This window comes from gamma proteobacterium symbiont of Scutellera amethystina (assembly GCF_059730845.1).
Map to the genome: position 1 here is coordinate 1,314,881 of NZ_AP035935.1, position 114,021 is coordinate 1,428,901.

Annotated in this window: 105 protein-coding genes, 1 tRNA gene and 6 pseudogenes (1 of these 112 running past the window's edge); 85 read left to right on the top strand and 27 right to left on the bottom strand. The window is 58.1% G+C overall.

Annotated elements, in window-relative coordinates; genetic code table 11:
- Positions 1–75: 75 nt before the first annotated feature.
- Positions 76–357 carry a membrane lipoprotein lipid attachment site-containing protein gene (locus AC6I79_RS05980; protein WP_021509105.1) on the top strand — a complete coding sequence of 94 codons (282 nt, stop codon included), beginning with the start codon at positions 76–78 and terminating at the stop codon, positions 355–357.
- Between the two features lie 73 nt (positions 358–430).
- Here AC6I79_RS05980 and AC6I79_RS05985 read toward each other — a convergent pair whose 3' ends face one another.
- Both AC6I79_RS05985 and AC6I79_RS05990 read right to left on the bottom strand, forming a co-directional pair.
- Positions 431–583 carry a hypothetical protein gene (locus tag AC6I79_RS05985; RefSeq protein ID WP_166711810.1) on the bottom strand — a complete coding sequence of 51 codons (153 nt, stop codon included), beginning with the start codon at positions 581–583 and terminating at the stop codon, positions 431–433.
- Between the two features lie 281 nt (positions 584–864).
- On the bottom strand, positions 865–2,082 hold the full coding sequence (locus AC6I79_RS05990) for an L-lactate MFS transporter (RefSeq protein WP_215480566.1): 1,218 nt from the start codon (positions 2,080–2,082) through the stop codon (positions 865–867).
- A gap of 280 nt (positions 2,083–2,362) precedes the next feature.
- On the opposite strand from AC6I79_RS05990, the gene AC6I79_RS05995 reads away from it, so the two are divergent.
- Entirely contained in the window at positions 2,363–2,602 is a 240-nt protein-coding gene (locus AC6I79_RS05995) for a hypothetical protein (RefSeq protein WP_021313687.1), read from the top strand.
- Between the two features lie 36 nt (positions 2,603–2,638).
- On the opposite strand, the gene AC6I79_RS06000 is transcribed toward AC6I79_RS05995, so the two are convergent.
- A complete protein-coding gene (locus AC6I79_RS06000) occupies positions 2,639–3,538 on the bottom strand; it encodes a DMT family transporter (RefSeq protein ID WP_215480565.1) in 900 nt (299 codons plus the stop codon).
- A 181-nt stretch (positions 3,539–3,719) separates the two neighbouring features.
- On the opposite strand from AC6I79_RS06000, the gene AC6I79_RS06005 reads away from it, so the two are divergent.
- From AC6I79_RS06005 to AC6I79_RS06150, 30 genes and pseudogenes are all read left to right on the top strand, one after another.
- Entirely contained in the window at positions 3,720–4,583 is an 864-nt protein-coding gene (locus tag AC6I79_RS06005) for a helix-turn-helix domain-containing protein (RefSeq protein ID WP_127834390.1), read from the top strand.
- A 614-nt stretch (positions 4,584–5,197) separates the two neighbouring features.
- A complete protein-coding gene (tssB, locus tag AC6I79_RS06010; RefSeq protein ID WP_215480564.1) occupies positions 5,198–5,695 on the top strand; it encodes a type VI secretion system contractile sheath small subunit in 498 nt (165 codons plus the stop codon).
- 33 nt (positions 5,696–5,728) lie between these two features.
- Positions 5,729–7,276: pseudogene (tssC, locus tag AC6I79_RS06015) on the top strand (type VI secretion system contractile sheath large subunit).
- Between the two features lie 17 nt (positions 7,277–7,293).
- On the top strand, positions 7,294–8,634 hold the full coding sequence (gene tssK, locus AC6I79_RS06020) for a type VI secretion system baseplate subunit TssK (protein ID WP_058758377.1): 1,341 nt from the start codon (positions 7,294–7,296) through the stop codon (positions 8,632–8,634).
- Entirely contained in the window at positions 8,631–9,320 is a 690-nt protein-coding gene (gene tssL / locus AC6I79_RS06025; RefSeq protein ID WP_058781797.1) for a type VI secretion system protein TssL, short form, read from the top strand. Before tssK ends, tssL begins: the two co-directional genes overlap by 4 nt.
- Positions 9,317–11,023: an OmpA family protein gene (locus AC6I79_RS06030; RefSeq protein WP_498027623.1), complete on the top strand. Its 1,707-nt coding sequence runs from the start codon at positions 9,317–9,319 to the stop codon at positions 11,021–11,023. Before tssL ends, AC6I79_RS06030 begins: the two co-directional genes overlap by 4 nt.
- 3 nt (positions 11,024–11,026) lie before the next feature.
- Positions 11,027–11,518, top strand: a complete 492-nt coding sequence (gene hcp / locus AC6I79_RS06035; protein ID WP_058776563.1) for a type VI secretion system effector Hcp — start codon at positions 11,027–11,029, stop codon at positions 11,516–11,518.
- A 338-nt stretch (positions 11,519–11,856) separates the two neighbouring features.
- Positions 11,857–14,514: a type VI secretion system ATPase TssH gene (gene tssH, locus AC6I79_RS06040; protein ID WP_498027624.1), complete on the top strand. Its 2,658-nt coding sequence runs from the start codon at positions 11,857–11,859 to the stop codon at positions 14,512–14,514.
- Complete coding sequence (locus AC6I79_RS06045; RefSeq protein WP_498027625.1) at positions 14,511–16,889, top strand: type VI secretion system Vgr family protein; 2,379 nt, start codon at positions 14,511–14,513, stop codon at positions 16,887–16,889. The genes tssH and AC6I79_RS06045 overlap by 4 nt, the downstream gene beginning before the upstream one ends.
- Positions 16,890–17,675 (top strand): toxin Tle1 chaperone Tla1, encoded by a 786-nt coding sequence (gene tla1, locus AC6I79_RS06050; RefSeq protein ID WP_021509118.1) that lies wholly within the window; start codon positions 16,890–16,892, stop codon positions 17,673–17,675.
- 57 nt (positions 17,676–17,732) lie between these two features.
- Positions 17,733–18,266: pseudogene (gene tli1a, locus AC6I79_RS06055) on the top strand (Tli1a family immunity protein).
- A pseudogene (locus tag AC6I79_RS06060) lies at positions 18,254–18,440 on the top strand (hypothetical protein); the annotation flags it as partial. The pseudogenes tli1a (AC6I79_RS06055) and AC6I79_RS06060, both read left to right, overlap by 13 nt.
- Positions 18,441–18,541: 101 nt before the next feature.
- On the top strand, positions 18,542–19,075 hold the full coding sequence (tli1a, locus tag AC6I79_RS06065; RefSeq protein WP_159378581.1) for a Tli1a family immunity protein: 534 nt from the start codon (positions 18,542–18,544) through the stop codon (positions 19,073–19,075).
- Positions 19,063–19,246: pseudogene (locus tag AC6I79_RS06070) on the top strand (hypothetical protein); the annotation flags it as partial. The gene tli1a (AC6I79_RS06065) and the pseudogene AC6I79_RS06070, both read left to right, overlap by 13 nt.
- Before the next feature lie 104 nt (positions 19,247–19,350).
- On the top strand, positions 19,351–19,881 hold the full coding sequence (tli1a, locus tag AC6I79_RS06075) for a Tli1a family immunity protein (RefSeq protein WP_159378580.1): 531 nt from the start codon (positions 19,351–19,353) through the stop codon (positions 19,879–19,881).
- A pseudogene (locus AC6I79_RS06080) lies at positions 19,869–20,102 on the top strand (hypothetical protein); the annotation flags it as partial. The gene tli1a (AC6I79_RS06075) and the pseudogene AC6I79_RS06080, both read left to right, overlap by 13 nt.
- Before the next feature lie 101 nt (positions 20,103–20,203).
- The gene (gene tli1a, locus AC6I79_RS06085; protein WP_159378579.1) at positions 20,204–20,737 is read left to right on the top strand and encodes a Tli1a family immunity protein; all 534 of its coding nucleotides are present in this window, start codon (positions 20,204–20,206) and stop codon (positions 20,735–20,737) included.
- Complete coding sequence (locus AC6I79_RS06090) at positions 20,725–23,175, top strand: T6SS phospholipase effector Tle1-like catalytic domain-containing protein (RefSeq protein ID WP_159378578.1); 2,451 nt, start codon at positions 20,725–20,727, stop codon at positions 23,173–23,175. Before tli1a (AC6I79_RS06085) ends, AC6I79_RS06090 begins: the two co-directional genes overlap by 13 nt.
- Positions 23,176–23,193: 18 nt before the next feature.
- Positions 23,194–23,451: a PAAR domain-containing protein gene (locus tag AC6I79_RS06095; RefSeq protein WP_059009080.1), complete on the top strand. Its 258-nt coding sequence runs from the start codon at positions 23,194–23,196 to the stop codon at positions 23,449–23,451.
- Positions 23,448–24,587, top strand: coding sequence for a KPHS_23130 family T6SS system protein (locus tag AC6I79_RS06100; RefSeq protein ID WP_498027626.1), 1,140 nt, complete (start codon positions 23,448–23,450; stop codon positions 24,585–24,587). The genes AC6I79_RS06095 and AC6I79_RS06100 overlap by 4 nt, the downstream gene beginning before the upstream one ends.
- Entirely contained in the window at positions 24,571–28,011 is a 3,441-nt protein-coding gene (locus AC6I79_RS06105) for an ImcF-related family protein (RefSeq protein ID WP_159378576.1), read from the top strand. The genes AC6I79_RS06100 and AC6I79_RS06105 overlap by 17 nt, the downstream gene beginning before the upstream one ends.
- Positions 28,008–29,609: a type VI secretion system protein TssA gene (gene tssA, locus AC6I79_RS06110; protein WP_159378575.1), complete on the top strand. Its 1,602-nt coding sequence runs from the start codon at positions 28,008–28,010 to the stop codon at positions 29,607–29,609. Before AC6I79_RS06105 ends, tssA begins: the two co-directional genes overlap by 4 nt.
- Before the next feature lie 41 nt (positions 29,610–29,650).
- The gene (gene tssF, locus AC6I79_RS06115) at positions 29,651–31,405 is read left to right on the top strand and encodes a type VI secretion system baseplate subunit TssF (protein WP_159378574.1); all 1,755 of its coding nucleotides are present in this window, start codon (positions 29,651–29,653) and stop codon (positions 31,403–31,405) included.
- Positions 31,369–32,454 (top strand): type VI secretion system baseplate subunit TssG, encoded by a 1,086-nt coding sequence (gene tssG, locus AC6I79_RS06120; protein WP_159378573.1) that lies wholly within the window; start codon positions 31,369–31,371, stop codon positions 32,452–32,454. Before tssF ends, tssG begins: the two co-directional genes overlap by 37 nt.
- A complete protein-coding gene (gene tssJ / locus AC6I79_RS06125; RefSeq protein WP_159378572.1) occupies positions 32,432–32,977 on the top strand; it encodes a type VI secretion system lipoprotein TssJ in 546 nt (181 codons plus the stop codon). The genes tssG and tssJ overlap by 23 nt, the downstream gene beginning before the upstream one ends.
- Positions 32,977–33,432 (top strand): type VI secretion system baseplate subunit TssE, encoded by a 456-nt coding sequence (gene tssE, locus AC6I79_RS06130; protein ID WP_058775843.1) that lies wholly within the window; start codon positions 32,977–32,979, stop codon positions 33,430–33,432. The genes tssJ and tssE overlap by 1 nt, the downstream gene beginning before the upstream one ends.
- A gap of 52 nt (positions 33,433–33,484) precedes the next feature.
- Positions 33,485–33,658, top strand: a pseudogene (locus tag AC6I79_RS06135) (YdcA family protein); the annotation flags it as partial.
- Positions 33,659–34,007: 349 nt separating this feature from the next.
- Positions 34,008–35,372: a VasL domain-containing protein gene (locus tag AC6I79_RS06140; RefSeq protein WP_159378571.1), complete on the top strand. Its 1,365-nt coding sequence runs from the start codon at positions 34,008–34,010 to the stop codon at positions 35,370–35,372.
- A gap of 310 nt (positions 35,373–35,682) precedes the next feature.
- Positions 35,683–36,012, top strand: coding sequence for a hypothetical protein (locus tag AC6I79_RS06145; RefSeq protein WP_159378570.1), 330 nt, complete (start codon positions 35,683–35,685; stop codon positions 36,010–36,012).
- 2 nt (positions 36,013–36,014) lie between these two features.
- Positions 36,015–37,034, top strand: a complete 1,020-nt coding sequence (locus AC6I79_RS06150; protein WP_498027627.1) for a Shedu immune nuclease family protein — start codon at positions 36,015–36,017, stop codon at positions 37,032–37,034.
- A 218-nt stretch (positions 37,035–37,252) separates the two neighbouring features.
- On the opposite strand, the gene AC6I79_RS06155 is transcribed toward AC6I79_RS06150, so the two are convergent.
- From AC6I79_RS06155 to AC6I79_RS06165, 3 genes are all read right to left on the bottom strand, one after another.
- Positions 37,253–37,624 (bottom strand): tyrosine-type recombinase/integrase, encoded by a 372-nt coding sequence (locus tag AC6I79_RS06155; RefSeq protein ID WP_159378653.1) that lies wholly within the window; start codon positions 37,622–37,624, stop codon positions 37,253–37,255.
- Positions 37,625–38,080: 456 nt separating this feature from the next.
- Positions 38,081–38,155, bottom strand: a tRNA-Arg gene (locus AC6I79_RS06160).
- A gap of 88 nt (positions 38,156–38,243) precedes the next feature.
- The gene (locus AC6I79_RS06165; protein ID WP_159378568.1) at positions 38,244–39,176 is read right to left on the bottom strand and encodes a formate/nitrite transporter family protein; all 933 of its coding nucleotides are present in this window, start codon (positions 39,174–39,176) and stop codon (positions 38,244–38,246) included.
- A gap of 243 nt (positions 39,177–39,419) precedes the next feature.
- Between AC6I79_RS06165 and ccmA the strand changes: the two genes are divergently transcribed.
- From ccmA to mlaA, 10 genes are read left to right on the top strand one after another with little or no spacing between them, the layout of a single operon-like run.
- Positions 39,420–40,034, top strand: coding sequence for a cytochrome c biogenesis heme-transporting ATPase CcmA (ccmA, locus tag AC6I79_RS06170; RefSeq protein WP_159378567.1), 615 nt, complete (start codon positions 39,420–39,422; stop codon positions 40,032–40,034).
- A complete protein-coding gene (gene ccmB / locus AC6I79_RS06175) occupies positions 40,034–40,693 on the top strand; it encodes a heme exporter protein CcmB (RefSeq protein ID WP_159378566.1) in 660 nt (219 codons plus the stop codon). The genes ccmA and ccmB overlap by 1 nt, the downstream gene beginning before the upstream one ends.
- Before the next feature lie 58 nt (positions 40,694–40,751).
- Complete coding sequence (locus AC6I79_RS06180) at positions 40,752–41,492, top strand: heme ABC transporter permease (protein WP_058769875.1); 741 nt, start codon at positions 40,752–40,754, stop codon at positions 41,490–41,492.
- The gene (ccmD, locus tag AC6I79_RS06185; RefSeq protein ID WP_058769876.1) at positions 41,489–41,722 is read left to right on the top strand and encodes a heme exporter protein CcmD; all 234 of its coding nucleotides are present in this window, start codon (positions 41,489–41,491) and stop codon (positions 41,720–41,722) included. Before AC6I79_RS06180 ends, ccmD begins: the two co-directional genes overlap by 4 nt.
- Positions 41,719–42,204, top strand: a complete 486-nt coding sequence (ccmE, locus tag AC6I79_RS06190) for a cytochrome c maturation protein CcmE (protein ID WP_021509145.1) — start codon at positions 41,719–41,721, stop codon at positions 42,202–42,204. Before ccmD ends, ccmE begins: the two co-directional genes overlap by 4 nt.
- Positions 42,201–44,159 carry a heme lyase CcmF/NrfE family subunit gene (locus tag AC6I79_RS06195; protein WP_058769877.1) on the top strand — a complete coding sequence of 653 codons (1,959 nt, stop codon included), beginning with the start codon at positions 42,201–42,203 and terminating at the stop codon, positions 44,157–44,159. The genes ccmE and AC6I79_RS06195 overlap by 4 nt, the downstream gene beginning before the upstream one ends.
- Positions 44,156–44,713 carry a DsbE family thiol:disulfide interchange protein gene (locus AC6I79_RS06200; protein WP_058782039.1) on the top strand — a complete coding sequence of 186 codons (558 nt, stop codon included), beginning with the start codon at positions 44,156–44,158 and terminating at the stop codon, positions 44,711–44,713. The genes AC6I79_RS06195 and AC6I79_RS06200 overlap by 4 nt, the downstream gene beginning before the upstream one ends.
- Entirely contained in the window at positions 44,710–45,165 is a 456-nt protein-coding gene (locus AC6I79_RS06205) for a cytochrome c-type biogenesis protein (RefSeq protein ID WP_498027628.1), read from the top strand. The genes AC6I79_RS06200 and AC6I79_RS06205 overlap by 4 nt, the downstream gene beginning before the upstream one ends.
- Positions 45,165–46,376 (top strand): c-type cytochrome biogenesis protein CcmI, encoded by a 1,212-nt coding sequence (gene ccmI / locus AC6I79_RS06210; RefSeq protein ID WP_058769878.1) that lies wholly within the window; start codon positions 45,165–45,167, stop codon positions 46,374–46,376. The genes AC6I79_RS06205 and ccmI overlap by 1 nt, the downstream gene beginning before the upstream one ends.
- 35 nt (positions 46,377–46,411) lie before the next feature.
- A complete protein-coding gene (gene mlaA, locus AC6I79_RS06215) occupies positions 46,412–47,179 on the top strand; it encodes a phospholipid-binding lipoprotein MlaA (protein ID WP_021509150.1) in 768 nt (255 codons plus the stop codon).
- Between the two features lie 71 nt (positions 47,180–47,250).
- Here mlaA and fadL read toward each other — a convergent pair whose 3' ends face one another.
- On the bottom strand, positions 47,251–48,534 hold the full coding sequence (fadL, locus tag AC6I79_RS06220) for a long-chain fatty acid transporter FadL (RefSeq protein ID WP_021509151.1): 1,284 nt from the start codon (positions 48,532–48,534) through the stop codon (positions 47,251–47,253).
- A gap of 358 nt (positions 48,535–48,892) precedes the next feature.
- Between fadL and AC6I79_RS06225 the strand changes: the two genes are divergently transcribed.
- The 4 genes from AC6I79_RS06225 to sixA all read left to right on the top strand — a co-directional run bounded on the left by AC6I79_RS06225 (position 48,893) and on the right by sixA (position 53,475).
- Positions 48,893–49,189: a YfcZ/YiiS family protein gene (locus tag AC6I79_RS06225; RefSeq protein WP_498027629.1), complete on the top strand. Its 297-nt coding sequence runs from the start codon at positions 48,893–48,895 to the stop codon at positions 49,187–49,189.
- A 168-nt stretch (positions 49,190–49,357) separates the two neighbouring features.
- Positions 49,358–50,668, top strand: a complete 1,311-nt coding sequence (gene fadI, locus AC6I79_RS06230; RefSeq protein ID WP_459746801.1) for an acetyl-CoA C-acyltransferase FadI — start codon at positions 49,358–49,360, stop codon at positions 50,666–50,668.
- A complete protein-coding gene (gene fadJ, locus AC6I79_RS06235) occupies positions 50,668–52,797 on the top strand; it encodes a fatty acid oxidation complex subunit alpha FadJ (RefSeq protein ID WP_498027630.1) in 2,130 nt (709 codons plus the stop codon). The genes fadI and fadJ overlap by 1 nt, the downstream gene beginning before the upstream one ends.
- A gap of 195 nt (positions 52,798–52,992) precedes the next feature.
- On the top strand, positions 52,993–53,475 hold the full coding sequence (gene sixA, locus AC6I79_RS06240; protein WP_021509155.1) for a phosphohistidine phosphatase SixA: 483 nt from the start codon (positions 52,993–52,995) through the stop codon (positions 53,473–53,475).
- 173 nt (positions 53,476–53,648) lie between these two features.
- Here the strand turns inward: sixA and smrB are convergent, their stop codons facing one another.
- Complete coding sequence (gene smrB, locus AC6I79_RS06245) at positions 53,649–54,197, bottom strand: endonuclease SmrB (protein ID WP_021509156.1); 549 nt, start codon at positions 54,195–54,197, stop codon at positions 53,649–53,651.
- Between the two features lie 153 nt (positions 54,198–54,350).
- Here smrB and prmB point away from each other — a divergent pair, with 153 nt between their 5' ends.
- The 6 genes from prmB to AC6I79_RS06275 all read left to right on the top strand — a co-directional run bounded on the left by prmB (position 54,351) and on the right by AC6I79_RS06275 (position 58,982).
- The gene (gene prmB / locus AC6I79_RS06250; RefSeq protein WP_104093054.1) at positions 54,351–55,283 is read left to right on the top strand and encodes a 50S ribosomal protein L3 N(5)-glutamine methyltransferase; all 933 of its coding nucleotides are present in this window, start codon (positions 54,351–54,353) and stop codon (positions 55,281–55,283) included.
- A gap of 46 nt (positions 55,284–55,329) precedes the next feature.
- On the top strand, positions 55,330–56,415 hold the full coding sequence (gene aroC / locus AC6I79_RS06255) for a chorismate synthase (RefSeq protein ID WP_058775833.1): 1,086 nt from the start codon (positions 55,330–55,332) through the stop codon (positions 56,413–56,415).
- 5 nt (positions 56,416–56,420) lie between these two features.
- Positions 56,421–57,248, top strand: a complete 828-nt coding sequence (mepA, locus tag AC6I79_RS06260) for a penicillin-insensitive murein endopeptidase (RefSeq protein ID WP_249217909.1) — start codon at positions 56,421–56,423, stop codon at positions 57,246–57,248.
- Between the two features lie 9 nt (positions 57,249–57,257).
- Positions 57,258–58,055, top strand: coding sequence for a sulfite exporter TauE/SafE family protein (locus AC6I79_RS06265; RefSeq protein ID WP_498027631.1), 798 nt, complete (start codon positions 57,258–57,260; stop codon positions 58,053–58,055).
- Positions 58,056–58,121: 66 nt separating this feature from the next.
- A complete protein-coding gene (locus AC6I79_RS06270; protein ID WP_021509161.1) occupies positions 58,122–58,667 on the top strand; it encodes an elongation factor P hydroxylase in 546 nt (181 codons plus the stop codon).
- Between the two features lie 33 nt (positions 58,668–58,700).
- A complete protein-coding gene (locus tag AC6I79_RS06275) occupies positions 58,701–58,982 on the top strand; it encodes a YfcL family protein (protein ID WP_010617478.1) in 282 nt (93 codons plus the stop codon).
- Between the two features lie 29 nt (positions 58,983–59,011).
- On the opposite strand, the gene mnmC is transcribed toward AC6I79_RS06275, so the two are convergent.
- Positions 59,012–61,024 (bottom strand): bifunctional tRNA (5-methylaminomethyl-2-thiouridine)(34)-methyltransferase MnmC2/FAD-dependent 5-carboxymethylaminomethyl-2-thiouridine(34) oxidoreductase MnmC1, encoded by a 2,013-nt coding sequence (mnmC, locus tag AC6I79_RS06280; RefSeq protein ID WP_498027632.1) that lies wholly within the window; start codon positions 61,022–61,024, stop codon positions 59,012–59,014.
- 155 nt (positions 61,025–61,179) lie between these two features.
- Here mnmC and fabB point away from each other — a divergent pair, with 155 nt between their 5' ends.
- The gene (gene fabB, locus AC6I79_RS06285; RefSeq protein ID WP_021509164.1) at positions 61,180–62,400 is read left to right on the top strand and encodes a beta-ketoacyl-ACP synthase I; all 1,221 of its coding nucleotides are present in this window, start codon (positions 61,180–61,182) and stop codon (positions 62,398–62,400) included.
- A gap of 62 nt (positions 62,401–62,462) precedes the next feature.
- On the opposite strand, the gene pdxR is transcribed toward fabB, so the two are convergent.
- Positions 62,463–63,881 carry a MocR-like pyridoxine biosynthesis transcription factor PdxR gene (pdxR, locus tag AC6I79_RS06290; RefSeq protein ID WP_498027633.1) on the bottom strand — a complete coding sequence of 473 codons (1,419 nt, stop codon included), beginning with the start codon at positions 63,879–63,881 and terminating at the stop codon, positions 62,463–62,465.
- An 86-nt stretch (positions 63,882–63,967) separates the two neighbouring features.
- On the opposite strand from pdxR, the gene AC6I79_RS06295 reads away from it, so the two are divergent.
- Complete coding sequence (locus AC6I79_RS06295; protein WP_058769886.1) at positions 63,968–64,411, top strand: rhodanese-like domain-containing protein; 444 nt, start codon at positions 63,968–63,970, stop codon at positions 64,409–64,411.
- Positions 64,412–64,425: 14 nt separating this feature from the next.
- On the opposite strand, the gene flk is transcribed toward AC6I79_RS06295, so the two are convergent.
- The 4 genes from flk to AC6I79_RS06315 all read right to left on the bottom strand — a co-directional run bounded on the left by flk (position 64,426) and on the right by AC6I79_RS06315 (position 68,518).
- Positions 64,426–65,457 (bottom strand): flagella biosynthesis regulator Flk, encoded by a 1,032-nt coding sequence (flk, locus tag AC6I79_RS06300; RefSeq protein WP_059009109.1) that lies wholly within the window; start codon positions 65,455–65,457, stop codon positions 64,426–64,428.
- Between the two features lie 119 nt (positions 65,458–65,576).
- On the bottom strand, positions 65,577–67,085 hold the full coding sequence (locus tag AC6I79_RS06305) for a tripartite tricarboxylate transporter permease (RefSeq protein ID WP_058782030.1): 1,509 nt from the start codon (positions 67,083–67,085) through the stop codon (positions 65,577–65,579).
- Between the two features lie 12 nt (positions 67,086–67,097).
- The gene (locus AC6I79_RS06310; protein WP_058769887.1) at positions 67,098–67,529 is read right to left on the bottom strand and encodes a tripartite tricarboxylate transporter TctB family protein; all 432 of its coding nucleotides are present in this window, start codon (positions 67,527–67,529) and stop codon (positions 67,098–67,100) included.
- Positions 67,530–67,540: 11 nt separating this feature from the next.
- Positions 67,541–68,518: a Bug family tripartite tricarboxylate transporter substrate binding protein gene (locus tag AC6I79_RS06315; protein ID WP_058769888.1), complete on the bottom strand. Its 978-nt coding sequence runs from the start codon at positions 68,516–68,518 to the stop codon at positions 67,541–67,543.
- Between the two features lie 120 nt (positions 68,519–68,638).
- On the opposite strand from AC6I79_RS06315, the gene tctD reads away from it, so the two are divergent.
- Positions 68,639–69,310: a transcriptional regulator TctD gene (tctD, locus tag AC6I79_RS06320; RefSeq protein WP_104093057.1), complete on the top strand. Its 672-nt coding sequence runs from the start codon at positions 68,639–68,641 to the stop codon at positions 69,308–69,310.
- Positions 69,301–70,677, top strand: a complete 1,377-nt coding sequence (locus tag AC6I79_RS06325; protein ID WP_498027634.1) for a sensor histidine kinase — start codon at positions 69,301–69,303, stop codon at positions 70,675–70,677. The genes tctD and AC6I79_RS06325 overlap by 10 nt, the downstream gene beginning before the upstream one ends.
- On the opposite strand, the gene AC6I79_RS06330 is transcribed toward AC6I79_RS06325, so the two are convergent.
- Positions 70,664–71,569, bottom strand: coding sequence for a DMT family transporter (locus AC6I79_RS06330; protein WP_059009116.1), 906 nt, complete (start codon positions 71,567–71,569; stop codon positions 70,664–70,666). The genes AC6I79_RS06325 and AC6I79_RS06330 overlap by 14 nt on opposite strands.
- Before the next feature lie 95 nt (positions 71,570–71,664).
- Between AC6I79_RS06330 and AC6I79_RS06335 the strand changes: the two genes are divergently transcribed.
- The 15 genes from AC6I79_RS06335 to hisP all read left to right on the top strand — a co-directional run bounded on the left by AC6I79_RS06335 (position 71,665) and on the right by hisP (position 85,752).
- The gene (locus AC6I79_RS06335) at positions 71,665–72,444 is read left to right on the top strand and encodes an AraC family transcriptional regulator (protein ID WP_021509174.1); all 780 of its coding nucleotides are present in this window, start codon (positions 71,665–71,667) and stop codon (positions 72,442–72,444) included.
- A gap of 57 nt (positions 72,445–72,501) precedes the next feature.
- On the top strand, positions 72,502–73,638 hold the full coding sequence (gene pdxB / locus AC6I79_RS06340) for a 4-phosphoerythronate dehydrogenase PdxB (protein WP_498027635.1): 1,137 nt from the start codon (positions 72,502–72,504) through the stop codon (positions 73,636–73,638).
- A gap of 77 nt (positions 73,639–73,715) precedes the next feature.
- Positions 73,716–74,726 carry an aspartate-semialdehyde dehydrogenase gene (locus AC6I79_RS06345; RefSeq protein WP_058758420.1) on the top strand — a complete coding sequence of 337 codons (1,011 nt, stop codon included), beginning with the start codon at positions 73,716–73,718 and terminating at the stop codon, positions 74,724–74,726.
- Entirely contained in the window at positions 74,726–75,538 is an 813-nt protein-coding gene (gene truA, locus AC6I79_RS06350; RefSeq protein WP_264442512.1) for a tRNA pseudouridine(38-40) synthase TruA, read from the top strand. Before AC6I79_RS06345 ends, truA begins: the two co-directional genes overlap by 1 nt.
- Positions 75,539–75,565: 27 nt before the next feature.
- Entirely contained in the window at positions 75,566–76,228 is a 663-nt protein-coding gene (locus tag AC6I79_RS06355) for a DedA family protein (RefSeq protein WP_010617492.1), read from the top strand.
- Positions 76,229–76,360: 132 nt separating this feature from the next.
- Positions 76,361–77,269 (top strand): acetyl-CoA carboxylase, carboxyltransferase subunit beta, encoded by a 909-nt coding sequence (gene accD, locus AC6I79_RS06360; RefSeq protein WP_021509178.1) that lies wholly within the window; start codon positions 76,361–76,363, stop codon positions 77,267–77,269.
- A 72-nt stretch (positions 77,270–77,341) separates the two neighbouring features.
- On the top strand, positions 77,342–78,610 hold the full coding sequence (folC, locus tag AC6I79_RS06365) for a bifunctional tetrahydrofolate synthase/dihydrofolate synthase (RefSeq protein WP_282996321.1): 1,269 nt from the start codon (positions 77,342–77,344) through the stop codon (positions 78,608–78,610).
- The gene (gene dedD / locus AC6I79_RS06370) at positions 78,600–79,349 is read left to right on the top strand and encodes a cell division protein DedD (RefSeq protein ID WP_058769894.1); all 750 of its coding nucleotides are present in this window, start codon (positions 78,600–78,602) and stop codon (positions 79,347–79,349) included. Before folC ends, dedD begins: the two co-directional genes overlap by 11 nt.
- Positions 79,350–79,599: 250 nt before the next feature.
- Positions 79,600–80,085: a colicin V production protein gene (cvpA, locus tag AC6I79_RS06375; protein ID WP_021509181.1), complete on the top strand. Its 486-nt coding sequence runs from the start codon at positions 79,600–79,602 to the stop codon at positions 80,083–80,085.
- Positions 80,086–80,118: 33 nt separating this feature from the next.
- Positions 80,119–81,636, top strand: a complete 1,518-nt coding sequence (gene purF, locus AC6I79_RS06380) for an amidophosphoribosyltransferase (RefSeq protein WP_021509182.1) — start codon at positions 80,119–80,121, stop codon at positions 81,634–81,636.
- Between the two features lie 113 nt (positions 81,637–81,749).
- Entirely contained in the window at positions 81,750–82,319 is a 570-nt protein-coding gene (locus AC6I79_RS06385) for a UbiX family flavin prenyltransferase (RefSeq protein ID WP_058769895.1), read from the top strand.
- 274 nt (positions 82,320–82,593) lie between these two features.
- A complete protein-coding gene (gene argT, locus AC6I79_RS06390; RefSeq protein ID WP_031280032.1) occupies positions 82,594–83,376 on the top strand; it encodes a lysine/arginine/ornithine ABC transporter substrate-binding protein ArgT in 783 nt (260 codons plus the stop codon).
- Between the two features lie 194 nt (positions 83,377–83,570).
- Positions 83,571–84,257: a histidine ABC transporter permease HisQ gene (locus tag AC6I79_RS06395; RefSeq protein ID WP_058785603.1), complete on the top strand. Its 687-nt coding sequence runs from the start codon at positions 83,571–83,573 to the stop codon at positions 84,255–84,257.
- Positions 84,254–84,970, top strand: coding sequence for an ABC transporter permease (locus AC6I79_RS06400; protein WP_021509186.1), 717 nt, complete (start codon positions 84,254–84,256; stop codon positions 84,968–84,970). The genes AC6I79_RS06395 and AC6I79_RS06400 overlap by 4 nt, the downstream gene beginning before the upstream one ends.
- A gap of 8 nt (positions 84,971–84,978) precedes the next feature.
- Positions 84,979–85,752 (top strand): histidine ABC transporter ATP-binding protein HisP, encoded by a 774-nt coding sequence (gene hisP, locus AC6I79_RS06405; protein WP_021509187.1) that lies wholly within the window; start codon positions 84,979–84,981, stop codon positions 85,750–85,752.
- A 102-nt stretch (positions 85,753–85,854) separates the two neighbouring features.
- Here hisP and AC6I79_RS06410 read toward each other — a convergent pair whose 3' ends face one another.
- Positions 85,855–86,802, bottom strand: a complete 948-nt coding sequence (locus AC6I79_RS06410) for a sugar-binding transcriptional regulator (RefSeq protein ID WP_031280034.1) — start codon at positions 86,800–86,802, stop codon at positions 85,855–85,857.
- A gap of 196 nt (positions 86,803–86,998) precedes the next feature.
- On the opposite strand from AC6I79_RS06410, the gene dalD reads away from it, so the two are divergent.
- Genes dalD through AC6I79_RS06425 form a run of 3 tightly spaced genes read left to right on the top strand, consistent with a single transcriptional unit; the run spans position 86,999 to position 91,173 of the window.
- Complete coding sequence (gene dalD, locus AC6I79_RS06415) at positions 86,999–88,381, top strand: D-arabinitol 4-dehydrogenase (RefSeq protein WP_262264412.1); 1,383 nt, start codon at positions 86,999–87,001, stop codon at positions 88,379–88,381.
- 12 nt (positions 88,382–88,393) lie between these two features.
- The gene (gene xylB, locus AC6I79_RS06420) at positions 88,394–89,863 is read left to right on the top strand and encodes a xylulokinase (protein WP_104093065.1); all 1,470 of its coding nucleotides are present in this window, start codon (positions 88,394–88,396) and stop codon (positions 89,861–89,863) included.
- A gap of 29 nt (positions 89,864–89,892) precedes the next feature.
- On the top strand, positions 89,893–91,173 hold the full coding sequence (locus AC6I79_RS06425) for an MFS transporter (RefSeq protein ID WP_021509191.1): 1,281 nt from the start codon (positions 89,893–89,895) through the stop codon (positions 91,171–91,173).
- 49 nt (positions 91,174–91,222) lie between these two features.
- Here the strand turns inward: AC6I79_RS06425 and AC6I79_RS06430 are convergent, their stop codons facing one another.
- From AC6I79_RS06430 to AC6I79_RS06440, 3 genes are read right to left on the bottom strand one after another with little or no spacing between them, the layout of a single operon-like run.
- Positions 91,223–92,437: a cytochrome c gene (locus AC6I79_RS06430; RefSeq protein ID WP_159378554.1), complete on the bottom strand. Its 1,215-nt coding sequence runs from the start codon at positions 92,435–92,437 to the stop codon at positions 91,223–91,225.
- Entirely contained in the window at positions 92,434–94,200 is a 1,767-nt protein-coding gene (locus tag AC6I79_RS06435; RefSeq protein ID WP_104188552.1) for a GMC family oxidoreductase, read from the bottom strand. Before AC6I79_RS06435 ends, AC6I79_RS06430 begins: the two co-directional genes overlap by 4 nt.
- Entirely contained in the window at positions 94,201–94,947 is a 747-nt protein-coding gene (locus tag AC6I79_RS06440) for a gluconate 2-dehydrogenase subunit 3 family protein (protein WP_159378652.1), read from the bottom strand.
- A gap of 281 nt (positions 94,948–95,228) precedes the next feature.
- Here AC6I79_RS06440 and budC point away from each other — a divergent pair, with 281 nt between their 5' ends.
- The gene (gene budC / locus AC6I79_RS06445; protein WP_021509195.1) at positions 95,229–95,993 is read left to right on the top strand and encodes a meso-2,3-butanediol dehydrogenase; all 765 of its coding nucleotides are present in this window, start codon (positions 95,229–95,231) and stop codon (positions 95,991–95,993) included.
- A gap of 56 nt (positions 95,994–96,049) precedes the next feature.
- Here the strand turns inward: budC and AC6I79_RS06450 are convergent, their stop codons facing one another.
- Positions 96,050–96,919: an MBL fold metallo-hydrolase gene (locus AC6I79_RS06450; protein ID WP_159378553.1), complete on the bottom strand. Its 870-nt coding sequence runs from the start codon at positions 96,917–96,919 to the stop codon at positions 96,050–96,052.
- Positions 96,920–97,091: 172 nt separating this feature from the next.
- On the opposite strand from AC6I79_RS06450, the gene AC6I79_RS06455 reads away from it, so the two are divergent.
- Complete coding sequence (locus AC6I79_RS06455; RefSeq protein WP_159378552.1) at positions 97,092–97,979, top strand: LysR family transcriptional regulator; 888 nt, start codon at positions 97,092–97,094, stop codon at positions 97,977–97,979.
- A 17-nt stretch (positions 97,980–97,996) separates the two neighbouring features.
- On the opposite strand, the gene AC6I79_RS06460 is transcribed toward AC6I79_RS06455, so the two are convergent.
- Entirely contained in the window at positions 97,997–98,893 is an 897-nt protein-coding gene (locus tag AC6I79_RS06460; RefSeq protein ID WP_159378551.1) for a TIGR01777 family oxidoreductase, read from the bottom strand.
- Positions 98,894–99,097: 204 nt separating this feature from the next.
- On the opposite strand from AC6I79_RS06460, the gene yfcF reads away from it, so the two are divergent.
- Positions 99,098–99,739 (top strand): glutathione transferase, encoded by a 642-nt coding sequence (gene yfcF / locus AC6I79_RS06465; protein WP_021509199.1) that lies wholly within the window; start codon positions 99,098–99,100, stop codon positions 99,737–99,739.
- A 105-nt stretch (positions 99,740–99,844) separates the two neighbouring features.
- Positions 99,845–100,390 carry an NUDIX hydrolase YfcD gene (gene yfcD / locus AC6I79_RS06470; protein ID WP_021509200.1) on the top strand — a complete coding sequence of 182 codons (546 nt, stop codon included), beginning with the start codon at positions 99,845–99,847 and terminating at the stop codon, positions 100,388–100,390.
- Between the two features lie 45 nt (positions 100,391–100,435).
- Here yfcD and AC6I79_RS06475 read toward each other — a convergent pair whose 3' ends face one another.
- The 3 genes from AC6I79_RS06475 to ackA all read right to left on the bottom strand — a co-directional run bounded on the left by AC6I79_RS06475 (position 100,436) and on the right by ackA (position 105,258).
- Complete coding sequence (locus AC6I79_RS06475) at positions 100,436–101,695, bottom strand: 4-aminobutyrate--2-oxoglutarate transaminase (protein WP_159378550.1); 1,260 nt, start codon at positions 101,693–101,695, stop codon at positions 100,436–100,438.
- Positions 101,696–101,841: 146 nt separating this feature from the next.
- Positions 101,842–103,986 (bottom strand): phosphate acetyltransferase, encoded by a 2,145-nt coding sequence (pta, locus tag AC6I79_RS06480; protein WP_176428128.1) that lies wholly within the window; start codon positions 103,984–103,986, stop codon positions 101,842–101,844.
- Between the two features lie 69 nt (positions 103,987–104,055).
- Positions 104,056–105,258, bottom strand: a complete 1,203-nt coding sequence (gene ackA, locus AC6I79_RS06485; protein WP_021509203.1) for an acetate kinase — start codon at positions 105,256–105,258, stop codon at positions 104,056–104,058.
- Positions 105,259–105,597: 339 nt separating this feature from the next.
- Between ackA and yfbV the strand changes: the two genes are divergently transcribed.
- From yfbV to AC6I79_RS06500, 3 genes are all read left to right on the top strand, one after another.
- Positions 105,598–106,050, top strand: coding sequence for a terminus macrodomain insulation protein YfbV (gene yfbV, locus AC6I79_RS06490; RefSeq protein WP_021509204.1), 453 nt, complete (start codon positions 105,598–105,600; stop codon positions 106,048–106,050).
- 150 nt (positions 106,051–106,200) lie between these two features.
- Entirely contained in the window at positions 106,201–106,695 is a 495-nt protein-coding gene (locus AC6I79_RS06495) for a YfbU family protein (RefSeq protein ID WP_021509205.1), read from the top strand.
- A 14-nt stretch (positions 106,696–106,709) separates the two neighbouring features.
- Entirely contained in the window at positions 106,710–107,369 is a 660-nt protein-coding gene (locus tag AC6I79_RS06500) for a sugar phosphatase (RefSeq protein ID WP_058758436.1), read from the top strand.
- Between the two features lie 25 nt (positions 107,370–107,394).
- On the opposite strand, the gene yfbR is transcribed toward AC6I79_RS06500, so the two are convergent.
- Both yfbR and AC6I79_RS06510 read right to left on the bottom strand, forming a co-directional pair.
- A complete protein-coding gene (gene yfbR, locus AC6I79_RS06505) occupies positions 107,395–107,994 on the bottom strand; it encodes a 5'-deoxynucleotidase (protein ID WP_021509207.1) in 600 nt (199 codons plus the stop codon).
- Between the two features lie 70 nt (positions 107,995–108,064).
- The gene (locus tag AC6I79_RS06510; RefSeq protein WP_021509208.1) at positions 108,065–109,282 is read right to left on the bottom strand and encodes a pyridoxal phosphate-dependent aminotransferase; all 1,218 of its coding nucleotides are present in this window, start codon (positions 109,280–109,282) and stop codon (positions 108,065–108,067) included.
- Between the two features lie 965 nt (positions 109,283–110,247).
- Here AC6I79_RS06510 and lrhA point away from each other — a divergent pair.
- A complete protein-coding gene (lrhA, locus tag AC6I79_RS06515; RefSeq protein ID WP_021509211.1) occupies positions 110,248–111,171 on the top strand; it encodes a transcriptional regulator LrhA in 924 nt (307 codons plus the stop codon).
- A 48-nt stretch (positions 111,172–111,219) separates the two neighbouring features.
- On the opposite strand, the gene AC6I79_RS06520 is transcribed toward lrhA, so the two are convergent.
- A complete protein-coding gene (locus AC6I79_RS06520) occupies positions 111,220–111,354 on the bottom strand; it encodes a hypothetical protein (RefSeq protein ID WP_021509212.1) in 135 nt (44 codons plus the stop codon).
- 477 nt (positions 111,355–111,831) lie between these two features.
- Here AC6I79_RS06520 and AC6I79_RS06525 point away from each other — a divergent pair, with 477 nt between their 5' ends.
- From AC6I79_RS06525 to nuoC, 3 genes are all read left to right on the top strand, one after another.
- A complete protein-coding gene (locus AC6I79_RS06525; protein WP_021509213.1) occupies positions 111,832–112,275 on the top strand; it encodes an NADH-quinone oxidoreductase subunit A in 444 nt (147 codons plus the stop codon).
- 15 nt (positions 112,276–112,290) lie between these two features.
- Entirely contained in the window at positions 112,291–112,968 is a 678-nt protein-coding gene (locus tag AC6I79_RS06530) for a NuoB/complex I 20 kDa subunit family protein (protein ID WP_021509214.1), read from the top strand.
- A gap of 116 nt (positions 112,969–113,084) precedes the next feature.
- Positions 113,085–114,021 carry the 5' portion of an NADH-quinone oxidoreductase subunit C/D gene (gene nuoC / locus AC6I79_RS06535; RefSeq protein WP_159378549.1) on the top strand. 863 nt of this gene lie beyond the right edge of the window, so the window shows 937 of its 1,800 coding nt (coding positions 1–937); the start codon lies at positions 113,085–113,087; its stop codon lies beyond the right edge, outside the window.

A 114,021-nucleotide genomic window follows, 5' to 3' on the forward strand; every position in this document is an offset into this window, starting at 1 on the left:
GACATTTCGCGTCTTTTTCCTATAGAGGCGTGTGGCGTTGCCTTTTACACTGCAACGTCTGATGAGGACACCCTAATGAATAAAATGCTTATTAGCGCGTTAGCGCTTTTTATGCTGGCCGGCTGTAGTGTCAGCAAACCCGGGGGTTTTGAGCGCGTAGATGAAGATGCCCGTTCAAATACCGTACAGTATCGTTACGATCCACAGAAGCTGGATAAAGATGCGCTGGAACTTGATCTGGCGAATTACTGTAACCAGCGCGGCTTCGATAAAGTCGAATCGCTTCCGGCGCAGGACAGCAATTTGCCTGGCCTGAAGAAAGTCTGGTATCAATGTAATTACGCGGTGAAAAGCTAAAAAATAAGGGCGGGATTGATTCCCGCCCTTTCTTTATTCATTTTTTATTATGTGCTGTGTGTGCTTTGCCCAATTACCAGTGACGATAGCCGCCATGGCCGTGATGCCAGCCGCCGCCGTGCCCGTGGCCCCAGCCGGGACCGCGTCCATGGTCGTGCTCGATAATACACCCGCTTAGCATGGTCATAATCGCCACCACCGAAGCGACTTTTATTAACTTCTTCATGGAGAGTCCTCCTCTTTTCCAATGAGGCCAGATTAACCGGGAAAAGTGGAGTGAAGATGCAGTGAATGTAGAGTTATTTCCGTAATTATTACCAGATATGTCAATTAAAAGCTAAAAGTGACAGGGCGGGAAATAAACCAATCGGAATAAGCTGAATAGCGCCTGATAATAACCCGATTACTCTGAAATGCAAGGTTAAATAACAGTCATTCTCAACGCGTGATCAATTCTGTGGTCATCAGTAAAAAGCCTGCCGTGCAATTACACGGCAGGGTGGTGAATTAATTATGCAGTACCGGCGAGGCCAGGTTTTGACGATTTGGCAGACGGATACTGAGCGACAGCACCAGCGAGATCACCAGCAGTGTCATAATCAGACTGAAGGTCACGGTGAAGCCGCCGAACACCGAAGCCACCAGCGAGCCAAGCACGCTACCGATGCCGAAGCCGAGATAGATCAGGCCATAGTTTTTGGTCAGGTTGTTGAGGCCGAAGAAATCGCTGACCAGTGACGGAAAGACGGTGATGGTGCCGCCAAAGCTGAACGCCACGCAGGCCAGCGACAGGAAGAAGGTGGTTTCATTCATGTGGGTGAACAGCAGGATGCTCATGCCGCTCAGCGAAACCAGCTGTGCCAGCGAAATGACCCGGATGCGCGCCATTTTGTCCGACAGCACGCCGAGAATCAGTCGTCCGCTCAGGTTTGCAATGGCAATTATCGTCACCGCATTGGCCGCCGTTTGCGTACTCAGGTGCACCAGGCCTTCACCAATGTCTTTCGCGACGCCAATCACATACAAACCACTCATGCAGGCCGTCAGGAACATCAGTGCCAGCATCCAGTACTGCGGCAGGCGCACCGACTGCGCCAGCGTGAACTCCTGTGCCGCCTGCTGCTGACGTGAACCGGCCTGCTGTAGCGGCGCATCGCGCATCATCAGGGCCCCGGCAATAATCATCGTCATCGCCAGCACACCCCAAATCACAAAGGTATTTTCCAGCCCCTGAGTGCTAAGCAGTGCGCCACAGATGAATTTAAAGCCGAGACTGCCGAGGCCGTAAGCGCCGATCGAACAGGCCGAAATCAGCCCTTTGCGCTCCGGAAACCACTTCACGCAGTTAGAGAGCGTCATCAGATAACCCGCACCATCGGCCAGCCCGACCAGAATGCCGGCGCTCAGGTACAGCATCATCAGGTTGTCAGCATGGGCGGTCAGCCAGAAGCCAATCGCCATCAGAATGCCTGCACCGATAGTGACGTTGCGCACGCCAAAGCGCTCCTGCAGCTTGCCGGCCAGCGAGGAGGCAATCGCCAGACCGAGGCTGAGCAGACCAAAGGAAAAAGCCACCTGGCTGACCGGCGCATCCAGTTTCTGTGCCAGCTGGCCATTAAACAGGCTCCAGGTATAAACCGAGCCGAGCGCGAACTGGGTAATGATGGTGCCTGCGAGGGTAAGGATACGGACACGCTGATGATTAGGGGTAACGGCTGTTGTCATTTTTCTCTCTCCCATCCGGGAATACGGAATCTGCAGCGATAATAAGCCTCACGCGGGCGCGGGTGGTGCGGACGGGCGTGAACGGAGCGGGAGACGGAATGAAATGCTGTGAAAACGGTATGAATGGCATTGCGCCTTTGCTTAAGCGCAGCGCGGATGTCGTCACATGAACAGGCATTGCGACAGGTGAGCATGTGTAACAGGGTGTTTTAAGCGCAGCATCTGCGCGGCAAAACGCAGGAACTTTGCCAGGCTTAAAGTTCATTCAACAGGAGGAAATATGAAAGACCGGGCATATGAATCCGTATCCAGCGGGGATGAGGTTTGCTGCATCATCGGTCAGGCGGTTATCGAGTTAAGCGATGAACAGCAGCCTGTGACCAGGTCCACCCTGTCGCTGAAATTACTGGCGATGGCCGACCGCGACAGAGATGATGAACGCGTTCTGCTTTACTGGATTGCCAGAAAAGCCATTAACCAACCTCACCAGCTCAACATCGGCGTCGGGGGCTGGCGCTAGAGGAGTGACAGAGCGGGCGTCATGCCCGCTCTTGCTTCACGCCAGACGTAACCGGCGATGAGACGGCCAGCGCACGAACATCACCATGTTCCCTGCCAGAATCATCACCAGCCCGACGATAGCATTGCTATGCCACTGATAGCCTTCATACAGCGTCGAAAGCGTCAGTGCCACCAGCGGAAACAGCAGGGTGCTGTAAGCCGCCTGACTGGCACCGATGCGCCCCACCAGCGTGAAGTAGGCACCAAAGCCCAGCACCGAGCCAAACAAAGCCAGATAACTCATTGCCCCCAGCCACTGCAGATTGAGTGCCGGTGCCAGCGCGTCGCCATTCACCAGCGCCAGCACGGCCATGATCAGCGCACCGTACAGCATGGCGTAGCTGTTGGTGGTCAGCACGTCGCGCTGACGACGCTGATGGCGGGTAGAAATCATATTGCCAAAGGAGAAACCGAGCGTGCCCAGCGCGCTCAGTCCCACGCCCCACAGCAGCTGCGGCGCAAAATGGGCTGACTGAATATCCTGCCAGAACAACGCAACAATCCCGCCTAGGCCCAGCGCGGCGGCGGGCAGCAGGCGGAAAGGCGGACGCTGGCGGAAAAAGATCCAGCTGTTGAGCGCGTTATACAGCACCGCCATCGAAAAAATCACCGACTCCAGTCCGGTGCTGATCATCGCTGCCGCATGGTAAAAGCAGACAAAATTAAAACCAAATACGCAGCCGCCCTGTAACAGACAAAACAGGTGGTCACGCGCATCCAGCGTACGCAGACGTTTCAGCAGCCGGAGAAGCACCAGCATGGTCAACGAGGCGAACAGGAAGCGCCAGAATACCGCCACCAGTACCGGCGTATCGGCGGCCTGCTGCTGCAGAAAAATCGCAATCCAGGTGGTGCCCCAAATCAGCACCACCGCGAGGTATAACATCAGGTTCATCAGAAACTCTCCGGCGGAATCAGGCTCGCAGTGTGCCTGAGTGACAGGAGCGCGGCTTGCATGGCTTTGCGCAGCACTTGCAAATTCTTGCGCTTTTTCCCGCCTGGTCCGGCATTGGCCTGTTTTCTGTCCGGTCAGTTGCGTAAACTACAGACATCAACCCAGAGAGCGATGTCAGACCATGCCGGAATATCAGACGTTTACTATGCTTCAGCGTCACAAAGCGCAGCTGCGCGATAGCGTGCAGCTGAGCGGCGGCATTCGGCTGGCGGCGTGGTTCAACAGTGGCGATCGCGTGACTAACCTCAGCGATCACCATACGCTTAGCCTTTATGTGGCTGACGGTTACGATACCTGGCACAAAACGCCGCACGGCTGGCGCAACGGCGGCGCGCCGGATCGCTTTTGCCTGATGCCGTCTGGCACCGAGTCGACCTGGGATCTGCGCGCGGATTTATCCTTCGTGCACCTCTACTGCACCGATGCGCATTTGCGTCACCTCGGTGAGCAGGTGTGGGATCGCAGTCCGGCGCAGCTTAACCTGCATGAGAAGATTTTTGCCGACGATGATCGCATCACCCAGCTGTATCGCCATTTTCTGCTGAGCGCCGACTGGCAGCAGCCGGCCAACCAGCTGATGCTGAGCAGCGCCTCAACACTGCTGATGACCCATCTGCTGCAGCGCTACAGTCAGGTACAGTGGCAGCTGCCGCAGGTGCGCGGCGGACTGGCGCCGGCGGTATTGCGCCGCGTGCTGGCGCTGATCGATACGCAGCTGGATCAGCCGTTAACGCTGGCCCAACTGGCGGCAGAGGCGGCGCTCAGCGAATACCATTTTGCACGTATGTTCCGCAGCAGCACCGGCGAAGCGCCACACCAGTATGTGATGCGCCGCCGTATGGAAGCCGCGCAGCAGCTGCTGCAATTCAGCACGCTGTCGCTCACCGAGATTGCCCTGCGCTGCGGTTTCCACTCCTCCAGCCATTTCAGCAACCGCTTCCGCCAGCTGCACGGTATGGCACCCTCGGCATGGCGTCAGCGCTGACGGGGCAGTTGGAATGAAGTTTGTGAGGAATAGATTACTGAATTAGCAGCGGCGCGATTTATCGCGTACGTCATTATGTCGTGAACCACGCTATCCTGATTGATTCCCTCTGGTCGCTCCCGAACGTTATTTATACGAAATTTCCCGCATGGGTGATGATTTATACGATTACGTTGAACGGATGTAGCACGGGGCTTAAGTGCGCTCTGTTTTACCTGAAATCTTTACTTCATCTCATTACCCTCCTGTATGAAATTCCGCACTGCTGCTATCCGCAATTTTTATCTTTTTATGTCATTTCTTTCTTGATGGTGTGATTGTTTTTGGCGGATTTTTTATTTTGACCTGAATCAACAAATTCACGCTTTGTTAATATTAATCCACAACTTTATTTTTTATTGGCATTAATGTGCGGCCTTTAATGTCTTTGCCAGTTTTTTTAGCTGGTTTCAGGTGACAATGATCTGTATTTTTTAGTGTTAATGGCTTATGGCTGTCACTTTTGTAGCTTAAAGATCTGTTCATTTGCTTTTTTGTCGATCATTGCTCTGTTGTTACCTCTAAAGTAGTATGGCGCGAAAAATGTGCGCTGAGATAAACAGAGGGATGATGAAATGGCAGATAGTTTCCAGAATGAAGTGCCAAAGGCACGTATTAACTTAAAACTTGACCTGCATACCGGGGGCGCAAGCAAGAAAACCGAGCTTCCGCTGAAATTACTGGTGGCGGGCGACTTCAGTCATGGTCAGGCGTCCGCACCATTATCAGAGCGAGCCAAAGTTAATCTGAATAAAAATAACTTTGACGCAGTGCTTTCCGAATATTCGCCCAAAGTCACGGTTGCCGTTAAAAATACGCTGGCCGATGACGGCAGCGAAGACAGCATCAGTCTGACTTTCCAGAGCATGAAAGATTTCTCTCCGGAACAGGTCTCCCGGCAAATACCTCAGCTGAAGGCCATGCTTTCCATGCGTAATTTACTGCGTGATTTAAAAGCCAACCTGCTGGATAACCAGGCCTTCCGAAAAGAGCTGGAAAAAATTCTGCTGGACCCGGCGTTAAGCGCAGAACTGCGCGCTGAGCTCTCAACCCTGGCACCAAAACACCCATAACCATCACGATGATTTAACGGATTAATAAGGAAGATGCTGATGTCTGTAAATAATGAGAATGCGACGGGTGGCGAGAGCGTGGTGCTGGAGCGTCCGGCAGCCGGTGGGGTTTATGCCACCCTGTTTGAAAAAATCAATCTCAACCCGGTTTCTGAACTGAGCGCGCTGGATATCTGGCAGGATGCGCAGGCGATGTCGGATGCAACTGCGGATGAGCGTTTAACCGCCGGCATGCAGGTATTTCTGGAGTGCCTGAAAAAATCAGGCGCAAAAGTTGAAAAACTCGACAAAAACCTGATTGACCATCATATCGCCGCACTGGATCACCAGATCAGTCGTCAGCTGGATGCGGTAATGCACAGCGAAGAGTTCCAGGCAGTGGAGAGCCTGTGGCGCGGTGTGAAATCCCTTGTCGACAAAACCGATTTCCGCCAGAACGTGAAAGTCGAACTGCTGGATATGTCAAAAGAAGACCTGCGTCAGGACTTTGAAGACAGCCCGGAAATTATCCAGAGCGGCCTGTATAAACACACCTACATTGATGAGTATGACACACCAGGCGGCGAGCCGATTGCGGCGCTGATTTCCGCTTATGAGTTTGATGCGTCTGCGCAGGATGTTGCCCTGCTGCGCAATATTTCAAAAGTGTCTGCTGCGGCGCATATGCCGTTTATCGGCTCTGCCGGCCCGCAATTCTTCCTCAAAGATTCAATGGAAGACGTAGCGGCCATCAAAGATATCGGTAACTATTTTGACCGCGCTGAATACATCAAGTGGAAATCCTTCCGCGAGACGGACGATTCGCGCTACATCGGTCTGGTGATGCCGCGTGTGCTGGGTCGCCTGCCGTATGGCCCGGACACCGTACCGGTGCGCAGCTTCAACTACGTTGAAGAAGTCAAAGGCCCGGATCACGACAAATACCTGTGGACCAACGCCTCGTTTGCCTTCGCATCCAACATGGTGCGCAGCTTCATTAACAATGGCTGGTGCGTGCAAATCCGTGGTCCACAGGCCGGTGGTGCGGTGCAGGATCTGCCGATTCATCTGTACGATCTGGGCACCGGTAATCAGGTGAAGATCCCGAGTGAGGTAATGATCCCGTAAACCCGTGAATTCGAGTTCGCCAATCTCGGTTTCATTCCGCTGTCCTACTACAAAAACCGCGACTACAGCTGCTTCTTCTCAGCCAATTCCACCCAGAAACCCGCGCTGTATGACACTGCGGATGCCACCGCCAACAGCCGCATTAACGCCCGTCTGCCGTATATCTTCCTGCTGTCGCGTATCGCGCATTATCTGAAGCTGATTCAGCGTGAAAACATCGGCACCACCAAGGATCGGCGTCTGCTGGAACTGGAGCTGAACACCTGGGTGCGCAGTCTGGTGACCGAAATGACCGATCCGGGCGATGAGCTGCAGGCTTCTCACCCGCTGCGCGACGCGAAGGTGGTAGTGGAAGATATCGACGACAACCCGGGCTTCTTCCGCGTCAGGCTGTACGCCATCCCACACTTCCAGGTAGAGGGCATGGACGTCAACCTGTCACTGGTTTCCCAGATGCCGAAGGCGAAATCGTAAGCGAAGGCAGGAAGCCAATGAAAACGGAACAACCGTTATGGGGCAGGGGCGTTATGGTCTCTCCCCAGCACTTCCAGCAACAGGTCGCCTATGCGGCCTGGTCTGCGGAATGCATCGCCCGGCTGGGCCTCTGCCATCCCTGGGGGATGATTACTGCCACCTTCGAACCTGATGCACTGAAGCTGGGCCGCCTGCAGGCCCGTCATCTGCACATCCGTTTTCCTGATGGCACGCTTATCGACACCGAGAACGCCGATGACCTGCCGCCGGTGCTGATGCTTGAGGGCGAATCACAGGACGTGGTGGTGGTTCTGGCACTTCCGCTGCTGCGGGCAAATGGCGGCAACTGTCTTAAACCCGATGAGGTGGCCGAGCGCCCTGTGCGTTATCGCCAGCGCTGGCGGGATGTCCGCAACACCTTTGGCGACGATACCCGGCAGATTGCAGTGATGCAGCCAGAGCTGACGCTGCGTTTTGCCCATCAGAACAACAGTGATTATCTGACCTGTCCGGTCGCCCGTCTGCAGCAGGATTCCCAGGGCAGCTGGGCACTCGATGAAACCTGGCTTCCGCCACTGCTGGCTCTGCAGGGCAGCCGCTGGCTGGTAACCCAGCTGGAACAATTGATGACGCAACTGCGTGCCCGTCTGAGTCGACTGATGTCCATGCGGCGTGAAAGTAACGAGCGCATGGCCGACTTTGCCGTGGCTGATGTGTCGTTGTTCTGGCTGCTCAATGCCCTGAACAGCGCAGAACCGGTGCTCGGCCAGTTTCAGCGTAACCTGCAAAGTCCACCGGAGCGTTTGTACCCGGAACTGGCGCGGCTTGCGGGCAGCCTGCTGACTTTCTCGCTGGAACATCAGGTGAGTGCTATTCCGGTCTGGCAGCATGAACAGCTGAATAGCGTCTTCCCGCCGCTGTTCGACTTACTGGGCGATCTGCTGGAAGCCAGCCTGCCGTCGCGGGTGGTGGCGATTGAGCTTGAGCACGATGCCCGGCTACACGTCTGGCAGGCCCGTCTGCATGACTCCCGTCTGCGCGAAGGGGCGGATTACTACCTTTCCGTGCGTTCACCGATGCCGGTGGCACAACTGCAGGAGCAGTTCCCGCGCCAGTGCAAGATCGGCAGTCCCGATCATGTCAGGAGTATCGTCAATTCCTCACGGGTGGGCGTGCCACTGACGCCACTGCGCCATGTGCCGGCAGCCATTCCGCTGCGTCTGGAAAACCAGTATTTCAGCCTTGATGTCTCGCATCCCCTGGCCAGTGAAATGCTTCAGAGCGGCACCTGTATGTTTTACGTTCCGGGCATGCTCGGCGAGCCTGAACTTGAACTTTTTGCGGTACTGAGAACATGAGTGAGCCTAAACGCAGTACTGCTGCGCCCATTGATATTGATGCTCTGCTGCAGGATACCTGGCTGCAGGTCATCAGCCTGCGTCACGGTCCGACGTTTCAGGATGGAGAAGGGCGCACGTTGTGGGAGCGTTGCATTGCCGATGTTGAACGTGTGCAGCGTGAGCTGAAAGCGAGCGAACTCGATGAAGTCAGCTGTCAGCATATTCTCACCGCACAGTGTGCGCTGCTTGATGAGGCGGTCAAAGGTCGTGGTGTGGAGGATGACGCCTGCGTGCAGTGGTATGACATTCCCCTGCAGGGGCACTTCCTCGGCACCATGGATGCCGGTGATACGCTGTGCGATCGCATGCGTGATGTGCTGCGTGAACCGGCGCCTGACCAGGCTGTCATGACCTGCTTTCAGCGGGTCATGATGCTGGGGTTCCTCGGCAGTTTCCGCTCTCTGAACGATCCGGAGCGCCAGAAGCTTATCAACGCGCTCAGTGAACATGTCACGCCGTTCAGCTATCCACCAACCCATCCGGTTCTGGCGGAAAGCCGTACCGGACGAGAAATGGGCGGCTGGCTGGCGTCATGGCCCGTGCGTATTGGCCTGAGCGTGGTGCTGGTGGCTGCGCTGTGGTGGGGACTGAGCCACTGGCTGGATCAGATGCTGGTGACCCTGCTGCCGGGAGCCGTGAAATGAGTCCTGCACAGCAGCGCGGGCTTGCGCTGTGGGCCGCCCTGCTGAGTGCCGTGGTTTGCCTGAGTTTCGTGCCGGTATCGCGACTGGTTTCGGTGCTCTTTCTGCTTGCGGTGCTGGGGCTTATCCTGGCGTTGTGGATTGTCGCCAGGCGTCGTGCGGAGCATGACGTCGCCCTAAATCTGGATGACCTCCCGGAAGCCACTTACCGTCAGCCTGTGGTGCTGGTCTGTGGCGATCTGCCGCTGGCATGTATGCAGCAGTCACCGGTGCTTACTGTGACACAGGGATGCTGGATCCGCGTGGAGGAACATCAGGATCTGCAACAGGTTGCCCGTCAGATACTGGGGTTGCGTCCTGACTGGGGCCGACAGCTGTCGGTGATGGTCAGCGTCTGTCCGCAAAAACACGCCGACAGCGAGCGACTTACCCGTCGTCTGCTGGCCCTGCGCTGGCAAATCAGCCAGCTGCGTAAAGAAACCGGGCATTCTGTGCCGCTGGTTCTGAATGGTCAGGTTGGCAGTGCGATGACCAATGATCTGCTCTGGCAGGCGGTTATCCCGGGGGAAGGGGTGAGGGTCTGGCGTGCGTCTTCAGCGCCGGGCTCAGTCGCTGCATGGGTCACCACCGGTGGCGCGCCTGCGATGCAGCAACAGGTGCTGATGAACAGCCTGATGAGCTGGTTCCGGTTGCACGTTAAAGCGGTCTTCATTGATGAGAGCCCGGATGTTCCGGTCATTGCACCGGTTGCAGTGCTGTGGGGATTGGGACCGATCCTGGCCGGAAGTCTGGCCACATCGGTGTGGACGGCATGGCTGTCCCGTCATACTGCGATGCAACAGGTAGCGGGCTGGCAGCCGGTGGGAACGGACAGTACGGTTATTGCCGCGTTGCCGGATTTTATCCTGCCGCTGCTTCCGGAAGGGCGAGGCCTGACGCCGCATGGGCAAGCCTTCCGTTATGCGCTCGCGATTTTTACGCTGGCGGCCATGGCTGCACTGCTCAGCAGTGGCTGGAACAATCGCCAGTTGCTGCAGCGTGTCAGCTTCGATATTGCCCGCTATGAACGCATCCCGATGCAGGATTTCGCGCCCAAAGCCGACGCTGTTGCTGTCCTGCGTGACGATGCGGCCGGGCTGGATGACCAGGCGCGCAATGGCGTACCGATGCGGATGGGCTTTGGTCTGTATCAGGGCGAGCGTCTGCGAATGCCTGTGCTGGATGCGATCCGTTCGTATGTGCCCCCGCCACCGCCGCCAAAACCGCAGCCGAAACCGGTGCCGAAAATTGTCCGCCTCGACAGCATGTCGCTGTTCGATTCCGGCAAATCCACGCTGAAAGCCGGGTCCACCAAAATGCTGGTGAACTCACTGGTCGGCATCAGGGCGAAGCCGGGCTGGCTGATTGTCGTGTCCGGCCACACCGATAACACCGGTAACCCGCAACTGAACCAGACGCTCTCTCTGAAACGTGCCGAAGCGGTACGCGACTGGATGCGTGATACCGGTGATGTACCGGAAAGCTGTTTTGCGGTGCAGGGTTATGGCGAAAGCCGCCCAATCGCAACCAATGACATGACGGATGGGCGTGCGCTTAACCGTCGCGTCGAAATCAGTCTGGTACCGCAGGCTGATGCCTGCCAGATACCGGGCAACCCCCAGACGTCATCGCAGGATGATGACGTATCACAACACAACGGAGAGTAATCCATGGCAATCCCTGTTTATCTTTGGCTGAAAGACGACGGTGGTGCGGACATTAAAGGTTCTGTGGACGTTCAGGATCGTGAAGGCAGCATCGAAGTGGTGGCACAGCAGCATAACCTGTACATCCCGACCGACAACAACACTGGCAAGCTGACCGGTACCCGTATCCACACCCCGTTCCTGTTCACTAAGGAAATCGACTCCTCCAGTCCTTACCTGTACAAGGCGGTGACCACCGGGCAGACCCTCAAGTCTGCGGAATTCAAGTGGTACAAAATCAACGACGCGGGCCAGGAAGTGGAGTACTTCAACACCAAACTGGAAAACGTGAAAGTCGTGAAAGTGAATCCGGTGATGCATGACATCAAAAATCCTTCTTTCGAGAAGCACAACCACCTTGAGCAGATCGAACTGCGCTACGAAAAAATCACCTGGACCTATAAAGACGGCAACATCATTCATTCAGATAGCTGGAACGAACGCGCCACCGCCTGATTACGCGTCATATTTCGTGCCGCAGGTGCGTTGGCCGCGCTCGTCCGCCCCGGTCACATAGTTATCTATGCTCCCGGGGCGGATGAGCTTGCCGCCTTCCTGCGACACGAACTATTTAGCGTAATCGACTGTGTGATGGCGTCGTGGGGGCGGCATTCTGGCCGCCCAAATTCGGCCGTGTTGCCTTGTTCGCGACCGTGATAGGCATTCTGTCAGATGTCTGGTGATTTCATCCGCGGCGGGTGAAATCACAAGTCATTTCCTTCTTTCCTGCTGCCTTATGCGCTTTGGTTTACAGCGATGGGCGGTAGCGTGCCCCCAATCAGGAGATTTTTGCTATGGACAGTCAGTCAGCCGCGCTTCTGCGTCGTCTTAACCCATTCTGCGCGCAGGCACTGGAAGCCGCCGCCTCCCTGTGTCAGACCCGCGCCCATGCGGAAATTTTGCCGGAGCACTGGCTGCTGAAGCTGCTCGAACAGGGGGAAGGTGACCTGACGGTGCTGGCACGCCGCTATGAGTGGGATATGGATATGCTATGGCAGGATTTGCTTGCCTGGCTGGATAAACTGCCACGTTCAGTCCGTCAGCGTCCGCAGTTATCTGACACTCTTGAGACGCTGATGCAGGAAGCCTGGCTGATTGCTTCTCTTAACGGTGAGGAACAGATCCGCAGCGTCCATCTGCTGATGGCGCTGGTTGATAAACAGAAACTGGTGCGCTGTGACGGGCTGTGGCCGCTGCTGACGCTGGGCCACAGTCAGCTGGAACGTCTGCGCCCGCTGCTTGATGGGCAGTCGGAGGAACGCCCGGAACGGCAACAGGCAGCGGAACTCGCGCAGAGTCATGGTGGTGAGGTGGAATTTGTCGGGCGCCCGGTCGGCGCGGCCATAAAAGAAGGCGAACTCAATCCGGCGCTGCAGAACGCACTTGATAAATTCACGCTCGACGTTACTGCCAAAGCCAGAGAAGGCAAAATCGACCCGGTGTTTGGTCGCGATACGGAGATCCGCCAGATGGTGGATATTCTCTCGCGTCGCCGCAAGAACAACCCGATTCTGGTCGGCGAACCGGGCGTGGGTAAAACCGCGCTGGTGGAAGGCCTGGCTTTACGTATCGCTGAAGGCAACGTTCCGGAAAGCCTGAAGCCGGTTGTTCTGCGCACCCTCGACCTTGGTTTGTTGCAGGCGGGCGCAGGCGTGAAGGGCGAATTCGAACAGCGCCTGAAAAACGTCATTGATGCGGTGCAGCAGTCCCCGGTACCGAATCTGCTGTTTATCGATGAAGCGCACACCATCATTGGCGCCGGCAATCAGGCCGGCGGTGCGGATGCCGCCAACCTGCTGAAACCGGCACTGGCGCGTGGCGAACTGCGCACCATCGCCGCCACCACCTGGTCTGAATACAAGCAATACTTCGAACGCGATGCTGCACTGGAACGTCGCTTCCAGATGGTGAAAGTGGACGAGCCGGACGACGAGACCGCCAGCCTGATGCTGCGCGGTCTCAAATCCCGCTACGCCGAACACCACAACGTGCATATCACTGATGATGCTGTACGCGCAGCCGTCACGCTTTCCCGCCGCTATCTGACGGGCCGCCAGCTGCCGGACAAGGCGGTTGACCTGCTGGATACCGCGGCCGCACGTGTACGGATGAGTCTCGACACGGTGCCAGAACAAATTGTGCGCCTGAAAGCACAGCTGACCGCACTGGCACTGGAAGCGCAGGCGCTGCGGGAAGATATCGCCGCCGGCAGCAACCGCCATGATGACCGCCTGGGGGCCATTGAGCAGCAGCGGACTGAACTGGAGACGCGCATCGAAGAGCAGGAAGCACGTTTCAGCCACGAAAAAGCGCTGGCACAGCAACTGACGGCCAGCCGCCAGGACATCAGCCAGCAGGCTGAGATTTCCGACCTGCAACAGCGGCTCGAACAGGCGCAGCAGGGCGATGTGCTGGTTCAGGTGGATGTGGACACCCGCACCGTCGCGAATGTAATTGCCGACTGGACCGGCGTGCCGCTGTCCTCGCTGATGAAAGACGAGCAAACCGAACTGCTGATGCTGGAAAACGAAATCGGCCAGCGTGTGGTCGGGCAGGACGTGGCGCTGACCGCCATCGCCCGGCGCCTGCGCGCGGCGAAGACCGGACTCACGTCAGAGAACGGCCCGCAGGGCGTGTTCCTGCTGGTCGGTCCGAGTGGCGTCGGTAAAACCGAAACCGCGCTGGCGCTGGCGGACGTGCTGTACGGCGGTGAAAAATCGCTGATTACCATCAACCTGTCCGAGTACCAGGAGCCGCACACTGTTTCCCAGCTGAAAGGTTCACCACCGGGCTACGTGGGTTACGGTCAGGGCGGCATTCTCACCGAAGCGGTACGTAAGCGCCCGTACAGCGTGGTACTGCTGGATGAAGTGGAAAAAGCGCATCGCGACGTCATGAACCTGTTCTATCAGGTGTTTGATCGCGGCTTTATGCGCGACGGCGAAGGGCGTGAAATCGACTTCCGCAACACCGTGATCCTGATGACCTCCAACCTCGGCAGCGACCATCTGATGCAGTTGCTGGACGAACAGCCGGAAGCCAGCGAAGGCAATCTCCACGAGCTGCTGCGCCCGATATTGCGCGACCACTTCCAGCCCGCGCTGCTGGCCCGTTTCCAGACCGTGATTTATCGCCCGCTGGCTGAGGCCGCCATGCGTATCATCGTGGAAATGAAGCTATCACAGGTCAGCAAGCGCTTACATCGTCACTACGGTTTGACCACGCAGATTGATGAGAGCCTGTATGACGCCCTGACCGCCGCCTGCCTGCTGCCGGATACCGGCGCACGCAACGTCGACAGCCTGCTCAATCAGCAGATTCTGCCGGTGCTGAGTCAGCAGCTGCTGAGCCACATGGCCGCCAGACAGAAACCACAGTCGCTATACCTGAGCTGGAGCGAGGAAGAGGGGATCGGGCTGGAGTTTGACCGGACTGAAGGAGATAACGCATGAACACCCGTCTCCCGATCAGATTCAGCCACAGCCATCACCAGTTGTCGGTGAAGGGATGTGAAGCCGGGCTCGATGTGCTGGCGTTTGAAGGCGATGAGGCGCTCAGCCGGCCGTTCAGCTACCGTATTGAATTCACCAGCTCTGACCATGCCATCAGCAAAGAGATGATGCTGATGAAAGCGGCCTCCCTGACGCTGCAGGCTCCGGTTGACCAGGGTTACGGCATCAAAATACAGCAGGCGGTGCGCACCCTTCAGGGCGTGGTGAGCGGCTTTGAACGCCTCGGTACATCAAAAGATGAAACCCATTATGCCCTGACGCTGCAGCCACGCCTGGCGCTGCTCGACCGTTCACACCAGAACGCCATTTATCAGGACATGTCGGTGCCGCAGATTGTGGAAAAAATCCTGCGCGAGCGTCACACCCTGCGCGGTCAGGATTTTCTGTTCTCGCTCTCAAAAGAGTACCCGCGCCGTGATCAGGTGATGCAGTACTGTGAGGATGACCTGCGCTTCATTACCCGCCTGCTGGGTGAGGTGGGTATCTGGTTTCGCTTTACCACGGATACGCGCCTGAACATCGACGTGGTGGAGTTTTACGACAGTCAGCAGGGGTATGAAAAAGGCCTGACGCTGCCCTCAGTGCCGCCGTCTGGCCAGCATTCAGACGGAGTGGACGCGGTGTGGGGGATGGAGAGCCATCATAACGTGGTGCAGAAGCAGGTCAGCACCCGCGACTACAACTACCGCCAGGCCACGGATGACATGAATACCGAGGTTGATGTGACCCGCGGGGATGCCACCACCTGCGGGGATGCCTACCACTGGGGGGACAACTACCTTACCCAGGGTAATGCGTACGACCGCAATCCGGCTGCGGAGTCGGGGGCGTTCTATGCCCGCATTCGTCATGAGCGCTACCTGAATGGCCAGACCCGGACCCATGCCACCACCAGCTGCCCGACCCTCTCTCCCGGCCAGATGCTCAACGTCACCGGTGGGTATGAAGTGGCCGAGGTGTTTGCTCAGGGCGTGGTCATCACGGCGATGCGCAGCCATGCGCGGCGTGACCGGGATTTTGAAGTGCATTTTGACGGGATCCCGGACAGCACGGATTTTAGTTTCCGTCCTGAGCCAGGCTCACGCCCGGTGATGGCCGGCACATTACCGGCCCGCGTCACCAGCACCACAGAGAACGACACCTACGGCCACATCGATAAAGACGGCCGCTATCGCGTCAATATGCTGTTTGACCGGGATAACCGGGAAACCGGGTTTGAAAGCCTGTGGGTGCGCCAGTCCCGCCCGTATGCCGGCGACACTTACGGTCTGCACCTGCCGCTGCTGGCGGGCACCGAAGTGGCGATTGGCTTTGAGGACGGTAATCCGGACCGGCCTTACATCGCCGGCGTGCTGCACGACTCGGCGCACGGCGACCACGTCACCATCCGCAACTACAAACGCAACGTGCTGCGCACCCCGGCGAACAACAAAATCCGCATCGACGACGAGCGCGGAAAAGAGCATGTCAAGGTCAGCACCGAGTACGGCGGCAAGAGCCAGCTGAATCTGGGGCACCTGGTCGACAGCGAAAAGCAGAAGCGTGGGGAGGGTTTCGAGCTCAGAACCGACAGCTGGGGCGCCATCCGGGCACAGAAAGGGATGTTTATCAGCGCTGACGGCCAGACGAAAGCACAGGGCCAGGTGCTGGAGATGCAGCCGGCGGTCAGTCTGCTAAAAGGAGCGTTGAATCAGGTAACTGGATGGGGAACGATTACGCAGACTCACCACAACATAACGCCTGATTCTGGGCCATTAAGAGCATTTGTTTCCGCTGCCAGTGAGCTTAAAGAGCCTGCGCTGCTGCTGTCTTCACCTAAGGGTATTGCTGCCGTTACGCCGGAAACGACTCTGATGCACAGCGGGAAAGGGTTGTATCTGCAGAGCCTGGGAGAAGTCAATATCACCGCAGCACAGCGCTATTCGGTTAACGCAAGTCAGGCGGTTTCGCTGCTAGCCCTACAGGAAGGAATGCGGCTGGTATCTGCCAAAGGTGCACTGGAGATTGAATCACATAGTGATGTGCTGTCGCTGACTTCCCTGAAGGATGTCACCGTCCAGTCAACGCAGGGACACCTGCAGCTGACGGCAAAGAATGGGATCACGCTCGCCTGCGGTGGCGCTTACATCAAGCTCACGCCACAGGGCGAAATCAACGTGCATGGTCCAGGCCTGTTAAGCCTCAAGGGGCAACATAAATTACAGGGCCCGGCGAGTGAGGATTATCCGCTGCCTGAATTGCCTTCATCAGTATGCAAAGAGTGTCTGAAAAAGGCGCAGCGGCTGGCACAGGGCTTTGTGCCAAGGGAGGCATAAATGAACACGACCCATATCACTGACTGGGTGAATCTGCTTCAGCAAACCTGCGCTGATATAAACCTGACCCACCTTGATTTTATTCTCGACCAGTGCGGTATTGATTTTTCCGTCATTCCGGTACTGCACGATTTTTCACCACCTTTGGTATGGCAGTCTCTCTATCAGGGCTTGCCGGAAGATGCCCTGCCAGAAGAGTCGCCGCTGTTGATCAGGATCTCTTTGAACGATCCGCTTCAGAAACAGTGGTTGATTGAGCTGGCTCAGAAAGTACAAAAAACTGCTCCACTACTGGTGCTCTGTTCTCCCTGGCCTTTCGCTACACTGGCGGAATGGTTAACAACCTGTACCGATGCGACACATGAAGGACGGGCGGGGCTGTTCAGATACTTTGATGCCCGTATTTTTCCTTATTTGTTCTCTCATATTCTGGAACCTGATCAGCAGGCCCAGTTGCAGCGCCCGGCGCTCTTCTGGAGCTGGCTGGATCCTGACGAGAAGCCGGGGTTGCTGATGGGGCAGGGAGCACAGCCCGCCATCAACGAGAAGTGCCAAAACATCGCTTTGAGCGATAGCCAGTTTGAAGCCCTGATGTGCATCTGCGATGCCAGGCTGATGCTTCGCTATCGGGACGTTCCCGATACGGGATTTGCTTCGCAGGCTGAACGGTTTACGGCCTGTTTCAACGGCATGCTTTCAGCCACCGCCAAAGGGATGCTACTGGATAAAGAGCGCGAGGATTGGGTGATTAAGACCCTGATCGGACGGTCCTCAGCAGAAGTCTGAAAGTGGGTTCATGAGGCAGTTCGCCTTCCGGAGAGGCTGCCATACAAGGAATGTAAAATGAAATTACGACATTACCTCATGGTACTGGGTGCCCTGCTGCTGGCGGGCTGTAGCCAGCCGGTGGCAAAGGCGGAAAACCGGAGCGGCGGCGGTGGGATTATTGTCGCCATCAACCATACCAAATTGGCGATCAACCATTTCAGCGTCGACGGTCAGTCTGGCATCGATGCTATTGGTCCGTATCAGGGCGGCGGCGGGGGGTGCTGCTATGGCGTGCCAGCTAAATGACGGCCCGGAATGACGGTTAAGATTGACTGGGAAACAGGTGTTGGGGATATGGATGGCTTTCCAGGGTTTGACAGATGGGCTGAGTATCTGGCATGGGAAAAAAAAATGAAGGCTCAGAATCGCCAGCATAGCACTGTGATAACAGTACCGGACTATACGGGGCAAAAGACCTGCGGGATCACGGTGCATTTTCTGCCCTGTGATGAGGTGAAAGTGACCACCAGCTGTGTGAACCCGGGCCGGCCGGACTACCCAATCAACGAGCCCCTTAAGATGCCGGAACCGAAAGTATGTCCAAAATAATTACCGATCTGGCATGGTTCCCGCCGGCGTTTCCGGCTCAGGGGCGTTTACCCACCAGGGCTGCGCTGGTTGGCACAAACTGCGCGCGGCTGGACAGCCACGAGCTTACCTGGCGGCAGGGCTGTGTATATCAGCCTGTTCTTCGACGGCACCGGCAATAACCTTAATCACGATCTGGCTTTTATTCCTCTTCAGTAATGCTCAGCCATGCCATCCCGAAAAGTCATGGCTGAGCAAGACGGACGTCATCCGTTTCTTCATCAAAGGAATGCAAAATGAAAATACGACATTACCTCATGGTACTGGGTGCCCTGCTGCTGGCGGGCTGTAGCCAGCCGGTGGCAAAGGCGGAAAACCGGAGCGGCGGCGGTGGGATTATTGTCGCCATCAACCACACCAAATTGGCGATCAACCATTTCAGCGTCGACGGTCAGTCTGGCATCGATGCTATTGGTCCGTATCAGGGCGGCGGCGGGGGGTGCTGCTATGGCGTGCCGGCGAATTGGCGGCCGGGTATGACGGTCAAAATCGACTGGGAAACAGGAGTGGGATACTCAATGGATTTTCCGGGTTATGCCGATGAACAAAAATTTTTATCCTGGGCCCAAAAAATAAAAGCCCAGAATAAGCAGCACAGTGCGGTGGTACCAGTACCGGATTATTCGGGGCAAAAAACCTGCGGGATAACGGTGCACTTTATGCCCTGTGATGAGGTGAAGGTGACCACCAGCTGCGTGAGCCCCGGCCGGCTGGGCTACCCGATCAACGAGCCCCTTAAGATGCCGGAGCCGAAAGTATGTCCAAAATAATTACCGATCTGGCATGGTTCCCGCCAGCATTTCCGGCTCAGGGGCGTCTACCCACCAGGGCTGCGCTGGTTGGCGCAAACTGCGCGCAGCAGGACAGCTACGAGCTTACCTGGCGGCAGGACTGGGCATATCAGCCTGTTTTTCGACGGCACCGGCAATAGCCTTAATCACAAACTGGCCCTTATTCCTCTTCAGTAATGCTCAGCCATGCCATCCCGAAAAGTCATGGCTGAGCAATACGGACGTCATCCGTTTCTTTATCAAAGGAATGCAAAATGAAAATACGACATTACCTCGTGGTACTGGGTGCCCTGCTGCTGGCGGGCTGTAATCAGCCTGCGGCGAACGCGGAAAGCCGGGGCGGCGGCGGAACCATAGAGGCGATCAATCACACCAGGTGGGCAATCAACCATTTCAGCGTCGACGGTCAGTCGGGAATTGACATTATCGGGCCGTACCAGGGCGGCGGCGGGGGGTGTTGCTATGGCGTGCCGGCGAAATGGCGGCCGGGTATGACGGTCAAAATCGACTGGGAAACTGGAGTAGGAGATATGGATGGGTTTCCAGGCTTTGGTGATGACGCCAGGTATCTTGCCTGGGAAAAAAAAATGAAGGCTCAGAATCGTCAGCACAGCATCGTGGTGCCAGTTCCAGATTATACGGGGCAGGAAATCTGCGGGATCACGGTGCATTTTCTACCCTGTGATGAGGTGAAAGTGACGACCAGTTGTGCCAACTATGGCCATCCGGAACATCCGATCAAAGAGCCCCTTAAGATGCTGGAGCCAAAAATATGTCCAAAATAATCACCGATCTGGCGTGGTTCCCGCCGGCGTTTCCGGCTCAGGGGCGTTTACCCACCAGGGCTGCGCTGGTTGGCGCAAACTGCGCGCTGCAGGACAGCGATGAACTGGCCTGGCGGCAGAAGCTGTGCCTGGCCGCCAGACGGCGCGTGGAGCCTCCCTGCTGTAAAACTTTACACATCAGCCTGTTTTTCGACGGCACCGGCAATAACCTTAATCACGATCTGGTTTTTATTCCTCTTCAGTAATGCTCAGCCATGCCATCCCGAAAAGTCATGGCTGAGCAAGACGGACGTTATCAGTTTCTTCATCAAAGGAATGCAAAATGAAAATACGATATTACCTCGTGGTACTGGGCGCCCTGCTGCTGGCGGGCTGTAGCCAGCCGGTGGCGAAAGCCAAAACCCGGAGCGGCGGCGGTGGGATTATTGTCGCCATCAACCACACCAAATGGGCGATCAACCATTTCAGCGTCGACGGTCAGTCGGGAATTGACATTATCGGGCCGTATCAGGGCGGTGGAGGTGGCTGCTGCTATGGCGTGCCGGCGAAATGGCGGCCGGGTATGACGGTGAAAGTCGACTGGGAAACAGGGTTGGGAGGCTCAAAAGGGTTTCCGGGCTTTGCTGACTGGGAAAAATATAAGGCCTGGGAAAAAAAAATGAAGGCCCAGAATAAGCGGCACAGCACGGTGGTACCGGTGCCAGACTATACGGGGCAAAAAACCTGCGGGATCACGGTGCACTTTCTGCCTTGTGATGAGGTGAAGGTGACCACCAGCTGTGTGAGCCCCGGCCGGCCGGGGTACCCAATCAACGAGCCATTGCAAATGCCGGAGCCGAAAGTATGTCCAAAATAATCACCGATCTGGCGTGGTTCCCGCCAGCGTTTCCGGCTCAGGGGCGTTTACCCACCAGGGCTGCGCTGGTTGGCGCAAACTGCGCGCTGCAGGACAGCGATGAACTGGCCTGGCGGCAGAAGCTGTGCCTGGCCTCCAGGCGGCGCGTGGAGCCTCCCTGCTGTAAAACTTTACACATCAGCCTGTTTTTTGACGGCACCGGCAATAACCTCAATCACGACTTATATATTGCTGACCCGAAGCACCCCACTAATATTGCCCGCCTGTTCCGCGCCACTATCGGCCAGGGCTATGCCGGAGGGCTGGCAGATAAAACAGCGGAGCTGCTGGATGCCAGCGGCAGTGGCGATAATAAATACTACAAATATTATATTCCCGGCGTCGGGACACCTTTCCCCGAGGTGAACGACCTGGATTTCAGCATGATGGGGCTGGCGGCGGCGACGCACGGGGAAGACAGAATCAACTGGGGCCTGCTGCGGATTATCGATGCCCTGAAGCGGACAATGGGCCTGGATACGCTGTCGGACGACGAAAGCTGGAAGGCGGTGGAAAAAATGGCCACCTCTATGGCGTCCTTTGGGCTGACCGGCGCTGCCAACCGTTTTGAGACCTTCCAGAGCCTGCTGAAAGATGTGGCACCAGAGCTGCAAAAGGCCCTGGTACCTGTCGAGCCCGGAAAGCCAAAGCTGTTGGGAATCAAGCTGTACGTATACGGCTTTTCGCGCGGGGCAGCGGCAGCACGAACTTTTGTCCGCTGGCTTAGCGAACTGCTGCCAAAGCCTGAGGAGGGAAAAGACAAACCCGAGCAGTGCCTGGCGGTGGGCGAGCTGAAAATTCCGCTCAGTGTGGAGTTACTGGGCCTGCTGGATTCGGTGGCCTCGGTGGGCGTGGCGCATATCGCCCCGGTGGCGGAAGGGCATATGGGCTGGGCGGACGAAACCCAGGAGCTGCCGGCAGAGAAGGTCTATGGGGAATTGATCAAAAAGTGTGTCCATCTGGTCTCTTCCCATGAGCAGCGTCTGTGCTTCCCGCTGGATTCGATCCGCCGCCCGAATGGTAAATATCCGGCGAACAGCGAGGAAGTCGTCTATCCGGGTATGCACTCGGATTTAGGCGGAGGCTACCCGCCTGGGGATCAGGGAAAGGCCAATGGTGATGGCGATAGTTTGTTGTTGTCACAAATTGCGTTGAATGAGATGTATGCCGCTGCTTTTGAATCGGGAGCTCCTCTAAAAGTTCCAGAAGATAGTTTACCTGAAGATCTTAAATCTCAGCGGTGGAGAGTCATGGACGTCGATGTTATTTCAGAGTTTGCCGCGGCTCCAAATCTAATAAATCGTTTCAACGCCTGGCGCGAGCTTACCCTCGGGCTGAGTTCGTCCACAGTCCCGATTCTCCCCGAACAAGCCGCAATATACGATCCACCGCGCGCGCCGGTCAGCCTGGAGAAAGCCCTTGAAGATCAGATGGGCTGGATCACCGCCTGGCGTATTAACCGCTATGCCGGGGGAACCTACAAGACCCAGCGCTTCTATGTCGATTCGGCGGCAAATGGGCTGGATAAAGACAGCGATCCGCGGGTCAGAAAGCAGTCTGAGGATGACTGGAAAGAAGCACAGAAAAAAGTTGACGATGCTCGTAAGGAAATAATTGCCGAACATAAACCTGAAGATGGCTTCCTGATGCTCCCGCCGGGGCCAAAGGATTTCGACGCCGCGCTGGGGCAAACCCAGCTGCGTCAGGCCGCAGAGGAGTTCAGAGAGGATTACCACGGCCTCTCCCGCTCGGGTACCGGTAACTGGATTTTTACTGCCGTTGATTCAATGAGTAACGCCATCTTCCTGCTGAATAACGATAATGAGTATGGCGAATGGCTCAGCATGAAAACCGCCGGAGACGATCGTGTAAAAGTGCTTTTCCCGGCGGCCGGCGAAGCGAGTAACGCCACTGAACCAGGCGGGCTGGTGCGGGCACTGTTTGACGATCAGATCCACGATTCCCGCGCGTGGTTTATGCACAACGCCTTCGGCTCCCGCGAACCCTGGGGCAGCTATTTCCTTTACCGGATGATCTATTTCGGCAGCTGCAGCAGTAAGCCAATGACGCCGTTGATGATTGCCGGAGCGGTGGTGGGCGTCGCGACCCTTGCCGCAGGCGCGGCCGTTATCATCAGACAGAAAAGCGCGAAGGGCAAACTCGCGGGGCTTGCCGGTACCGCGGGTGCCGTTTACCTCGAAACGCAGGCCATCGATCTGCTTTCCGGCAAACCGCTGCCAATGCTGCCCAACGCCGCACAGCTGCAGGCGCCAACGATGGAGCCAGGCACAGTGGTGGCACAGCAAACGCAGCTCATCAGCGATCAGCGGCTGGCACTGGCAAAAACGATGATTGAGTCCAGCTGGGCGGAAAATCTTAAGGCGACCGTAATGGCCTGATTCAGGGAAGGAAGAAGGATGAAAGCAGTGATACGTGAGGGCGATACCCTGCGGGAGTACGGTGGGAAAGTGCTGGGCGGGCATTATCTTTGCTTCGGGAAAGGGATCGCCTGTAAAGGCGATGCAGTGAAGTGCAATAAACATGGCATCACGGTCATCAGTGAAGGCAGTTCATTATCGGAAGTGGACGGACAGCCGGTGGCGCTGCATGGTCATCGTTGTGCCTGTGGCTGCACGCTGGTGAGCTCTTTTCCCGATTGCGGCATTGAGCTGTGAGGCCGTTACCGGAGTATCCACCCTACCGGGTGGCACGTGCCCCTGACGGCAAGCGATGGCTATCAGCGGGGGCGCTGATGGTGTTGCTGTGCGGAGGAGGCGGCGCGCTGCTTCATCCTGCCGGGAGCGCTGCCGGACTGGTGATAAAAGGAATGGCCGGCGCGGTGATTATGATGGGCGTGCTCTGGTTAATACGCATGCTGTATTACCGGACGTCGGCCCATAACGCCCGGTATTACCAACAACTGGTTGAGCAGCAGCAGCAGGCCTGGTGGCTGCAGCATCAGCACCATTTCGCGCTTAGTGAAATGGTGCTGCTGGGCCCTGCCGGGACCGATACGCCACACTGGTTGCGGCTGCTAAAGCGGGAGCATCGGGTTCCTGAGATAAAAAATGAGTCGAGCGGTAAAGCGCTGCGTATCGGTCGAACGCTGGTCGATACGGTAGCTGAACGCGAGGCTTTACTGGCAAAAATGCTGGTGCTGCAATGGCGGACGCAGCACGCAGATTCCTCTCCGCCACACTTATGGCGCTGCTACTGGCAGGGTTCTCTGGATGCCTGGCGTGCATTCTGTAGCCAAATGCAGGTTTCATTTCCGGACGTGGCGCTTCCTGAAAAACCGGAGACATGGCAAGGCGAAGAGACGTTGTCTGCACTTGCCGCAACGGCTCAAACGCTCCCTGAAACAGAGGCCATTCTGGTCGCCGGGTGTCATTCGATAGCTGCCTCGTTTAATTCTGCACAGCCTGCCGGTGAGTCCGCTGCACTGTGTCTGGTCGCGCAGAAAGGGCTGGTCAGTCTCACCCGCGGGGAAGTTTACGATATCGCCGGGAAAGAGGTTTTAACCGCAGTCTGCGAACGAGCGGAGCAGCAAAGCGACCTCGAAACGCCGCATGACACCTGCATGCTGTTCTCACAGCCGGCGCTGCCCGCCCTGGCGCAAAGCGGCTGGAATGTGACCCATCACGTTCAGGACCTCAACTGGGGGAACCCCGGTGATATGGAAATGCTTATCGTGCTGATTCTGGCGGCTCTTTACGCAAAAAATTATCAACAACCCTGCGGCTGGATAGCCAAAGATCCTCTACATACTCTCGCTCTTGGAATTATTAAACCTTATGGTGAAGGAAAATAAACCCGCTGAATTTTCGGTGTTTGCCACGGCGGTGTTGTTTGTTGCTACTGTCACGCTACTTGTGCTGGCAGGTGGGTTACTGTGGTGGTATTGGGGGGAAGATCTCTCCACGGAATGGGACGTGATACGTCGAATCATGACGGCCTGTTTTGTTGTCTGGGGAGTGTCGCTCTGCGTACTGGTGCTGGGGTTTATCGCGTTTCATTTAATGATTCGGGAAAAAGTAATGGGAGAGGCTTCTTCCAGACCGGTCAAAAAGAAAAGAACGCTCCGTCTGCCGCTCAGGGCGGACATCAGCAACCATCTCCGTCGTCGTTATAGCCTCTTCTGGCGAAGTAAAGTCCGCCTGCTGTTAGTCACAGGCGATGAAAACGCCATCGCTCAGTTGGTGCCCAACCTGCAAGCCCGCCAGTGGCTGGAAGGCAACCGCACGGTCTTGATTTATGGCGGCAGCCTGACTGCTGAACCCGATAAGGAAAAATACGCTGCGCTGCGTAAACTGCGCCGCGGGCGTCCGCTGGACGGGATTGTCCGCGTCATGCCGCAGTCGTTTAATCTGACCCCGCAAATCAGCGACAACGATTTACGCGGCCTGGAAAAAATCAGCGAACTGCTGCGCTATTCCGCCCCGGTTTATTTGTGGCTGCTGTGCGACAGCGCCTGGTCGCAGGCAAAACGCACTGAACAGACGGTAGGGGCTACTTTTCCTCTGCGTGCTGAGCCTGACGATATTTGTCGTCAGCTTGAACGGATGCTGTCGGACCTGCGGACGCAGGGGGTGAGCCAGGTCGCTGAGAACAACGGCCACGACTTCCTGCTGCGTCTGGGTCAGCACCTCAAAGACGGCGGTATCGCCCGCTGGGCTCAGCAACTGGTGCCATGGCTGACAGCCTCCCAGCAGCGCGTTCCGCTGCGTGGTCTGATGTTCAGCCTGCCGGACAGTCACTCAATTCATCCGACAGAGGAAACAGCCGACGCTGAGAAATTTATCCCGGAATCACAACGCCATGCGCTGACTTTGCCGGTGACCTGGCAGGGTATCGTGGACGACTGTACCCGTGTTCGTGGCCGCCGAGTCGGTATGGCGTGGGAACAGACGCTTGCCTGGACGCTGATGGCCATCATGGGTATCTGGGGCGCGGGAACGCTGCTGTCGTTCGCGGTCAACCGTCAACAGATCGTTTCTGTTGCTGAGCAGGCCCATGCCCTGGTGGAGCATCCTGCGGTATCGGATGAGCAGCTGACGGCGCTGCATACGCTGCGTAATCATGCCGGTCGCCTGCAGCATAGTATTCAGGAAGGCGCCCCCTGGTATCAGCGTTTTGGCCTTGACCATAACCCGCAGTTGCTCGATGCATTGCTGCCCTGGTATGGCGTGGCGAACAATCGCCTGATCCGCGATCCGGCCAGTGCTGCGCTGACTAAAAAACTCAATGCGCTGGCGAATTCCGAACCGAACAGCGATCGGCGCGCTCAGCTGGCGACGCTGGGCTATGACCAGCTGAAGGCCTGGCTGATGATGGCGCGTCCGGATAAAGCCGATGGCGCGTATTATGCCCAGACCATGAAAGCTGTGCAGCCGACGCGAAAGGGCATTTCAACCGGTCTGTGGCAAAGCCTGGCGCCGGATTTGTGGGCTTTCTACATCAACGAACTGCCCGGGCAACCACAGTGGAAAATTACCCCGGATGCGCAGCTGGTGAGCCAGAGCCGCCAGGTGCTGTTGCAGCAAATTGGCCGGCGTAACGCCGAAAGCACGCTGTATGAAAACATGCTCACATCGGTGCGCCGTAACTTTGCCGATGTGTCGCTGGAAGACATGACCAGCGGTACTGATGCCCGCCGCCTGTTCACCACTGATGAAGTGGTACCGGGCATGTTCACCCGTCAGGCGTGGGAGGGCGGTATTCAGCAGGCTATCGAAAAGGCCGCCAACTCCCGCCGGGATGAAATTGACTGGGTGCTGAGCGACAGCCGGAAAGCGGTCTCTTCAGACCTGTCGCCGGAGGCCCTGAAAGCACGTCTGACGCAACGTTACTTCACCGACTTTGCCGGTAGCTGGCTGAGCTTCCTTAACAGTCTGCGACTTAATTCTGCGAACAACATCGCAGACGTTACCGACCAGCTGACGCTGATGAGCGATGTCCGCCAGTCGCCACTGATTGCCCTGATGAATACCATTGCCTGGCAGGGGCAGACCGGCCAGCACAGCGAAAGTCTGTCGGATTCCATTATCAAATCGGCTAAAGATCTCGTAAGTGGACAGGACAAGCCAGCGATTGACCAGTCTTCATCAGGGCCGCAGGGACCGCTGGATGACACCTTTGGCCCACTGCTTCAGCTTTTAGGTAAAAACAAAGGCAGCAACGTTATGTCGGCGGACACGTCACTTAGCCTGCAGACGTATCTGACCCGCATCACCCGCGTGCGTCTGCGCCTGCAGCAGGTGGCCAGCGCCTCTGATCCGCAGGCAATGATGCAGACTCTGGCGCAGACCGTGTTCCAGGGCAAAAGTGTGGATCTGACCGACACCCAGCAGTACGGCAGTCTGATTTCGGCAAGCCTGGGCGAAGAGTGGAGTGGTTTTGGCAGCACGATGTTTGTCCAGCCCCTGACTCAGGCCTGGGAGACCGTGCTTCAGCCTTCGGCGGCGAGCCTGAATGATAAATGGAGCCGCTCGGTTGTCGCCAACTGGCAAACTGCCTTTGACGGACGTTTCCCGTTTGCCGCCAGCAAAAGTGATGCCTCTTTACCCATGCTGGCTGAATTTGTGCGTAAGGACAGCGGGCGTATCGAGCGCTTCCTGACGACAGAGCTCAACGGGGTGCTGCACAAAGAGGGCAGCCAGTGGGTGCCGGATAAGGTCAACAGCCAGGGGCTGAGCTTTAACCCGGCCTTGCTGCGGGCGATTAATCAGCTGAGCCAGCTGTCAGACATTCTGTTCACCGATGGCAGCCAGGGCATCAGCTTTGAGCTGCAGGCGCGTCCTGTACCGCAGGTAGTGGAAACCCAGTTGATTATTGATGGACAAAAGCTGCACTACTTCAATCAGATGGCCGACTGGCAGAGCTTCCGCTGGCCGGGTGACACTTACAAGCCGGGGACGATGCTGACCTGGACCTCGGTCAACGCCGGTGCGCGTCTGTTCGGGGATTACAGCGGGACCTGGGGCTTTATTCGCTGGCTGGACCAGGGCAAACGCCAGCAGCTTGACCGCAGCCAGTGGATGATGAGCTTTACTGCCCCGGACGGTCGCACTTTGCAGTGGGTGCTGCGCTCACAACTCGGGAAAGGTCCGCTGGCGTTGCTGGATCTGCGCGGTTTCACGCTGCCGGATCAGATATTCAGTGTCGACAGCGCGGCCACCGCGCAGGCGCTGATGGCTAACACCGCAAACAGTGACATGGAGGAGGTCGAAGAATGAGCACACTGCAGAATCTGGTCACCGCCTGTCAGGCTGACGAAACTCAGCTGCGGCAGCAGGCCCAGGCACGCACGGAAAACTGGCAGTCCTGGCTTGCGCCGGTAAGTGACACCCATCCGACCGGTGAAGACCCGGGCTATGATGATGATTTTCAGCGTATCCGCGAAGAGGTCAATAAACTCTCCGGCATTGATACCGGGTTGATTTGCACGCTTGCCGAAAAACTGCTGACCACTGCGGCCAAAGATATCCGGGTTGCAACTTATTACTGCTGGGCGCGCCTGCACCAGGACGGCGAAGCCGGTTTTACCGAAGGACTTGAGCTGCTGGCGGGATTGCTGCAGCGCTATGGCACGCAGCTTCATCCTCAGCGCGAGCGGAGTCGTAAACCGGCGCTGGAGTGGCTCGCAGGCTCCCGTGTTCTGGACAGCCTGTCACTCTGGCCGGAAGTGATTCGCGACGATGCACTGCGCACTGCCGGTGCGCTGCTGCTGTTGCGCGACAGTTTGGATACAGAGCCGGAAGCGTCGCGGCCAGAGCTGAATGCCCTGTACAGCGCGCTGGAATCCCGCCTGATGAAGGCCGGTGGTGTGGATGCCGTGGTACCGCAGAATGCAGGTGATAAGGCTCCGTCACAGTTCTCCACGCCTGTGACGGAGCCAGATGCGCCTGTGCTGAGCCGCATCACCTCTGGTCAGGATTTGCTGGCCCAGGCCCGTACACTGACCGGATATCTGCGTGAGCAACCCGATGGCTGGCTTGCCGCACACCGGCTGATGAAAAGCCTGCGTCATGACACGCTGCACAGCATTCCTGCGCCGGATGCACAAGGCAAAACCCGCATAGATCCGCCTCGCGCAGACCAGCGTGCCATGCTCAAACGTCTGTATCTGCAGCAGAGCTGGGGCGAAATACTGGAGCAGGCAGACAGCGCCTTTTCGCGTGGCGCTAATCACCTCTGGCTTGATTTGCAGTGGTATGTCCACCAGGCGCTGATGAAATCGGGGCAGGAGGTGCTGGCCGGGATCATCGCCGCCGACCTGAAAGGATTACTGCGTCGCCTTACTGGTCTTGAAACCCTGGCCTTTAATGACGGTACGCCGTTTGCCGATGAAGTGACGCTGAACTGGATAAATCAGAACGTACTGGACGATATGTCCGGCTGGCGGGATGAGCCGGTCAGTGCCGCCGGTGAAACAGATAACGATATCCTGGCTCTCGAGCCGGAAGCGCTGGAGAAAGCGGACACCGACGGTCTGGATGCCACACTCCACTGGCTCCAGACGCGCCCGGGTGCGGATTCCGCGAAAGACAAATGGCTGCTGCGCCTGCTGATGGTCCGTGTAGCCGAGCAGAAGGGCAAAAATGAACTGGCGCTGCATCTGCTGGGAGAGCTCGACAGTGCCGCACAGTCAATTACCCTCACGCAGTGGACACCGGCATTGCTGTTTGAAGTGAAATCCCGCCGCCTCAGACTGCTACGCATGAAAGCCACACGCAGTGAAACCGATAAATCACGGTTACAGCCAGAGATGGATCTGCTGCTGTCCGGTCTGATTGCGCTCGATCCGGCCAGCAGCGCGGTGCTTTGCGGCTAAAACATCAGGCATACCTTTCAAACACACATATTCAGGTTTTTATGGATGATTTAACCCTGCGTTATTACGACGCTGAAATGCGCTACCTGCTGGAAGCAGGTGAAGAGTTTGCGCGTGCTCACCCCGAGCAGGCGGCAATGCTCAATCTCGAGAAAGCGGGAGCGCGCGACCCGTACGTGGAGCGGCTGTTTGAGGGCTTTGCCTTCCTGATGGGCCGGCTGCGCGAGAAGCTCGATGATGACTTGCCCGAATTAACCGAAGGGCTGGTCAGCCTGCTGTGGCCACATTACCTGCGTACCATTCCGTCCATGTCGGTGGTGGAATTCACCCCTGACTGGCGCGAGATGAAAGAGCCGATGCGCATCGTCAAAGGTTTTGAGGTGAACTCGCGGCCGATCGGCGAGAAGGGCACGCGCTGCCGGTATACCACCACCAGAGAGATGACGCTTCAGCCGTTGTCGCTGGAACATGTCCGTCTGTCGACTGACCCTGACGGGCGTTCGGTTATTACTCTGCGTTTTCACTGCAGTGACCTCGCTGACTGGACGCGCATCGACCTGAGCTGTATTGCGCTGTATTTCAACGCCGACGCGCCGCTGGCCTGTGCCATGCATGAAGCCTTCACCATGAATGTCGCCCGCCTGTGGCTGCGCCTGCCGGGTGACATCGACAGAAGACCGCTCGACGGGTATTTCACCGCGCTGGGCTTTGGCGATAACGACGACCTGTGGCCGAAGGGCAGCAGCAGCTTCAGCGGCTATCAGCTGTTGCTGGAGTATTTCACCTTCCGCGAGAAATTCATGTTCACGGGCCTGCGTGGGCTGGAGACCGTGGTCTTTCCGGCTGAACTCCCCTGGTTTGAAATCGACGTGGTGCTGGCGGAGCGCTGGGAACATGACTTCAGCTTTACCGAAAAGCATCTGCGCCTGAACTGTGTGCCGGTGATTAATCTGTTCCCGCTGGAATCTGACCCGCTGACGCTCAACTCCCTGCAGACCGAATACATGCTGCGCCCGATGCGCGTGCAGGATGGTCATACCGAGATTTATGCGGTGGATTCGGTGATGTCATCCAGCCAGCATAGCTATGTGCCGTTTTCGAGCTTTCGCCATAAAGGCGGCATGATGCGCCATCAGGCCCCCGAATATTACTACCACACGCGCGTACGTCGCGGTCCGTCCGGTCTGCATAACACCTGGCTTATCCTCGGCGGTGAAGCGTTTGATAACCACACGGTGCCGGAAGACGAGAGCCTGTCGCTGACGCTCACTGGCACCAACGGCCAGCTGCCACGACGAGCTCTGCAGAGCACGGTGCTTGATACGGTGATGAAAACCACCTCAGCCAGTATCGCCGTGCGTAACCTATGTGCGCCGACACTACCCTGTTATCCACCGGCGCAGGACCGTTTCCACTGGCGCGTGCTGAGCCATCTCGGCAGCGGATTCCTGTCGACGATGGACAATGCCGACGTGCTACGCGGGACGCTGGCGCTGTACGAATGGACCGACAGTGAGATGAACCGCCGTCGGCTGGAAGCCATCATTGACGTTAAGCACCGCGAAACCGAGCGTTTCGAGCAGGGCTATCTGGTACGCGGTGTGCAGATTGAGGTGACGCTGGACAGTCACGGCTTTGCCGGGCGCGGCGACATCTGTCTGTTCGGCGAGATGCTGAGCCGCTTCTTTGCGCTGTATACCGATATCTATCTGTTCAACCGCCTGATTATCATCCTGCAACCGACTGGAGAGCGCCTGGAATGGGAAGAGAAGCACAACCGCCGCATTCCCGGCTGACCCCGCGGCTGGAAGCCGACCTTCACCGCATCAACTTTTACCGCTTATGCCAGCTGCTGGAGAAGCGTAATCCTGGCAGGCCGCTGATGGGTTCGACCAGCCACCCGGCGGATGACCCGGTGCGGTTTGCGCCACATCCGGGGATGGGATTTCCGGCCAGCGAAATAAAGGCTGTCGAATATGACGAGGAGGATGACAGCAAGCCACCGCTCATCCGCACGACCTTTATGGGGATGTACGGGGTTGATTCCCCCTTGCCGACCGCCTATCTCGATGACATCACTCAGCGTCGCGAAGGTCACGAAGCGCTGCAGGGTTTTCTGGATATCTTCAGCCACCGTATCCTGACGCAGTTTTACCGTATCTGGCGTAAATACTCCTACCCGGCCACATTTGAGCCCGGCGGTACTGATACTATCTCGCAGTCACTGCTGGGTCTGGTGGGACTTGGGATACCGGGCACCGCAGAGCACATCGCCACCCCGGTGTCCCGATTTCTGGCGCTGCTGGGTGTGCTGCAGCAGCCAGGTAAAACCCAGGAGGGGATGCAGGCCCTGGTGAGCCTGCTGGCACCCGACACGACGGTGCAGGTGAGCCCGTATTGCCTGCGACCAGTGGCAGTCAGCCAGCCGCTGGGCTTTTACGGCGATGACGATTTTCTGCTGGATGGCAACACACCGCTGGGCGAAGAGGCGATGGATGCCAACAGCCAGTTGCTGATTGCTCTGTTCACCGATAACGAGCAGGAATCACAGGGCTGGAAACCGGACGGCCTGCTGTATCAGGACTTTCTGGTGATGCTGCGGGTGTATCTCGGCTGGCGCTTTAAAGCAAAAATCACTCTGACCACCCGAACCCGCCTGCTGGTTGCGCCGCCGCTCGGCGAAGGCCCATTCTGGCTGGGGATGAATGGCGTTCTGGGCGCGCAAGACGAATATCTCCCGGAGGATTTTCCGCAGACCTTTACCACGGAACTGGGTTATTACGCCGGGCTGGAGCCTGCATCATCACAACAAGGAAACCGACGTGTTACGTACAAGTTTGATTAAATCCGCATGCTGGCTACCTGCGCTACTGGCGTTCAGCCTGACGGGGTGTGGGGTGACGCAGGGTATCACCGATGGCACCAAATCGGCATTTAACGCCGTGTTTTACAAAAAGATTAAGGTGCTGCACCTGGATTTCACCGCCCGTGAGGCGCTGAACACCGATTCCCGTGAAAGTAATTCGCTGTCTGAGCCGGTGGTTATTCGGGTCTGGCAGCTGAAAGACCGTAAAACCTTCGACAAAACGGTCTATCAGCAGCTCCTCAGGGATGGCGACACCATCCTGAAAGCCGATCTGCTGGCGACCCGGGATGTGGTGGTAAAACCTGGCGGTGAGGCGAACCTCGATATGCCAATGGAAGAAGATGCGCAGTTTGTCGCCGTGGCAGGACTGTTCCGCCATCCGGATAGAGTTAACAACACCTGGAAGCTGGTGATAGGGCGTGAAGACCTTGACCCGGATAAGCCGCGCATTCTGGAAGCCGGTAACAACCATTTGACGCTACAACCGCTCAAGGACGACTGATGCCCCAGGGACATAACACACCTTCGCTGTATGAAATGCTCACCGGCAACTTCACCGGCGGCCTCGACCTGCATCAGGTCAGCGAACAGAATCAGGTGATTTTGTCCGTGCTCGATAACATGCAGCGCATCCTCAACTGCCGCGCCGGCACGCTGGCGCATCTGCCGGACTATGGTCTGCCCGATATGACCAAAATCCTGCAGGGCATGCCGGGTACTGCCCATGAGCTGATTGGCACCCTGTCTGCTGTTCTGCTCAGGTATGAGCCGCGCCTGAAAAGCATCAGAGTGGTGCTGCTGGAGCAGGCGCAGCCCGGCGAATTGCGCTACGCGATTGATGCGGAACTGAAGGGACTCGGTCTGGTGCGGTACGGCACTGAATTTATGCCCGAGGGGCGCGTTCTGTTGCGGCATCTCAGGCAGCAGCAATATCTTGATGGTAAAGCGCAAATCTAAGCGGCATTATTACGAACGAGGCTGAATAATAAAATAACACATGGATTTGAATATGAAAAAATTGATACCGCTGTTGGTTTTTAGCTTATTAGTGACTCTGCAGGCAGAGGCGGCCAGAGGCAGAAAACCCTGTTCTGGTGCAAAGGGTGGTATTGCACACTGTACCTCAGATGGTCGTTTTGTTTGTAATGACGGAAGTCTGAGTCAGTCAAAGAAATTTTGCTCCAGGTATGATTCGTCAGATAACACGCAGCAGGTAAAATCACCGCTCAGCAGCGGCAAAACGCAGACCAAAAAGATCGTTACATCAAAGAAACAGCCACAGCCGGTGGCTCAGCCTCAGGATCAAAACGATTTGCAACCACGAAAACCGACTTGCGCTCCGCTTTATATGGCCAGCCAATCCGGCTATACGAATTTACCTATTTGCACCGGTAATCAATATTAATTAAGGCGGGAAAGAGGGGGGCGGTAAAGAAATATTTGCATCGTTCCTCGCTCAGAACAGGCAAAAAAACAGACTGCATAAGTAATTATCCTCCCACGCTGTACATACCTCACAGGGACAATAAGTCATGAATGACATGCCTGCCCGTCGGATTAAAACCGGTAGCGACCCGCGTAAGCTGCCGGATTATGCGGCTCTGCGTGAAGAGCTGAGCAAATTGACCCATCCGGCACGGCCAGATATAGACTGGCTTTATGTTGAACAACGCTGCCTTTCTCTGTTCGAACAAAATGGAGTGGAGTTGCAGACCGCGGCCTGGTACACGCTTGCCCGCCTGCAGCTGGCCGGCCTGGTCGGGTTGAATGAAGGTCTGGCGCTACTGGAAGCGCTAGTGAGCCACCAGTGGGGGGCGCTGTGGCCGCAACCGATCCACGCGCGCATGGACATTCTCACCAGCCTGAGCCAGCGCGTGCAGCAGCAGATGCGCACCCTTTCCCTGAATTATGACGATCTGAGTCAGCTTTATCGTGCTGAACAATTGCTTACCCGGCTGGGGACCGTGTTACAGCGGCTGGAGCTTAAACATCTTAGCCAGCTTGATACATTGCGTGCTCTGATGCACAACAGTGCCGCCAGGCTGGAAAGCCGTGACGATACGACCAGCGACATCTTGCCCGGTACCACGCTAGATAACGGGGCGATATCCGCACACCCGCATGAAACGAAAACTCCGCATAGCGCCAGATGGGTTTATGTCGCGCAGCAGCAACATCAGCCGAAGATAAAGGTGCAGACAGCGGCGCTGGCCCGTCGTAATAAGTGGCAATTTTTCAGTGCCGGGATGTTTACCATGCTGCTAATCAGCATGGCCGCGGTGGGTGGCTGGCAATATCTTCACCGGCCCGATCCACTGCAGGCTCAGCTGGTGGCATCGCTGGCTCCTGTGCCCGCCACACTCACGTCACAGCAGCGGGATGTGCTGCGGCAGCAAACGTCCTTACCATCAGCCTTGATCGCCGACACGCAGCAGCAGTTATCTCGTCTGGAACAACTCGCGCCCGACTGGAATATTGCGTATGGCCAGCAGCTGGTGGAGCAGGCGCAGGTGCTGTGGCCGGAACAGGCGGGTTCGTTATCAGCTCGGTGGCAGCATCAGCTTGAGGCCAGCACGTTGCCAGCGCAAAACCTTGCGGCCTGGCATCAGGGAATGATGAAGCTGGCACAGTTAAGCGAGCGGCTGAATGGACTGGATGAGCAAAAAGGCAAATACATCACGGTGAGTGAGCTGAAGTCCTCGGTATTTGGCATGATGACCCGTTTTCAGCAGGCTGAGCCCATTGAGGAACAATTGCGGCAAATCCACTCGCTACCAGCCAGTGCCCCCCAGCGGCAGCAGCTTATCCGTCAGCTCGAACAACACCTGCGATCGCAGATTTACACCTTGTGGCAGATGAAAAACAGCATTGGGGTGGCAGAGCGATCGGGTGAATAAGCTAAGCGTATGAGCCGCGTAGCGACTTCTTGACCTGCAACCTGCGCCGTGAAACCGCTACTGTCACTGGTGGAGATAGTGCTTTGAAGAAAAGTGAAACTGAAATAATTTCTTAAAAAGAAAACTGGAGGGGACGATGTAGCACCGTTTTCAGGAGTCAAATTATTGCGTGCCAATATGGAAAAAGCTTGACAAAATTTCAGCTAATTGTTGTATTGAGTGTGAAACAACGCTTCTATCTGGAAATCCGCTGCTCAAATAAATGATAGCTGTTTATTTATTGTTAATTTCAATACATAAGGAAAATGTTATGTCATTAAAACTATTACAGCAAGCCATTCAACAACATAAGCCAATCTCTTTTGAATATAACAAAGAAGGTAAAGTGATTGGTGAAAGAATAGGAAATACGCATGCGGTTTTTATAATGAGAAAAAAAGATGGAACAGAATCCACCAAAGTCCACTTAGTTCAGACTGCTGGAGTTACAGATTCTGATAAAGGATACAATGAGTTTAGAATGTTTGATATTCTTGAAATTTCAAATGTTAAAATTTTAGGCGATTCCCCTTCTTTCGAAATTCACCATGCGTATAATCCATCATGGGCTGGCTATGCTAATGTGATTGCAAAGGTGTAAGTATGAGCATCGATCATTCTTTTATCATTGGTAGTGACGGAGTAAATGAATTAAAGTTAAATATTTCTGGACTCGACCAAGAGTCAAAGGATGCGTCAGAATTAAAGTCTCATATATTTGCTCATTGCACAAATACTGGAGCGCCTAAGTTTACTTGCCAATTAGAAATCAGTCATTTAAAAGCTCTCTATCAGCACTTGTCTAAATATAGCTTAATTCGTGATATAAGTTCCACGGCTACGGGGCGTTTCGTTGAGGTAGGAGAAAATCATGAGCAAATTATGAGGCTGCTTGAACATGCTGATAATGCCTCATTGGTTTTAGCTCTCCAAAATGTAATCACTAATCGCCTTACAAATGACGACATCAATACTATCTTGGGTAGAAAGGATAGCTTGAAAAAATATCAAACCATGCTTGATAATGCGGCTCATTATAATGAGCCGCACTGGCAGGCTTTTTTTGAAAAGAATGAGTGGTTATTTGGTTATGGGCTTAGATATAAGTATCTCAAAATTATTCAGCGTGAGGCCCATATATCACATACTGATCTTAATGGTTCGAATAATGTAATAACTGATTTCCTTGTGTCTGATTCTCGCTTCACTAAAATTGTTGAACTAAAGACTCCCGAAACAAGTCTTTTTGTCAACAGGAAAAATAGGGCTGATTCATGGCGGCTTTCAAGTGAGTTAACAGACGCAGTCAGCCAAATACTTGCTCAAAAAGCTAACTGGGAAATTGAAAGTCAAAGAGAAAACTACAATTCAGATGGAGAGCGTATCTATGAAAAAACATATGATGCTGAATGCATATTAATAATCGGTTCGTTAGATTCAATAGATGGAAGTGAACGCGAAAAAGAAATAAAAAAGAAAACCTTTGAGCTTTATCGTAGAAATCTTAAAAGTATAGATATTATATGCTATGATGAACTACTCGAGCGCGCTAAGTTTATAGTTAAAAGTGCTGAGATAATTGAAAGTGCAATTGGTAGTGTTTTGGGAGATGATCTAATTTGATTAAATAATCATAGGTCGTAATTTTAATATTTATTTTATACTCTGCATACCATTGAAAGATATCTATTCTCTTAAATTTAAAGTGCATGTTTGTAAATTTCTCTAATAGGTTTTTTATCAACATGCGCAAGCTGAATTTAAATCCACGCATTTTCTAATCTATGTTTATATAGTAACTTGCTCGTCATTAGCGAAAACTATGTCCCATCAATCTCTCCTTAATGCCAGCCAGTATTTATCAATTTATTTATTCTGGCATCGCTTATTAGCTTTTTGACGTCATTTCTGCCAGGAAAAATCAGTAGGTATTCTCCCGCTATTATCTTCATTCTAATGAAAATCTCAACTACTTGAGACGATAGCGATACCAAATGAGAGTTGTGCTTATTCATTCGCCATTTCGCGATTTCCCACAGATCGTTAACCAAATCAAACTCACACCACGAAACCTTACTAAATTCAACGCTGCGAACACCAGTAAGCATAAGTAACTGTGTAGCGTATTTAGTCAGTGAGCTTCCCTGATACCCTTTAAGCGCTTCAACGAAAGCTGGAATCTCTGTCTGTGTCAGGAAAAAAGTAGTTCTGATGGGGCCTGTTTAATGTGATAGCTATATCGGGCGCAAAATTATATTTAGCTCTGCCCGTTACCCCAGAAAAGTTAAAAACTCCACCGCATTGGCGGCGGATCTTGCTCTAACGTAACACTGTCCTCAATTTTTTACAGGACGGTCAATCATTCAAGTGGCTGTTCGCTTGATAAGCCATTTCTGAATCGCCAGCCCTTAGATCATTGGGTTCTATTAGCAGTGATAAGCATGCGCCATTATTGAAGGGGCATAGCTTTAGTACGCGTAGTCTGGGTTTGGGTATCGATGGCAACATATGTGAATAGAAAAAAGAACGAACCGGGTTTTACGCAAAACTATACATATCCGCGTAAGGATTCTATTAGACGTTAGCAGGCAAAATATGATAACGAAAAATGATTATCTTCTTGAAATGCAAGGCTTTTTAGATGCGGCAGGATGATATGAAATAAAAGATGGTGTCCCCTGCAGGAATCGAACCTGCAACTAGCCCTTAGGAGGGGCTCGTTATATCCATTTAACTAAGGAGACGTGCGGCGCGCAGTATAGCGCACCGTGCAGGGGATTTTAACCGTAGGCCGCCTGTTTGCTCAAAGTGTCAGCAATCAGGCGGTGACGATCACGCTTTTTCCTGATCTTTCTGCTTTTCCTGCCTCCCTTTACGCTTCTGTTCAGCTCGCGCTTTGGCTTTGGCCGCTTCGCTCATGTCGTTACGGATCTGCGCGTGACTGATCAGGGCAAAAATCAGCGTACCGCCGGTGATGTTGCCCAGCAGGGTGGGCAGTGCAAACGGCCACAAAAACTCCTGCCACGGCAGCGTGCCGGCAAATACCAGATACAGCACTTCAACCGATCCGACCACAATGTGTGCCAGATCGCCCAGCGCCACCAGCCAGGTCATCATCACGATCACCACAATTTTGGCGCCGCCAGCATAAGGAAACATCCACACCATGGTGGCGATGATCCAGCCTGAAATCACTGCGTTGGCAAACATTTCGCCCGGCGTGTGCTCCATCACTTTTTCGCTGATGGCGGTGAAGGCCTGGCGCGTAGCGTCATCGAAAATTGGCATATGATTAAACGCCAGCGCGCCCAGCGCGGTACCAATTAAATTGCCGATCAGCACCACGCTCCACAGCCGCAGTAGCAGCATAAAATTGCCGCCGGTGGGTTTATGCATCACCGGCAGTACGGCGGTGACGGTATTCTCAGTAAACAGCTGCTGGCGCGCCATAATCACGATGACAAAACCAAAGGTGTAGCCGAGATTCTCCAGCAGATAAGCGCCGGGCACGCCAGCGAGGTGCACCTGGAAAATGCCTTTCGCCATCAGCGAGGCACCCATCGATAAGCCGGCGGCAATCGCTGACCACAGCAGCGCCATGCCGTCGCGCTCCAGCTCCTTTTCCCCATCCTGCCGAATCTCTTCATGGATCGCCGCAGCCCGCGAGGGCAGGGCGTCTTCGTCCACTTCAATATCCGTGCCTTGTTCTTTTTCTTCACTGTCCACGTCATTGTCATGCGTGTTATTTGATGGCGATGGCTTCATTTTTTCTCCCGGTGATAATGCCAGTGCGTAATAAGCGTAGACGCTTTTAGCAAGGGCGAAATGTTACAAAGATTCAAATTAAGAGTAACAATAGATTAGCAAAGGTGGTTTTTTGAGCGCTTTCTTGATCTGATGCGCATGAATACCCCATTTGGGGGAAGGGGGAGCTTGCGCACAGACTTCGGCCCCTGGTTTGAATGTGGTATTATTCCCGCCTCATTTATTGCTATGAATCTCCCTTCTATGCTCGAAGTAATTAATCTCGCCTGCGTTCGCGATGAGCGAACCCTGTTCCACGGACTGAGTTTTCAGGTGCAGGCGGGCGATGTGGTGCAAATCGAAGGGCCTAACGGCGCAGGCAAAACTTCACTGTTGCGACTGCTGGCCGGGTTAAGCCGGCCAGAGCAGGGCGAAGTACGCTGGCAGCAGCAGTCGATTCGCCGGCAGCGCGAAATATGGCAGCAAAACCTGCTGTATCTCGGCCATCATCCGGGCGTGAAATCGGTGCTGTCGCCGCGGGAGAATCTGCATTTCTGGCACGGCGATCGCAGCGAAGACACGCTGTATGACGCGCTGGAGCAGGTCAATCTGCTGGGCTATGAAGAGGTGCCGGTGGCTCAGCTTTCTGCCGGGCAGCAGCGGCGCGTGGCGCTGGCGCGACTGTGGCTCAGCCCGGCTCCGGTGTGGATTCTGGATGAGCCGCTGACCGCCATCGACAAACACGGCGTGGAAAAATTAATGGCGCGCTTCGCCGATCATGCCGATAACGGTGGCGTGGTGATTCTGACGACCCATCAGGACCTGCCGGACAGCCATACGCGCGTGCGCAAAATTCGTCTTACATCGGAGTGGGCGTGATGCTTGGCCGGGTTATTCAGCGTGAGTTAAAGATTGCCTTTCGCAGCGGCGCGGAAGTGGTTAATCCGCTGTGGTTTTTTCTGATCGTGATTACGCTGTTCCCGTTAGGCATTGGCCCTGAGCCGCAGCAGCTGGCGCGCATCGCGCCTGGCGTCGCCTGGGTAGCCGCGCTGCTGGCATCGCTGCTGGCGCTGGAGCGGCTGTTTCGCGACGACTTTCTTGATGGATCGCTGGAGCAGCTGCTGTTGCTGCCGACGCCGCTGCCAATCACCGTGCTGGGCAAAGTGATTGCGCACTGGCTGATTACCGGACTGCCGCTGATTTTACTCTCGCCGCTGGCGGCGCTGCTGTTGTCGCTGGATTTTGCTGGCTGGCAGGCAATGGCGCTGACGCTGCTGATCGGCACGCCAACCCTGAGTTTTCTCGGTGCGATTGGCACCGGCCTGACCGTCGGGCTGCGGCGCGGCGGCGTATTGCTGAGTTTACTGGTGTTGCCGTTGTCGATACCGGTACTGATTTTTGCCAGCGCGGCGATTGACGCAGCCGGTCAGGGGTTACCGATCGGCGGTTATCTGGCGATTCTCGGCGCCATGCTGGCGGTCAGCGCCACGCTGTCGCCGTTTGCGACTGCTGCCGCGCTGCGCATCAGTCTGCATTAAGGCGGGCCTCCGGCAGAGAGGCCGCCATCCGAATTCTTGTTTAGTGTGAGCAATGTCAATGTGGAAATGGTTACACCAGTGGGCAAAGCCTGAGCGGCTTTACCAGCTATGCGGTCGCTTGATTCCCTGGTTCGCAATCCTGGGTGTCGGCGCGTTGCTGCTCGGCTGGATTTGGGGATTCGGCTTTGCGCCGGCGGATTATCAGCAGGGCAACAGCTTCCGCATCATGTACATTCACGTGCCGGCGGCGATGTGGTCTATGGGCGTCTATGCCTCGATGGCCATCGCCGCCTTCATCGGTCTGGTGTGGCAGATGAAAATGGCCGATCTGGCGGCTGCGGCGATGGCGCCGATTGGTGCGGTGTTTACCTTTATCGCACTGGTAACCGGCTCGGCGTGGGGCAAGCCGATGTGGGGCACCTGGTGGATTTGGGACGCGCGTCTGACTTCTGAACTGGTGCTGCTGTTCCTCTATATGGGCGTGATTGCGCTCTATCACTCTTTCGACGATCGCCGCACCGCCGGACGCGCGGCCGGCATCCTGATTCTGGTCGGCGTGGTTAACCTGCCAATTATTCACTTCTCCGTGCAGTGGTGGAACACGCTGCATCAGGGCTCGTCGGGCATTCTGCAACAGGCGATCGATCCCAGCATGCGCACGCCGCTGCGCTGGTCGATTCTCGGCTATCTGCTGGTGTTTGGTGCACTCACCCTGATGCGTCTGCGCAACCTGATTCTGTTTACCGAGCGTCACCGCCCGTGGGCGATTGACGTGGCGCAGGGAGGACGCAAAGCATGACGCCTGCCTTCTCATCGTGGAGCGAGTTTTTCGCCATGGGCGGTTATGCCTTTTACGTCTGGCTGGCCGTGTGTTTTACGCTGATTCCGCTGATCGGTCTGTTGCTGCACACCGTGTTGTTCCGTCGCCGCCTGCTGGCAGAGATTCGCCAGCGTCAGTCCCGCGAGCGCCGCATCCGCGCGGCAAAAGCTAAACAAGCTGCCAGTGAAGCAGCAGGAGAGTCCGTGTGAATATCCGTCGTCGTAACCGCCTGTATGTGGTGGTGGCGGTGCTGGTGGGCTTAGGCCTTGCCACGTCGCTGGTGATGTACGCGCTGCGTTCCAACATCGACCTGTTCTACACCCCGAGTGAAATTCTCTACGGCAAAGGTGAGGATCACCAGAAGCCGGAGGCCGGTCAGCGCCTGCGCGTCGGCGGCATGGTGATGCCCGGTAGCGTCAAACGCGATCCGAAAACGCTGGCGGTGTCGTTCAAACTGTATGATGCCAACGGCGTGGTCAGCGTCAGCTACGAAGGCATTCTGCCGGATCTGTTCCGTGAAGGGCAGGGCGTGGTGGCGCAGGGCGTGCTGGAGGACGGGAATCTGGTCAACGCCAAAGAGGTGCTGGCGAAGCACGATGAGAAGTACACGCCGCCGGAAATTCAGGACGCAATGAAGAAGAATCATAATGGACCGGCAGCGGCCTATCAGCAGGCGGGTACGCAATCATGATGCCGGAAATTGGCAGCTTTCTGCTGTGTCTGGCGCTGGGCTTAGCGCTGTTATTGAGTATTTATCCGCTGTGGGGCGCAGCGCGTCAGGATGGCCGACTGATGGCGCTGGCGCGTCCGCTCACCTGGGGCATGTTCCTGTGCATCGCCGCCGCGTTCCTCGTGCTGGTGCACGCGTTTGTGGTCAACGATTTTACCGTCGGCTACGTTGCCACCAACTCCAATTCGCTGCTGCCGGTGTATTACCGCATCGCCGCCACCTGGGGCGCGCATGAAGGATCGCTGCTGCTGTGGGTGCTGCTGCTCAGCACCTGGACATTAGCGGTGGCGATTTTCAGCCGCGGCATGCCACAGGATGCGCTGGCGCGCGTGCTGGCGGTGATGGGGATGATCAACCTCGGCTTCCTGTTGTTCATCATCCTCACCTCGAATCCGTTTACCCGCACGCTGCCGAACTTTCCGATTGATGGGCGCGACCTCAACCCGATGCTGCAGGATATCGGGCTGATCTTCCATCCGCCGCTGCTCTATATGGGCTATGTTGGCTTCTCGGTAGCGTTTGCCTTTGCCATTGCGTCGCTGATGGCGGGCCGGCTGGATACCGCCTGGGCGCGCTGGTCACGTCCGTGGACCACCGCGGCATGGGTATTTCTGACTATTGGTATCGTGCTCGGTTCCGCGTGGGCGTATTACGAACTCGGCTGGGGCGGCTGGTGGTTCTGGGATCCGGTCGAAAACGCGTCCTTTATGCCGTGGCTGGCCGGTACTGCGCTGATGCACTCATTGGCGGTGACAGAAAAACGCGGCAGCTTTAAGTCATGGACGGTGCTGCTGGCGATTACCGCGTTCTCATTAAGTCTGCTGGGCACCTTCCTGGTGCGTTCCGGCGTGCTGGTGTCGGTGCACTCGTTCGCCTCGGATCCGGCGCGCGGTATGTTTATCCTCGCCTTCCTGGTGATTGTCATCGGCAGTTCGCTGCTGCTGTACGCCCTGAAAGGGGGCCAGGTGCGCAGCCGCGTGCAGAGCGAAGCCTGGTCGCGCGAATCCTTCCTGCTGGGGAACAATGTGCTGTTGATTGCCGCAATGCTGGTGGTGCTGCTCGGTACGCTGCTGCCGCTGGTGCATAAACAGCTCGGGCTGGGCAGCATTTCGGTTGGCGAGCCGTTCTTCAATACCATGTTCACCTGGCTGATGGCGCCGTTCGCACTGATGCTCGGCATCGGGCCGCTGGTGCGCTGGCGCCGCGATGAGCCGCAAAAGCTGTGGAAGCGGCTCGGTGTGGGTCTGCTGGTGACGCTGATCCTGTCGATCGTGCTGCCGTGGCTGTTGCAGGATCGCATCGAAGCGATGACGGTGATTGGCCTGCTGATGGCCATCTGGGTGATCCTGCTGACGCTGATGGAGCTGCACGAACGCGCTACCCATCGGCATCGTTTTCTGGCGGGATTGCGCCATCTGTCGCGCAGCCACTGGGGCATGGTGCTGGGCCATCTTGGCGTGGCGGTGACGGTGGTGGGCATTGCCTTTAGCACCCAATACAGCGTTGAGCGTGACGTGCGCATGAAGGCCGGCGACAGCGTGGATATCCACAACTATCACTTTATTTTCCGCGACGTGCACAATCTGCAGGGCCCTAACTACAGCGGCGGCGTGGCGATTATTGATGTCACACGCAACGGTAAGCCAGAAGCGGTGCTGCATGCAGAGAAACGCTTCTATACCGCAGCGCGTACCATGATGACGGAAGCGGCGATCAGCGGTGGCTTCACGCGCGATCTCTACGCGGCGCTGGGCGAAGAGCTGGATGACGGTTCCTGGGCGGTGCGTATTTATTACAAACCCTTTGTGCGCTGGATCTGGTTCGGCGGCGTGTTTATGGCGGTGGGCGGCCTGCTGTGCCTGCTCGATCCGCGCTACCGCTCGCGCAAAAAAGCGCAGCGCGAGGAACTGGCATGAATAAAAAGATCCTGTTTATTCCTTTAGTCCTGTTTCTGCTGCTGGCGGCGGCGCTGCTGTGGCAGCTGACGCGCAACGCCAGCGGTGACGATCCTACGCGCCTCGAATCGGCGCTGATCGGTAAACCGGTGCCGGTATTTAAACTCGAAGCGCTGGATCAGCCGGGTAAAATCTATAACCAGCAGGTGCTGACCGATGGTAAACCGCTGCTGCTGAATGTCTGGGCCACCTGGTGCCCGACCTGCCGCGCCGAACATCAATATCTCAACACGCTGGCGGAGCAGGGCATCCGCGTGGTTGGCCTCAACTACAAAGACGATCGCAGCAAAGCCGTCACCTGGCTTAACACGCTCGGCAATCCATATGCGCTGAGCCTGTACGACGGCGACGGCATGCTCGGTCTGGATCTCGGCGTCTACGGCGCGCCGGAGACCTTCCTGATTGATGGCCACGGCATTATCCGTTACCGCCACGCCGGCGACATGAACGATCGGGTGTGGAATGAAGAGGTGAAGCCGCTGTGGCAGAAATACAGCAGGGAGGCCGGCGTATGAAGCAACTGCTTATGTTGATCGCGGGTCTGCTGCTGAGCACCAGCCTGTGGGCCGCAATCGATACTTATCAGTTCGATTCTGTCCAGCAGGAGGAGCAGTATCGCGAGCTCACCGCATCGCTGCGCTGCCCGAAGTGCCAGAACAACAGTATTGCCGACTCCAACGCGATGATTGCCGCCGACATGCGGCTGAAAGTGTATGAGCTGATGAAGCAGGGCCAGAGCCGCCAGCAGATCATTGATTACATGGTGGCGCGTTACGGCAACTTCGTCACTTATGAACCGCCGGTGACGCCGTCGACGCTGATTCTGTGGGTTGGGCCGGCGCTGTTTGTGGTGCTTGGCGGGCTGATTATTATTCTGCGCAGCCGACGCGGCAACGCGCACAGCGAGCTGGATGACGATGAACAACAGCGCCTTGCGGCGATTCTGAAGCGTGACGGGAAGCCGTAATGACTGGATTCTGGATTACCCTGATTATTTTACTGGCGGCGGCGACGGCGCTGTTTGTCGGTGCCGGCTGGCGGCAGCGTCAGGCCAGCAGCGGCGATCGCGATCGTCTCAATACCGATTTTTATCAGCAGCGTCTGCGCGAGCTGGAGCATGACGAAGCCGAGGGCGTGGTCAGTGAACGTCCGGAGATGGTGCGTGAACTGCAGCAAACGCTGCTGACCGACGTGCCCGGCGACGCGGCGGCACGCGCGCATCACAGCAGCCGCTGGGTACTGCTGCCGGGCGTGATCGTCCTGGTGCTGGTGTCGGTGGGCGTTTATCTGAAAACCGGTGGCCTCGCCCAGCTGGCGGGCTGGCAGAGCGTGCAGCAGGAGTACCCGGCGCTGCGCGCCCGGGTGATGGATCCCAATGCGCAGCCGCTGACCATGGAAGAGCTGGCGCGTCTGCAGCTCGGCCTGCGCACCTCGCTGCAAAACGATCCGCAAAACCTCAATGACTGGGCGATGCTGGGCCGCCTCGGCATGGTGCTGAACAACGCCACCGATGCCAGCCAGGCCTTTGAGCACGCTTTGCAGCTGGCGCCGGATAACCTTGAACTGCAGCAGGATTATGCCGAAGTGCTGACGCGCTCCAGCGATCCGCAGGATAACCGCCAGGCCAATATGCTGCTGAAAGACCTGCTGAAGCGCGACCACAGCAACGTGCGCACCCTCAGTCTGCTGGCGTTCAATGCCTTTGAGCAGCAGCAGTATGGCGAAGCGATTGGCGCATGGCAGGTGATGCTGAAGCTGCTGCCGGCCGGCGATCGACGCATTACCATGATAGAGCGCAGCATTGAACAAGCGAAAACCGACGCGGGACAGCAAAATAGCCAGCTGGCATTGACGGTGAGCTTAACGCCAGAGGCAGAAAAAATGTTACCGCCGGGCGGAGTGTTGTATATTTCTGTGTCTGACGGTGTTTCACCGGTGCCTGTGGCTGTAAAGCGTTTACCGCTCAGCCACTTCCCGCTATCGCTTACGCTGGATGACAGCAACGCCATGATGCCGGACCGCCTGCTTTCGGCGCAGCATCAGGTGCAGGTCAGGGTGCGCATTTCGCGCGATGGTAGTGCTAATCCGCAGTCCGGCGACTGGTTTGGTTTAAGCGCGGTCACCCCCTGGGATGGTCACCAGCCGATGGCTGTTGAGGTCAATCAGCAGCAGCCCTGAAGCGATACACCTTTTATCTGCACAGGGAGAGAAGAATGAATAATCGCCTGACCGGCCTGGCGCTGGCCAGTTTACTGCTGGTGGGATGTGCCAGTTCCAAACCGGCCGACGAGACGACGCCTGCGCAGCGCAGCGATCCGCTCGAAGGGTTCAACCGCACGATGTTTAACTTCAACTACAACGTGCTGGATCCCTATGTGGTGCGCCCGGTGGCGGTTGCCTGGCGTGATTACGTGCCGGTGCCGGCCCGTACCGGGCTGAGCAACTTCCTCGGTAACCTTGATGAACCGGCCAGCATGGTGAACTCGATTCTGGTCGGCGAGCCGCGTCAGGCGGGCATTCACTTTACCCGTTTCTTCCTGAATACCGTGCTCGGCCTTGGCGGTTTCATCGACGTCGCCGGCAAAGCCAATCCTCAGCTGGCGCGTGAAGTGCCGCACCACTTTGGCAGCACGCTGGGCCGTTATGGCGTTGGCTACGGTCCGTACGTGGTGCTGCCAGGTTACGGCAGCTTTACCGTGCGTCAGGATGGCGGCGACTACGTCGATACGCTTTATCCGGTGCTGAGCTGGCTTACCTGGCCGATGTCGATTGGTAAATGGACGCTGGAAGGGGTGGAAACGCGCGCGCAGCTGCTTGATTCCGATGGCCTGCTCAGACAGCAGCAGGATCCGTACGCCTTTATCCGCAACGCCTATTTCCAGCGTAACGATTTCCTCGCCAGCGGCGGCAAGCTGAAGCCGGAGGAGAACCCGAACGCCAGCGCGATTCAGGACGATTTAAAAGATATCGACTCTCAATAAATGACAACGGCGACCAACAGGTCGCCGTTTTGTTTTCAGCTGCCGACCCGCATGGGCCGCTGCACTGATTATCAGAATTTGTAGTTAAAGTTAGCGCCGTACAGCCAGGCCTTACCTTCGGAATTAAAGGTATAAGGACCTTCTTTCACCGTCACGTGCTGACCGTGCATATAGGAAACCCCGACATCAACCGACGCGTCCGGCGTGAAGGCGTAAGACGCACCGGCGCTCAGCCACAGGCGATCCTGATCCGGAATCGAGATGGAGCGTTTATCCGCCGGCACCGGGCTGTCATCAAACGCGATACCGGTACGGAACGTCCAGTTATCGTCGTAGTTGTAAGTGGTACCTAACGCGATGCGATATGCATCACGGTAGCCTTCATCTTTATAGAACAGCGTCTGGCCGTTGCTGCCGGTGGCTTTCAGCTCCTGGAACTGGCTCCAGCTGGTATAGGCGAGGCTGTAGTGCACCGCCCACTGTGGCGCCACTTTATGCCAGCCGGACACTTCCCACATTTCCGGCAGGTTCAGCGTCAGCGAACCCGGAATGGTGGCGCCGCTGGTGCCATACGGCAGACCCAGCGCAATCGCCTGCGGCGTGCCGTTGAAGGCGCGCGGGATATTGCTCTTATAGTCGCCGTCGAAGTCGATCTTCACTTTGGAACGATAGGTGAAGCCGAAGCGGTTGTTTTTATCCACTTCATACAGGATACCGGCGTTCCAGCCGTAGCCCCATTCGTCACCTTTCAGGTGCGCGACCTGGGTATCGGCCGGCAGACCGGCGCGGGCACCGGCTTCACCGGCGTAGCGCTCAATTTTCGCTTTGGCGTACACCGCGTCAAAGCCGACGCCGAAGCTGAAGTTATCATTTAACCGATAAGCGGTGCTGAGGTTGAAGTTGCCGGTCATCAGATCGGTTTTGCCACCGAAGCCGCCCGCGGTGTAGCCGTTATTAAATTCGGTGGCCAGACCGTAGTTCGAGGTGGCCGAGGCGCCAATCCACCACTGATCATTAATCGGATGCACATAATGGATGTTCGGGATCCACTGGTTTGGCGCAATATTGCTGGCGTTGAGGCTGTTGCCGGTCGGGCTGTTACCGCTGATATCCACTTCCGGGTCGATATAGACGGCACCGATGGAGAAAGAAGGGCGGTCCATCAGGGCCATAGTGGCTGGGTTACGGCTGGCAGAGGCGGCGGTATCACCCATGGCGCCTTCACCGGAATAGGCGCGGCCCAGGCCGATTGCTGAGAATTCGTTAAGTTGAAAGCCTGCGGCGTAGACGTGAGAAGAGACGAGCGCCACTGCAGCTGCCACAGCTGACTTTGCAAACAGGTTCTTATGGTTCATGACCACAACCTCATCTAAATTATTATTAAACGTAGTTACGTCGCGTAACAAAGGACGGCGGATTGTAGGGACTGACGATACAGACACATATCAGACCAGTGCGACGAGTATAGGTCCGACCTGTGTATTTGTTGCAATATTGTTTTTAAAATATTTCTGCTTTGATCGATAAAATCAGATCTGCTTAACAAAATCCTTGCGGTTCTGCTCTAGCATAGCGAGTCAAATTTGTTTTGGATCAAATTTTAGTGTGATATTCGTCACTTAGCGGGCGGAAGATAGCCGCGACGTGGCATCCGGCGTACACTTTGCAGCAGAAAATGATCCGATAGTGTTGATTTATCGTCAGGAGAAAAACATGACTGATGCCATTAGAAACTGTAGTGCGAACGAAACGGCAGCCTGCTGCTGCGTTGACGTGGGCACCGTGATGGACAATACCGATTGCAGCGCCAGCTGGTCAGGCATGTTCGCTGACCGTCAGGCGGCAGAAGCAATGCTGGCCGAGCTGAGCGCCAAAGCGCGCCAGGTCGAGTCCGATCCGTGCGAGATTCATTCGCGCTTTACCGACGAAGCAGACGGCGTGCGCCTGGACGTCGATTTCACCTTTGCCTGCCAGGCCGAAACCCTGATTTTCCAGCTCGGCTTACGCTAATCCCGCCGCTGCCGACCCGCTTTTTCGGCAGCGTTGCCTCTTTTTCGTGTTACTCCTCGCACTTTTTTTCTTCTGTTATTGGCGACTTAGCAACACCTGGTTAACACTGATGATCAGGTCAGACCTGTTGGGCAATGATGCTCAGGTCGTAAATTACAGGTGAGTGCAATGAGCAAAGCGCAGCCGCTGCTGACGCGTCAGGGCGAACGTATCGCCATTACCCACGGATTACGCACCCCGTTTGCCCGCCAGGCAAGCGACTTTCACGGCATTCCGGCGCTGGAGCTGGGGCGCATGGTGGTCAGCGAATTAATGGCGCGCAGCGAATTGCCGGTGGAGGTGATCGATCAGCTGGTGTTCGGCCAGGTGGTGCAGATGCCGGAAGCCCCCAACATCGCGCGTGAAATCGTGCTGAGCAGCGGGCTGAGCGTGCACACCGATGCCTACAGCGTGAGCCGTGCCTGCGCCACCAGCTTTCAGGCGGTGGCCAACGTGGCGGAAAGCCTAATGGCCGGCACTATCGATGCCGGCATTGCCGGCGGTGCCGACTCCTCCTCGGTGCTGCCGATTGGCGTCAGCAAAACGCTGGCGCGCGCGCTGGTTGACCTTAACAAAGCCCGCACCCTGAGCAAAAAATTACACATCTTACGCCGCCTGCGCCCACGCGATCTGTTGCCGGTGCCGCCGGCCGTGGCGGAATACTCCACCGGTTTACGCATGGGCGACACCGCCGAGCAGATGGCCAAAACGCACGGTATTACGCGTGAGCAGCAGGACGCGCTGGCGCTGCGCTCGCACCAGCGTGCCGCACAGGCCTGGCAATCCGGCGTGCTGGCGCAGGAAGTGATGCCGGCGTTTGTGCCGCCGTGGAAAGCACCGATTGAGCAGGACAACAATATTCGCTTCAACGCCAGCGCGGCGGATTATGCAAAGCTGCGTCCGGCGTTTGACCGTCGCCACGGCTCGGTCACCGCGGCCAACAGCACGCCGCTGACCGATGGCGCGGCGGCGCTGATTCTGATGCGCGAAGGGCGCGCGCGTGAGCTGGGCATTACACCGCTCGGTTACCTGCGCAGCTATGCGTTTGCCGCGATTGATGTCTGGCAGGACATGCTGCTCGGACCGGCTTACGCATCACCGCTGGCGCTGGATCGCGCCGGCATTACCCTCGGCGATCTGACGCTGATCGACATGCATGAAGCCTTTGCCGCGCAAACGCTGGCCAACCTCAGGCTGTTTAACGATGAACGCTTTGCGCGCGAGGTGCTGAAGCGCGATCGCACGCTGGGCGAAGTCGACGAGACGCGTTTCAACGTGCTGGGCGGTTCCATCGCCTACGGTCATCCGTTCGCCGCCACCGGCGCGCGCATGATCACGCAAACGCTGCATGAGCTGCGGCGGCGCGGCGGCGGCTTAGGGCTGGTGACCGCCTGTGCCGCTGGCGGATTAGGCAGCGCGATGGTTCTGGAGGCCGAATAATGAGTGAATCTGCATTCCATTTACAGATGCGTCCGGATCACGTTGCGGTGATCACCATTGATGTTCCGGGCGAAAAGATGAACACCCTGAAAGCGGAGTTTGTGCCGCAAATCCGCGCGGTGCTGGCGGAGGCGCGCAGCGATGCGCAGCTGGCGGGCCTCGTGCTGATTTCGGGCAAACGCGACAACTTTGTCGCCGGTGCGGACATCAGCATGATCGCCAGTTGTGAAACGGCGCAGCAGGCTGAAGCGCTGGCGCGGCAGGGACAGGAAGTAATGGCGGAGATCGCCGCGCTGCCGTTCCCGGTGGTCGCCGCCATTCATGGAGCCTGTCTTGGCGGCGGGCTGGAGCTGGCGCTGGCCTGCGATGCGCGCATCTGCTCGCTGGATGAGAAAACCCGTCTCGGCCTGCCAGAGGTGCAGCTCGGCCTGTTGCCCGGTTCCGGCGGCACCCAGCGGTTGCCGCGTCTGATTGGTGTGCAGCAGGCGCTGCCGCTGATCCTCAGCGGCAAACAGCTGCGCGCTAAGCAGGCGCTGAAGCTTGGCCTGGTGGATGATGCGGTGCCGCAGGCGATTCTGCTGGCAACCGCCGTGGCACGTGTCCATAAAGGAAAGCATGCCACACGCAGCCTGTCGCGCCGCGATCGCCTGCTGCAGGGGCCGCTGGCGCGTCCGCTGCTGTTTACGCTGGCCAAACGCCAGACCGACGGTAAAACCCACGGTAACTATCCGGCCACCGACCGTATTTTGCAGGTGGTGCGCATCGGTCTGGAGCAGGGCAGCGCCGCCGGTCACGCCGCGGAAGCGCGTGCGTTTGGCGAGCTGGCGATGACCGCGCAGTCGGCCGCACTGCGCAGCCTGTTTTTTGCTTCCACCGCCCTGAAGAAAGAGCCGATGGCGGATGCGCCGCCGCGCCCGCTGCAGCAGATTGGCGTGCTGGGCGGCGGGCTGATGGGCGGTGGGATTGCCAGCGTCACCGCGCTGAAAGCCGGTCTGCCGGTGCGAATCCGCGATATCAACCTTAACGGCGTTAACCACGCGCTGCAGTACAGCTGGGATTTGCTGAGCAAAAAGGTAAAACGTCGCCAGCTCAAGCCGGCGGAACGCCAGCAGCAGATGGCGCGCATCAGCGGCGGCACCGATTATCAGGGCTTCCGCCAGCGCGATCTGGTGATCGAAGCGGTGTTTGAGGATCTGGCGCTGAAGCAGCAAATGGTGGCCGAGATTGAAGAACACTGTCAGCCGCACACCATCTTTGCGTCTAACACCTCCTCGCTGCCGATTGCGCAGATCGCCGCCGGCGCGCAGCGCCCGGAGAATGTTATCGGCCTGCACTTCTTCAGTCCGGTAGACAAGATGCCGCTGGTCGAGGTGATTCCGCATAGCGGCACTTCAGCACAGACGCTGGCCACCACGGTGGATCTGGCGCGTCGTCAGGGCAAAACCGCCGTGGTGGTCGCCGACCGTCCCGGCTTTTATGTTAACCGCATTCTCGCGCCCTATATAAATGAAGCCATGCGTTGTCTGCTGGAGGGCGAGCCCATTGAACACATTGATAGCGCACTGGTGAAATTTGGTTTCCCGGTCGGCCCGCTGCAGCTGCTGGATGAAGTCGGTATTGATGTCGGCAGCAAAATCAGCCCGATTCTCGAACAGGCTTACGGTTCACGCTTCAGCGCGCCGCAGGCGGTGAGCGCTATCCTGGCTGACGATCGTAAAGGGCGCAAAAACCAGAAAGGTTTTTATGATTATCAGCGCACGCGCTGGCCGCGCAAACGTCAGGCCGATGCCAGTCTGTACCGCCTGCTGCAGTTAAAACCCCAGGCGAAACAGAGCGAGCAGCAGATCGCCACGCGCTGTGTGATGCTGATGCTCAACGAGGCGGTACGTTGTCTCGACGAAGCGGTGATCCGCAGTGCCCGCGATGGCGACATCGCGGCAGTGTTTGGCATCGGGTTCCCGCCGTTTCTTGGCGGGCCGTTCCGCTATATTGACCAGCGTGGTGCGGGCGAGATCGTCAATACATTACGTACATTAATGCAGCAATACGGCGAGCGTTTTACGCCCTGTGACGCGTTAGTGGCAATGTCAGAAGGGAAAACGAATTTTTACACTTCTGCACATTCATGAATAGCCGCACGGATTCAGCGGGTTAGAATCGGGGCCGCACAGTGCCTGGCGCGGCACCATTCTGAGATATGCTTATTTAATAAACAACCGGTTGACTATACTCAAGCCATTGGGGTAAAACACAGCGTTCATTCGCAGAATGAAGCGTCTGGTGCTGTGGTACCCGGCGATATCGACAAACAACAGCGGTGCTTTATGCAAGTTTTTATCATGCGTCACGGCGACGCAGCTCTGGAAGCAGCGAGTGATGCGGTTCGTCCTCTCACCCTGTGTGGCTGCGACGAATCACGTCAGATGGCGAGCTGGCTGAATGGTCAGACGCCGGGAATCGATAAGGTGCTGGTCAGCCCTTATCTGCGCGCCGGGCAAACGCTCGCCACGGTACGTGAAGCGCTGAAACTGCCGGAAGGGCAGGAAGTGCTGCCAGAACTGACGCCAGGCGGCGATCCGGGCATGGTCGCCTGCCATTTACAGGCGCTGGCAGTGCAGGGGGCGCACGCGGTGCTGGTGATTTCGCATCTGCCGCTGGTCGGCTATCTGGTTTCCGAACTCTGCCCGCAGGAAGCGCCACCGATGTTCGCCACCTCCGCCATTGCCTGCGTGGAGTTTGATGCCGACGCCTGTGAAGGCAAGCTGGCGTGGCAGGTGAGTCCGGCCAAATTAGCCAAAGCCATGTAATTCCCCGTCATACTTCAGGCCGCAGCTGCGTTAGCTGCGTCAATTCACCCCAGTCACTTACTGATGTAAGCTCCTGGGGATTCATTTCCTTGCCGCCTTGCTGCGACCTGAATTATTTCGGGGAATGATGTGCGTAATATTCCTGAACCGCCGCTGAATAAATACCTGGCCTGTCAGGGTAACTCTGGCGGTTGCCACTCTTCGACTTCAATCAATACCAGCAGCGCGGCGTCGCCGCCAAACAGTTTGGGTGCCTGGTGAAACGCCATCACGTGCGGATGCTGTGCCAGCCACAGCGGGGTTTGCTGCTTGAGAATGTGCTTGCCGTGGCCGGTCATCACGCTGGCACAGAAGATATGTTCGCGGCGGCAGGCGGCAATCAGCGCGCCGAGTTCCTGTTTCGCCTGAAGCTGGGTTAACCCGTGCAGATCGAGAAAAATCTCTGGCGTGTAATCGCCACGCCGCAATTTTTTCAGCTCGTAATGGCTGACGTCGGCGCGCACGTAGCGCGTCGGCCCGTCGCTGGAGAGCAGGGGCTGAAACTCGTCGGAGAAATAATGGCTGTTATCGGCCTGCTCAGACAGCAGCCGCTTCAGCGGCACTTCACGGCTTTTCACTGCCGGTTTGTGCACGATCGTATCCTGTTTCAGCTGGCGCGTACCGCTCATTAGCTGGCGGAACAGCGCCTGGTCGTCCTGGCTTAGCGGCGTCTTTTTACTCATGTCTCAGTGAATCATCAGAAATGGCGGGTGTCTGGCCGTTACCTTACCGCTAAGCGTCAACAAATGTCAGCTTTTTCACCTCGCTGCGCTGAATTCTGCCCGGCTTCATGGCACACTATCGGCCGATTGATTTTATGGCCTGCGGAGGGCTACGTGGACAAGATTTTCGTCGATGAGGCAGTGAACGAACTGCACACCATTCAGGATATGCTGCGCTGGGCAGTAAGCCGCTTTTCGGCGGCGGGCATCTGGTACGGCCACGGCACGGACAATCCCTGGGACGAAGCGGTCCAACTGGTGCTGCCGACGCTGTGGCTGCCGCTGGATATTCCGGAAGACATGCGCCACGCGCGTCTGACCGCCAGCGAACGTCACCGCATCGTGGAACGCGTAATCCGTCGCGTTAACGAGCGCATTCCGGTGGCCTATCTCACCAACAAAGCCTGGTTCTGCGGCCATGAATTCTACGTCGATGAGCGCGTGCTGGTGCCGCGTTCACCGATTGGCGAGCTGATCGAAAACCGCTTTGCCGGCCTGATCAACGAAGCGCCACGCCACATTCTCGATATGTGCACCGGCAGCGGCTGCATCGCCATCGCCTGTGCGTACGCCTTCCCGGAAGCGGAAGTGGATGCCGTCGATATCTCCACCGACGCGCTGGCCGTGGCTGAACAGAATATTGAAGAGCACGGTCTGCTGCATCACGTCACGCCGATTCGCGCCGACCTGTTCCGCAATCTGCCGCAGGTTAAATATGATCTGATCGTCACCAACCCGCCGTACGTCGATGCCGAAGACATGGACGACCTGCCGAACGAATATCGCCACGAGCCGGAGCTCGGTCTGGCCGCGGGCAGCGACGGCCTGAAGCTGGTGCGCCGCATCCTGGCCTGCGCGCCGGACTACCTCAGCGAGCAGGGCGTGCTGATTTGCGAAGTCGGTAACAGCATGGTGCACATGATGGAGCAGTATCCGGACGTGCCTTTTACCTGGCTGGAGTTTGATAACGGCGGTGACGGCGTGTTCATGCTGACGCGCGACCAAATCGTCGCGGCGCAGTCGCACTTCTCATTCTATAAAGACTAAAAATCGGGGCGAGCGCTCGCCCGCAACATCGCAACAAGGAACCCCCATGGCCGGAAACAGCATCGGACAACTTTTTCGCGTTACCACCTTTGGCGAGTCGCACGGTATTGCGCTTGGCTGCATTGTTGATGGTGTGCCGCCCGGCATCCCGCTGACCGAAGCCGATATTCAGCACGATCTCGATCGTCGTCGTCCCGGCACTTCGCGCTATACCACCCAGCGCCGCGAGCCGGATCAGGTGAAGATTTTGTCCGGCGTGTTTGAAGGCGTCACCACCGGCACCTCCATCGGTCTGCTGATTGAAAACACCGACCAGCGTTCGCAGGATTACAGCGCGATTAAAGATCTGTTCCGTCCCGGCCATGCGGATTACACTTACGAACAGAAATATGGCCTGCGCGACTATCGCGGCGGCGGCCGCTCCTCGGCCCGCGAAACCGCCATGCGCGTAGCGGCCGGTGCCATTGCTAAAAAGTATCTGCAGATGAAGCACGGCATCGTGGTGCGCGGCTATCTGGCGCAGATTGGCGACATCGCCTGCGAGCTGAAAGACTGGAGTATTGTGGAAGATAACCCGTTTTTCTGCCCCGATGCCGCCAAACTCGATGCGCTGGACGAACTGATGCGCGCGCTGAAAAAAGAGGGCGACTCCATCGGTGCCAAAGTCACGGTAATGGCCGAAAACGTGCCGCCGGGCCTCGGAGAGCCGGTGTTCGATCGCCTTGACGCCGATCTGGCGCACGCGCTAATGAGCATCAACGCGGTGAAAGGCGTGGAGATCGGTGATGGTTTCGCGGTGATCAACCAGCGCGGCAGTCAGCATCGTGATGAAATCCGCAGCAACGGGTTTCAAAGCAACCATGCCGGTGGCATTCTCGGCGGGATCAGCAGCGGTCAGACCATCAGCGCCAACCTGGCGATGAAGCCCACTTCCAGCATCACCGTGCCGGGCAACACCATCACCCGCGACGGCGCGGAAGTGGAGATGATCACTAAAGGCCGTCACGATCCCTGTGTTGGCATCCGCGCGGTCCCGATCGCGGAAGCGATGATGGCGATTGTGCTGATGGATCACCTGCTGCGCCAGCGTGGGCAGAATGCTGACGTCAACAGCAGCGTCCCGCGCTGGTAAGCCGCATGATACGCCGCCTGCTTCTCTCCCTTGCCGCGCTGCTGTGCAGTGCGGTCAGCCTGGCTGCCACCCCGTGGCAGCAAATCCATCAACCGATTGCCGGCAGCCCGCAGTCCATCGGCAGCTTTGCCAACGGCTGTATCGTCGGGGCGCAGCAGCTGCCGCTCAACTCGCCCAACTATCAGGTGATGCGTCAGGATCAGCGCCGCTATTACGGCCATCCGGACCTGATCGCCTTTATCCAGCGCCTCAGCACCCAGGCGCATCAGCTGCAGCTGGGCCAGGTGCTGATTGGTGATATGGGCATGGCCGCCGGCGGACGCTTTAGCAGCGGCCACGCCAGCCATCAGACCGGTCTCGACGTGGATATCTGGCTGCAGCTGCCGCAGAGCCGCTGGACGGCACAGCAGCTGCTAAAGCCGCAGCCGCTCGATCTGGTTGGGCCGGACGACCGCCAGGTCATCGCGCGTCACTGGCAGCCGCAGATCGACAGCCTGATCAAGCTGGCGGCGAAAGATGACGACGTCACGCGCATCTTCGTCAATCCGGCGATTAAAAAGCAGCTTTGTGCCGATGCCGGTAGCGATCGTGCGTGGCTCAACAAAGTGCGGCCGTGGTTCGCCCACCGGGCACACATGCACGTGCGCCTGCGCTGTCCGCCGGGCAGCCTGGAGTGTGAAGATCAGGCGCCACCGCCGCCGGGCGATGGCTGCGGCGCAGAGCTGGAAAGCTGGTTCCTGCCGAAGAAGCCAGGCACTACGCCGCCGGTGAAGAAGTCGCCGCCACCGTTGCCGCCTTCCTGCCAGGCGTTACTTGATAAGCATCTATTGTAGGAACCTGAGATGGATCTGTTTGTTGTCAGCCCGGTGGTACTTGGCGTGCTGTTTCTGGTCGCGGTGCTGGCGGCCTTTATTGATTCCATCGCCGGCGGTGGCGGTCTGCTGACCGTGCCGTCGCTGCTGGCGGCCGGTCTTTCGCCGGCGCAGGCGCTGGCGACCAACAAGCTGCAATCGGTCGGCGGCTCCTTCTCGGCCAGCCTCTATTTTGTGCGGCGCGGCGCGGTGAAGCTGCGCGAGCAGCGGCTGAATATCGCCATGACCTTTCTCGGCGCGATTGGCGGAACGCTGCTGATTCAGCATATTCAGGCTGAGATACTGCGCCAGATACTGCCGCTGCTGCTGATCAGCATCGGGCTGTGGTTCCTGCTGATGCCGCGTATTGGCGAGGCCGATCGCGAGCAGCGTCTGCACGGCCTGGCGTTTGCGCTGGTGGGCGGCGGCTGCGTCGGCTTTTACGATGGCTTCTTCGGCCCGGGTGCCGGCTCGTTCTATGCGCTGGCCTTCGTCACGCTTTGCGGCTTCAATCTGGCGAAAGCCACCGCCCACGCCAAAATCCTAAATTTCACCTCTAACTTCGCCAGTCTGCTGTTCTTTATGTTCGGCGGCAAGGTGGTGTGGGGCACCGGCGTGATTATGCTGCTGGGGGCGTTTATTGGCGCACGCCTCGGCGCCAGGCTGGTGCTGAGCCGTGGTCAGAAGCTGATTCGCCCGATGGTGGTGACGGTATCTGCCGTGATGAGCGCTAAGCTGTTGTGGGACAGCCACGGCAGTGTCATTCTCGCCTGGTTTGCCGCACTGTAATCCGCACTCGTCAAAACCGGCCGCCAGTGCGACAATGGCGGCGGTTTGTTTAAAGATTAAAATATTATGAGTAAAGAGCACCATTATCAGCAGCTGGTGGAGATTTTTGACGGCTGTTTTGCTGACGATTTTCAGACGCGTCTAATTAAAGGCGATGATGAACCTATTTATCTTCCAGCGGATGACACCTCACCGTGGCACCGCGTGGTGTTTGCCCATGGCTTTTACGCCAGCGCGCTGCACGAAATTTCGCACTGGTGTATTGCCGGTGAAGCGCGGCGCAAACTGGTAGATTTTGGTTACTGGTACTGCCCGGACGGGCGCGATGCGCAAACGCAGGGCCAGTTTGAAGCGGTGGAGATTAAGCCGCAGGCGCTGGAGTGGCTGTTCTGTGTGGCAGCCGGCTTTCCCTTCAACGTCAGCTGTGACAATCTCGACGGCGATTGTGAACCGGATCGCATCGCGTTTCAGCGCAAGGTGCATGCACAGGTAATGCATTATCTGCAGCACGGCATTCCGGCGCGTCCGGCGCGCTTTATTGATGCGTTAGCCAGCTATTATGGTACGCCTGCACTGACGGCGGCACAGTTTCCGTGGCCGGAAGATCTGTGAGCCGCACTCCGATAAATGAAGGATGATGAGAAGATGATCGTAGAATTCGAGTCCCGCATTCTGGCGCTGATTGACGATATGGTCGAACACGCCAGCGACGACGAACTGTTTGCCAGCGGTTATCTGCGTGGCCATCTGACGCTGGCAGTAGCGGAAATTGAGCAGAGCGGCGAACACACGCCGGAAGCGCTGCAAATTCAGGTCACCAACAGCCTGCAAAACGCCATCGCCGCCGGTGAGCTGTCGCCGCGCGACCAGGCGCTGGTAGTGGGCATGTGGGATAACCTGTTTACCCAGGCGCGCCTCACTGCCTGACTGGCCGGGGCGATCGCTCGCCCCGCGCTTTAGCGTCCTGCCTTTTTCCCTTTCAGCAATTTGCGCACCCAGTAACGGTTGGGATGCAGCGCCGCCAGCGTGCTGCTGTCCAGCGGCTGCGGCTCGCCGCTCATTTGCGCCGCCAGCACTTCTGCTGCCAGCGGTGCGCTGCACAGTCCGCGCGACCCCAGTGCGCCAAGCACGAACAGGCCGGGATGCACCGGCGCTTCCGCAATCTGCTCGCCGCGCGCGCGCTGCGCCGGTAAATCCGCATACTCACTGAGCGTCGCCGCGTAATCCGGCACGCTGCCGCTCATCGGCAGGTGATCGCGCGTGGCGCAGCGCACGCCGCTGCGCGCTTCATCAGCGCTGACGTCAACCTGCGTCGGCCAGCTGACCTGCGGCAGACAGTTAATCAGCCGCTGGCGATTCTCCTGCTGATCGTCGGCGCGGAAAGCGGTTGTCGTTTCACCGCGATGGTAGCTGGCACCGATGCAGTGCGTGGCAAAGTTCGGGCTGACCGGGGTGAGATAGCCGTCGTAACACAGCACGGTGCGCAGCGGGTTCAGCGCCGCGTTGGTCGGCACATGGCTGACCTGACCGGCCACCGCATACACCGGCAAATCGCGGCTTTGCCCGATCGCCTGCAGCGCATGGCCGTTAGCCAGCACCACCTGCTGATGGGTGACCGCGGGCTGGTGGGCGAACTGCAGCGTCCAGCCAGCCTGCTGGCGTGCCAGCTGCGTCACGCGATGCAGCCAGTGCATGCGCAGCCCCTGAGTCTGGGCATACTCCAGCAGATTGCTGGTGAGCTGTGACGGCGACAGCCAGCCGCCCTGCGGATAGAAAATGCCGCCGCAGTCGAGATCGACGCCGGCCAGCTGCTGCGCCTGCTGCGGGCTGACGCCGTGCGCCAGCTCGTGCGGCAGATCCATGCTCAGCATCTGCGCGATCTTCTCCGCGCTTTTGGCATCCCAGCCGAGCTGCAGCACGCCGCTCCACTGATGTTCGAACATCACCGGCAGCGCATCGTACAGGCGACGGGCAAAGCTGAATGCCGCCGGGAAAAAAGTGGCGAGCGCCGGATCGTGCTGGTTAAGCAGCGGATAGAGCGCGCCCTGACGGTTACCCGATGCGCCGAGCGCCGGGGCGGCATCGGCGCAGTACAGCGTAACCTGCCAGCCACGCCGCAGCAGCGCCAGCGCCAGCACCGCGCTGGCCACGCCGCCGCCAATCAGCGCCACCTCGCGGCTGGCGGCCTGCGGACGCGCATACCACGGCTGAGCCGGTAGCTGCCCGGGGGCGCTGTCCAGCACGCCGGTCAGCATTTCACGCTTGTGGCCGAAGCCTTTGCGCTTCGCCACGCTGAACCCGGCCTGCTGTAAGCCCCGCCGCACAAAGCCCGCCGAGGTAAAGGTGGCGAAGGTGCCGCCGGGACGCGCCAGCCGCGCCATGGCGGCGAACAGCGAAGGCGTCCACATCTCCGGGTTTTTCGCCGGCGCGAAGCCATCTAAAAACCACGCGTCAACCTGGCCGTTGAGGCTGTCATCAAAAGTATCAATCAGCGCGTTAATATCACCCAGCCACAGATCCAGCGTCACCTCGCCGCCATTGAACAGCAGGCGCTGACAGCCGGGCAGGGCCAGCGGCCACTGCTGCTGTAACTGTCCGGCCCACGGGGCCAGTTCTGGCCAGTGCGCGTGCGCGCTCACCAAATCGGCGTGGGTCAGCGGGTATTTTTCGCAGCTGATGAAGTGCAGGCGGCGCAAGCCGGCTTGCGGATGGGCGGCGCGGAAGCGATCGAACGCCTGCCACAGGGTAAGAAAGTTGAGTCCGGTGCCAAAACCGCTCTCGGCAACGATGAACAGATCGCGCGGATGTGCGGCAAATCGCTGCGGAAGATGGTTACCGTCGAGGAACACATAGCGCGTCTCCTCCAGTCCGTTGTCGTTGGAGAAATAGACGTCGTCGAACGCTCGGGAAACAGGTGTACCCTGATCGTTCCAGTTTAATTGCGCGTGTTCAACCGGGGATAACTTCACGGGAAAGGCTCATTTTTCAGGCAGTGGCGCGATTTTAGCGAGTGGCGTCACATGACGCAAATTTACAAAAGGAAATGGCTGATCGGACTTGTTCGGCGTACAACTGTAAGCTAGAGTGCACGTCAATCCAAAAGAAGTGGAATGAGGACTATTGAATGAAACGTGCAGTGATTACTGGCCTGGGTATCGTTTCCAGTATTGGTAATAACCAGCAGGAAGTGCTGGCTTCCCTGCGTGAAGGCCGTTCCGGAATCACTTTCTCCGAAGAGATGAAAGATGCCGGCATGCGCAGCCATGTATGGGGTAACGTCAAACTGGACACTAACGGGCTCATCGATCGCAAAATCGTGCGTTTCATGAGTGATGCCTCAATCTATGCCTATCTGTCGATGGCAGAAGCAATCAAAGATTCCGGGCTGACGGATGAGCAGTACCAGAACAACCCGCGAGTTGGTCTGATTGCTGGTTCCGGTGGCGGTTCCCCGCGTTATCAGGTGTTCGGTGCCGACGCGATGCGTGGCCCGCGCGGCCTGAAAGGCGTTGGCCCGTACGTGGTGACCAAAGCGATGGCGTCCGGCGTCTCTGCCTGCCTGGCCACGCCGTTCAAAATCCACGGCGTCAACTACTCCATCAGCTCGGCGTGCGCGACGTCAGCACACTGCATCGGTAACGCGGTGGAGCAGATTCAGCTGGGCAAACAGGATGTGGTATTTGCTGGCGGCGGCGAAGAGCTGAGCTGGGAAATGGCCTGTGAGTTCGACGCCATGGGCGCGCTCTCCACCAAATACAACGAAACCCCGGAAAAAGCGTCGCGTACTTACGATGCCAGCCGTGACGGCTTCGTTATCGCCGGCGGCGGCGGTATGGTGGTAGTGGAAGAGCTGGAGCATGCGCTGGCGCGTGGTGCCCACATCTACGCTGAGATCGTCGGCTACGGCGCAACCTCTGACGGCGCTGACATGGTGGCACCGTCAGGCGAAGGCGCGGTGCGTTGCATGAAGATGGCGATGCAGGGTCTGGATACGCCAATCGACTACCTCAACACCCACGGCACGTCAACGCCGGTCGGCGACGTGAAAGAGCTGGGCGCGATTCGCGAAGTGTTTGGCGACAACACGCCATACATCTCTGCGACCAAAGCCATGACCGGTCACTCGCTGGGTGCGGCAGGCGTGCAGGAAGCGATTTACACCCTGCTGATGCTGGAGCACAGCTTCATCGCGCCAAGCATTAACGTGGAACAGCTGGATGACGCAGCGAAGGGTATGAACATTGTGACGCAGCCAACCGAAAAAGCGCTGACCACGGTGATGTCCAACAGCTTCGGCTTCGGTGGTACCAACGCCACGCTGACCCTGCGTAAATACCAGGCGTAACGCTTACGCTAATGCTCAAAGGCCGGTTAATCCGGCCTTTGTTGTTTTTGTCGCTGACGAATTTACCTTGCCAGCAGCCTTACCAGCTTTGCGCAGGCGCGGTCAATTTCGCCGGGCGCCAACGCCGCAAAGCCGAGTATCCAGCCCTGCTGTGGCGATGCGCCGGCGTAAAGGGGTGACAGCGGCGGCAGCAGCAGACTGTCGGCCTGCGCCTGTTGCGTGAGCCGCGCCTCATCTCCCTGTAATAACTCAACCGTCAATTGCAACCCGCCTGTTGCCGGCAGCGGCCGCAGCCACGGCTGCAGATGCTGTTCCAGCTGCGCCAGCAGCCGATCGCGCCGGCTATGATAGAGCTGACGCATCAGCCGCAGGTGGCTGGCGAAATAGCCTTGCTGGATAAATTCGGCGGTGATCGCCTGCGGCAGCAGGGCGCTGTGGCCGTCCAGTACGCTGCGCGCGCGACCCAGCGCCGTCACCAGCGCCGCGGGCACCACCATCCACGCCAGCCGCAGCGATGGAAACAGGGTTTTGGAAAAAGTCCCCAGGCTGATGACCCGGCTATCGGCTTCCATGCCCTGCAGCGCCGGCGCCGGGCGACCGTCATAATGAAATTCACTGTCGTAGTCATCCTCGATCAGCCAGCTATCGTGCTGACGTGCCCACGCCAGCCACTGCAGCCGCCGCGCGAGGCTCATCGGTGTGCCGGTCGGATACTGGTGGCCGGGCGTCAGATACACCAGTTGCGCCCGGCCGCTGAGTGGTAGCGCGCCCTGATCGTCCAGCGGCATGGCGCGGCAGCGGGCACCGGCGGCGAGAAAGGCGTTCCGCGCGCCACGGTAGCCCGGCTCCTCCAGCCACACTTCATCCTCTGCATCCAGAAACATCAGCACCAGCAGCTGCAGCGCCTGCTGTGAACTGGTGAGCATGATGACCTGCTCAGCCGTACAGCGCACGCCGCGCGACAGCGCCAGATAATCCGCCACCGCCTGGCGCAGCGGCGCATAACCGAGCGGATCGCCATAGCCCATCACCTGACTGCCCAGCGCGCGCTGTACGCTGTGGCTCAGCCGCTGCCACTGGCGGTGCGGAAACGCGCGCAGTTCCGGTGATCCGGCGGCAAAGGCGAGGGGAAAAGGGGGATCCTGGCAGCCACCGGTCGCCAGCACCTGCGTGCCGCGCTGCGAAAAGCGCGGTGCGCGCTGCGCTGTCGCCTTTTCCGCCGGTGGTGGCAGGGCGATAGCGACGAAGGTGCCGCGTCCGCTGTGCCGCTGCACATAGCCTTCGCTCTCCAGCTGGCTGTAAGCGGCTTCGACCGTCACGCGTGACAGCGCCAGATCGGCAGCCAGCTGGCGGCTGGAGGGCAGCTTCTGCCCGAAGCGCAAATGGCCGCTGATAATGGCCTGGCGCAGCGTAGCGCACAGCCGCTGACGTAAGCCGCCCTGCGTCTGATGGCGAAACAGCGGCAAAAAGGCATGGTGCATAATGGTCTTATCGCTACGGTCAAAGTGGTATCAGGATACAGACCACTTTGCCGTACACTGCAGGGACATCACAACAGGAGAATGCCATGTCAGCCGTTTTGTTTTATCCGCCCGCCAGCCCGCAGCACAGCGTGGCTTATTTGCAGCACAAACTCAGCTATTACACCGATGCCTGGGATCTGGCGGCGGATTTGGCGCAGGGCGTCACGCAGATTGTGGTGATTGATGCCCGCAGCCGCGACGCGTATCAGGCCGGACATATCTGCGGCGCGCTGTCGTTGCCGCATCGCGAGATGGATGCGGCCAGCACCGCTCGGCTCGATCGTCACCGCGTCTACGTGACTTACTGCGACGGCATTGGCTGCAACGGTTCGACCAAAGCGGCGCTAAAGCTGGCTGAGCTGGGGTTTCAGGTTAAAGAGCTGATTGGCGGGCTGGATTTCTGGAAGCGCGACGGCCACCCGATGGCGTGGGGCGCGGCGGCAGGCGAGTGGCCCGCCGCGGCACCCGCGGCGGAGTGCGGCTGCTGAGTGCGATGGCTTAACTACAGCAGCAGCCAGAGCAAAAAGAAGAACAGCGCCAGGCCGAGCACCAGCGTCAGCGCCGGGCGCTGCGCCAGTGGACGCGGCAGAATTTCGACAAACGGTGCCCAGATTGGCTGCGGACGCAGCTCGCTGTCGGCCAGCGGCGTTTCGCTGTTGCGCTCGGCGCGGCGGCTGAACAGCAGCATCAGCAGATCCTGGCTCTGCGCCGGCGTCAGCAACGTCTGCGGCGTGGCCTGGAAGCGCTGCAGGCTGTAATCCTCCAGCATGCGCTGCTCGTCGTGGCTCAGCGGCTGTTTGAGCGAGCTTTCCAGCAGCTGCAGCGTCGGCGCGCTGTGCTGGCTCAGCGTCTGGCGCACCTGTAAAAACTGCGTCAGCAGTGGGAAGTGGCGCGACGGAACCGGGTCGCCGCTTTTCAGATTGACCAGTTTCAGCGTGTCGGCCAGCACTTTTACCGGCGATTCCCCGGTCGCGGCGGCAAGGCGCGTGACCTGCTGGTTGAGCGCCTGCTGTTCGGCCGGTAACAGGGTGCGATCGGTAGTGCGCGTCTGCTGCGGCTGCGGGATTGCCATCTGACCGTTCTGCAGCATGGTCAGCACCTGACGCAGCTGATCCTGGCTCAGCGCGCTCAATACCGTCTGATTAAACTGCTGACGGATAAAGTCGCTCACCGCCTGACGATTGTTGCCCTGCGGCAGTTTTTCCAGCAGCTGCTGCAACAGCTGGCGCGTGGCGTGGCTGTTCTGCACTTGCGTCAGACGGCTGTTAAGATGCTGCTCGGCCGCCGGGAAGTGGCGCGACTGCAGCTCGGCGTCATTTTTTACGCCCACTTCATGACGGATGCCAGCCCACAGTTCGGGCGCTTTCAGCGTGCTAAGTGACATGATACGTACGATCAGGCGTTCCAGCGTGGTGCGCTGGGCCGGGGAGAGCGGCTGTTCACCTGCCGCAGCGCCGGGGCGGCCTGCGCCGTTAGCCGGGTTAACAGATGAACGATCGCCCGCGGGCACACCGGGACCGCTGAGAGGTTGCATGGCGGAATCCTTGAAAAACGAGTCAGATCCGGGTGCGCCGGAAAAACGATGGCACATGATAGCAAAAGCCCCCGGGAAATCCACGGGGGCGGCAGGGAGAAAAACAATAAGACACGGATTTATTCTGCGGCGGCCAGCTTCATGCGCTTGCGACGCCAGCGCTTCCACAGCGGCGGCACCACCAGCACGGCGACAGCCAGCACCAGCAGCACTTTACAGATCAGGCTTTCCCACAGAATCGGCAGGTTGCCGTTGCTGATTGACAGCGCGCGGCGCAGGTTCTGCTCCAGCATTTCGCCCAGTACAAAGCCAAGAATCAGCGGCGACATCGGGAAATCCATCTTACGCAGGATGTAGCCGAAAATGCCCAGCCCGACCATCAGCAGCAGGTCAAACGTAGTGCTGTGCACCGCATACACGCCCACCGCGGAGATGGCGGCGATCGCCGGCACCAGGAACCACAGCGGAATGGTCAGCATGCGTGCAAAGATGTTGATCATCGGGATGTTCATGATCAGCAGCATCACGTTACCGATCAGCAGCGCGGCGATCAGGCCCCATACGATGTCCGGCTGTTCGGTAAACATCGCCGGACCGGGCGTGATGTTATACAGCGTCAGCGCGCCGACCATCACCGCCGTGGTGCCGGAGCCGGGAATACCCAGCGTCAGCATCGGGATAAACGATCCGCAGGCTGAGGCGTTGTTCGCCGCTTCCGGCGCTGCCACGCCGCGAATGTCGCCCTTGCCAAACTGATCGCTGCCGCTGATTTTCTTCTCACTCATATAGGCAATGGCGCTGGCGATGGTGGCACCGGCACCTGGCAGCACGCCGACAAAGAAGCCAATGAACGAGGAGCGCAGCGTTGCGCCGGTAGCCTGCGCCGCTTCTTTCATGTTGAACAGCATGCGGCCGCTGGCGCGCACCATTTTCTGGCCGCTGCTGGTGGATTCCAGCATCAGCAGAATTTCGCTCACCGAGAACAGGCCGATGACCACCACCACAAACTGAATGCCGTCCGAGAGATGCACGCTGTCGAAGGTAAAGCGATAGACGCCGGTGTTGGCATCAACGCCCACCGTCGCCATGCCGAGGCCAATCAGCGCAGCAAGAAACGACTTCAGCGGATTGTGGCTCATCATGCTGCCGAGACAGGCAATCGCGAACACCATCAGCGCGAAGTACTCTGCCGGACCAAACGCCAGCGACCAGTTGGCGAGGATTGGCGCAAACAGAATGATGCCGATGATGGCGATGGTTGAGCCGATGAATGAGCTGACCGCCGAGATCGACAGCGCCACGCCGGCTTTGCCCTGCTGCGCCATCGGATAGCCATCCAGCGCGGTCATGATCGCGCCGGCATCCCCCGGCACGTTAAGCAGAATCGACGAGATGCGCCCGCCATATTCGCAGCCGATGTACACCGTTGCCAGCAGGATCAGCGCGGATTCCGCCGGTAAGTGCAGCGCAAACGCCAGCGGCATCAGGATCGCGACGCCGTTAATCGGCCCAAGCCCCGGCAGCAGGCCGACGATGGTGCCGATAAAGCAGCCAATCAGGGCGATCATCAGGTTTTCCGGCGTCATGGCGACGGCGAAACCCTGCATCAGAAAAGACCAGGTATCCATAATTGACTCCTGTTAACTGAACCAGCTGCCGACCGGCAGCGTAACGTCCAGCAGACGATCGAAGGCGTAAAACAGCGCCACACCCATTACCACACCGGAGAGGACGGCTGCCCACCAGCGTGCGCCAAACAGCATGCCGATGCCGAAGGTCAGCAGCGTGGTACACAGGGCAAAACCCAGCTTCTCAAACAGCCAGCCGTACACCATCAGCATTACGCACAGCGCCAGCAGCTTTTTCAGCGTTGCCGCCACCGGCCACTGTACGGCGTCCGGCTTGCGCAGCAGCATCATCACCGCGCAGATCGCCATCAGACCGAGCAGCAGCAGCGGGAAAGGACGCGGGCCAACCGGCTCGTAGCTGTACTCGCTTTGAATCTGCCAGGCGATAACCATCCCGACGATGCAGAGCACCAGCCACACCGCCGCAAAGATACGATCGCTCATCTGTGCCTCCGTTATTTCGCCAGGCCGAACGATTTCGCCTGTTCACGGTAATCTGCTACCTGTTTCTTGACGTAGGCGTCCAGCTCGCTACCGAACAGGTTGAACTCAAACAGGCCGCGCAGATCGCGCTGCTGCTGAAACTCTTTGGTGGTCACCAGTTTTTTAAACGTCTGTTCCCACCACTGATAATCGGCATCGCTGACTTTGGGGCCGAGGTAATAGCCGCGAATAATCGGCCACTCGACGTTGAAGCCCTGCTCTTTGGCGGTCGGGATGTCAGCCAGCTCACCCGGCAGACGTTTATCGCTCATTACCGCCAGCACGCGCATCTTGCCGCCCTGCAGGTGCGGCACCATTTCACTCATGTCGCCTGATACCACCTGGATGTGGTTGCCGAGCAGCGCGGTAACCGGTTCGCCGCCGCCTTCAAACGCCACATAGCGCATTTTGCGCGGATCGATACCGGCTTCCCGCGCCAGCAGCGCCGTTTTCATCCAGTCCTGGCTGCCGATCGACGCGCCGGCGCCGACCACCACTTTGGTCGGATCCTGTTTCATCGCCTCCAGCAGCTCGCCCAGCGTTTTCCACGGCGCGTCAGCGCGCACGGCGACCATGCCGTAGTCCGTACCAATGGCCGCCAGCCACTTCACGTCATCCACCGAGTAACGACCAAACTTGCCCTGCGACAGGTTCAGCAGCGACCCGCCGGAGAAGGCCACCAGCGTGCCTGCTTCGGCGGGCCGCTGCGCAATGATGGCGTTATATGCCACGGCACCGACGCCGCCCGGCATGTAGGTGACGCGCATCGGCGTGGTGATCTGCCCGGTTTCCTGCAGCGAAACCTGGATCAGTTTACAGGTCAGATCAAAACCGCCGCCGGGTTTGGCCGGGGCGATACATTCGGTCCGCTCGGGTGCCGCAGCCTGTGCCGCAGAAAGAGAAAAAGCCAGCAGGGTCGTGGCGAAGGCGGTGCGCATTGTTTTTTTCATCTGTCGCTCCATTGTTTCTTCCAGAGTGTGATTGCCACCGAACATTCGGGGTTGCTGAATTGTTAAAACAGCAACCTTTCATTTACCTTTCAGCCATCGGCAAAACTAACAGGATGTGATATGCGTCTCTTACTGGTGGAAGATACCGTCGAGCTGGCCAACTGGCTGCAGAAAGCGCTGACACAAAAAGGCTTCGCCGTGGACTGGGTGGCCGACGGCGTGGCGGCGGATCATGTGCTGCAAAGCGAAGACTATGCGCTGGTGGTGCTGGATGTGTCGCTGCCGCGGCTGGATGGCCTGGCGGTGCTGGCGCGCCTGCGCAAGCGCGGGCAACGCGTGCCGGTGCTGCTGCTCACCGCACAGAGCGCGCTGCAACAGCGCGTGCAGGGGCTGAATGCGGGCGCCGATGATTACCTCACCAAGCCGTTTGAGCTGGACGAGCTGGACGCGCGTCTGCGCGCGCTGCTGCGCCGCAGTCAGGGGCAGGCAACGCAGACGCAAAGCCTCGGCCAGCTGGAGCGCGATGCCGAAGGCTATTTCCTGCTGAATCACAAACCGCTGCCGCTGACGCCGCGCGAGGCCAGCGTGCTGTCGACGCTGATGCAGCGCCCGGGAAGGCCGGTGTCACGCCAGCATCTGTACGAGCAGACCTTTACGCTGGCGGATGAGGCCAGCCCGGAGAGCATTGAGCTGTATGTGCATCGGGTACGCAAAAAGCTGGCGGGCAGCGACGTGGCGATCGTCACACTGCGCGGCCTCGGCTACAGCCTGGAGTGCCAGCCGTGCGACTGATCCACTCGCTGCGCGGTGAACTGCTGGCGTGGCTGGGCGCGCCGCTGCTGCTGCTGTGGGGATTGTCGGTCTACACCCACTATCAGAGCGCGCTGCAGGCGGCAAATCAAGCCTACGATCGCTCGCTGCTGGCCTCGGCGCGCACCGTGGCCGAGCGGCTGGTGGTACGTCATCAGCGGCTGGAGGTGGATGTGCCGTGGGTGGTGCTGGACAGCTTTGAGCGCAACATGAACGATCAGCTGTTCTACCAGGTGATTTCGCCTGAAGGGCACACGCTGTCCGGCTACCCTGATTTACCGCTGGTGCCGGGCAACGCGCCGCTGTCTGATGTCTACCCGGCGCTGGTGCATTTCTACGATGCGCACTACCGCAAGCAGCCGATTCGCGTGGCCGCGCTGTGGCAGCCGGTGAACGAGGAAGGCGTGCAGGGCATGGCGCTGGTGCTGGTGGCGGAAACGCTTAACTCACGCCACGCCTTTGCCGACAGTCTGCTGCGCACCGCGCTGATCAGCCAGAGTTTTCTGGTGCTGATCACGCTGCTGCTGGCCGGGCTGCTGCTGCGTAAAGTGCTGCGCCCGCTGCGCCGGCTGTCGCGCATGATGCTGCGCCGTGCGCCGGGCGAACTGACGCCGCTGCCGTCGCTGCTGCCGTGGTCCGAACTGCAGCCGCTGATCGTCGCCTTCAACCGCCATCTGGAGCGGCTGCGCGGACTGCTGGCAAGGCAGGAGCGCTTTAGCGCCGATGTGTCGCACCAGCTGCGCACGCCGCTCACCATCCTGAAAACCCAGGTTGGCGTCGCGCTCAGCAGCGACGACCCGCAGCAGTGGCGCGAAAGCCTGCAGGGCATGCGTCATACGCTGGACGACACCGTCCAGCTCACCGATCGCCTGCTGCAGCTGGCGCAAATCAGGGCGCGCCACGGCGAAGACAAGCCCTTCAGCAAGGTCAACCTGAGCGACATCGTGCAGCAGGCCTGTTTCAGCGGCTATGCGGCGGCGCGGCGTAAACAGATCGATCTGGGCTTTGAAGAGCAGGCGGCGAGCCAGGTGCTGGGCGATGCGCTGCTGCTGGCCGAGCTGTGCGCCAACCTGCTGGATAACGCCATCAAATACACGCCGCACGGCGGCACGGTGACCGCGCGGCTGCGGCAAAAGGTGCTGAAAATTGAAGACAGCGGGCCGGGCATCGCGGCGGATCAGCAGCGGCAGGCGCTGCAGCCGTTTGGCCGGCTCGATCACGCCAGCCAGCCCGGCGCGGGCATTGGACTGGCGCTGGTGCAGGATATCTGCGCCTGGCACGGCGCTCAGCTGCAGCTGGACCGCAGCCCGCAGCTGGGCGGACTGCGGGTGACGGTTAGCTTTCGCTGATCGGCGGAGCCATCACGCGCGCTTTACGCAGCGGGGTTTTCAGCCGCTGCGCCAGGATCACCCCGACCAGCGTCAGACCGCCGCCAATCCAGTGATAAGCATGCAACTGTTCGTGCAGGAACAGCACGGCAATGAGGGCGGTAAACACCGGCACCACGTTCATGAAAATACTGGTGGTGCTGGCGCCGAGGCGCTGCACGCCAAGGATCCACAGGAACGGCGCCACAATCGAGGCAAACAGCCCGGCGAACAGCACCAGCGGAATATTGTCGGCATTCAGCGCCACCTCCGGCGCGTGCCAGAAGCCGGGCAGCAGCAACAGCACGCCGAAGAAGATTTGCACGTACAGGCTTTGCCACGTCGGCAGCGGGATTGCCCAGCGCTTCGTCAGTACGCCGTACAGCGCGTAGGAGGTTGAGGCCGCCAGCATCATCAGCTCGCCGTTGCCGAGGCGCTGGCTCAGCAGCTGCGCCGGGTTGCCGGCGCTCACCAGCCACACCAGCCCGGCAAACGACAGCAGGCCGCCAATCAGAATGCCGCGCGTCGGCGCAAGGCGCAGCACCACCAGGCTGAGCAGGATGGTCAGCAGCGGAATGGTGGCGCCAAGAATCCCCATCATTACCGCCGAAACGCTGTGTGCCGCATAATAGGCGAGGCTCTGGTACAGCACCATGCCGAGCAGGCCCAGCACCAGTAAGCGCCACAGCTGGGTTTTGATGGTGTGACGATGGCGCCATACGCCCGGCAGGCAGAACGGCGTAAGCACCAGCAGCGCCAGCAGCCAGCGGTAAAAAGAGATGGCAGCAGGATCGATGCTGCCGGCAGACAGCTTGCTGACGATGGTGTTGATCGACCAGATCAGCACCGCCACCAGCGGTAACAATAAGTTCATAGTACGGCTCCAAATGTAAATCGCGACTAGCTTACGTTTGACCGGTTTAAAGCAGATAGTTAAAATCGGACAAAATTCGTTAGTGACCGGACAGAATGAATCTTCAGGTTGAGTATCAGCCACCGCGCGACGCGCCGCTGCTGCGTTTTTTCATGCGCTATGAGCAAACCAACGCCAAAACCGAATACCTGCCGCACCAGCACGACTGGGGCCAGGCGATATTTGTCACCAGCCACGTGCTGGAGATGGAAGTGGAGGGCGAGCGGCTGCTGACGCCGGCCGAAATGCCGATCTGGATCCCGCCGGGCCAGCGCCACAGCAGCTACAACCACTGTCAGGCGCAGTTTCGCACCTTCAACCTTGCCGCGGATTTATGCGCCGGCATGCCGGAGAAAGCCTGCCTGCTGAGCGTGGACGCCATCGTGCACGCCATCATGAATGATTTTGCCCGCCGCGCGCTGGAGCAGCCGCAAAGCGACGCCGACTGGCGGCTGTGCGAAGTGCTGATTGATCGGCTGCGTCTTGCACCGGTGAACACCAGCTATCTGCCGATGTCCGACGATAAATTCCTCGCACCGATTCTGCGCGCGCTGGAAGAGAACCCGGGTGATAACACCACGCTGGCACAATGGGCGAAGCGCGTGTTTACCACTGAGCGTACGCTGGCGCGGCGCTGTCAGCAGCAGCTGCAGATGTCATTCAGCGAGTGGCGCCAGCGTTTACGCTTTTTGCGCGCGATTGCGCTGCTGGAGCAGGGCTGCAGCGTGCAGGGCATCGCCCACGAGCTGGGTTACAGTTCCGCCTCCGCGCTGATCGTGATGTTTCAGCAGCAGGCCGGCACCACGCCGGATCGCTATCGCAGTCGGTTAGGTTAATCCCCGGCTTTGTGCCATGATATGCCCCGTTTATTTCAAGCAGACAGGACCGCCGCCGTGAAAATTCTCGTCGATGAAAATATGCCCTACGCCCGTGAACTGTTCAGCCGCACCGGAGAGGTGGTGGCGGTGCCGGGCCGCCCGCTGCCGGCAGCCGAACTGCAGGATGCCAGCGCGCTGATGGTGCGCTCCGTCACCAAAGTGGATGCCGCACTGCTGGCCGGCACGCCGGTGAAGTTTGTCGGCACCGCCACTGCCGGCACCGATCATATCGATGATGCCTCGCTGACGGCGGCCGGGATCGGCTTCTCGGCCGCGCCGGGCTGTAACGCGATTGCGGTGGTGGAGTATGTGTTCTCGGCGCTGCTGCTGCTGGCCGAACGCGACGGCTTTGATCTGCGCGATCGCACCGTGGGCATCGTCGGCGTCGGTAACGTGGGCGGACGGCTGGCTAAACGCCTCGCCGCGTGGGGAGTAAAAACCCTGCTGTGCGATCCGCCGCGCGCCGATCGCGGCGATGACGAAGATTTCCACTCGCTCGACGCGCTGGTGGCCCAGGCCGATATCCTGACCTTTCACACGCCGCTGTTTAAAGACGGCCGCTACAAAAGCTGGCATCTGGCGGATGCCGCGCTGCTGATGGCGCTGCGCCCCAACACCATTCTGATCAATGCCTGCCGGGGTCCGGTAGTGGATAACGCCGCGCTGCTGGAGGTGCTCCGGTTGCGTAACGATCTCAGCGTGGTGCTGGACGTGTGGGAACCGGAGCCGGATCTCAACCTCAATCTGCTGGACAAGGTCGATATCGCCACTGCGCATATCGCCGGTTATACCCTTGAAGGGAAAGCGCGCGGTACCACTCAGGTGTTTGAGGCGTGGAGCGAATTTATTGGTCAGCCGCAGCAGGTGGCGCTGGACACGCTGCTGCCGCGCCCCGAGTTTGGCACCCTTACGCTGCACGGCAAGCTCGATCAGCCGACGCTGAAACGCCTGGTGCATCTGGTGTATGATGTGCGCCGCGACGATGCGCCGCTGCGCAAAGTGGCCGCGCAGCCGGGCGAATTTGATCGCCTGCGCAAGCAGTATGTCGAGCGCCGCGAGTGGTCTTCGCTGCAGGTGATCTGTGATGAGGCGGAGAGCGCGGCGCTGCTCAGTCAGCTTGGCTTCAGCGCCACGCTGCAGGCGAATCACTAATCTCTGATTTTTCTGAATTAATGGGCGATGCATGTCATCGCCTCTCTTTTTTATGTCATTGTCTGGAGTAAACCAACATGTCTGACGGCTGGAATATTGCGCTACTAGGCGCGACAGGCGCAGTAGGGAACGCTGTACTGGAACTGCTGGCGGAACGCCAGTTCCCGGTTGGTGAGTTGTATCTGCTGGCGAGTGAAAACAGCGCCGGCGAAAGCGTGCGTTTTGATGGCCGCTCGCTGCGCGTGCAGGACGCGGCGGAATTTGACTGGTCGCAGGCGCAGCTGGCGTTCTTTACCGCCGGTCGCGAGGCGTCGGCGCGTTATGCCGAGGACGCCGCCAGCCAGGGTTGCCTGGTAATCGACAGCAGCGACCTGTTCGCGCTGGAGCCGGACGTGCCGCTGGTGGTGCCGGATGTCAATCCACAGGTGCTGGCGGATTACCGCAATCGCAACATCATTACCGTGGCCGATGCGCTGGTGAGCCAGCTGTTAAGCGCCATCAAACCGCTGGTGGATACCGCCGGTTTAGGCCGTCTGCAGGTGACCAACCTGGTGTCGGTCTCCAGCCACGGTAAAGCAGCAGTAGACGGCCTGGCCGGTGAGAGCGCGCGGCTGCTGAACGGCGTACCGGCCGATGAGCACTATTTTGGCCGCCAGCTGGCGTTCAACCTGCTGCCGCAGCAGGCGGACAGTGCCGGCAGCGTGGCGAGCGAGCGCCGGCTGGTCGATCAGGTACGGAAAGTGCTGCAGGACGAAGGATTACCGATTGCGGTGAGCAGCGTGCAGGCGCCGGTATTCTACGGCAACGCGCAGATCGTCTATATCGAAAACCTGCGGCCGCTGTCGGCGGAGGAAGCGCGTGACGAACTGGCGCGCGCCGACGATATCAGCCTGAGCGATGACGGTGATTACCCGACGCCGGTCAGCGACGCCTCCGGCAGTGAAGCCCTGAGCATCGGCAGCGTGCGCAATGACTACGGCATCCCGGAGCTGCTGCAGTTCTGGTCGGTGGCCGACAACATCCGCTTCGGTGGCGCGCTGATGGCGGTGAAAACCGCAGAGAAGCTGGTGCAGGAGTATCTGTATTAATGCTGGAAGACGCGACCCCGTTTAAGCTGGCGCTCGGCATTGAGTATGACGGCAGCCGTTACTACGGCTGGCAGCGCCAGAATGAAGTACGCAGCGTGCAGGAAAAGCTGGAAAAAGCGCTGGCGAAAGTGGCCAATCACCCGGTGAACGTGTTCTGCGCCGGACGCACCGACGCGGGCGTGCACGGCACCGGCCAGGTGGTGCATTTTGAGACCACCTCCTCGCGTGCCGACAGCGCCTGGACGCTGGGCGTGAACGCCAACCTGCCGGACGATATTGCGGTGCGCTGGGTGAAAGCGGTGCCGGAAACCTTTCACGCGCGCTTCAGCGCCACCGCGCGCCGTTATCGCTACGTGATCTACAACCAGCGGCTGCGTCCGGCAATTCTCGGCAACGGCATTACCCATTTTTACCATCCGCTGGATGCGGAAAAGATGCACCGCGCCGCCCAGGCTTTACTGGGCGAGAACGATTTTACTTCGTTCCGTGCGGTGCAGTGCCAGTCGCGCACGCCGTGGCGCAACGTGATGCATCTCAACGTCACGCGCCTGGGGCCGTACGTAATTGTGGATATCAAAGCCAACGCCTTTGTGCATCACATGGTGCGCAATATCGTCGGCAGTCTGCTGGAGATTGGCTGCGGCAATCAGCCGGAAACGTGGATGGCCACGCTGCTGGCGGCAAAAGATCGCACGCTGGCGGCGGCAACGGCGAAAGCCGAAGGGCTGTATCTGGTGGCGGTGGATTACCCTGCTCAGTTTGCGTTACCTCAGCCTGCGCTGGGACCGTTGTTCCTCGCGGATTCATTTTAATCGGAAAGTGTCAGGGAGTTAGCTGTTATGGAGTTTATCCACTTTATCGTCGATTTCATTCTGCACATTGACGTGCATCTGGCCGAGCTGGTGGCGCAGTACGGCATCTGGATTTACGCCATTTTGTTCCTGATTCTGTTCTGTGAAACCGGGCTGGTGGTTACGCCGTTCCTGCCGGGTGATTCGCTGCTGTTCGTCGCCGGTGCGCTGGCGGCGCTGCCGGGCAACGACCTCAACGTGCACCTGATGGTGACGCTGCTGGTGATTGCCGCGATCCTCGGCGACGCGGTTAACTACACCATTGGCCGGCTGTTTGGCGAGAAGCTGTTCAGTAACCCGAACTCGAAAATTTTCCGCCGCAGCTACCTCGACAAAACCCACGCGTTTTACGATCGCCACGGCGGCAAAACCATTATACTTGCGCGCTTTGTGCCAATCGTGCGAACCTTTGCCCCCTTTGTGGCGGGAATGGGACACATGTCTTATCGCCACTTCGCGCTCTTTAACGTGACAGGCGCGCTGCTGTGGGTCCTGCTATTCTCCTATGCCGGTTACCTGTTTGGTGACCTGCCAGTGGTGCAGGAAAACCTTAAGTTGCTGATTGTCGGCATCATCATTGTCTCGGTACTGCCAGGCGTGATAGAAGTGTGGCGTCACCGCCGCCAGGCGCGTCAGCACAAGTCGCAGTAAGCCTGTTACCAGATTTTTATCCACAGCGTGAACGGGTTGTGGTTTAATGAGCGACATTTACGGCCTGCTGAAGGTGATTTCAGCAGTAACGACAAGACTGGACCAGGTCAGCATTAAACAGAAAGGTCATCAATGAGCTGGATTGAACGCATACTGAATAAAAGCACTACCACGCCTTCGCGCAAAGCCAGCATCCCGGAAGGGGTGTGGACCAAATGCGATAGCTGTGGTCAGGTGCTGTACCGCGCCGAGCTGGAGCGCAACCTTGAAGTCTGCCCGAAGTGCGACCACCACATGCGTATGCACGCGCGCGAGCGTCTGCATAGCCTGATGGATGAAGGTTCGATGACAGAGCTGGGTAGCGAGCTGGAACCGAAAGACCTGCTCAAGTTCCGCGACTCGAAGAAGTACAAAGATCGTCTGGTTGCGGCACAGAAAGAGACCGGCGAGAAAGATGCGCTGGTGGTAATGAAAGGCCAGCTGCACGGTATGCCGGTGGTGGCCGCCGCGTTTGAGTTCTCCTTTATGGGCGGCTCAATGGGCTCGGTGGTCGGCGCCCGTTTCGTGCGTGCGGTTGAGCAGGCGCTGGAAGACAACTGCCCGCTGATCTGCTTCTCCGCCTCAGGTGGTGCGCGTATGCAGGAAGCGCTGCAGTCGCTGATGCAGATGGCGAAAACCAGTGCGGCGCTGGCAAAAATGCAGGAGCGCGGTCTGCCGTATATTTCGGTACTGACTGACCCGACCATGGGTGGCGTCTCCGCCAGCTTCGCGATGCTGGGCGATTTAAACGTCGCAGAGCCAAAAGCGCTGATCGGCTTTGCCGGCCCACGCGTAATTGAACAGACGGTACGTGAAAAGCTGCCGCCGGGCTTCCAGCGCAGTGAGTTCCTGATCGAAAAAGGCGCGATCGACATGATCATTCGTCGTCCGGAAATGCGCTTTAAGCTGGCCAGCCTGCTGGCGAAAATGATGAACCTGCCGGCACCGCTGCAGGATGGTGATCGCCCGACTGCGGCTGAGCCGGAGAGCAACGAAGCCTGACAGGCAACCGAAAGGCGCAGAGTGATGCGCCTTTTTATTCATGCACCACATCGTAAAGAGCTAACAGGGCACATGGACACTCTTCACCTCCCGCAAGCCACGTCGCCTCTGGCCACGTGGCTTCATTATCTTGAGCATCTGCATTCTCAGGCTATCGATCTGGGCCTGGACCGTATTCAGCGCGTCGCCGCACGCCTCGACCTGCTAAAACCCGCTCCGTTTGTCTTCACCGTCGCCGGCACCAACGGCAAAGGCACTACCTGCCGTACGCTGGAAACCCTGCTGATGGCTGCAGGCTATCGCGTTGGCGTCTACAGCTCGCCGCATCTGGTGCGTTACACCGAACGCGTGCGCGTGCAGGGCGCTGAGCTGGATGAAGCCCGGCACAGCGCCAGCTTTGCCGCCATTGAGGCCGGACGCGGCGATATTTCGCTCACCTACTTTGAGTTTGGCACGCTGTCCGCGCTCAATCTGTTCCGTGAAGCGCAGCTGGATGTCGTGATTCTGGAAGTGGGGCTGGGTGGCCGGCTGGATGCGACAAACATTGTCGACGCCGACGTGGCGGTGATCACCAGCATTGCGCTGGACCACACCGACTGGCTGGGGCCGGATCGCGCCAGCATCGGCCGCGAGAAGGCCGGCGTATTCCGCGGCGGTAAACCGGCGGTGGTCGGCGAGGCCGATATGCCCGACACCATTGCCCAGGTGGCCGCGGAGAAGGGTGCGCAGCTGTTACAAATTAACCGCGACTGGCAGTGGCAGCGCGAGGGCGACACTTGGACGCTGCAGGATGCCCAGGGTGAACTGCGCGATCTGCCGCTGCCCCAGGTGCCGCTCCCCAATGCGGCCACCGCCATTGCGGCGCTGCGCGCTTCCGGCCTGACGGTGAGCGAGACGCTGATTCGTCAGCATCTGCCGCTGGCGATTCTGCCGGGACGTTTCCAGACGGTCAGCACCGCGCCGCGCGTGATCCTTGATGTGGCACACAATCCGCATGCGGCTTATTATCTGGCTTCACGTCTCGCTGAGCTGCCGGTACACGGCACGGTGCATGCGGTGGTTGGCATGCTGCACGACAAGGATATCGCCGGGACGCTGGCCGCGCTGGCACCGCAGGTTAACCGCTGGTACTGCGCGCCGCTCGACGGCCCGCGCGGCGCGTCCGCTGATGAGCTGATGGCGCATCTGCAGGGCGGCAGCGCCTGGCAGAGCGTTGAAGCCGCGTGGCAGGCGGCGCGGCAGCAGGCTCAGCCCGACGATGTGATTCTGGTGTGCGGCTCGTTCCACACCGTGGCGCAGGTAATGCAATCGATGGCAGCGGAGAACGGCAGTGGCAAGTAAGTTTCAGAATCGTTTAGTGGGCACGGTGATTCTGGTGGCGATTGGCGTCATCGTGTTGCCGGGTCTGCTGGACGGTAAGAAAAAGCATTATAAAGAGGAGTTCGCGGCGATTCCGCTGGTGCCAAAGCCTGACGATCAGCAGGACAGCGAAATGGTGCCGCCGGTGACGCAGCCGCTGCCGTCGCAGCCGCCGGAAGGGGCAAGCGCGGCGCAGCAGGCGCCCGCCAGCAGCGCAACGCAGAGCAGTGCCGCCAGCGGCAGCACGCAGCCAGCGCAAAACAGCCAGCCCAGCGTCGTGACGCCGCCGCCGGTGCACCAGCAGCAGAAACCGGCAGAGCAGGTGAAGCCGAAGCCGGTGGAGCAGCCGAAGCCTAAACCGGTGGAGCAGCCGAAACCGAAGCCGGCAGAACAACCGAAAGCGACAGAACAGCCAAAAACTACAGAGCAACCTAAAGCGGCGGAAACGCCGAAGCAGAGCGAACCGGCCGCGCCAGCAGGACAGGCGTATGTGGTACAGCTCGGCGCGCTGAAGAACGCCGCCAAAGTGAATGAGATCGTGGCGCAGCTGCGGCTCTCCGGCTATCGCGCCTTTACCGTGCCGTCGACGCCGGTGCAGGGGCAGATCACCCGTATTTACGTGGGGCCGGATGCGTCCAAAGCGAAACTGCAGGGCGCACTCGGCGAGCTGAAAGGCATCTCCGGCCTCGGCGGCGTTGTTAAGCCGTACAGCACACGCTGATCAACTGATAAGCCGCGCCGATAGCAGAAACAGGCGCGGCTTTTGGCGTGTTTTTTAGCGAAGCGTTACTGAAAATTTATGGAATATCAGCAGGTTAAATGGCTGACATCAACAAGGGCGAGGAAAGTTTTTTTCATCGCCCTTTTTCTCGGGACAGAACCGGAAAACCCTACGCAAACGTTTTCTTTTTCTGTTAGAATGCGCCCCGAACTGGATGCAGGGGTGCAAATGCACTGTACTGGAAGCGTTCATGATCTGGATTGATTACGTCATTATTGCGGTAGTTGGTTTTTCGGCTCTGGTCAGCCTGATTCGCGGGTTTGTCCGGGAAGCCTTATCTCTTGTTACCTGGGGATGCGCGTTTTTTGTCGCCAGTCATTACTACGCCTACCTTGCAGTCTGGTTTACAGGTTTTGACGACGAACTGGTTCGCAACGGCATCGCCATCGCGGTGTTATTCGTTGCCACCCTGATTGTGGGTGCCATCGTGAACTATGTGATCGGCTCGCTGGTTGAGAAAACCGGCTTGTCGGGAACCGACAGGGTGTTGGGGGTCTGTTTCGGGGCGTTGCGTGGCGTGCTGATTGTATCCGCCATTCTCTTCTTCCTTGATACATTCACCGGCTTTTCAAAAAGTCCGGACTGGCAACAGTCTCAACTCATTCCCCAGTTCAGTTACATCATCAGGTGGTTTTTCGATTACCTGAAAAGCACGTCGAGTTTTTTACCCCGGTAACACCGGGAGTGCGGCTAATGAGGAAATGACAACATGTGCGGTATTGTTGGTATCACCGGTTTTATGCCAGTAAACCAGTCGATCTATGACGCGTTAACGGTGCTGCAGCACCGCGGGCAGGATGCCGCCGGCATTTGTACCATCGATGCGCTGAACTGCTTCCGTCTGCGTAAGGCCAATGGCCTGGTCAGCGACGTGTTTGAAGCGCGCCACATGCAGCGTTTGCAGGGAAACATGGGTATCGGCCACGTGCGTTATCCGACTGCCGGCAGCTCCAGCGCCTCTGAAGCGCAGCCCTTCTACGTGAACTCGCCGTACGGCATCACGCTGGCTCACAACGGTAACCTGACCAACGCCCATGAACTGCGCAAGCAGCTGTTCGAAGTCGGTCGCCGTCATGTGAATACCACCTCAGATTCCGAAATCCTGCTCAACATCTTTGCTCAGGAGCTGGATCGTTTTCAGCACTATCCGCTGGAAGCTGACAACATTTTTGCTGCCGTGGCGGCGGTGCATCAGCAGGTGCGCGGTGCTTACGCCGTGGTGGCGATGATTATCGGTCACGGCATGGTTGCGTTCCGCGATCCTAACGGTATCCGTCCGCTGGTACTGGGCAAGCGTGAGCTGGCCGATGGCCGCACTGAATACATGGTGGCCTCAGAGAGCGTGGCGCTGGATACGCTCGGCTTCGAATTTATTCGTGACGTTGCGCCAGGCGAAGCGGTGTACATCACCGAGCAGGGTCAGCTCTCGACGCGCCAGTGCGCAGAGAACCCGAAAAGCAATCCGTGCCTGTTCGAGTACGTTTACTTTGCGCGTCCGGACTCGTTCCTCGACAAGATCTCCGTCTACAGCGCACGCGTGCGCATGGGCACCAAGCTGGGCGAGAAAATTGCCCGCGAGTGGGAAGATCTTGATATTGACGTGGTGATCCCGATTCCGGAAACCTCGACCGATACCGCGCTCGAGATCGCCCGTATTCTTGATAAGCCGTACCGCCAGGGTTTTGTGAAAAACCGCTACGTGGGCCGTACCTTTATTATGCCGGGCCAGCAGCTGCGCCGCAGTGCGGTGCGCCGTAAGCTCAACGCTAACCGCGCTGAGTTCCGCGATAAAAACGTGCTGCTGGTGGATGACTCGATTGTGCGCGGCACCACCTCTGAGCAGATTATCGAGATGGCGCGTGAAGCGGGCGCGAAGCGCGTCTATCTGGCGTCGGCGGCACCGGAAATCCGCTTCCCTAACGTCTACGGCATCGATATGCCGAGCGCTACCGAGCTGATTGCGCACGGCCGTGAAGTGGAAGAGATTCGTCAGCTGATTAAAGCCGATGCGCTGATTTTCCAGGATCTGCAGGATCTGATCGACGCGGTGCGTGAAGAGAACCCGGATATTGCCCAGTTCGAATGCTCAGTGTTCAACGGCATCTACGTCACCAAAGACGTTGACCTGCAGTATCTGGAATATCTGCAGTCCCTGCGTAACGACGATGCCAAAGCGATTGCGCGTCAGAACGAAGTGGAAAACCTGGAACTGCATAACGAAGGTTAAGGTCAGTCTCAGGCAGACGAAACAGGGCGGGCGCAATCCCGCCATGTTTGTTTTTGTATTTATGGCGGCGGAGCGGCTATTATTGGCGCACTCTTTTGCAGCAAGGCTGAATTATGAAACGACTCATCATTGGTATTTCCGGCGCCAGCGGCGCGATCTACGGCGTGCGTATGCTGCAGGTGCTGCAACCGTTAGCCGAAGTGGAAACCCATCTGGTGATGAGCCCGGCGGCGCGGCAGACGCTGGCGCTGGAGACCGATTACAGCCTGCGTGACGTGCAGGCACTGGCCGATGTGGTGCACGATGTGCGCGATATCGCCGCCAGCATCTCGTCCGGCTCGTTCAAAACGCTGGGTATGGCAATTCTGCCATGTTCCATGAAGACCCTGTCGGGCATTGTGCACAGCTACAGCGACAGTCTGCTGACGCGCGCCGCCGACGTGGTGCTGAAAGAGCAGCGCCGGCTGGTGCTGTGCGTGCGGGAAACCCCGCTGCATCTCGGTCATCTGCGCATGATGACCACCGCCGCCGAGCTTGGGGCGCTGATTATGCCGCCAGTGCCGGCGTTTTATCACCGCCCGCAGCGCATCGACGATTTGATTGATCAGACGGTCAACCGCGTGCTGGATCAGTTTGATATCGAGCTGCCGGAAGATCTGTTTACCCGCTGGCAGGGTGCATGATGGTGCAATAATGCACTGAATGCGTGCAAAAGCGCGGGGCCGATCACTGTTCGTGCATCTTGTGCACCAAAAGTTAACAATCTCACTTTTTCTTCCTCACACCGCTGTTATATTTCCCTCACAAACTAAGTGCTTGCGTCCCAGATGGACGCGGTATTTAGTGCGCCTGCGCACAGTTTCGCCGATTTGCACAACTGGCATGAAACCTGCAAAACATTCAGCGCAAACACATCACGCACCACATAACAATAAGCACTTCACTTGAGGGTTACCTATGAAAAAGCGAGTTCTGGCTCTTTCTCTGATGCTGGCTATGTCCGGCGCTGCGAGCGTGTTCGCGGCGGTACCGCAGTCGCTGCGCATCGGGACCGATCCAACTTACCCGCCGTTTGAGTCCAAGAACGCGCAGGGCCAGCTGGTTGGCTTTGATATCGACCTGGCCAACGAGATCTGTAAGCGTATCAAGACCAAATGTACTTATGTGGAAAGTGATTTCGATGCGCTGATCCCGTCGCTGAAAGCGAAGAAGATCGACGCCATCATCTCTTCACTCTCGATCACCGAGAAACGTCAGGAAGAGATCGCCTTCTCGGAAAAACTGTATGCAGCGAACGCGCGTTTAGTGGCGCCGAAGGGGTCTAAACTGCAGCCGACCATTGAGTCGCTTAAGGGCAAGAACATTGGTCTGCTGCAGGGCACCACGCAGGAAACCTACGCCAATGAATACTGGCGTCCAAAAGGGGTGACCGTCACGCCGTATGCCAACCAGGATCTGGTGTATCAGGACCTGAATGCTGGCCGTATTGACGCGGCGTTCCAGGATGAAGTGCAGGCGAGCGAAGGCTTCCTTAAGCAGCCGGTCGGAAAAAACTACGCCTTCGCCGGTCCGGCGGTGAAAGATGACAAAATCTTTGGCGTCGGCACCGGTATGGGCCTGCGTAAAGATGACGCTGATTTGAAAGCTGCCATCGACAAAGCCTTTAACGACATGCGAAAAGACGGTACCTACGACAAGATTGCGAAGAAGTACTTTGATTTCAACGTTTACGGCGATTAAGACTCCTGTTCCTGAACGGGTGTATTGAGTCACGCTAACGTGGGTCATAACTATTCACTCCGGGCGCTTACTTATGTAAACTCCCGGAGTTCATACGCTTGCCACCATCCTTCCGTGATTCACATCCCTGGTCAGGACTGTCCGTGTGTTGTTGGACAGCGTTTGTTTATTTCCCTCACGACAGGATCGAACCCATGTTGTATGGCTATTCTGAAGTAATTCTCAAAGGCACGCTGGTGACTCTTGAGCTGGCGCTCAGCTCGGTGGTGCTGGCCGTGGTGCTGGGCCTGATAGGGGCCGGTGCCAAACTCTCCCGCAATCGCCCGCTGGCGATGATTTTTGAAGGCTACACCACGCTAATCCGTGGCGTGCCCGACCTGGTGCTGATGCTGCTGATCTTTTACGGTCTGCAGATTGCCCTCAACGCCGTAACCGATGCGCTCGGCATGGCACAGTTTGATATCGACCCGATGGTGGCCGGTATTATTACGCTCGGCTTTATCTATGGTGCTTACTTTACTGAAACCTTCCGTGGCGCGTTTCTCGCGGTGCCGAAAGGGCAGATTGAAGCCGCCACCGCCTTCGGCTTTACCGGCGCGCAAACTTTCCGTCGCATTCTGTTCCCGGCGATGATGCGCTTTGCGCTGCCCGGCATCGGCAACAACTGGCAGGTGATCCTCAAAGCCACCGCGCTGGTGTCGCTGCTCGGCCTTGAAGATGTGGTAAAAGCCACGCAGCTGGCCGGCAAAAGTACCTGGCAACCGTTCTACTTCGCGATTGTTGCCGGGGTGATTTATCTGGTGTTTACCACGCTGTCCAACGGCGTGCTGTGGTGGCTTGAACGCCGCTACTCGGTAGGGGTGAAAAGGGCAGAGTTATGATCGAGATTATTCAGGAGTACTGGAAACAACTGCTCTGGACCGACGGTTACCGTTTTACCGGCGTGGCCATCACGCTGTGGCTGCTGATTCTTTCCGTGGTAATTGGCGGCAGCCTTGCGGTGCTGCTGGCCATCGCGCGCGTGTCGCCAAATCGCTATATCTCCACGCCGGTGTGGCTGTTTACCTATGTGTTTCGCGGCACGCCGCTGTATGTGCAGCTGCTGGTGTTCTATTCCGGCATGTACACGCTGGAGGTGGTGAAAGGCTCCGAGCTGCTGAACGCCTTCTTCCGCAGCGGCCTGAACTGTACGCTGCTGGCATTTACCCTGAACACCTGTGCTTATACCACCGAGATTTTTGCCGGTGCCATTCGCGCCGTGCCACACGGTGAAATCGAAGCCGCGCGCGCCTATGGTTTCTCGCCGTTTAAACTTTACCGCTGCATCATTCTGCCGTCGGCGCTGCGCACCGCGCTGCCCGCCTACAGCAATGAAGTGATTCTGATGCTGCACTCCACCGCGCTGGCGTTCACCGCCACCGTGCCGGATTTGCTAAAAATCGCGCGCGATATCAACTCGGCGACCTATCAGCCGTTCACCGCGTTCGGCATCGCTGCGGTGCTGTACCTGATTATCTCTTACGTGCTGATTAGCCTGTTCCGTCTCGCGGAGCGCCGCTTCCTCGCGCATGTGAAACCCTCTTCGTCGCACTGAGTATGACTATGGCTGAAAATAAATTAAGCGTTACCGAACTGCATAAGCGTTACGGTGAACATGAAGTTCTGAAGGGCGTGTCGCTGCAGGCTAACGCCGGCGATGTGATCAGCATTATTGGCTCGTCCGGTTCAGGGAAAAGTACCTTTTTACGCTGCATCAACTTCCTCGAAAAGCCGAGTGAAGGCACCATCGCGGTTAACAACGAGGCGATAAACCTGGTGCGCGACACCGATGGCCAGCTGAAAGTGGCCAACAAGGAGCAGCTGCGTTCGCTGCGTACCCGGCTGACCATGGTGTTTCAGCACTTTAATCTGTGGAGCCACATGACGGTGCTGGATAACGTCACTGAAGCACCGATTCAGGTGCTGGGGCTGAGCAAAGCCGAAGCGCGTGAGCGGGCAATTAAATACCTCGATAAAGTCGGTATTGATGCGCGCGCGCGTGCCAAATACCCGGTGCATCTGTCAGGCGGCCAGCAGCAGCGTGTTTCGATTGCCCGCGCGCTGGCGATGGAGCCGGAAGTGTTGCTGTTTGACGAGCCGACCTCAGCGCTCGATCCGGAGCTGGTAGGCGAAGTGCTGCGCATCATGCAGAAGCTGGCCGAAGAGGGCAAAACCATGGTGGTAGTGACGCACGAGATGGAGTTCGCCCGTCACGTATCCAGCCACGTGATTTTCCTGCATCAGGGCAAAATCGAAGAGCAGGGCGCGCCAGACGAACTGTTCGGCAACCCGAAAAGTCCGCGCCTGCAGCAGTTTTTGAAGGGATCGTTGAAATAGGTTTTTGAACCGTTGCGGCGCAATGTATTGCGCGTTTCCCGGCGATGCGGCGGACAAATCCGCGCGATACATCGCGCCGTGACGAATCACAGAAATTTTTAATTAATCATGCAGCAGTTTCAGCGCGGTGTCTTCATCCGTCACCAGCCCGGAGATCCAGCCGCCGTGCAGCGCAGCGTGAATCGCTGCGTATTTGCGCGCGCTGCCGGCAAAGCCGATGATATTGCGCTGCGTCTGGCTCTCCAGCAGCACGCTGGTCAGCAGCTCGTCGGTTTCGCCGTACACCCGCTCTCCCTGCTGATTGAAAAAATGCCCCAGCATTTCACCCACCACGCCGCGCGCGTTGAGCGCTTCTACCTGCGCATCGGTGATAAAGCCTTCGGCATTGAGCGGGCAGCCCGGCATCACTTCGCCAATGCCGACAAACGCCACGTTCGCCTGCAGCGCACGCTGGGTGACGCGCTGATAGACCTGATGCTGCACCCACATCGTCTTATCCTGCGGCGTGTCTGCATACAGCGGCGCCGGAATGAAGAAATATTTGCCCTGCATCTTCTCCGCCATTTTCAGCGGTACGTCGTAGCGGGTACCGGAATCGTCACGCGCAATCGCGCCGATCATCGACACACACTGATGCTGTGGCCGTTCAACCCACGGCAGCGCATCAATCATCGAGCGCAGCGTTTTGCCGGAACCGATGCCAAACACCTGCGGGGTCTCTTCGTTGATAAACTGCGCCATCACCGCCGCACCTTCCACCGCCAGCATTTGCTGAATCGCCTCATCATCCAGCCCGGCTGACGGCACCACGCGGCACAGCGTCAGGCCAAACTTTTGTTCGATCTCGCGCGCCAGATGCAGGCAGTGCGTGACCGGATGGTCAATCTTCACGCTGACCATGCCCATTTCACGCGCGCTGGAGACCAGCCGCTGTGCCACCTGCCGCGATAAGCCCAGCGCGCGCGCAATCTCCTGCTGCGTGACGCCCGCCACGTAATACATCCACGCTGCCCGCGCTGCCAGCTCCTGCTTCTTCTCTTCTCTGCTCATCGCCTTGTTCCGTCAAACTCCGATGCGCCAGTTTATCGCGTCTTGCCCCTGAAGCGTTAACTGAGCAAAAGCCCTAAAAAAGAGCAAAAGTATTAAATGTGATGGATATCGCAGAACGATCGCCCCGCCGGCGACTATGCTACGCCTCATCGGGCAAATGCCCTCCATTGTGGCAAATGTTTATTTCGAGGCGACTATGACGACGAAATCAGTGTGGATGCATATCGGCGCAGGTTCTTTTCACCGCGCGCATCAGGCGTGGTATCTGCACCAGCTGCACCAGCAGGGCGATGACAGCTGGAGCATCGCGCTCGGCAACATCCGCGGCGATGCGGTAGCGCTGCTCAACCAGCTGCAGGCGCAAAACGGCGAGTACGTACTGGAAACCGTGACGCCGGAGGGCGAGCGCGCGTATGAAACCATTACTTCGCTGCGCACCATCCTGCCGTGGGACGCGGAGATCAGCGCGCTGGTGGCACAGGGCGCCAGCGCTGAGACAAAAGTGATCGGTTTTACCGTGACCGAAGCGGGTTACTACCTGACGCCGGCGCATGAACTCGATCTCAGCCAGGCGGATATTCAGGCCGATCTCCGTGGTGAGGCGCGCACTATTTACGGCGCGCTGACCCGCATTCTGCGCCAGCGCGTGGCCAGTGGCGGTGCGCCGGTCACGCTACTCAACTGCGATAACCTGCGTCACAACGGCGAACGTTTCCGTCACGGCATGCTGGCGTTTCTCGCCGCGCAGGGCGACCACGCGCTGGCCAGCTGGGTGCGCGATAACACCACTTCGCCAAACACCATGGTGGATCGCATCACGCCGCGCCCCACGCCGGATGTTGCCGAACGCGTCAAAGCGGCCACCGGTAGAGACGATGGCGCGGCGGTGATGGCGGAATCGTTTATCCAGTGGGTGATTGAGGATGATTTCATCGCCGGACGCCCGGCGCTGGAAAAGGTGGGTGTGGAGCTGGTGGCGTCGGTGCTGCCGTGGGAAGAGGCGAAAATCCGCATTCTCAATGCCACGCACGCGGCGATTGCCTGGGCCGGCACGCTCACCGGCCATGACTACATTGATGACAGCACGCGGCAGCCCGCGATCTATCAGCTGGCGTATGACTACATCACGCAGGACGTGATCCCGTCACTGTCGCCCAGCCCGCTCGATCTGGCGGATTACCGCGACGTGGTGCTGGCGCGCTTTAGCAATCCCTACATCAAAGACACCAACCAGCGCGTTGGTGCCGATGGGCTGTCGAAGATTCCCGGCATGGTGACGCCAACGCTGCGCGAATGCTATCAGCGCGGCGCAGAACCGACCGCTACCGCCGTGCTGCCGGCGCTGTTCTACCTGTTCCTGCAACGCTGGGCCAGCAACCAGCTGCCGTATGCGTATCAGGATGGCGTGCTCAATGCTGACGCGCTGCGCCAGCAGCTGAGCGGCGAGAATGCGCTACAAACCTTCCTCAGCGACCGCGCGCTGTTTGCCGAACTGGCCGATGACCGTGCTTTTCATGCGCTGGTGACGCGCAGCGTAGACGCCATAGAGCAGCAGCTGCTGCAGCCGGCGACGGTGTAAGGAGCGCACATCATGTATCTCGGCATTGATATTGGCACCTCAGAACTCAAAGCGCTGATCGTTAACCCGCAGGGCGAGATTGTGGCGTCGAATCACGCCACGCTCAGCGTGCAGCGCCCGCATCCGCACTGGGCGGAGCAGGATCCCGAGCGCTGGTGGCAGGCCTGTGGTCAGGCGATCGCCGGGCTGCGCCAGCAGGCGCCGGACGCGTGGGCCGCAATTCGCGCCATCGGTCTCTCCGGTCAGATGCACGGCGCCGTGCTGCTGGATGCCGCCGGTGAGGTGCTGCGGCCGTGCATATTGTGGAACGACACGCGCAGCGCGGCGCAGTGTGATGCGCTGCGCCAGCAGCATCCGCAGATGATGGAAATCGCCGCCAACCTGATTATGCCCGGCTTTACCGCGCCGAAACTGCACTGGGTGGCGGAACATGAGCCCGAAATCTTTCGCCGCATCGACAAGGTGCTGCTGCCGAAAGATTACCTGCGCTGGCGTCTGACCGGGCGCTTTGTCAGCGAGCCGTCGGACGCCGCCGGTACGCTGTGGCTCGACGTGGCGCAGCGCGACTGGTCTGACGCACTGCTGGCGATTAGCGGGTTGACGCGCGCACAGATGCCCGAACTGGTTGAGGGCAGCGCGGTCAGCGCCACGTTGCGCGCCGATCTGGCCAGCGAATGGGGCTTAGCCGCCACGGTGAGCGTGGCCGGCGGCGGCGGTGATAATGCCGCATCGGCGGTGGGCGTCGGCGCGGTTAATGCGGGCGATGCCTTTATCTCGCTCGGCACGTCGGGCGTGATTTTTGTGGTTAACGATCGGCTGCGCGCCGATCCGCAATCCGGCGTGCACGCCTTCTGCCATGCGCTGCCGGGACGCTGGCACCAGATGAGCGTGATGCTCAGCGCCGCCAGCTGTCTGCGCTGGCTGTGCAATCTGCTGTCGGTCACCGAAAGCCAACTGATGGACGAGATGGCACAGCTCAGCGCGGAACAGCTGCGTCAGGCACCGCTGTTTCTGCCGTATCTCTCTGGCGAACGCACGCCGCATAACGATCCGCAGGCGACCGGGGCATTTTTCCATCTGCGCCACGAAACGCCGCGCGCGCTGCTCGGCTATGCGGTGATTGAGGGCGTAGCGTTTGGCCTGGCGGATGGTCTGGCGGTGCTGGGCGATACGCAGCAGCAGATTCAGCAGTGCAGCCTGACCGGCGGCGGTGCGCGCAGCACGCTGTGGGCGCAGCTGATTGCCGACGTGCTGCAGCTGCCGATAGTGACCCATCCGGCCAGCGCCTCCGGCGCGCTGGGTGCGGCGCGACTGGCGTGGCTGGCCGACGGCGGCAGCGAAGCCGACGTGTGCCTGAAGCCGCCGGTGCAGGCGCGCTATCAGCCCGATGCGGCGCGCGGGGCCGTGCTGCAGCAGCGGCTGCGCCTGTTCCGTGAACTCTATGTACAACAACAGCAGGCGCGCGCGTTGCTGCCTGCCTGATCGGATTAGCGAACGGAAGGAAGATTGTCATGCAATCGAACGCATACTGGTTTGGCTTACCGAAAAAGATGTTCTGGGGCTTTCTGGCGATCGCCATTTTCATGGCCGGCGACGGCTTCGAAATGGCGTTTCTCTCGCGCCACATCACTGACATGGGCTTTTCGCCGGCCCAGTCGGCGGTGGTGTTTACCTTTTATGGTCTGGCCGCCGCGCTGGCGGCGTGGGCCTCCGGCGTGGTGGCGGAGCTGATTACGCCGCAGCGCGCTATGATGATTGGCTTTGTGCTGTGGATCGTCATGCATGCGCTGTTTATGTCGCTGGGGCTCGGACTGCGTAACTATCCGCTGATGGTGCTGTTCTACGGCATTCGCGGCCTGGCCTATCCGCTGTTTATCTACTCGTTCATGATGATGCTGGTGCAGGTGCTGCCGCGTGACAAGCTGGCCGCCGCCACCGGCTGGTTCTGGGCGATGTACTCCGTGGGGATTGGCGTGGTGGGCAGCTATCTGCCGAGCCTGACCATCCCGATGCTGGGCGAAACCGGCACCTTATGGCTGGCGATTGTCTGGGTGGCGTGCGGCGGCGTGCTGGCCTACTTCAGCCTGCGCAACGTGCCGGTGGACCGTTCCCGCGTTAATCTGCCGCTGCGCGATAAGATGACGGAGATGTCGCGTGCCGTAACCATTCTGTTCACCAACCAGCATGTGTTTTATGCCTGCCTGATCCGCATCATCAATACGCTGTCGCTGTTTGGTTTTGCCATCATCATGCCGCTGCTGTTTGTCGATCGGCTCGGCTTTACCATCTCCGAATGGCTGCAGATTTGGGCGGTGTTCTTCTTCGTCACCATCTTTACCAATATTTTCTGGGGCATTACCGGTGAGAAGCTGGGCTGGATCCGTCAGGTGCGCTGGTTCGGCTGTCTCGGTATGGCGATCTCCAGCCTGGCGTTTTACTACCTGCCGCTGTATGCCGGGCATAACTTCTGGGTGGCGCTGATTCCGGCGATTATGCTGGGGATCTTTGTCGCTGCCTTTGTGCCGATGACCGCGGTGTTCCCGACGCTGGAACCGCATCACAAGGGCGCAGCGGTATCGATTTACAATCTGTCGGCCGGGCTGAGTAACTTTGTGGCCCCGGCAATTGCTTCACTGCTGCTGCCGTTCTTCGATATCGTCGGGGTGGTGTGGGCCTATACCGCGCTCTACCTGTTCGCCGGCGTGCTGACCTTTATTATCCGTGTGCCGCAACCGGGACACACGCGAGAGGCGTCAGCGGTGAAGTCGTCGGTGGTGCAGCAGCGCAGCTAAAGCTGAGCCTGTCGCACCGGCAGCCGCCGCTGCCGGTGCTGACACGGCGCTATTCCAGCTTCTGTTTCACTTTCTTCACGTCGTCAGCGCTGACCGGTGCGGCGGCATTTCCCCAGCTGTTGCGGATGTAGCTCACCACTGCGGCGATCTCCTCATCACCCAGCGTGCCGGCAAAGGCCGGCATTGCCGGTGCCGTGGGGCGGGCATCGGTATCGACACCGCGACTGCCGGCGGCGACCACCCGAATCAGCGAGGTGGCATCATCCTGATTGAGCAACGGATTGTCCGCCAGCTGCGGGAAGATATTCTTCTCACCGCGACCGCCCGGGCTGTGGCAGGCTGAACACTTCGCCGCATAGATTTGCGCGCCCAGCTTCATGCGATCGTCCGTCGCGGCAAGTGCGGCGGGCGCTTGCTCATCACGCGATTCACCGCTTTTCAGGTACACCGCCACCGCCTGCAGATCTTCATCGCGCCAGTGCTGCGTGGAGTGACGCACCGCGTCGGCCATCGGACCGGAAGCGATATCGAAACGGTTCACGCCGGTACGCAGGTAGCTGACGATATCCTGCTGGCTCCATTTGCCCAGCCCGCTGTGCGGGTTCGCGGTGATGTCCGGCGCCATCCAGCCTTCGACCACTTCACCACGCAAAAACGCGCCATTTTTATCGCCGCCGAGCAGGTTTTTCGGCGTGTGGCAGGTGCCGCAGTGGCCCGCGCCCTGCACCAGATACGCACCGCGATTCCACTGGGCGGATTGACGGGCGTCCGGCTGGAACGCGCCCCGGTCAAAGTTGATCCAGTTCCACACCATCAGGCTGGTGCGGATGTTGAAAGGGAAGGGCAGCTGATTGGTCTCGACCGGGTTGTGTATCGGCTGCAGCGTCTGCATCCATGCCCACAAATCCTGCAGATCCTTATCCGACATTTTGGTGTACGCGGTGAACGGCATCGCGCCGTACAGCCGCTTGCCGCCGTGGCCGATACCCTCGGTCATGGCGCGGCGGAAATCTTCATAGCGCCAGTTGCCGAGGCCGGTTTCGCGGTCCGGCGTGATGTTAGCGCCGACCAGCGTACCAAACGGCGTCTGCAACCTGACGCCCCCGGCAAACGGCTGCTGCGGATCGGCGGTGTGGCAGGCGGTACAGTCCGCCAGCGTGGCGATATAGCTGCCGCGCGCGTACTGATCGTATTCCGGCTGGGCGTGAGACACAAAGCTGGTGAGCAGCAGCGCGGCAGCGCACAGAGAGAGGCGTGTTTTCATGCGGTAATCATCTCCCCGGGACGTTGCAGATAGTAGTGACGAATCGCATGCGCCGCTTTGAATGCCAGCGCGCCGACGGTGCCGGTCGGGTTATAGCCCGGGTTTTGCGGAAAGGCTGACGCGCCCACCACGAACAGGTTCGGTACATCCCACACCTGCAGATGTTTATTGACCGAGCTGGTTGAGGGATCGCTGCCCATGATAAAGCCGCCAACCACGTGCGACGACTGATACGGCACGCTGCTCCAGTGGCCGGTCATCGGTTTGACAATCATCTCGCGCGGGTTCATCGATTTAGCGATTTCCGCCACTTTACCCGTGCAGTACTGCGCCATTTTCAGATCGTTCGCCGCAAAGTCGAAGGTAATGCGCAGCAGCGGTCGGCCATGCGGATCTTTGTAGTTGGGATCGAGCGACAGATAGTTGGTGCGCGTGGTGTAGCTGCTGGCCTCGCAGCCAATCGACATGGTGCTGAGGTAGTTATCTTTCAGCGCGCGTTTCCACTTCGAGCCCCATTTGGGCGTGTTGGGCGGCAGCGGCCGGTAGCCAATCGGTGCCGAGCCGATGGGCGTCACGCGGATGCTGCCGCCGCCGAAGAAGCCCAGACCGCTGTGGTCAAAATTATCATTATTGAATTCATCAATGCCCATGCCCACCGCGCCGGCACCGATAAACGGGTTAAAGTTTTTGTTGTCAAAAAACAGCGTGACGCCGTTGGCGGTCTGGTAGGCGTAATTGCGACCGGTGGTGCCTTTATTGGTGACCGGATCATAAGCCTGGCCAATGCCGGAGAGCAGCATCAGGCGCACGTTTTCAAAGGTAAAGGCGGCGACGATCACCAGATCGGCTGGCTGTTCCCACTTATCGCCGGAGGAATCAATGTAGGTGACGCCGGTGGCCTGTTTGCCGCTGGCATCGGTCAGCACTTCCAGCACTTCGCAGTTGGTGTACGCGGTAAAGTTCTCTTTGCGCATCAGCGCCGGCAGCACGGTGGTGATGGCGCTGGCTTTCGAGTAGTTGGCACAGCCGTAGTTGGTGCAGAAGCCGCAGAAGGTGCAGGGACCCATGGTGACGCCATAGGGATTGGTGTACGCCTCGGAGACCAGCGAGGAGGGCACCGGAAAGGGCTGGTAGCCGAGATTTTTTGCTGCTTCGGCAAACAGCGTCGGACCATAGGGCTGGCGCAGCGGCGGCGTCGGATAGTCGGCCGACCGCGCACCTTCGAACGGATTGCCGCCCGCCCGTTTCTCTCCCTGAATATTGCCGGCGTAACCCGAGGTGCCGGCCACGCGCTCAAACTGCATGTAGTGCGGCTCCATCTCTTCCCAGCTGGTGCCCCAGTCCTGCAGCACCAGCTCATCCGGAATGGCACTGGCGCCGTAGCGTTCGGTCAGGTGGCTTTTCAGGCGAAACTCTTCCGGCTGAAAGCGAAAGGTAATGCCGGCCCAGTGATTGCCCGCGCCGCCGGTGCCGTTGCCCGGATGGAACGAGCCCCAGGTGCGCATCGGCAGGGCGGTTTGCGACGGATTGTTGCGCATGGTGCAGGTGTTCTGCCGCGTACGTAGCATCAGCTCTTCGCGCATCACGTAGCGCAGCTCGTCGGTGACGGTGCCAATATTGAAGTCGCGCGCGGTGTCGCGCCACGGGCCGCGCTCAATGCCGATCACTTCCAGGCCTTCGTCGGCCAGTTCATTGGCGATAATCGATCCGGCCCAGCCGAGACCAATCACCACCACATCGGTTTTCGGTAATTTCTTCATCATCTATCCCCGTGCTTTCCATTGCGCAATGCTGATCGGCTCTAAGCCCAGATTTTCGTTATGGCGCTCAATGTATTCGCGATAGTCGTAGCGCGCGCCGGGAAAGCCCAGCATCTTCCACGACACCATGTCTTTGTTGCCGCCGTAGATCGGATCGGCAAAGAAACCTTCCATGGTGTTGTTCAGCACCTCGAGAAACAGCGACTGCGCATCAAAGCCGCTGAAATGCACCTTACCGGCTTCCATGTCTGCCAGCAGCGCGTCCTGCTGCGCTGGCGTCAGATCGACAAAGTTCTTTTGCGAGGTTTGCTGCACGTAGCGGTTGAGCGCCGCCAGCCCCTGGCGATAGCGCTGCTGCGGCACCAGCGGCGACTGGTCGCCCTGCTCGGTGGTGCCCTGCTGAAACGGGCCCTGCATGTAGAGACGTTCGAAGGTGCCATAAAAGCCGTGCAGCTGGCGGTCGATAAAGACAGCGCAGCCGGCTTCTTTGCCGCCCACGCTCAGCTCGTCCGCCGGGATAATGCGCTCAACCATGGCCTCCACGGTGCGCGCTTCTTCTTCGGTGAAGAACAGCCAGCCCTGAGCCTGGAACTGTTCCGGTGGGTTATCGGCGAAGGGTGTCCAGCCGGGAGCGCCCTTGAGGGAGACAGCATCGGCGGCGCGGGTGACGCCAGCGGCAACGCCCAGCGTCGACCAGGTCAGCACCTGGCGTCGTGTGACACCGGGCAGGGTTTTGGCTCGTTTTTTCATCATCGCTTCCAGACAGAGTAACAAGATAAGGCGTAACCGGCCGGCGTGCGCGGCGGCACAGCGGTCCGGAATCTTCAGTTTTTGTAAATTTTTATGGCGAATGTTAACTGTAGACGGGCTGGGTGGTGACGACCAATAACCGTACAAAAAAGTGCACTATTTGATAATCCGCCGGTTTTTTTCTGAACTAAGCGCCACGTTAAATCTGCAGGCTTCGCTTGAACTCAGCGCGCTGGCTGCCAGGCTTAACCGTTTCAACCACGAAATAACCAGGAGGAAATATGTCGCGCTTTGCAGAGAAAGTGGTGGTGATTACCGGAGCCGGATCCGGCATTGGTGCCGCAGCGGCGCAGCGTTTCGCCAGTGAAGGCGCACAGGTGGTGCTGGTGGGCAGAACCCGCGACAAGCTGGAGCAGGTGCTGAGCACGCTGAGCGGCGAGAAGCATCTGGTGGCACCCTGCGACGTTGGCGATGCGGATCAGGTTAAACAGCTGGCAGAGCAAGTGCAGCAGCAGTATGGACGCGTGGATGTGCTGGTGAATAACGCCGGCAGCATCGTGCAGGGCAAAATTCACGAAGTGTCGATAGCGGACTGGAAATCGCTGATGAGCACTGACCTCGACGGTGTATTTTACTGCACCCACTTCTTTATGCCCGCGCTGCTCAACAGTAAAGGCAACGTGGTGAATACCTCGTCGGTATCCGGACTGGGCGGCGACTGGGGCATGAGTGTCTACAACGCCGCCAAGGGCGCGGTGACCAATTTTACCCGTGCGCTGGCGATGGATTATGGCACGGACGGCGTGCGCGTTAACGCCGTTTGCCCGGGCTTTACCTTCACCGATCTCACCGAAGAGATGAAAAACGATGAGGCGCTGCTCGCACGCTTCTATGACCGTATTCCGCTGGGCCGCGCCGGTGAACCGGAAGATATCGCCAGCGCGATTGCTTTCATCGCCAGCGACGATGCGCGTTATATCACCGGCGTTAACCTGCCGGTCGATGGCGGTCTGACGGCGTCGAACGGCCAGCCGAAACAGGCGTAAGAGATAATAGGCGGAGAATCAGGTGTAATGTCACCGTCAATCCGCCTGTTAGTCGGTCATGGCTCACGCGCTTCGCCATCGTGACACGCTGACACATAGCTGGCCGTATAACCGCCGTTCGCTAACGCCACGATTCTGGCAAAGCCAGACGCGCCAAAATGCATGCCGGCAATCACCGTATTTTCCGCTGCCACCTGCTGCAAAATACGCCGGCGCGTTTCTCTGGCCATGACGGGATCGATATCGAAGGCGATGGAAACCTGCGGGCAGGCCAGCTGAACAGGCGGGTAATGCACAATATCACCCCAAATCAATAAACGCTCGCCGTCTGAATCAATGCGAAACCCGCAATGCCCCGGAGTATGACCGGGCAACGCCAGCGCACGGATTCCCGGGCTGATCTCCTCATCCGCCATCAGCTGCAGCCGCGGGCCATAAGCCTGCAGCGTGCGCCGCACCAGCGCCGCGTTTAACTGCGCGCGTTCACTCAGCTGGCTGATCGCCGCATCATCCTGCCAGAAGGCGGCTTCGCTGTGGCTGAGGCAGAGCCGGGCATGGCGAAAGACCGGCTGACCCGCGCTGTCCAGCAAGCCGCCAATATGATCGGGGTGCGCATGGGTTAATAACAGGGTATCGATGTCGTCCGGCGTTACCCCGGCCAGCTGCAGATGAGGTAGTAGTTTGCCGCTCTGCGCATCGCGTTTTCCCATCCCGGTATCCACCAGAATCACGCGTCCCTGACCGCGGATCAGATAACAAAACACATGGATGTCGCCCGGCTGTGCTATGCCTGCCTGACGTTGCAGATCGACCGCATCGTCGTGGTGGATATCCGTTAATAAACTCAGACTGGCTTGCATAGTGCCGTCGCTGATGGCGCTGACCTGATATTTCCCTGTGGTGTATGAAAATATTGCCTGGCTCATAATGATCTCTGTGCGCTAATTTATTCGTTCACGTTAAACAAAATAACGCGGCAATTTTCGCAGCTGATTAGCGCGATGATAATGCTGCGTCAGTGGCTGTTAGCGCGATAATGACGCTAACGCCGTTAAGGTGACCAGTGTCATTTTTGACAGAGTTGAGACCCGGATTGTCATGGACATAAAAATTTTGCGCGCCTTTGCCACTGTCGCGGCGCTGGAGCATATTGGTCAGGCTGCGGAACGGTTACATATTTCGCCGTCACCGCTTAGCCGGCAAATTCAGCAGCTGGAAAGCGAACTGGGCATGGTGCTGTTTCACCGTGAAAAGAAACGTCTGCGCCTGACGGACGAGGGTAAGCGCTTTCTCACCGAGGTGACGCCCTTTTTGCAGCATCACGAACGGCTAAAAGAGTATGCGCAGCATCTGCAGCAGGGTGACGTCGGGCGGCTGGATATTGGATATGTGGAGGCGGCTATACACTCGCGCCTGCTGCCCGCGGCGCTGGCGCGGCTGGCACCGGGGGCGGGCATTGATGTCCGGCTGCATGCGTTACGTTCCGCACAGCAAATTGCCCGGTTAGAGGCGGGGGCGATCGATATTGCCATTGTGCATACGCTGCCGCACGATGACGCGAATTTTCTGCATAAGAAGATCGCGACCGAGCCGGTGCTGCTGGCGATGCCAGCATCCAGTGCGCTGACCGCACCCGTGGCGGCTGATTTGCACGGCCGGGCGTGGATTGCCGACCAGGAAAATCTCAACCCTGCCGCGCGGGCGCGATTGCTGGCAGCCTGCCAGCGCGCCGGCTTCCAGCCGGATATTCGTTTTGAAGTGAATGGTCCGCTGGCCGCGCTTGCCTGTGTCGAAGCCGGGCTGGGTTTCACCCTTATCCAGCACAGCCTGGCGCGCATCGTTCCGGATAACGTTGTGCTGATGCCGCTACCCGATCTGGCGCTGGAGATTGTGCTATATGCCGTCTGGCGCAGGCAGGATACCCGACCGTTGACGGCGCGTTTTCTGCAGCAGCTTTGCCTCACGCCCGCCGTGGCGCCGCGGTAAGCCTGAGCGGAGGTGCGTCAGCAGGCGACATCCTGCAGCGCTTCCTGCAAATCGTACCAGCGGAAACCAAAGCCGGACTCTTCCAGCCGCTTCGGCAGCACGTGCTGTCCGCCCAGCACCAGCACGGCGGATTCTCCCATCATCAGTTTAATGGCGCTGGCCGGAGTGCGCATAAAGGCCGGACGGTGCATCACCTGGCCCAGCGTGGCGGCGAACTGCTCGTTGCGCACCGCGTAAGGCGCCACCATGTTGAACGGGCCCTGCAACTGATCGTTATCGATCAACCACAGGATGGCGTTGACCAGATCGTCCACGTGGATCCACGGCAGGTACTGTTTGCCGCTGCCAATCGGTCCGCCGACGCCAAGTTTGAACGGCAGCTTCATTTTGCTCAGCGCGCCACCTTCGCGCGCCAGCACCACGCCGGTGCGCAGCAGGCACACGCGGGTGCGCTCGCTTTGCGCCTTCAGCGCCAGCTGCTCCCAGCGGGCGCACAGGGTGTGAGTAAACTCCTCGTGGCCCGGATCGTCCTCGGTCACCACCACATCACCGGTATCACCATAAAAGCCGGTAGCCGAGCCGGAAATCAACAGGCGCGGCGGATTGCTGCTGGCGTGGATCAGCGAGACGATCTGTTCAGTGATTTGCCAGCGGCTTTCGCACAGGCGCTGCTTCTGCTGCTCGGTCCAGCGCTTGTCGGCAATCGGTTCTCCCGCCAGATTGATGACGCCGTCAATAGCATTGAGATCGGACTGCTGGTTAATGCCCGACCACAGCATCACGCGCGCATCGAGTTTTTCCCGCGCGGCCGCCACGTCACGCGTTACCACATTCACCTGATGGCCCAGCTGCAGCAGGCGCGGAATTAAATGGCGACCTATCAAGCCGGTACCGCCGGTAATAAGCAGGTGCATGTTTAGTCTCCCTGTCATTAATTATCTGCTCTGAATTGAGCATAGAAGAGAAGTGCCGCTGCGGCGTGACAGCGCTTACGCTTATGATGAAAAACCGCCAGTTTGCCGTGGTCCTGCGGCAAAACATCGGACCAGCGCGCCATTGCCTTAGCCGGCAAAAATCGGTAAACATTATGCACACCTGACGCTTAGCCGAGGCAGCTGATGAACTATCCCGCCATTACGTTGTGGTCCGATTCCTGTTTTTTTAGCCCGTATGCCATGTCAGTTTATGTTGCGCTTACCGAGAAGGGCATTCCTTTTACTGTCAGGCGCGTTGACCTGTCGCGCAATGCACAGCTTGACGATGAATACCGCGGCCTGTCGCTGACTTGCCGTGTGCCCACGCTGCAAATTGATGATGTCAGCCTGAATGAATCCTCGGCCATCGCCGAATATCTCGAAGAACGTTTTCCGGCGCCGGAGTTTGAGCGCCTCTATCCGCGCGATCGCGAAAAACGTGCCCACGCGCGCGAAGTGCAGGCATGGCTGCGCAGCGATTTACTGGCGCTGCGCACGGAGCGACCTACCGAAGTGCTGTTTGCTGCTGAACGCTTTGCTCCGCTCACGCCCGCTGGCGAACAGGCCGCCAGTAAACTGATTGCCGCGGTGCAGCGCCTGCTGCCGGACGGCCAACAGAACCTGTTTGGCGAGTGGTCGATTGCCGACACCGACCTGGCAGTGATGATTAACCGGCTGGCGCTGCACGGCGATCCGCTGCCGGTGAAGCTGCAGCACTATGCAGAATTCCAGTGGCAGCGCGCCTCGGTGCAGCTGTGGCTGGCCGAGTCGGGTAAAGCACGCTAAAACCTTGCGGCGGCGAAAAGAACGCTTTACCTTAGCGCTCATTCTAATAAAGCATCGCAAACAGGCGCGTGCTGGGCACGCCGAAAACAGAGAAAGGGTTACCGGATGGTGGATCAAACGGCAGGTGACGGTATCGAGTGGGTGGATATCGTTAGCGAAGAAAACGAAGTGATTGCGCAGGCCAGCCGTGCGCAGATGCGTGCGCAATGTCTGCGCCATCGCGCTACCTATATTGTGGTGCACGACGGCATGGGCAAGATTCTGGTGCAACGCCGTACCGAGAGCAAAGATTTCATGCCGGGTATGCTGGATGCCACTGCGGGCGGCGTAGTGCAAAGCGGTGAAGACCTGCTGGAATCCGCCCGTCGTGAAGCGGAAGAGGAGCTCGGCATCGCCGATGTCCCGTTCGCCGAGCACGGCAAATTCTACTTCGAAGATCAGCACTGCCGCGTATGGGGTGGACTGTTCAGCTGCGTGTCGCACGGTCCGTTTGCCATGCAGGAAGAGGAAGTGGATGAAGTGTTCTGGATGACGCCGGAAGAGATCACCGCCCGCTGTGATGAATTCACCGATGATTCACTCAAAGCCCTGTCGCTGTGGCTGAGCCGCAACAGTGACGCGGTGCGCAGTAAGCAAAGCAGCGAAGCCTGATTCCTGCGCTTCCGCATTAAGGCACCCTAAGGGTGCCTTTTGTGTTTAATGCTGGCTGAGAATACGGGTGAGAATGTTCAGCGCCGTACTGAACTGGGCGTCCGGAATGGTTAGCGGATAAAGAAAGCGGATCACGTTGCTGTGCACGCCGCAGGTCAGCAGGATCAATCCTTCGGCCAGCGCCTGCTGCTGAATCGCTTTGGCGATCTCCGCTGAGGGCCGGCCGCTGGCGTCATGGAATTCCGCCGCCATCATCGAGCCATAACCGCGTACCTCGGCCAGCGCACGGCAGCCGGCGCCGTTCAACGCTTCCGCCAGCTGCGTACCGAGCCATTGCGCACGCTCGCACAAGTTTTCCTCACTGATAATATCCAGCACCGCATGCGCGGCGGCAATTGCCAGCGGATGGCCGGCATAGGTGCCGCCCAGACCGCCCGGCTCCGGTGCATCCATCACCGCGGCCCGGCCGCTCACCGCCGACAGCGGAAACCCGCCTGCCAGACTTTTCGCCAGTGTGATCAGATCCGGCTGCACCTCATAATATTCGCTGGCAAACAGCCTGCCGGTGCGCGCAAAACCGCTCTGTACTTCATCGGCGATCAGCAGGATGCCGTGGCGATCGCACAGCTGGCGCAGCGCCGTCACAAACTCTGGCGGTGCGACATAAAATCCGCCTTCGCCCTGAACCGGTTCAAAGATGATGGCCGCCACCTGCTGTGGCGCGATATCGCTGCGGAAAATCGTCTCCAGACTGTCGAGCGCATCATGCACGCTGACGTTATGCAGCGCATTGGGGTAGCGCGCGTGAAACACCGGGCTGGCAAACGGGCCGAAGCCGGTTTTGTAAGGCAGCACTTTGCCGGTCAGCGCCATGGTCATGTTGGTGCGGCCGTGGAACGCGCCGCTGAAGGCGATAATCCCCGGGCGACCGGTGGCTGCGCGCGCGATTTTCACCGCGTTCTCTACCGCCTCCGCGCCGGTAGAGAAGAAGGTGGTTTTCACGGCGCCTTCAATCGGCACCAGCGCATTCAGACGCTCCGCAAGGTGAATGTAGTTCTCATACGGCACGATTTGAAACGCGGTATGGGTGAAGCACGTCAGCTGCTGCTGTACCGCCGCCAGCACTTTGGGATGCCGGTGGCCGGTATTGAGCACCGCAATGCCAGCGGCGAAATCAATATATTCGCGCCCCTGCTGGTCCCACAGCGTGGCGTTTTCGGCTTTCGCCGCAAAGAAATCACACATCACGCCCACTCCACGCGGCGTGGCCTGTAACCGACGGCTGTGCACATCACTGTTGCTCATTGCTGACCTCGTAAGTCGCGGGAGAGTGTAATCAGTGTTAGCGCGCAGGCGGGATTTTGCCAGTGCGTTTATACGGGCAGGGTTGTGGCGCAGGATAAAAAAAAGCACGCCCGGGCGGGCGTGCTGATGCGGAGCGGGGAAGGGGATTAGCCTTCAGCCTGCTGCGACTGAATCGCCGTCAGCGCAATGGTGTAGACGATATCATCGACCAGCGCACCGCGTGACAGGTCGTTAACCGGTTTGCGCATGCCCTGCAGCATCGGCCCGATGGAGATCAGGTCGGCAGAACGCTGCACCGCTTTGTAAGTGGTGTTACCGGTGTTGAGATCCGGGAAGATAAATACCGTCGCACGTCCGGCCACCGCTGAGTTCGGTGCTTTAGACTTGGCGACGTCTTCCATGATCGCGGCGTCGTACTGCAGCGGGCCGTCGATCACCAGATCCGGGCGTTTTTCCTGCGCAATGCGCGTTGCTTCACGCACTTTCTCTACGTCACTACCGGCACCGGAGTTACCGGTAGAGTAGGAGATCATCGCCACGCGTGGATCGATGCCGAAGGCTTTGGCGGAGTCGGCGGACTGAATCGCGATCTCGGCCAGCTGTTCCGGATTAGGATCCGGGTTGATGGCGCAGTCGCCGTATACCAGCACCTGCTCTGGCAGCAGCATGAAGAACACCGAGGAGACCAGCGAGCTGTTCGGCGCGGTTTTGATCAGCTGCAACGGCGGACGAATGGTGTTGGCGGTGGTGTGAACCGCGCCCGAGACCAGACCGTCAACTTCGCCGCTCTCCAGCATCATGGTGCCCAGCACCACGTTATCTTCCAGCTGCTCCTGCGCCACCACTTCGGTCATGCCTTTGCTCTTACGCAGCTCAACCAGGCGCGGCACGTAGTTGTCACGCACCACCTGCGGATCGACAATTTCAATGCCTTTGCCGAGCTCAACGCCCTGCGCTGCGGCCACGCGCTGAATCTCATCCGGATTGCCCAGCAGCACACAGGTGGCGATGCCGCGCTCGGCACAAATCGCCGCCGCTTTAACGGTACGCGGTTCGTCGCCTTCCGGCAGGACGATGCGCTTGCCGGCTTTACGCGCCAGTTCGGTGAGCTGATAGCGGAATGCCGGCGGTGACAGACGACGGCTGCGTTCGGATGTGGCGGTCAGTGATTCAACCCAGTCAGCATTGATAAAGCCGGCCACATACTCCTGCACTTTTTCGATGCGCTGCGTGTCGTCAGCCGGCACTTCCAGGTTAAAGCTCTGCAGGCTGAGCGAGGTTTGCCAGGTGTTGGTTTTTACCATGAACACCGGCAGGCCGGTCTGGAAGGCGCGTTCGCACAGACGGGCAATCGGCGCTTCAATCTGATAGCCGCCGGTCAGCAGCACCGCACCAATTTCGATGCCGTTCATCGCCGCCAGACAGGCCGCCACCAGCACGTCAGGACGGTCGGCTGAGGTCACCAGTAGCGAGCCCGGACGGAAGTGCTCCAGCATATGCGGGATGCTGCGCGCGCAGAAGGTGACGGATTTGACGCGACGCGTGTGGATTTCACCTTCGTTGATGATCTCCGCGTTGAGATGGCGGCACATATCAATGGCGCGCGTCGCGATCAGATCAAAGCTCCACGGCACGCAGCCCAGCACCGGCAGCGGGCTGTTGGCGAACAGTTGCTTAGGATCGATGTTGGCGATACTGGCTTTCGAGGAGTCGTCGAAAATTTCTGACAGATCCGGACGGGTACGGCCCTGCTCATCCACTGGCGCGTTGAGTTTGTTGATGATGACGCCGGTGATGTTTTTGTTTTTGCTGCCGCCGAAGCTGCTCTGCGTCAGTTCGATGCGCTCTTTCAGCTGTGCCGGTGAGTCGTTACCCAGCGACATGACGAAGACGATTTCCGCATTCAGCGTTTTGGCAATTTCATAGTTCAGCGCCGAGGCAAACTGATGTTTGCGCGTCGGAACCAGGCCTTCCACCAGCACCACTTCCGCATCTTTGGCGTTGGCGTGGTAGTTGGCAATGATCTCTTCCATCAGCACATCCTGCTGGTTAGAACCCAGCAGCGACTCAACGCGGGACATTGGCAGCGGAACCGCGGCCGGAATAGCGGAGTTTTTGCGAATGATGGTGGTGGTCTGGTCTGGCGCATCGCCGCCAGCGCGCGGCTGGGCGATCGGTTTGAACACGCTCAGGCGCACGCCTTTGCGCTCCATGGCACGAATCACGCCAAGGCTGACGCTGGTCAGGCCGACGCTGGTGCCGGTAGGAATAAGCATAATTGTACGTGACACTATAGAAACCTCGCGGTGTTACAGGGTGTCAAAAACAACACCGTCAGCCGAAGCTGACGGAGAGAAACATTACGCGGTGAGGCGCGCGGCGTCCTGGGCGATGACCCACTCTTCATTAGTTGGAATCACCACCGCCGGGCGGGTACCTTCTTTATTGATGAAGCCGGACTTGCCGAAGCGTGCAGCCAGGTTGCGCTCGTGGTCAACCTCGAAGCCAAGCAGACCCAGTTTGTCCAGCGCCAGCTCACGCACCATCGCCGCGTTTTCACCGATACCGCCGGTAAACACCACCGCATCCAGACGGCCTTCCATCAGCGCGGTGTAGCTGCCGATGTACTTCGCCAGGCGGTGACAGAACACATCCATCGCACGTTTGGCATCGTCTTTGGTGGCGTAGTTATCTTCCACATAACGGCAGTCGCTGGTGACTTCGGTCAGGCCGAGCAGGCCGGACTCTTTGGTCAGCAGTTTGTTGATCGCATCGACGCTCATGCCCAGCGTATCGTGCAGGAAGAAGACGATAGCCGGATCGATGTCACCGCTGCGGGTGCCCATCACCAGGCCTTCCAGCGGCGTCAGACCCATTGAGGTATCCACGCACTGGCCGTTACGGATGGCCGCAACAGAACCGCCGTTGCCGAGATGGCAGGTGATGATGTTCAGCTCGCTGACCGGCTTGTTCAGCATTTTGGCGGCTTCCTGCGTCACATAGTAGTGACTGGTGCCGTGCGCGCCGTAGCGGCGCACGCCGTGCTCTTTATACAGGTTGTACGGCAGGGCATAGAGATAGGACTCTTCCGGCATCGTCTGATGGAAGGCGGTGTCGAAAACGGCGACATTTTTATCCGACAGGTGCGGGAAGTTTTTCATCGCTTCGTCGATACCGATCAGGTGCGCCGGATTGTGCAGTGGCGCGAAGGATGACGCGTCTTTGATGCCCTGAATGACGGACTCGTCAATCACCACCGATTGCGTCAGCTGCTCGCCGCCGTGAACGATACGATGGCCGATTGCAGCGATTTGTGCCGAAAGCTCTGGTTTTTGTGCCAGAATAGTTTTAACGATGAAGTTCAGCGCTTCGCTGTGCGCTGCGCCCGCGCCGAGCGGGGCTTCCTGTTTGCTGCCGTCCAGTTTCCACTTGATGCGCGCTTCCGGCAGGTGGAAACACTCCGCCAGACCGGAAAGGTATTCATCACCGCTGGCTGGATTGAGAATGGCAAACTTAAGAGAGGAGCTGCCGCAGTTGAGGACCAGTACTAACTTCGTCGACATGGAAGTACCTATTTTGTTAAATAGTGGCTAAAAATAACGCAATCAGACTAACAGCGTAGCCTATGAAAGCTGGTAGATTAATGATTAACATCATGCGCTAGTCAAAAAAGAAACGACACGCAAAAAATTTCGGTAATTTTACGCAGATTTTTGAAATCCACGAAGCGAAACATGGCTCCAGCGCGCTCTTTTATTGCGCTGCGGCTTCCGGTAATGTTGCAAAAACGGCGTCAGAATACCCACTGTGACCCGCAAAGACAAAATCTTTTGAAGGATGTCACGTAAAGTTGTGTAGTTATAAAATTTTTTTAAATGTTGCAGTAATAGTTGAGGTCTACCATGGCGAATGACGCAGGCAATCCAGGCTGGTTCGGCTTATTTCAGCGCGGCCAGCACTACATGAAAACCTGGCCCGCCGACAAACGTCTGGCGCCGGTGTTTCCTGAGAACCGTGTGGTGACGGCTACCCGCTTTGCGATTCGCTTTATGCCACCGCTGGCCATTTTTACGCTGACGTGGCAAATCGCGCTCGGCGGGCAGCTCGGTCCGGCGATTGCCACCGCGCTGTTTGCCTGTAGCCTGCCGATGCAGGGATTATGGTGGCTGGGTAAACGTTCCGTCACGCCGCTGCCGCCAACGCTGTTGCACTGGTTCCACGAAGTGCGCGCCAAACTGGAAGAGGCCGGACAGGCCATTGCCCCCGTTGACGGCAAGCCGACTTACCAGGCGCTGGCGGATGTGCTCAAGCGTGCTTTTAAGCAGCTCGACCGTACTTTCCTCGACGATCTTTGATCAAATGGCGCTTTTCTCTGCCAGAGAATTTGCGCCCAATCCCGGCTCAAATCAAAGAATAGTGATGCGGACATACACGCATCGCTTTCGTTGTGTAATCATTTCTGCATTGTTTAAATCTTAAGCGGCCCTGCGGCCCGGGAGTAAACCATGGAAATGACCCATGCACAGCGACTGATTCTTTCTAATCAATACCAGATGATGGCGATGCTTGAGCCGGATAACGCCGAGCGCTATCGCCGCTATCAGACCATTATCGAACGCGGCTATGGACTGCAATTGCGCGAGCTGGACAAAGAGTTCGGCGAACTGAGCGAGGCGACCTGCCGTACGCTGATCGACATTATGGAAATGCATCATGCGCTGCATGTTTCCTGGTCCAATCACAAAGCGCCGTGCAACATTGAAGAGCGTCGCCTGGCGTTTCTCGGCTTTGACGCGGCCACCGAAGCGCGTTACCTCGGCTATGTGCGCTTTATGGTTAACGTGGAAGGGCGCTATACCCACTTTGATTCCGGCACCCACGGCTTCAATGCGCAAACCCCGATGTGGGAAAAATACCAACGCATGCTGGCGGTGTGGCACACTTGTCCGCGTCAGTATCACCTCAGCGAGAATGAGATCGCGCAAATCCTCAATGCCTGAATAAGGAGCAACGTGTGAAGTACAGGGGTTTTCTGTTTGATTTAGACGGGACGCTGGTGGATTCACTGCCGGCCGTGAATCGCGCCTGGTCACGCTGGGGCGCGCGCCACGGCCTGGCCGCGCAGCAGGTGCTGGACTACATTCACGGCAAACCGGCGATCAATTCGCTGCGCCACTTTATGGCGGGCCAGTCTGAAGCAGCGATCCAGGCTGAATTTCGCTGGCTGGAGCAGCTGGAAGCAGAAGACACGGCAGGCGTGCAGGCGATTGCCGGTGCACACGCGTTGCTGGCCACCCTGAACGCACTCGACATTCCCTGGGCGATTGTGACCTCGGGATCGATCCCGGTGGCGCATGCCCGTCACAAAGCGGCCGGTTTACCGCTGCCGGAAGTGTTTATTACCGCCGAGAACATTAAATTCGGTAAGCCCAATCCTGAACCTTATTTGCTGGGTGCTGAGCGGCTCGGGCTTTCTGCGCCAGAATGCGTGGTGGTGGAAGATGCACCGGCGGGCATTATCGCCGGGCTGGAAGCAGGCAGCGCGGTGGTGGCGGTCAATCCACCAGCCGATGCGCCACGCCTGAGTGAAGTGGCGCTGCAGGTGGAAAATCTGCAGCCGCTGCACATCAGTAAACAGCCGGACGGTTATTTCAGCGTGACGCTCCGCGCCTGAAACAGCCCACGCTGAGCGGCGCAGATTACAGCGGCGTATCCTGGGAAATTTCATCCAGCGACAGGCTGAAGCTGGGGATGAAGACTTCAACGAAGTAATCCATCTCCGGCGATCGCCGCTGCGCCAGCGTCTTCTCCAGACGGGCTTTGGCCAGCAGAAACTCGTTGTTGCCGGCCGACAGTTCTTCAAGGCACTTAAGGTAGGCGCACAGCGCATCAGCCTGTTTCACCACCGCCTGCTCGCTCTCGCTATGCAGGTGCTCATCCAGCAGCGGACGATACGCGTCCTGCAACTCAGGTGGCAGCATCTCAATCAGCTTGTGCTGCGCAATCTTTTCGATCTTCTTGTATTCATGGGCAATCTGCGCGTTGTAGTACTTCACCGGCGTGGGCAGATCGCCGGTCAGCACTTCGCTGGCATCGTGATACAGCGCCAGCATGGCGATGCGATCGGCATTCAGATTGCCGTTAAATTTTTTGTTTTTAATGATGGCCAGCGCGTGCGCCACCATGGCGACCTGCAGACTGTGCTCGGAGACATTTTCCGTGCGCACATTGCGCATCAGCGGCCAGCGGTTGATGAGTTTCAGGCGGGAGAGGTGGGCGAAAAAGTGGCTACGGGTCATGGACGGTTCCTGTTGCACGGCGGGGAGCTTGTGCGGCTCCCCGAAAGTCAAACAGTATACGCGTCACAGATTACTGGCGATAGCCTTGCAGGAAGCGACCAAACTTGTTGATGGCCATCTCGAGGTCGTCCACGCGCGGCAGGGTAACGATGCGCACGTGATCCGGCCACGGCCAGTTAAAGGCGGTGCCCTGCACCAGCAGCACTTTTTCCTGCAGCAGGAAATCCAGCACCATTTTCTGGTCGTCCATGATGTTGAATTTCTTCGCATCGATGCGCGGGAACATATACAGCGCGCCCTGCGGCTTCACGCAGCTGACGCCGGGAATATCGTTGATCAGTTCCCAGGCGCGCTGGCGCTGCTCGAACAGCCGTCCACCCGGCGCGATAAACTCGCTGATGCTTTGATAGCCGCCCAGCGCAGTCTGAATGGCATGCTGCGCTGGCACGTTAGCGCACAGACGCATCGAGGCCAGCATCTCCAGACCTTCGATATAGCCTTTGGCGTGCTTCTTCGGTCCGTTCAGTACCATCCAGCCCTGGCGGAAACCGGCCACGCGGTAGGTTTTGGACAGCCCGTTGAAGGTCACGGTCAGCAGATCCGGTGCCAGCGCGGCAATCGAATGATGCTGGGCTTCGTCATACAGAATCTTGTCGTAGATCTCGTCGGCGAAGATGATCAGGTTATGCTGGCGGGCGATCTCCACAATCTCCAGCAGCAGCTCTTTGCTGTACACCGCACCGGTCGGGTTGTTGGGGTTGATGATCACGATCCCGCGGGTACGCGGCGTGATTTTGCTGCGGATATCATCCAGATCCGGGAACCAGCCCGCGGATTCGTCGCACAGATAGTGCACCGCTTTGCCGCTCGACAGCGAAACCGCCGCCGTCCACAGCGGATAATCTGGCGCGGGCACCAGCATCTCATCGCCGCTGTTCAGCAGCGCCTGCATCGCCTGCACGATCAGTTCAGACACACCGTTGCCAATATAGATATCTTCTACCGTAACGTCGCGCATGTCGCGCGCCTGGTAGTGCTGCATGATGGCTTTACGTGCTGAATAGAGACCTTTCGAGTCGCAATAGCCTTGCGCGCTCGGCAGGTTACGAATCACGTCTACCAGGATTTCATCAGGGGCTTCAAAACCAAACGGGGCAGGGTTGCCGATGTTGAGTTTGAGAACTTTGTTGCCTTCTTCTTCGAGACGTTTAGCTTCTTTCAGTACCGGGCCACGAATGTCGTAACAGACATTTTCCAGCTTGCCGGATTTATCAATTTGAAAATTCATCGTTACCGCCTTAATGGGCAGAGTCCTTTTAACCTGCCACTAAAATCAAACCTGCTCAATTTACTCCTCTCACCGTAACAAAAGAAGGGCAGCGCTGGGTTTTGGCGCGATAGCCAGGCTTTGCCGGATTCAGTGGCGCGAAACGCATTTTTAACTATTAAAACTGGTTTAATTATCTATTAAAATGGCAGGAATCAACATTAAATGCTTGCGCTGATCGGGTCGCCTGTAAACCGGGATATCCAGCCGCGCGCCGCGCCATTCAGCAATTTTTCATTTAACTGCGGTCTGAGGAATGGTTAGCGACTTGATGAAATAGTTAAAGGAATCTTGTTAGATGCCGAAAAAATGTGCAGCAATGATTAAGCACTATCTGGCATGAGGCGATGACGACGGTTATTTGCTTTGCCAGGCGGTTGAAACCAGGCCCCGTCAGCCGGGGATAAAACCGCGTGGCAGCGGCTTAAATAGCATTTACGCTGTCACTTTAACGCTTATCATTCAGTTTAAGAACCAGGCGGGTTAAAAAATCAGCAGCGTTGTGGCAGGATGTGCCGGAAATGGCTTTTGGTCAAAAATTACGATGTTTTGAACAAAAACATTTCCATTTATAGCGTAAAAATGATTAAGTATAATTTATTATTTGATGCACTTTATCGCTTCGCATCAGCATAACAAGATGTTATTCCTTTTTGCCCCGCAGGACAGTTTGGCGGGAAACCAGGCAACTACACAGCTTCCAGCAACGTTCTACTGACGTCCCTGGCCCAGGAAGTTGTTCTGACTTTTACGACGCCCTTGCCCGTTTTGCGGTGATGTGTTCGTCGGCATCCGCCTGACTCGATTTTTTCATGAGCGCCTTCACACAGGGCGATCATTAAGCACCATTACCACTTATCTCTTTGATAAGTATGGTAATACACCAGGGTAGTAGTTTCAAAAAATCTTATAAGTGAAGAAATAACATGACTAATGCAAATCGTCCGATACTGAATCTCGACCTCGATCTGCTGCGTACTTTTGTCGCCGTTGCTGACCTGAATACCTTTGCAGCCGCCGCTGCAGCAGTATGCAGAACGCAATCAGCCGTAAGCCAGCAGATGCAACGTCTGGAACAATTGGTAGGTAAAGAGCTGTTTGCCAGACATGGACGTAACAAATTGCTGACTGAGCATGGCATTCAGCTGCTTGGCTACGCCAGGAAGATCCTGCGTTTCAACGATGAAGCCTGCACTTCTTTAATGTACAGCAATATCCAGGGCGTGCTGACGATTGGCGCGTCTGACGATACCTCTGATACCATTCTGCCGTTTCTGCTTAACCGCGTAACGTCAGTGTATCCGAAACTGGCAATCGACGTCCGCGTGAAGCGTAATCCGTTTATGATGGAAATGCTGAACCAGGGCGAAGTGGATCTGGTGGTGACTACCTCCAGTCCGGGTAACTTCACCTACCAGGTGCTGCGCACCTCGCCAACGCTGTGGTACTGCGCGGCAGATTACATTTTCCAGCGCGGTGAAGCCATTCCGCTGGTGCTGCTGGATGAGCCAAGCCCGTACCGTGACATGGCAATCGATCATCTCAACGAAGCGGGTATCCCGTGGCGTATCTCCTACGTGGCTTCCACGCTGGCAGCGGTACGCGCGGCGGTAAAAGCGGGGCTGGGTGTTACCGCGCGTCCGGTTGAAATGATGAGCCCGGAACTGCGCGTGATGGGGGCGGCAGAAGGCCTGCCGGTGCTGCCGGATACGCAATATCTGCTGTGCCGTAATCCGGACAGCGATAATGAGCTGGCACTGGCCATCTTCAACGCGATGCAGTCCACTAACGATCCTTACAATCTGAGCGCGAATCCGGACGGTACGCTGCTGCTGGATGATGAAGAGTAAGGTTGACCGTTACTGGTAATCCGTCACAACCGGCATGCCAGATAATTGTTAAAAGTTAGAGAAAAGAGCCTTAGCCTGATGAAAATCAGCTAAGGCTTTTTTTATGGCGGTTATTTCCGCTTTTTTAGCACGATTTGCACCTGATAATTTCACTAACTTCCTGAAAAGTGAAATGTGTTTCATTTTCATCCTGCGCGGAATTTATTTATCATTTCGTGCCAACTTTATCTCCGCCTGTCGCCAGACCGCCTGCCGGTTTTTCCAGCAAAAAACGTCAATATGTGTTCTGGATCAAAAAAATACCCCCGATAAGGGGGGGGAAATCCGCGCAAGACCTGTCAAACTATGATTGTTAAACGCACGATCCATGCATGTGAATACCCGCTACACTGAAATTAACCGTACAAACTGAAGCGATTTAGCTGGCGCTCAGGGGTGCATATGTTAATAATATGATGCGGGTGTAAATTAATGTTTGGATACTTTTGTCAAAGTTGACAAAAGGTTATAGAAAGGAGTAAAAAACCCCATAAAATTGCTGCTTAATTGATAAAGACAGCAAAGTTTATAAGGTTTTTTATCCTTCCCTTGAATCGATGTGGTGTGTTTGCTGCGACAGTGCAGGATGCCATCGCCACTTTTGATGAGTAAGCAAAGAGTATGTCAACAACCACAGAAGTCATCGCTCATCACTGGGCGTTTATTGTTTTCATTGTTATCGCGTTTGGCCTGTGTGCCTTTATGTTAACCGGTGGCTGGTTGTTAGGTGGACGTGCACGCGCGCGCCATAAAGACACGCCGTTTGAATCCGGTATCGAATCCGTCGGTGATACCCATATCCGCCTCTCGGCAAAATTCTATCTGGTTGCGATGTTTTTCGTCATTTTCGACGTCGAAGCCCTCTATCTATACGCATGGTCGACCTCCATTCGCGAAAGCGGCTGGGTCGGCTTTGTCGAAGCCGCAATTTTCATTTTGGTGCTCCTGGCAGGCCTGGTTTATCTGGTGCGCATCGGTGCGCTGGATTGGGCGCCTGCGCGTCGTCGCGTAGTCGTCAAATCGAGCCCGGTCAGCCACAGTCACACCAACCCTCATAAGCAGTAAAAGCGAGGCAATAAGATGGACTACACGCTGACACGCGTAGACCCGAACGGGGGCGATAACGACCGTTATCCCCTGCAGAAACAGGAGATTGTTACCGATCCTCTGGAGCAGCACGTTCATCGCAGCGTCTATATGGGCAAGCTCGAGCACGCCCTGCATGACATGGTGAACTGGGGTCGTAAAAACTCTCTCTGGCCGTATAACTTCGGCCTTTCCTGTTGCTACGTGGAAATGACCACGTCATTCACCGCAGTACATGATGTGGCGCGTTTCGGTGCGGAAGTAATGCGCGCCTCGCCACGTCAGGCTGACTTTATGGTGATCGCCGGTACGCCGTTTACCAAAATGGCGCCGGTGATTCAGCGTTTGTATGACCAGATGCTGGAACCAAAATGGGTGATTTCGATGGGGGCCTGCGCCAATTCCGGCGGCATGTATGACATCTATTCGGTGGTGCAGGGTGTGGATAAATTCCTGCCGGTTGATGTGTATATCCCGGGTTGTCCGCCACGTCCGGAAGCTTACATGCAGGCGCTGCTGCTGCTGCGTGAGTCCATCGGCAAAGAACGTCGTCCGCTCTCGTGGGTGGTTGGCGATCAGGGCGTGTATCGCGCCAATATGCAGTCTGAGCGTGAAAGAAAGCGTGGTGAGCGTATTGCCGTCACCAACCTGAGAACCCCAGACGAAGTTTAAGCACCCCGTACACGGATGGAGCCACGGCCGCAGCAGATAATGACAACGTAGTGTGTGCCGCCATCCTGACGCCTTCTTTTGAGTGCCTGATTACAGGCCGGAATGGTGAGTAACGTATGACAGATTTAACCACGCAAGATCTCGCTCAGCCTGCATGGCAAACCCGGGATCACCTGGATGATCCGGTGATCGGCGAGCTGCGTAACCGTTTTGGGCCGGATGCCTTTACCGTTCAGGCCACCCGCACCGGCATTCCGGTCGTCTGGGTGAAGCGTGAACAGCTACTGGAAATCATTGAATTCCTGCGTAAGCTGCCGAAGCCGTACGTCATGCTCTATGACCTGCACGGTTTCGATGAGCGTTTACGTACCCACCGCGCCGGTCTGCCCGCCGCGGATTTTTCCGTTTTCTATCACCTGCTGTCGATTGAACGCAACCGCGACATCATGCTCAAGGTGGCGCTGTCTGAAAACGATCTGCATGTGCCCACCATCACCAAAATTTTCGCTAACGCCAACTGGTATGAGCGCGAAACCTGGGAGATGTTTGGTATCACCTTCAACGGCCACCCGCACCTGACGCGCATCATGATGCCGCAGACCTGGGAAGGGCACCCGCTGCGTAAAGACTACCCGGCGCGCGCCACCGAGTTCGATCCTTTCACGCTGACTAAGCAGAAAGAAGATCTGGAGATGGAGTCACTGACCTTCAAGCCGGAAGACTGGGGCATGAAGCGTGGCACCACCAATGAGGACTTCATGTTCCTCAACCTCGGTCCGAACCACCCTTCAGCGCACGGTGCGTTCCGCATCATTCTGCAGCTGGATGGCGAAGAGATCGTCGACTGCGTGCCGGACGTGGGTTACCACCACCGCGGCGCGGAGAAGATGGGCGAGCGTCAGTCGTGGCACAGCTATATTCCGTATACCGACCGTATCGAGTACCTCGGCGGTTGCGTAAACGAAATGCCTTACGTGCTGGCGGTGGAAAAGCTGGCGGGCATCACCGTACCGGATCGCGTGAATGTGATTCGCGTGATGCTGTCAGAGCTGT

Excerpts from the sequence above, each read along its gene's own strand:
- tli1a (WP_159378581.1), top strand. The coding sequence starts at position 18,542 with ATGAAAATACGACATTACCTCATGGTACTGGGTGCCCTGCTGCTGGCG.
- sixA (WP_021509155.1), top strand. The coding sequence starts at position 52,993 with ATGCAAGTTTTTATCATGCGTCACGGCGACGCAGCTCTGGAAGCAGCG.
- AC6I79_RS05990 (WP_215480566.1), bottom strand. The coding sequence starts at position 2,082 with ATGACAACAGCCGTTACCCCTAATCATCAGCGTGTCCGTATCCTTACC.
- AC6I79_RS06030 (WP_498027623.1), top strand. The coding sequence starts at position 9,317 with ATGAGTCCTGCACAGCAGCGCGGGCTTGCGCTGTGGGCCGCCCTGCTG.
- hisP (WP_021509187.1), top strand. The coding sequence starts at position 84,979 with ATGGCTGAAAATAAATTAAGCGTTACCGAACTGCATAAGCGTTACGGT.
- dalD (WP_262264412.1), top strand. The coding sequence starts at position 86,999 with ATGACGACGAAATCAGTGTGGATGCATATCGGCGCAGGTTCTTTTCAC.
- tctD (WP_104093057.1), top strand. The coding sequence starts at position 68,639 with ATGCGTCTCTTACTGGTGGAAGATACCGTCGAGCTGGCCAACTGGCTG.
- AC6I79_RS06095 (WP_059009080.1), top strand. The coding sequence starts at position 23,194 with ATGAAAGCAGTGATACGTGAGGGCGATACCCTGCGGGAGTACGGTGGG.
- AC6I79_RS06310 (WP_058769887.1), bottom strand. The coding sequence starts at position 67,529 with ATGAGCGATCGTATCTTTGCGGCGGTGTGGCTGGTGCTCTGCATCGTC.
- AC6I79_RS06475 (WP_159378550.1), bottom strand. The coding sequence starts at position 101,695 with ATGAGCAACAGTGATGTGCACAGCCGTCGGTTACAGGCCACGCCGCGT.
- AC6I79_RS06000 (WP_215480565.1), bottom strand. The coding sequence starts at position 3,538 with ATGAACCTGATGTTATACCTCGCGGTGGTGCTGATTTGGGGCACCACC.
- AC6I79_RS06400 (WP_021509186.1), top strand. The coding sequence starts at position 84,254 with ATGATCGAGATTATTCAGGAGTACTGGAAACAACTGCTCTGGACCGAC.
- mepA (WP_249217909.1), top strand. The coding sequence starts at position 56,421 with ATGATACGCCGCCTGCTTCTCTCCCTTGCCGCGCTGCTGTGCAGTGCG.
- AC6I79_RS06275 (WP_010617478.1), top strand. The coding sequence starts at position 58,701 with ATGATCGTAGAATTCGAGTCCCGCATTCTGGCGCTGATTGACGATATG.
- AC6I79_RS06510 (WP_021509208.1), bottom strand. The coding sequence starts at position 109,282 with ATGAATTTTCAAATTGATAAATCCGGCAAGCTGGAAAATGTCTGTTAC.
- AC6I79_RS06005 (WP_127834390.1), top strand. The coding sequence starts at position 3,720 with ATGCCGGAATATCAGACGTTTACTATGCTTCAGCGTCACAAAGCGCAG.
- AC6I79_RS05980 (WP_021509105.1), top strand. The coding sequence starts at position 76 with ATGAATAAAATGCTTATTAGCGCGTTAGCGCTTTTTATGCTGGCCGGC.
- purF (WP_021509182.1), top strand. The coding sequence starts at position 80,119 with ATGTGCGGTATTGTTGGTATCACCGGTTTTATGCCAGTAAACCAGTCG.
- AC6I79_RS06180 (WP_058769875.1), top strand. The coding sequence starts at position 40,752 with ATGTGGAAATGGTTACACCAGTGGGCAAAGCCTGAGCGGCTTTACCAG.
- smrB (WP_021509156.1), bottom strand. The coding sequence starts at position 54,197 with ATGAGTAAAAAGACGCCGCTAAGCCAGGACGACCAGGCGCTGTTCCGC.
- flk (WP_059009109.1), bottom strand. The coding sequence starts at position 65,457 with ATGCAACCTCTCAGCGGTCCCGGTGTGCCCGCGGGCGATCGTTCATCT.
- AC6I79_RS05985 (WP_166711810.1), bottom strand. The coding sequence starts at position 583 with ATGAAGAAGTTAATAAAAGTCGCTTCGGTGGTGGCGATTATGACCATG.
- tssF (WP_159378574.1), top strand. The coding sequence starts at position 29,651 with ATGGATGATTTAACCCTGCGTTATTACGACGCTGAAATGCGCTACCTG.
- AC6I79_RS06495 (WP_021509205.1), top strand. The coding sequence starts at position 106,201 with ATGGAAATGACCCATGCACAGCGACTGATTCTTTCTAATCAATACCAG.
- AC6I79_RS06460 (WP_159378551.1), bottom strand. The coding sequence starts at position 98,893 with ATGCACCTGCTTATTACCGGCGGTACCGGCTTGATAGGTCGCCATTTA.
- hcp (WP_058776563.1), top strand. The coding sequence starts at position 11,027 with ATGGCAATCCCTGTTTATCTTTGGCTGAAAGACGACGGTGGTGCGGAC.
- tli1a (WP_159378580.1), top strand. The coding sequence starts at position 19,351 with ATGAAAATACGACATTACCTCGTGGTACTGGGTGCCCTGCTGCTGGCG.
- AC6I79_RS06045 (WP_498027625.1), top strand. The coding sequence starts at position 14,511 with ATGAACACCCGTCTCCCGATCAGATTCAGCCACAGCCATCACCAGTTG.
- tssE (WP_058775843.1), top strand. The coding sequence starts at position 32,977 with ATGCCCCAGGGACATAACACACCTTCGCTGTATGAAATGCTCACCGGC.
- tli1a (WP_159378579.1), top strand. The coding sequence starts at position 20,204 with ATGAAAATACGATATTACCTCGTGGTACTGGGCGCCCTGCTGCTGGCG.
- truA (WP_264442512.1), top strand. The coding sequence starts at position 74,726 with ATGCTGGAAGACGCGACCCCGTTTAAGCTGGCGCTCGGCATTGAGTAT.
- AC6I79_RS06105 (WP_159378576.1), top strand. The coding sequence starts at position 24,571 with ATGGTGAAGGAAAATAAACCCGCTGAATTTTCGGTGTTTGCCACGGCG.
- fadI (WP_459746801.1), top strand. The coding sequence starts at position 49,358 with ATGAGCAAAGCGCAGCCGCTGCTGACGCGTCAGGGCGAACGTATCGCC.
- ccmI (WP_058769878.1), top strand. The coding sequence starts at position 45,165 with ATGACTGGATTCTGGATTACCCTGATTATTTTACTGGCGGCGGCGACG.
- AC6I79_RS06315 (WP_058769888.1), bottom strand. The coding sequence starts at position 68,518 with ATGAAAAAAACAATGCGCACCGCCTTCGCCACGACCCTGCTGGCTTTT.
- AC6I79_RS06270 (WP_021509161.1), top strand. The coding sequence starts at position 58,122 with ATGAGTAAAGAGCACCATTATCAGCAGCTGGTGGAGATTTTTGACGGC.
- ackA (WP_021509203.1), bottom strand. The coding sequence starts at position 105,258 with ATGTCGACGAAGTTAGTACTGGTCCTCAACTGCGGCAGCTCCTCTCTT.
- AC6I79_RS06355 (WP_010617492.1), top strand. The coding sequence starts at position 75,566 with ATGGAGTTTATCCACTTTATCGTCGATTTCATTCTGCACATTGACGTG.
- AC6I79_RS06385 (WP_058769895.1), top strand. The coding sequence starts at position 81,750 with ATGAAACGACTCATCATTGGTATTTCCGGCGCCAGCGGCGCGATCTAC.
- AC6I79_RS06145 (WP_159378570.1), top strand. The coding sequence starts at position 35,683 with ATGTCATTAAAACTATTACAGCAAGCCATTCAACAACATAAGCCAATC.
- AC6I79_RS06305 (WP_058782030.1), bottom strand. The coding sequence starts at position 67,085 with ATGGATACCTGGTCTTTTCTGATGCAGGGTTTCGCCGTCGCCATGACG.
- yfcD (WP_021509200.1), top strand. The coding sequence starts at position 99,845 with ATGGTGGATCAAACGGCAGGTGACGGTATCGAGTGGGTGGATATCGTT.
- tssL (WP_058781797.1), top strand. The coding sequence starts at position 8,631 with ATGAGTGAGCCTAAACGCAGTACTGCTGCGCCCATTGATATTGATGCT.
- AC6I79_RS06530 (WP_021509214.1), top strand. The coding sequence starts at position 112,291 with ATGGACTACACGCTGACACGCGTAGACCCGAACGGGGGCGATAACGAC.
- AC6I79_RS06425 (WP_021509191.1), top strand. The coding sequence starts at position 89,893 with ATGCAATCGAACGCATACTGGTTTGGCTTACCGAAAAAGATGTTCTGG.
- tla1 (WP_021509118.1), top strand. The coding sequence starts at position 16,890 with ATGAACACGACCCATATCACTGACTGGGTGAATCTGCTTCAGCAAACC.
- AC6I79_RS06345 (WP_058758420.1), top strand. The coding sequence starts at position 73,716 with ATGTCTGACGGCTGGAATATTGCGCTACTAGGCGCGACAGGCGCAGTA.
- AC6I79_RS06140 (WP_159378571.1), top strand. The coding sequence starts at position 34,008 with ATGAATGACATGCCTGCCCGTCGGATTAAAACCGGTAGCGACCCGCGT.
- tssB (WP_215480564.1), top strand. The coding sequence starts at position 5,198 with ATGGCAGATAGTTTCCAGAATGAAGTGCCAAAGGCACGTATTAACTTA.
- AC6I79_RS06395 (WP_058785603.1), top strand. The coding sequence starts at position 83,571 with ATGTTGTATGGCTATTCTGAAGTAATTCTCAAAGGCACGCTGGTGACT.
- AC6I79_RS06225 (WP_498027629.1), top strand. The coding sequence starts at position 48,893 with ATGACTGATGCCATTAGAAACTGTAGTGCGAACGAAACGGCAGCCTGC.
- fadJ (WP_498027630.1), top strand. The coding sequence starts at position 50,668 with ATGAGTGAATCTGCATTCCATTTACAGATGCGTCCGGATCACGTTGCG.
- AC6I79_RS06090 (WP_159378578.1), top strand. The coding sequence starts at position 20,725 with ATGTCCAAAATAATCACCGATCTGGCGTGGTTCCCGCCAGCGTTTCCG.
- mlaA (WP_021509150.1), top strand. The coding sequence starts at position 46,412 with ATGAATAATCGCCTGACCGGCCTGGCGCTGGCCAGTTTACTGCTGGTG.
- AC6I79_RS06435 (WP_104188552.1), bottom strand. The coding sequence starts at position 94,200 with ATGATGAAGAAATTACCGAAAACCGATGTGGTGGTGATTGGTCTCGGC.
- ccmB (WP_159378566.1), top strand. The coding sequence starts at position 40,034 with ATGCTTGGCCGGGTTATTCAGCGTGAGTTAAAGATTGCCTTTCGCAGC.
- argT (WP_031280032.1), top strand. The coding sequence starts at position 82,594 with ATGAAAAAGCGAGTTCTGGCTCTTTCTCTGATGCTGGCTATGTCCGGC.
- yfbV (WP_021509204.1), top strand. The coding sequence starts at position 105,598 with ATGGCGAATGACGCAGGCAATCCAGGCTGGTTCGGCTTATTTCAGCGC.
- cvpA (WP_021509181.1), top strand. The coding sequence starts at position 79,600 with ATGATCTGGATTGATTACGTCATTATTGCGGTAGTTGGTTTTTCGGCT.
- AC6I79_RS06200 (WP_058782039.1), top strand. The coding sequence starts at position 44,156 with ATGAATAAAAAGATCCTGTTTATTCCTTTAGTCCTGTTTCTGCTGCTG.
- folC (WP_282996321.1), top strand. The coding sequence starts at position 77,342 with ATGGACACTCTTCACCTCCCGCAAGCCACGTCGCCTCTGGCCACGTGG.
- ccmD (WP_058769876.1), top strand. The coding sequence starts at position 41,489 with ATGACGCCTGCCTTCTCATCGTGGAGCGAGTTTTTCGCCATGGGCGGT.
- tssG (WP_159378573.1), top strand. The coding sequence starts at position 31,369 with ATGGGAAGAGAAGCACAACCGCCGCATTCCCGGCTGACCCCGCGGCTG.
- AC6I79_RS05995 (WP_021313687.1), top strand. The coding sequence starts at position 2,363 with ATGAAAGACCGGGCATATGAATCCGTATCCAGCGGGGATGAGGTTTGC.
- yfbR (WP_021509207.1), bottom strand. The coding sequence starts at position 107,994 with ATGACCCGTAGCCACTTTTTCGCCCACCTCTCCCGCCTGAAACTCATC.
- AC6I79_RS06150 (WP_498027627.1), top strand. The coding sequence starts at position 36,015 with ATGAGCATCGATCATTCTTTTATCATTGGTAGTGACGGAGTAAATGAA.
- accD (WP_021509178.1), top strand. The coding sequence starts at position 76,361 with ATGAGCTGGATTGAACGCATACTGAATAAAAGCACTACCACGCCTTCG.
- AC6I79_RS06410 (WP_031280034.1), bottom strand. The coding sequence starts at position 86,802 with ATGAGCAGAGAAGAGAAGAAGCAGGAGCTGGCAGCGCGGGCAGCGTGG.
- budC (WP_021509195.1), top strand. The coding sequence starts at position 95,229 with ATGTCGCGCTTTGCAGAGAAAGTGGTGGTGATTACCGGAGCCGGATCC.
- aroC (WP_058775833.1), top strand. The coding sequence starts at position 55,330 with ATGGCCGGAAACAGCATCGGACAACTTTTTCGCGTTACCACCTTTGGC.
- AC6I79_RS06195 (WP_058769877.1), top strand. The coding sequence starts at position 42,201 with ATGATGCCGGAAATTGGCAGCTTTCTGCTGTGTCTGGCGCTGGGCTTA.
- AC6I79_RS06525 (WP_021509213.1), top strand. The coding sequence starts at position 111,832 with ATGTCAACAACCACAGAAGTCATCGCTCATCACTGGGCGTTTATTGTT.
- ccmA (WP_159378567.1), top strand. The coding sequence starts at position 39,420 with ATGCTCGAAGTAATTAATCTCGCCTGCGTTCGCGATGAGCGAACCCTG.
- pdxR (WP_498027633.1), bottom strand. The coding sequence starts at position 63,881 with ATGCACCATGCCTTTTTGCCGCTGTTTCGCCATCAGACGCAGGGCGGC.
- AC6I79_RS06430 (WP_159378554.1), bottom strand. The coding sequence starts at position 92,437 with ATGAAAACACGCCTCTCTCTGTGCGCTGCCGCGCTGCTGCTCACCAGC.
- AC6I79_RS06205 (WP_498027628.1), top strand. The coding sequence starts at position 44,710 with ATGAAGCAACTGCTTATGTTGATCGCGGGTCTGCTGCTGAGCACCAGC.
- fadL (WP_021509151.1), bottom strand. The coding sequence starts at position 48,534 with ATGAACCATAAGAACCTGTTTGCAAAGTCAGCTGTGGCAGCTGCAGTG.
- AC6I79_RS06165 (WP_159378568.1), bottom strand. The coding sequence starts at position 39,176 with ATGAAGCCATCGCCATCAAATAACACGCATGACAATGACGTGGACAGT.
- AC6I79_RS06265 (WP_498027631.1), top strand. The coding sequence starts at position 57,258 with ATGGATCTGTTTGTTGTCAGCCCGGTGGTACTTGGCGTGCTGTTTCTG.
- tssA (WP_159378575.1), top strand. The coding sequence starts at position 28,008 with ATGAGCACACTGCAGAATCTGGTCACCGCCTGTCAGGCTGACGAAACT.
- tssK (WP_058758377.1), top strand. The coding sequence starts at position 7,294 with ATGAAAACGGAACAACCGTTATGGGGCAGGGGCGTTATGGTCTCTCCC.
- tssH (WP_498027624.1), top strand. The coding sequence starts at position 11,857 with ATGGACAGTCAGTCAGCCGCGCTTCTGCGTCGTCTTAACCCATTCTGC.
- AC6I79_RS06455 (WP_159378552.1), top strand. The coding sequence starts at position 97,092 with ATGGACATAAAAATTTTGCGCGCCTTTGCCACTGTCGCGGCGCTGGAG.
- AC6I79_RS06330 (WP_059009116.1), bottom strand. The coding sequence starts at position 71,569 with ATGAACTTATTGTTACCGCTGGTGGCGGTGCTGATCTGGTCGATCAAC.
- xylB (WP_104093065.1), top strand. The coding sequence starts at position 88,394 with ATGTATCTCGGCATTGATATTGGCACCTCAGAACTCAAAGCGCTGATC.
- AC6I79_RS06295 (WP_058769886.1), top strand. The coding sequence starts at position 63,968 with ATGTCAGCCGTTTTGTTTTATCCGCCCGCCAGCCCGCAGCACAGCGTG.
- AC6I79_RS06520 (WP_021509212.1), bottom strand. The coding sequence starts at position 111,354 with ATGAAACACATTTCACTTTTCAGGAAGTTAGTGAAATTATCAGGTGCA.
- fabB (WP_021509164.1), top strand. The coding sequence starts at position 61,180 with ATGAAACGTGCAGTGATTACTGGCCTGGGTATCGTTTCCAGTATTGGT.
- AC6I79_RS06450 (WP_159378553.1), bottom strand. The coding sequence starts at position 96,919 with ATGAGCCAGGCAATATTTTCATACACCACAGGGAAATATCAGGTCAGC.
- AC6I79_RS06440 (WP_159378652.1), bottom strand. The coding sequence starts at position 94,947 with ATGAAAAAACGAGCCAAAACCCTGCCCGGTGTCACACGACGCCAGGTG.
- AC6I79_RS06335 (WP_021509174.1), top strand. The coding sequence starts at position 71,665 with ATGAATCTTCAGGTTGAGTATCAGCCACCGCGCGACGCGCCGCTGCTG.
- lrhA (WP_021509211.1), top strand. The coding sequence starts at position 110,248 with ATGACTAATGCAAATCGTCCGATACTGAATCTCGACCTCGATCTGCTG.
- yfcF (WP_021509199.1), top strand. The coding sequence starts at position 99,098 with ATGAACTATCCCGCCATTACGTTGTGGTCCGATTCCTGTTTTTTTAGC.